The sequence below is a fragment of the Micromonospora sp. WMMD967 genome, assembly GCF_029626165.1.
GTDB lineage: Bacteria > Actinomycetota > Actinomycetes > Mycobacteriales > Micromonosporaceae > Micromonospora > Micromonospora taraxaci.
In genome coordinates this window covers 3,900,372-4,015,714 of the sequence record NZ_JARUBK010000001.1, presented here as the reverse complement: position 1 = coordinate 4,015,714, position 115,343 = coordinate 3,900,372, and the positions used below count along the sequence as shown (strand labels likewise).

Genomic DNA, 115,343 nt, shown 5'->3' with positions numbered 1-115,343 from the left:
GGTGACACGCTGGGGCTGAGCCACTCCCCCGCCGCCGTGCCGCGCGAGGACGCTGTCGCCGCGCCGGCACGGACGCCCGCCCCGGTCCCGCCGTTGGCGTCCCTCGTCGTGCCCGACGAGCCACGCGTCCGGAAGGCCGCCGCCGCCGTCGCCGACGCGGTGGTCTTCCGCGGCCTGCCCCGGCCGGCGCTCGTCCCGGGCGCGTCGAACCCGGCCAGGTCCGCGCCGGGCACCGGCACGGCGCGTAGCGCGGCCCCGGACCTGTCGGCGGTGACCACGCTGCGGGCCGGCGTGCAGGCCACCCTCGGTGGTACGCCTGAGTCGTACCGGCTCGACGTGCGCGGCGCCGAGCTGACCGTCCAGGGCAGCGACGTTGCGGGCGTGGCGGCCGGGATGTACCGGCTGGCCGACCGGATCCGCTCCGGCACCGAGGCGCTCCCCGCGGCGGACGCGGGCCGGGTGGTCGTCCCCCGGCTCGGCCTGCGGCTGACCGACGCGGGGTCGGTGGGACGCGAGCCCGACCCGGCCGTCTTCGCCGCCGGCGACGACTACGGCCTGAACACCGACGTGGTCGGGTCGGCGGTGCTGCCCGACGCGCCGTGGGTCGACGCCGGCGCGGTGGCCCGCATCGACGCCCAGTTCCGGCAGTTCGTCGACCACTCGGTGGCGCAGGGATTCAACGGAATCGTCGTGCCCGGCTTCCTGGAGTACGTCACGTTCGCGAAGGTCGGCGACGGGCGCGCGGTCTACCCGCCCGGAGACCCGCACGTCGACCGCGCACGGGCCATGGTCGCGGCGTTCGGCCCCGTCTTCCGGTACGCCGAGGACATGGGCGTGCGGGTCTTCCTGCTGACCGACATGCTCGCGGTATCGCCCCCGCTGGAGGCATACCTGACGCGGACCGTCGGCGGCCTCGACACCGCCGACCCTCGGCTGTGGGCGGTCTACCAGGCCGGTCTGGCCGAGCTGTTCGAGAGCATGCCGTTCGTCGACGGCCTCATGGTCCGCGTCGGCGAGGGCGGCGAGGTGTACGCCGGAAGCGGCTGGGACTACTCGTCACGGCTCGCGGTCACCACCGAAGCGTCAGTGCGCGCGATGCTGCGGGCGCTGCTGGACACCGCGGGCCCCGCCGGAAAGGAGATCATCTTCCGGACCTGGACGGTGGGCGTCGGCGCCGTCGGGGACCTGCACACCAACCCGGAGTCGTACGCGCAGGTCCTCGGCGGGTTCGACGACCCGCACCTGATCGTGTCCACCAAGTACACCCTTGGCGACTTCTACAGCCACCTACCGCTCAACAACACACTGCTGGGCGGCGGACACCGCCGCATCGTGGAGTTCCAGGCCCGGCGCGAGTTCGAGGCGTTCGGCTCGCTGCCCAACGACCTCGGTCCGCTGCACCGCCAGGCGCTGCTTACGTTCCTCGCCGCCAACCCGAACGTCGAGGGTGTCTGGAACTGGACCCAGGACGGCGGGCCGCTGCGCGCCGGGCCCATGTCGCTGTACCTGCGCGCCGGGTTCTGGCAGCTCTACGACCTCAACACGTACGCCGTCGGCCGGCTGGCCTGGGACCCGCACGCCGACCCGGCGCAGATCACGGCGGACTGGGCGTACCGCACGTTCTCCGGCGACCCCGCCACCGTCGCCGCGATCGGGCAGGCCATGGCGCTGTCCCGGCAGGCGGTCACCAAAGGCCTCTACATCGGTCCGTACGCCGACCGGTCGGTGCGGGCGCTCGGGCTGGAACCGCCGCCCATGATGTGGATCTTCGAATGGGACATCCTGACCGGCGACTCCGCGGCGTTGGACAGCATCTACGCGGTGACCGGCGGCCGCGTCGACGAGGCGATCGAGGAGGGCAGGCAGGCCGTCGCGCTGGCCCGGCGCATGCGCGACCTGGTCGCCGCGACCGATGCGGCGACCTGGCGGGACGCCGAGCTGCGCGGGCGCTTCACCGCGACCCTCGACTACCAGGTCGACCTGTTCGAGACGCTGAGCGCGTACCGGACCATGGTGCTGCGGCACGCGCAGTGGCTGGACACGGGCGCACCGGCCGCCCGTGACGACTGGCGGCGGGCCTCGGCGGCATACCACGACGCGCGCGACGCGCACCGGCAGCGCTACGGCGCCGACCTGGACCTGCCCGCGTACAACTTCACCGCCGCCGACCTCGGGGCGCAGCGCGCGGACCGGGACCCGGCGATGGCCTGGGCGGCCCGGGCGATGCTCGGGTCGATCCTGCTCGTGGTGCTGCTCGGCCTGTACCGGCGCGGGTTCGGCGCGGCCGCCGCGCGCGGGTTGCTGCTCGGCGCGCTCCGGCCGTGGCGGGTCGCCGCGCTGCCGACGCCCACGACGCGCGCGGACCGGGTGCTGGTGTGGCTGGTTCCGGCCGTGGTGCTGGTGGCGAGTCGGCTCGTATCGACCTGGTTCGCCGCGCCGGCGCACCTGCTGGTCACCCTCGGTGGGTGGGCGCTGTTCGCCCTCGTCGTACGCCTCGTCGTCGGCCGGCGGGATCCGTTCCACCTGTGGGCAGTGGTCGGCGGCGTCGCGCTGCTGCGCAGCGTACTGCTGCTGGCGGCGCTCGCCGGGCGCGGACCGGGCGGGTACTGGTTCGCCTTCTGGACCGCGCCGGGTCTGCGCGCGGCGTACGTCACCGTCGCGTTCGCGGCGTTCGGCTGGCTGTTCGTGGCCGTCGCCGTGGTCCTGCGGGACCGGTACGGCCTACGCCGCCGAAGCGCCGTCGGGCTGACCCTCACCGCCGCGGGTGTGCCCCTCGGCGTGCTGTCCGCAGTGGTCTGGGTGGTGGGCCTGGAACGCGCGCTGACGGTGTGGAACGACCAGCTCGCGCTGCTGCCCTGGGGTCTGTCCCGCATTCTCGGCATCACCGTCCACCTCGGCGTCCCCGTTCAACTCCCGGCATACACCGCCGCCGGTGGAGTCGCCCTGGCCGCCGCCGGCCTGCTCCTGTCACTGGGCCGGCGGCGGCAGTCGACCTGACCGCCCTACCCCGAGGCCGTCGCTCCGGTCACCGGGCTCTGCAGCAGGTCGATGGTGGCAGCGGCCTGACCGGCGATGGCGCGGAGCAGGCGGGCAGCAGGCGAGACGCCGTGGACGAGGCTCACGGACTGGCCCGCGTACAGGGCCATGGCGGCCAGGTCACCGGTCATCCCGGGCAGCGGCATCAGGTCCTCGTAGCGAGAATGCTCCTGGCCGGACGCGTCAGCGGCGACGACCTCACCCTCGCCGGGCCGCAGTGGGGCGGGCGGCGAGCCGGCCGCCTGCCAACGCCGCACTGTCGTGTTGCGCAGTGCGCGATGCGGGGCGTTCGGCCATCCGCCGTCGAAGCAGAGGGTGTGCACGGTGTCCGCTCCGGTGGCCGCGACCAGGTGCTGCCGGTACACCTCATGGGTGGCTGCTTCGTCGGCGGCGAGGAAGCGGGTGCCCAGCATGGCGGCCTGGGCGCCCAGCGCGAGGGCGGCAGCGACACCACGCCCGTCCGCGATTCCTCCCGCAGCCACCACCGGTACCGGCCCGACCGCGTCGACGACGGCCGGCACCAGGGACATGGTGGTCGTGCCGCCACGGACGTGACCGCCTGCCTCCCACCCTTGAGCCACCACGACGTCCACGCCGACCGTGACGGCGTGCACGGCCTCGGCGAGGTCACCGATGGTGTGCAGGTGCAGCGCGCCGGCCTGCTGGATCCGGCCGTGCACCGGCGACGGGTCGCCCCAGAAGGTGGAGATGATCGGCAGTCTCTCCTCCAGGCACACGGTGAGCAGGTCGTCCACCGGGAAGTCGAGAACCAGGTTCGCGCCGAACCGTCGGGTGGTGAGCTCCCGGGTACGTCGGATGGACTGCCGTGCCTGATCGGGGCTCTGCCACGTCAACGCCAGCATGCCGAGACCGCCGGCCTCCGACACCGCCGCCACCAGTTCGGGTACGGCGGCGGAACCCACTGGGGCCTGAATGATGGGCAGGTCGATGCCCAACCGGTCACACAGCGCGGTGCGTAATCGCCTCACGAAGCCACCCCGATCGCTTCGGAAATCGAATCATCCCACCGGACGGTACGGTATCGGAAATCGAAGCATCAAGAGGGGCGGCACAGGCGATGACGGCACCCAGGCCGGGCCAGCCGGTACGCGGATCGAGTACCGGACGACCCCTCATGGCCGCCCTCGACCTGTTCGGGCGTCGCTGGAACCTGCGCATCGTCTGGGAGCTGCACCATGGGCCGGTCGGCTTCCGCGCGCTACAGCAGCGCTGTGACAACATGTCATCCAGCGTCCTACGGCAGCGGCTGACCGAACTGGTCGACGCCCACCTCGTCGCCCAGCAGCCGGACACGGCGTACGCGCTCACCGACCTCGGCCGCGGCGCCTACCAGGCTCTGCGCCCGCTCGTCCGCTGGTCCGACACCTGGGCCTCAGTCCTGAGCGCGGACGACAGGGCCTGAATCGCGGCACACCGTCCCTGGCGCTTCCCGAACGGAGTCGCTACCGTGCTTCTGAATCCGAAGCAATCGGAGGGTGGTCATGGCTCGCATCCGAGCGCCCGGCGCTTTCGGCCCACCAGTGGCGGTGGTGAACGCCTGCACCCGCCAGGGACGAGGCGGCAGCCCCACCACTGTCGTGATCGACGATGCCGCGCTCACCGACGACGAACGGCACGCGATCGCCGGGGCGGCCGGCACCTCCCACACCGCGTTCGTCGACACCAGCACAGCGGCCGTTCCCACGGTGCGGTTCTTCACCGGCACCGGGGAACTCACCACCTGCGGGCATGGGACCATCGCGGCGCAGGCCGTCCTGCTGCAGCGCAGCGGCGCCACCGAGCACCTCGGCCACCAGCGCAGCGGCGGCCGTACCTTCGCCACAACCGCCATTCGACGGCACGACGGCATCGAGGTCTGGTTCGACCAGGGCGTCATCGCCCTACCGGACAGCGGCCACCCGACCGGCGGTGGCATCATCGCCGCCCTCGGTCTGGAACGAACGGACCTCGCCGCCGACGTACGGGTCGCCTCACCCGGCACGCCACGGCTCCTCGTCCCCGTACGGGATCGCCGGACGCTGCTGTCCATACAGCCCGACCACGATCGGCTGGCAGCCGAGTGTCGGCGACTCGCTTACCTCGGCTGCTTCGTCTACGCGCTGTCGCCGCCCACGAGAACGGGCATCGCCCGGATGTTCGCCCCGGCGATCGGCGTCGACGAGGACATCGCCAACGCCAACAGTGTCGGCTGCCTCGCCGCACACCTGCTCGACACCACCGGCAACGGCGAAATCGACATCCACCAGGGCGACGGGCTCCAGAGCCCATCATCGGTGTACGCCAGCGCGACGAACGCCGCAGACGGCATCGTCGCCAGAATCGGCGGAGTGGTCGGTCTCAGCGCACCGCATGGTCCTTAGCAGCACGGCGTTCGCGGCGGCTCGGCCGGGCGGATGGTGGCGTTGTAGGAGTTCTTCGCGGCGACCACGGCGACCTGGACGTGCTCGGCGTCGACGCCGCATCGTCGATCTCCGGTGATTCGTGGCCCGGGCTGGAAGGACCAACCGCGGAGCCGCGGACCGCTGCATCGGCTATACAGTTCTGCCGTGTCTGTAGGTGTACCGAAACGCGGCGCGGTGGTGCGCGGAGTCATCTCAGAGATCCATAATTTCGGCGTCTTCGTACGCCTCGAAGGGGAGTCGGCCACTTCGCGCGGCACGGGGTTCATTCGAATCCCGGAGCTGACCTGGGATTACTTCTCGCATCCCGAAGATGTGGTGCACGCGGGCGAGCAGATCTGCGCCGAGGTGCTCGACTGCGATGAGACTCGTGGACAGGTGCAGCTGTCGTTGAAGGCGTTGCAGGAGGATCCGCTGGTCCAGTTCGCGGACCGGGTTGGTGAGGTTCTGTCCGGGCCGATCGTCAAAGTGGTGCCGATCGGTGCTTTTGTCCGCGTCGTGCCGGGCATCGCTGGTCTGCTTCACGAGTCGGTTCTGACCCGGGCGCCCGCAATCGGAGAGATCGTCACCGTCACTGTCGTCGAGGTGGACCGGCCGGGGCGCCGAGTGCGGCTGGAGCCCGCGTTGACGCGTTGATCGGTGACGCACATGCGCGACCCGACACCGTCGACATCAGCGCCCTCCACTGTCGACGAGAAGTCCCAGGTCCCAGCCGCTGGCCTGGCACGCCCGCTTGTGCGCCCTTGTCCCCGGTACGGTGTGCCGGTGGAAACCTTGGCCCAGATACGTTCCGGAGCCACGATCGAGCGGTTGCTCTGCCACCCAAGGCTGCCGTTGATTGCCGGTTGGGATGCCGAACGGCCGACGATCCGGATCTGGGAGTTCGCGGCCGGGCAGCTGCGTGAGATTGGCGGTGTGGGTGCCGATTCGGCCGGCTACAACGCCGACGGCGATGACCGGTTCCAACGGACACCCTCCGCCGCCTGGCATCCGAGTGAGCCGCAGTTGGTGGTAGCGGACGGCAACGTCACCACCCACTGGACCCCTTCGGGTATCACCGCGATCGGTGGGCTGCCACCGGCCGAGTACCCACGGGACGTGGCGTTCAGTCCGGACGGTCAAAGGCTCTGGTTGTCACCAAGCGGCGGAGAGAACGGCTGGGAGTCGTCCATCACGCTCGACCTCATCTCCGGCGCGACCGCCACCGGCCCACAGTGGGACACCGGAGTCGCGGTGTATCCGGGCGGCGGCCTCGTGGCCACCCTGCAGAGCGACCAAGCTGCCACACTGGTGCTGTTCTCCCGGGACACCGAGCCGGTGTTGCGGCCGATGCGGCGGGCGTTGATCCTCGACTGCGACGGTTACGAGACACCTGTCTTCAGCCCGGACGGGCGGCACTTCGCGGTACGGGGCAACGCGTACGACAACTCGCTGGAGGTGTTCGAGTTCCCCTCGCTGCGCCGCGTCCTCGTCCTGACCCTCGGAGACCCCAGCCCGGGGTACCCGTACCCGCAGGAGTGGCTGGACAGCATGAACGCCTGGTCGCGCCACAACGTCGCGTTCGGGCCATCTCCGGGTGCTCTCTGCTTCGGTACGCCGAAAGGCGTCGTCATCGAGGTCGAGATCGACGGGGAACAGGTGACCGAGCACGAGGTGCTGGCAGGATCTGGGGTGACCGCTCTGACGGCCAGCGCCACCGGCGAACTGGTCGTCGCCGGCCACGACGGCACGCTACTGGTGCTGTCGGGGGGACGGGCCGCCCCGGCTCAGGCATCGACGGCCGCGGTAACCGAGTTCCTTGCCGGCACATCCGAGGCTCCGACCACCAACATGGACCACCTTGATCTCACCGACGGCAACCAGACCTGGCAGCCCGGCGAACTGGATACAGTCACCGACACGTCGGACAGCGACCCGTCGTGGCTGAAGATCCAGGCCGCCATGAACAGGCTCGCCTGACCCCGATCGCACAGTTGCAGCCTGGGGAGCCAGGCCCGTGGCTGCACGGCAGGGGATTCGGGACCGGCACGAGGGCCATAAGATTCACTTCTATGGTTCGCACCACGCCTCCGCGTCCCATGGACATCACCGCGCTCTTCCCCGAACTGCGGGAACATTCCCGTACGGCTACCCGCCTGCATCCCCGCCGCGGCGCTCCAACCGTCGCGGACAGCTCGGTCGGCGGGCCGCTGCTGTGGCCGGCCGACGAGGTGTGGCCGGTCTGCGACGACGCCGGGGCGCACGAGCCGTACAACCTGACCACCCCGGCGGCCCTGCGCCGCAGACGGCAGATCCTCGCGAGCGCGGAAACCCGGGGGCGGTTGCCGGGCGGGGACTTCTTGACAGCGGAAGAGCGGGGCGAACTCGACGCGGCCGACGCTCTGGACCTGGACGACCTGATCGAGGATCCGATCCCGTTGGTCCCGGTCGCCCAGCTGTACCGACGAGACATCCCGGACTACGCCGGCCCGGACGGCAGCGATGTGCTTCAGGTGCTGTGGTGCCCGGTGGACCATTCGGACCGGCACTACAGCCCTCGCGTCTTCCTCCACTGGCGCGACAGTTCCGCCGTGGGTCCACTGCTCGAAGCGGCCCCCGAGCCACCGGTGATCAGCGACATGTACCTGCCGGTTCCGTGCGTGGTGCACCCCGAGCAGGTCCGCGAGTACCAGTACGCCGACCTGCTCCCCGACGACCTGTGCGAGCGAATCGACGCCTGGGATGACGACGAGGACGAGAGCCGTCCCCACTATCAGAGCGACCTGTCGCTGGCACCGGGATGGAAGGTCGGCGGATACGCGAACTGGTCACTCACTGACCCGTATCCGATGGACTGTGCGGTCTGCGGCACCACGATGACCTTGATTTTCACGGCGGGCTCAAGCGACTGGAACGGCATGAACTGCAGCTGGCGCCCTTCCGAGGAGGATCCGGCCGCGTCGCCGGACACCGCCGATGTGCAGATCGGGCGCGGCTACTCCCTGTACACCTTCCAGTGCCCCGAATCATTCGAGCATCCCCCGGCCACCGCCATGCAGTGACGCGGCTCGGAAGCAGCCGCCACCGCGATCGGGGCTAGATGGGCTCTCCGGCCACGCCGCTGAATCCGACGAGGCCGTTGTCCTTGGCCAGGGACAGAATCTCTGGCAGATAGTCGAGTTGGCGGACAGACAGCGTCAGAAGCACGTACTTCAGTGCGTCGTCCGGACTGTCCTCCAGGTCGAACGTCGAGGGCTCCAGTACGTCCTCGATGTCGACCCAGCGAGCAAGCAGCCCGTCCCGGAACCGTTTCACACCCGGGTCTGGCGCCAGGTCGCTGGTGTCACCCTCAGCGAGCCGGTCGAAGATGTCGGCAGGATCACCCGTGCCGCGCTTCCAGAAACCAAAGTCGCTACTCACAGCGGCATCCTAGGAGTGGTTGTCGTGTCTGCCCAGGCGAGCACGGCGGCAGACGCGGACAGCCGCCGTAGGTCGACCGGCTCCAGATCACCGCCGGCAGGTCCGGCACGCCCGCCTAAGGCCTGTTTCATAAGGGCGGTCGAGCCGAGGCGGAGTCCGGGCGGCGATCCGGCAAGGCGCGGTTTCGTCCGGATACCGGTGTTGTATCCGGACGAAACCGCAACGCCGCCGGGCGTCGTCCGGGCCCGCCGCAGGCCGGCCAGTCCTTATGAAACAGGCCTTAGCGCTCCTGTCCCGGTACGGTGGGCCGGTGGAACCCTTGTGGCGACGCCGTGCTCCAGGGCCCACGATGGAGTGGTTGCTCTGCCACCCCAGGCTGCCGATGATCGCCGGCTGGGACACCGGACGCCCAGCGCCGCCGATGCCGACCGGCCATGCGACGCTCAAGCTCCGCGACCAACGGGCCACGCCCCGTGACCCCCCGCCATAGCCGCTCAATTCCTGGCATGACAGCACGGCACCCTCAACTCCAGACCCCTTGTGCCCGGAGGAACGACGACCATGGACAACGCATCTCAGCTCATCCAGGAGCGCAGTGCCCCGCCAGCCACGCTGGTGATCTTCGGTGCCTCCGGTGATCTGACCCGGCGCAAGCTGCTGCCCGCAGTCGAGAGCCTGGCGCGACACGAACGGCTCCCGGACCAGTTCGCGCTGGTCGGGGTCGCGCGCACGCCGATGACCAACGAGCAGTTCGCCGACAGCGCCCTCGGCGAACGCACCCTCGCCAGCAAGCGCCAACTCCAGGGCAGTGTGCGGTACGTGGCCGGCGGCTACGACGACCCGGAGACCTACAAGCGGCTCGTGGAAACCCTCGACGAGCTGGACGCACAGCGGGGGACGTCCGGCAACCGGCTGTTCTACCTGTCCACGCCGGCCGGGGCCTTCGAGCCGGTGATCAACGGACTGGCCGGTGTCGGGCTCAACCACCCCCGGGAAGGCTCCTTCTCCCGCCTGGTCATCGAGAAGCCGTACGGGCGCGACCTCGTCACGGCCCGCGAGCTCGACGGCGTCGTGCACAGCGCGTTCGACGAGAGCCAGGTCTTCCGTATCGATCACTATCTGGGCAAGGACACCGTCCAGAACGTGCTGGCGCTGCGCTTCGCGAACTCGATCTTCCAGCCCATCTGGGACCGCTCCTGGGTCGACCACGTACAGATCACCGTCGCCGAGACCCTCGGCGTCGGCAGCCGCGGCGGCTTCTACGAGGAGGCCGGCGCGATGCGGGACATCGTGCAGAACCACGTGCTCCAGGTGCTCGCGCTGGCACTGATGGAGCCACCGGCCTCCTTCGAGGCCGAGGGCCTGCGCAACGAGAAGGTGAAGCTGCTGCAGGCGATCCGGCTCCCCACCGACCGGGACATCGCCGAGGCCGCGGTCCGGGGACAGTACACCCGGGGCGGCACCCGCGAGGACCTGATGGCCGGCTACCGCGAGGAGCCCGGCGTCGATCCCCTGTCGCGGACCGAGACCTACGCGGCCATGCGGCTCAACGTGGACAACTGGCGCTGGGCCGGGGTGCCGTTCTACGTCCGCACCGGCAAGCGCCTGCCGGCCCGACTCACCGAGGTGGCACTGCAGTTCCAGCGCCCGCCGCACCTGCCGATCCCGACCGACCAGCTCACCGGCCTCGACGCCGACGCGCTGATCCTGCGGATCCAGCCGAACGAGGGCATCTCGCTGCGCTTCGGCGCCAAGGTGCCGGGCCACTCCTTCCGGGTCCGCACCGCCACGATGGAGTTCTCCTACGACCAGACGTTCGTCGAGGAGTCCCCGGAGGCGTACGAGCGTCTGCTCCTGGACGCGCTGATCGGTGACGCGTCGCTGTTCATCCGCAGCGACGAGGTGCAGCAGTGCTGGCGGATCGTCGACCCGATCATCGACAACTGGGCGAAGGACCACTCACCGATCCCCACCTACGAGGCCGCCTCCTGGGGCCCGACCGACGCCGACCGGCTCATCGGCCGCAACGGCCGCAAGTGGCGCAACTCCGCGTGACCCTGCCACACCGCGGCTGATCGCACTGCTGAGGCTTGGTTGCCAGTGGAAACGCGGTCAACCAAAGCCCGCGATCGACGGCATCGTCCCGTGACGCCGTCGCCCAGGTTGAGGTCGCCGATGGGCCGCCGGTGCGCAGTGCGCATCGGCGGCCCACCGTCTCAGCCGTTGTCGATCAGGCTGGCGATCTCGTTGTAGATCAGGTGCGCCTTCGCGCCCTGGTTCGACGGACAACCGCCGAGGTGGTGCAGGGCGATCACACGGTGGCTGGCGTTCAGCACTGGTGAACCCGAGTTGCCGCCGGAGGTGTCACAGCTGTAACTGATGTTGTAGGTGTTGTAGTTCGCGTTGCGGACGGCGCAGGTCGCGCCGTTCTGGGTGTCCTCGAAGATCGACAGCCGCTTCGCGGTGCCATCGCCGTGCCCGGGGATGTAGATCCGGGTGCCGTTGCTGGTGGCGGCAGTTGCCAGGTACAGCGTGCCGAATCCCTGGATGGCGGCGAAGTTGTTCACCGAGAACAGGGCGTAGTCCAACTGGCTGGAGCCGCCGCTGCTCACCCTGTAGAGGGTGGCACCGCTGACCTTGGTGCCGGCACCGGGATTCCCGCCGCCGCAGGTGGCGCACTGGTAGTTGAACTGCATCTCGCTGCCGCTCACGGCGGACTGCGTCTCGAAGCAGTGCTTGTTCGTCAGCATCCGGTTGGTGTTGCCGACCCGCCAGGTGGTGCACAGTCCGCCGCCGCTGATCAGCAACCGCGCCACCGCCCTGCCTCGGGCGTACTCGGTGGGGTGGCTGTTCTGGTAGCAGACCACGTCCCGGCGGGCGTCGGTGCTGCACACGGACTGGGTCGAGAAGTTGTGCGCGGCGATCTCGCTGCGGTCGTATCCGCGCCAGAACCGGTCGATGGTGGCGGCGCTGCCACGTGCGGAGCGGCTGCTGTGCAGTGTCACCACCGCGGTGTCGCCCTCCACCGACATCGCCCAGAAACCCGGCTGCCCGTCGGTGGTGTAGTCCGAACCGGTCGCCCGGTTCAGGTGGCGGTCGTACCGGTAGCTCTCCTTGCCGTCGCGGCTCGACACGGTGACGTAGTCGCCTTCGGCCAGTCGCAGCGCGCTGAAGTGAACCTTGACGTAGGTGGCGCCCGGGTGCTGGATGATCTGCGTCCCGCCGTTGGGGGCGTAGGACAGGGAGCTGTCGAGGGTACGGAGTTCACCGACCGTGGTCACCCCCTCTGCCGAGAACTGGTTCGATTCCGGTGCCCGCTGGGATTGTGGCGCGACAGGGGCGACCGGGTACGCCTCGGCGGCGGGTACCGACAGGAGGCTCAGCCCGAGTGTGCAGGCAGCGAGCGCGACTGCGCCCGTTCGGAGGCGGCGCGGGGCATGTTTCATCTGTCGCTCCCTCTCAGGAATCAGCACCGAGACGTGCCTTCGGTCTTCATACCTGAGATCACGCAAGACATGTAATCTCATCTATGTCATAGCGGTAGGTCGCGCAGCTCGCTCTGTCTACCGGACCGCGCGCAGCTCGTCGAGGACCTGTATGGCCTGGGCGCGGACCTGCGCCGGGCAGCCCCAGTAGTCGTAGATGCCACCGCGGTCGCTGTTCTGACCACAGATGACGAACACGCCGGTGCCCAGCCGGCGTTTGAACTCGGTGGCCAGCCATCCGACGAACCCGCTGTTGTCCACGTCGGGCGGGAAGTGGAACGAGAACACCGCGAAGCGCTCACCGTCGGTCGCGCCGCCCGGCGCCAGCCAGGACCACCGGTCCTCGTCGCGCACGACGGCCAGCAGGTCGGCCGTCAAGGTCGGTGGCTGACTCAGTGGCGCCTCGAAGAACGACCACTCACCATCGAACATGACCAGTTCCGCGGCCACGATGACCCGGCGAAGACGCTGCTCGGTCTCGTCATGGGACTCCTGGCTGATGCTCACCATGCGACGATCTTGCCCGATGACGCCGGCCACCGCAGTCGCCCTCGACACACCGCCCGGAGCTGGGTCGCCGCTGGTGACGACCTACGGGCTGGCTTGTCCGATCATGGCCTCGCCCCGCTCAATACCCGAGACCGGCCGGACCGGCGTGCTGCGGCACCGCCGTCCGCGCGGGCGAGCGGCGAGCCAGGAGACATCCGGCCACCGCGGCGGTGAGGCCGGCGAGCCCGGCCGCCGCGAAACCGCCTGCCGGCGCGGTGAGGTCGATCGCCACGCCGACGAGCGGGGCTCCGAGCGCGAAGCCGGCGCTCTGTGCCGACGACTGCAGACCGATGACCTCACCTCGCACAGCGGGTGGCGCCAGCCGGCTCACCGCGTCGGCCACCCTGGCAAGGGTCGGCGCGGTGAGTAGGCCGCTGCCGACAACGGCCACACACAGCCAGGGCCAGTCGTGGGCCAGCCCGGCGGGAATCGTCACGAGCCCGAGCAGGCCGAGCAGCAACCAGGTGGGCAATGGTCGGGTCAGCACGCCGTAGATCAGGCCGCCGATGACGGACGACACGCCGAACACCACGACGACGACGGCGGCCCAGGACACCTGACCTGCCTCCCGCAACGTGGCGACGATGGCGAGGTCGACGCCACTGAGCAGGGTCGTCGTCCCGAATGCCATGAGCAACGCGGCGATCATCGTGCCCCTCAGCCACTGCCTCCGTCGCGGGCGTTCCGCCGCCGCGGCGTCCGCCTCCTCCTCGGCGTGCAGGGGCGGGTTGAGCACGGCGATGCCGACACCGCCGGCGAAGATGGCGGCGCCGACCCCCCACGCCACCACCTCGGGAGACACCGTGGCCGCGCCGAGAATCACCACCGCCGGCCCCACGATGTACGACAGCTCGCCCTGCACCGATTCCAGCGCGAACGCGGCCCGGCGCTGCTCCGGCGTCGTCATCGCGGCGATCGCCTGTCTGCTCAGCGCCTGGGCCGGCACCATCAGCAGGCCCGCCACAAAGCTGGCGACCAGCAGGAGCCCGTACGACAGGACCGGCACGCTCAGCCAGAACACGGCCTGCACGGTGACGGTCACCAGCAGGACGAGGCGCAGACCCCGCGAGTCGATCATGCGACCGAGCAGCGGCCCGCCCAGCGCCACTCCGGCCGTCAGGGCCGCCGCCACACCACCCGCCGCCGCGTAGTTCAACTTCAGGCCGAGGACGACGAAGAGGGTCAGCGCCATCACATCCGCCGTTATCGCGGTGCGGGCGATCAGCGAGACGCCCAGCAGCGGCGCCATCCCTGGCACCGCGAGCACCTGCCGGTATCCGGTCACCCAGATGACGCTAATTCCGCTAGCGCCCCATAAGAAGACGCCATCTTCTTCAGGCCGGCATAATGAATGCTTATGGCAAGGGACCTGGAAACGGCCCTCCTACGGTCGTTCGTCGCCGCCGTGCGGGAGGGCAGCATCAGCCGCGCCGCGACCGCCCTCGGGCACAGCCAACCCGGTCTCAGCCAGCAGCTACGCAAGCTCGAGAGCACCGTCGGCCGTCCGCTGCTGCACCGGTCGTCGTCCGGTGTCTCGCCGACCCGGGCGGGCGAAGAACTCCTGCCGTACGCCGAACGCATCCTTTCGCTCGCCGCCCAGGCACTCGCCGAAACCGGCGGCGCGCTCACCGGCCACTGCGGCGTCGGGCTGCTCGAAGACCTCGCCGCGTCCCACCTCCCGCAGGCCCTCGCCGACCTTGCCCGCCTACATCCGGGCGCGACGCTGGAGGTGCTCAGCTGTTCCAACGCCGCCATGCGGGAGGCCTACGACGCGGGCCGCGTACAACTCGTGCTCGACGCGGTTCCGGACATTCCCGGGCCACCACGCTGGACGGTGCGCGCCCCGCTGGTCTGGGCGACCGGTCAGGGTGTGGACGTGGCCGCCGATCCACTGCCGGTGGTGCTGTTCTCCAACCCGTGCTCCTGGCGTACGTCCGTACTGGACACACTCGAACGCGCCGGCCGACGGTGGCGGGTGGCCTTCGAGAGCAACAGCCTGGTCGGGGTGCTGGCCGCGGTACGCGCCGGGCTCGGCGTCGCGGCGCTCATGCCCGCGAACCTCGAACCGGGCATGATCTGCCGCGATGCGGGTGCCCTGCCCGTCCTGCCGGATGTCGAGTTCGGTCTCGCCCGGCACCCCCGGACCGAGGGTGATCCGCTGGTCGACGCGGTGGAGACGGCGCTGCGTCGCATCGTCTGAGCACGTGGCGACAGTGCCGTCAGCGGCTGAGGGGTCGTAGGGTTCCGGTATGGCACAACGACTCGTCAGCGTGTGGCAACCGTTCTTTCTGTCCAGCGAGAGTCGCGGCGCTGCCGTCGATGCCGCGACCGAGTTGGAAGAACTCGGCTATTCACGGATCTGGTTCTCCGGCGGCTTCGGCGAGAACGTCGCCCCGCGCTTCCGGGAGATCCTGGACGGCACGACGACCATCGGGGTCGCGTCCGGCATCGTGAGCATCTGGCACTCGTCGCCCCCCGAGGTGGCGGCGTTCGTCCAGGACGCGCAGCTGGCGCATCCCGGCCGGTTCCTGCTCGGTCTCGGCGCCAGCCACGCGGTGCTGGTGGAGGGCAGCGGCACCGACTATCGCAAGCCGTACTCAAGAATGGTGACCTACCTGGACGGCCTCGACGCGGCCGGAGTTCCGCCCGAGCGACGGATCCTGGCCGCACTGGGCCCGCGGATGCTCGACCTCTCCCGCGACCGTTCCGCCGGAGCACACCCGTACTTCGTCCCGGCCGAGCACACCGTCGAGGCCCGGGCGGCAATCGGCCCCGACCGGCTGCTCGCCCCCGAGGTCGCGGTGGTCCTGGACGCCGACGCCACCACCGCGCGCGCCACCGCCCGGCAGTACACGAACCTCTACCTCGCGCTGCCGAACTACACCAACAACCTGCGGCGATTCGGCTGGACCGACGAGGACTTCGCCGGCGGCGGCAGCGACCGCCTCATCGACGCCCTGATCCCCTGGGGCACCGTCGAGAAGGTGGCTGCCGGGCTGGAGAAGCACTACCAGGCCGGCGCGGACGAGGTGGCGATCCAGGTGCTCAACGGCGGCGACGCCACGACGTTCCCCGCCGACGCGTTCCGCGCTCTCGCCGCGGCCCTGATCTGACTCCTGAACAACCCACGTCCGCCGGGTGCCTTCAGTCCTGCCAGCGGTAGAGGTCGCGCAGCAGGGAAATCTCGGCACCGTGGTGGATCAGCTCCCTGTTGACGTGCAGGACGATGCCCTCCAGGGGAAACCGCTCGGGACCATTCCTGGGCGGGTTCTCCACGTCATCGTCCGAGAGTTGGCGGACCCCCGCGTTCCATCTGCCGTACATCTCGTCGAGCTGTTTCAGCGCCTCGGCAGCGGTCCCCGCGTAGGGAAACGTCTGCGAGTCGACGTCCTGGCCGCCGAAGTGCCACCCGACCCGATAACCCAGGCAGGAGACGACGATGTGCGCGAGCCGCCAGGCAATCGTGGTCACCGGTGCCGGCACCGGAGCAGGGGACGCGACGTCCATCGTCCAGTCGCCCGAACCTACCGACATCGCTGCTGGCGACGTGCCACGTGGGCGGATGCTCCAGCAGCCGCGCACCGGCTCCCAGAAGTACTCCTCATCGGTAAGGCCCTGCAACCGCGGCCACAGATTTTTGTGCCAGTGCCGGTCCATCTGGTCCGCGAGTCGCTCGCTTCGTGTCACTGCCGCACGGTACACACAAACCAGCTCTGGCTGCCGACCCTCGTGGACGCCGTCGGCGGCAGGACAGCTCGACCGACGACAGGACGGCTCCTGATGGCCATCGGCAATAGCTGCCCGAGAGTGAATCGGCGACGAATCAGGGGCGCTTCCCGCTGAGACCAACGCCCGTACCGCTTCATTGCCAGGCCCAGCACCCTCGATGTCCTGGCCAAGCCTGTTGAACCATCACCTCCCAGGATCGGCCGAACCGGCATGCAATTCCGTTTGATGTCTTCGAGGAGTGGCAGCACCTGTTTTGTGACAGGTGGAGCCGCGGTTGACGTGGCTTCGGCCACGAGAGTGCCGGGCAACGTTCGCAACACTTCATAATGGTTGTTCGTGGCGTCGCGAACCGCCCTGGCGCCGGCAGCGGAGCGTACATGGGCACCACGGGGAACACCGAGCGCGGCGACCAGACTGACATGCGCGAGGCGGCCGAGGATGCCGGCCGCCGCCTGAGCGAGCACCTGGGCGGGGCGACCATCGAAAAAATGCGCGAGATGCCCGTCGAGTGCCTCGTGGACGCGGCGGGCGAGTTCGATGCGCACTGGGCAACCCTCCGTCGACGGTCACGTGCTCGAGCAATCGCCGGCGGAGACCTACGCGTCCGGGAAGCAACTGGACGTGCCGACCCTGGTCGGCAGCAACGCGGACGAGGCCTCGCTCGCGCTGGCCAGCCCACCGGACACTGACGTCGACGAGTACCAGGCGTCCGCACGCGAAACATACGGTGAGGAAGCGGATCCGTTCCTCGATCTGTATCCAGGGGACACCGCGGAGCAGGTTCTGGAGTCGCGCCTGCAGGCCGAGACCGACAAGATCATGCCCCGTGCCATGCGGCGCTGGGCTCAGTTGCAGACGCAGACGGGCGATTCGGACGCCTACCTCTACTTCTTCTCACACACCCCTCCCGAGAAGGGTCTTGAGGAGTACGGCGCCTACCACGGCGCCGAGGTCGCGTACGCATACGACAAGACGAAGGGCGGTGGGGGTCCCTCGTCTGGAATCGGCCCGTTCGGGTATGCGCGGCTGGCCAGCGCTTCGCTCCGAGGCCTGTCCCAGCCTGCGAGGTAGGAATGCCGGAATCATCGCCGCGCCGTGCACAGGGTGAGTGCCACCCGCCCGGTGACGTCGTTGAGTTGCGGGTGCACGGCGTGATGGGTGCTGACGCGGATGACATCCTGGATCGGCCGCATGTGCAGCGGGTCGCCGGCGACAGCAAGGGCGGCTTCTACCGGCCCCGCAGAGGCTACGGTGACTCCCGAGGCGCTTGCGGCGTGGTGTTGGAGACCTACCGGTGGAGCGATCTTCGCAGCGGGGCCGCCGCGAGGACGCTGTCGCTGGTGTTGCTGTTGCCGTTCATGGCATGCAACGTGGCGGCCTGGATGCGGCCGAGGGCGAAGGTCAGCGGCGGTGTGGTCTGGGTGGGATGCAGGCTGGTCGGCCTGAGCCTCACGGCCCTGTACGTCCTGTCCTTCGTCGGCGTGGCGTTGGACCTGCTCGCCTGCAAGTGCATGTCCCTGGGTAGTTGCCTCGGCGGCCGGACCTGGCTGTCCTGGCTCGGTGGTCAACCGGTCGGACTACGCATCGCGCTGTTGTCGCTGGTGCCCGTCGCCGCGATCTGGCTGTTGTGGCTGGTGGGCTCCCGGTGCCCTCGCTGGTATGCCAACTTCATCCCACCTACGGGTGAGCCGGCCGACACGGCTCTGGGTGCGATCGGGACACGTTACGCCGCCCCGGGAGTGGTGCGACTTCGCTCCATCCATGTGGCGACCGGTCTCGCCGTGCTCGATCTCAGCTTGATCGCGACGTTGTGGGTCGCGCGGGGACCGAGCCTCCTCGACGTTCTGCTCACCTTTGGCGCCGCGCTCACCCTTGTCGTCACTGTCGTACTGGTGTGCGTACCCTCCGTTATCGACGCCGTAGCCGGCACCCCCGTGGTCGATGTGATGGTCCATACGCTGCGGTCGACCGCCGTGGTGGTGACGATCGCCGTCATCGGGCGGGTCGCGTTCGACCGCGGCGGGTGGCCCGCCGAAAACGGACTGCCCGGCCACGAGGTCGCGGTCGTCCTGCTGTTCGGGACGCAAGGCGTCCTGCTCGTGCTGCTCGGGATCGCCGCCCTGGTGGGTCGGGACGGCAGCCTCAGGAGGCTGCGATGGTCGGGTGCGCCGCTGTTCGCGTGTCTGGCGGTGGGACTGGCGGTCAGCTTCGCCACCGAATTCAACTACCGCGTATCGGACTACCTCGACCGAGACCTGCCCACCCCCGACGTGCTGCCCACCAGCCCTGTTCTGCCGTACAAATGGACGATGTTCGGGTTTTTCGTCTCGGTCATCGGCGCAGCGGTCGCGGGTGCGGTGATGGTGCTGTTCAGCCGGAGGAACCGACGGCGGACAGCGGACGACATCGTCGCGCACGACTTTCCTGACGCAGATTCCGGGACGGCCCGACGTCGGGCACAAGTGCGCGACGCCATCGCCCGGGCGCAGTTCACGGAACGACTGTGTCCGCTCGGATTGACCTACTGCTGCCTCGTCGCGCTGAGCCTGGGTTTCACCGCTCTGGCCCTGGACGAGCTGCAGCCCAGTGTCGCCGTGGAGGGCCTGGTCAGCCTGCCGTCCGATTTCGTCAGCGCGGGCACCCAATTGGGAAGCTACCTCATGGCGTTGCTGTTTCTCGGCCTGTTCCTCGGAGGGCTTTTGGCCAACCGCACGACCACTTTTCGTCGCTATATCGGTACGCTCTGGGACCTCGGGATGTTCTGGCCGCGCGCCGCTCACCCCTTCGCCCCACCGTGTTACGCCGAGCGCGCCGTGCCCGAACTCGCGTCCCGTATCAGCATGCTGGTCCGGGAAGGAAGGTACGTGTTGATAGCGGCGCACAGCCACGGGTCGGTGCTCGCTCTGGCGAGCGTCCTGCAACTGGAGCCGTCCGAGCTCTCCAAGGTTGCCCTGCTGACGCACGGTTCACCGCTGAGACGCCTCTACAGCACGCTGTTCCCGGCGTACGTGGGCAGGGATGTGCTGAGCGAGGCCGGCCGCCGGCTGGGCTGGCGCTGGGTGAACCTGTGGCGTGACACCGATCCCATCGGCGGTTGGATCTTCACGTCCGCACCCGGGGCAGACGACGCGCTGCGGCAACGGTCCGAGGTGGACCGCCGGCTTCGGGATCCGCAGGATCTCGAAGCCCGAGGCCGCGACACGGTATGGCCCCCGATCTGCGGTCATCAGCCGTGCACGACGGACGAGCGATACGAGGCGGCGGTCTGCGAGTTGTCCGAGCGACTCCGGAGGTCTCGCCCTATCTCGACCACCGCCACGCCGTGATCTGACCCGACCCGAGCCACCGTTGTCATCGCATTTCGTCACACCCGCCCGAGAGCAACCGGACAGCGCAGAGCACCACACCGCCCCGTGGCGTCCGCACTAGGCTTCCGCCTGGTCGAACACGCGAACAACACGAGCACTGATCCTGCCGAGGGCGGCGGCATCAGCTGTGCCCAGACTCTCGAAGAGAACGTCTCGAATTTCTGCTCGTTGTGCGCGGAGCACGCGCACCAGCTCGTCCCGAACGTGATGACCCGCCGCCCCCGGAGCAGACCCTCCACCGAGCGGCACGCAGCGCATGCAGCCCATCCGGTAGTGACGCCATGTCATCACCGCACGTGACGCGGTGTCACTGGTCGCGGCCGGTTGCTGACGCACACTGGGTGGTGGCCGCTGGGAGCGCGCGTTTCACCGAGACGACGCGGAGATGGTTGCGCCCGCACAACGTGGCGACGTCCAGCGGCGCGTTGCCCAACGCGTCCTGATAACAGGTCGGCTCAGGAGGCCTGTGACACTGAGTGACGCATCAACGAGACCGCACCACCGTGGCGTGAGATCCACCCACCGACTCATGGAGGACACATGGCAGTGAGAGTGACCGACGCCCCCGAGGCCAAGCGATATGAGGCCCGCGTCGACGGAGAGTCCACAATCGCAGGCGTCGCGCAGTACATCCGTACCACCGAACTCGTCGCGTTCGTGCACACCGAGGTCTCGCCGGAGTACGAGGGCAGGGGCGTCGGGGCTGCACTGGCCCGCACCGCCCTCGACGAGGCGCGCGCCGCGCACCTGCTGGTCCTGGCCACCTGCCCATTCATTGCGGGTTGGATCGCCAGGCACCCCGAGTATCAGGACCTGGTGTACCAGGCCCACAGCAGGGTCAGTGACTGAACGCCCGAGCATGGCGACGACGGAGGCCGCGATGAGCAGCGCAACCGAAAAGAAGACGTACGAAGGCCAGAGGATCACTGTCACGTTCGAGGCGAGGAGTTGCCGGCACGCCGCCGAGTGCGTCCGCGGCTTGCCGGAGGTCTTCGCCCCGGGCCAGCGCCCGTGGATTCGGCCCGACGGCGCCGAGGCCGAGCGCCTGGCCGAAGTGGTGCGGCGCTGCCCCTCGGGGGCACTGCAGTACGAACTCGTGGACGGCGGGGCCGAGACCCGGACCGTACCCGGATCAGGCGCAACCGCGTAGGGCGGCTGGACGCCTTCGACGACGCTGTATCCACCAACGGAGCCCGGAAGTCGTCACCGCCGGTCTATCCTCATCCCGGAGTCAGGCCAGCGACGGGACGACAACCTATCCATGTCCCTGACCGACATCGAGGTGTGAGATGCGGTATCTGAATCCGGTCGCAGTGCAGCGCGTCGAGGGCCTCGCCGTCGCGACTCTCGCCGTCGTCGTGACCGTCACCGCCGGGTACCCGTGGTGGTCGCTGCTCGCCCTCTTCCTCGTCTTCGACCTGTCCATGCTCGGCTACCTGCGCGGGCCACGCCTCGGGGCCTTCTGCTACAACCTGGCGCACTCCTACACGCTGCCGGCTGTGCTGGGCGTGGTAGCCGTGGCCGCGGCAGGGTTCGGCGAACCGATCGGTTGGCTCGGCGTTCTAGCCCTTGCCTGGGGGTTCCACATCGCCGTCGATCGCGGTCTCGGCTACGGCCTCAAGACCGCCGAAGGATTCGAACACACCCACCTCGGCCTGATCGGCAAGGCCAGAAGGCCTGACCCACGGTGAGGGACTTCCAGGATCAGGAGCCGGACGGGTTCCGGGAGGGCGAATCCAGCGCCGACAGGGAACTCCGGGCCTCCTCGGCGAGGTTCCTGTTGCCCAGCCTCTCGTACTCGTTGACCGCCGCCTGGAACGCCTGCACTGCCTCGTCCCGACGGCCCTGAGCGGTAGCGACTGATCCGAGGGCCTGGTGCGCCGCTCCTACCCCGGCACCGTGTCAGATCCGCCGGAAGATCTCCAGCATCGCGCGGAAGTCCTTCTCGGCGTCACGGTGCCGCTCGTCCTGCACCGCGAGCCAGCCACGCTCGTGGAGGCAATATCCGCGGAGGAACTCGTCGTCCAGACGGTCGGCAACGCTGAAGGCCCGCCTCGTCAGGGCAGACGCCTCCGTCGGGCGGCCGGCGAACTTGTGCCCTGCGGCCAACCCCAGGAGCACGTAGCCGTGCAGAGCCGTCTCCGGCGCCGAAAGGAGCGCTGCCGCCCGTTCCAGCATGGGAATGCTGCGCTCCGGACGACGAAGGGTGTTGTAGAGGACGCCCAGGGCGGAACGAACCTCGATCTCCTCCTCGACGGCGTGCGATCGTTGGAACAGTCGTAGGGCCCGGAGCAACTGCCCCTCCGCCTCATCCGAACGGCCGTGCGCCCGCAGCGCCTCACCCAGCCGGCGCGTGGTCTGTGCCAGCTCTCCCGGATCGCCGAGTCGCTCGGCGACCGCGACGGCTTCCTGCGCTGTGGCCAGCTCACGCTCGACCTCACCCGCCAACCCGTAGGAATGCGAGACCCATCGCAATGCCCGCACCCTTCTCCGCTCATCGGCTGCCGCTCGCTCGGCCACCCGCCACAGCTGTAGCCGGTAGACGTGGTCGTCGGCTGCGGTCAGCGGCGGGTGCACCGCCTCCACCAGTGCCCACGCCTGATCGGTGAGCCCCTCCGTAACCGCCGTGCGCAGCACGGCCAGGATGTTGTCGCGTTCATGCGTGACGTCGCCGCCGGATACGGCCACGTCCCGCAGCCAATCCAGCTGCCGGACCAGACAGGCAGCACGGTCGCCGGGCGTCTCCTTCCGCTCAAGCATCTCGGCAGCGAACAACCGCAGGAGGTCGTGCAGCCGATAACTCGACGGTGTCGGCGCCTCGATCAGGAAGGCGTCCACCAACCGGTCCAGGGAATCCTGCACCACCCGCCGATCAAGTCCGCACCGACGAGCCGCCGACTCGACACCGAACAACACACCCGGATGTGCCCCGGCTCGTCGGAACACCAAGCGCTCCACGTCGCTCAACTCGTCGTACGTGGACTGGAAGGTCGACCTGATCGCCCCGCTGCCCAGCCGCAGCTCGTCGAGCCGACGACTCTCGTCCGCCAAGCGGTCGGCGAGGGCGGACGGAGTCCACCCGGGGCGGGCCCGGAGCCGGGATCCGACGATGCGCACCGCAAGCGGGAGCCCCGCGCAGAACTCGACCAGCCGCTGTGCGCCCGAGGGGTCGGCCACGACCCGGTCCGCTCCGACCGTCGCGGTCAACAGTTCCAGTGCCTGCCCGGGCGGTAGCGCGTCGAGGGTCAGAACGGCGGCTCCGGGCAGATCGGCGAGCAGCCGGCGACTCGTGACCACTGTGCGACAACCTGCGCCGGCCGGGATCAGCGGTCGCACCTGCGCCGCGTCGAAGGCGTCGTCGAGCAGGACGAGAAGCCGCCGGTCGGCGACCGCAGACCGGAAGCGTGCGGACAACTCGTCGAGCGTGCCCCGCCGTTCCTCAGCGTCGCGGCCGACCGCCCGCAGCAACCGGATCAACGCTTCCTCAGGTTGCACCGGCGTGGCGCTGGCCCCGCCCAGCGCCACGTACAACTGGCCGTCCGGGAAGTGACCACGGACCCCATGGGCGTACGACAGGGCCAGCGCCGACTTTCCTGTGCCCCCCGCCGCGCAGACGGCGACGACCTGGGCTCCCGCCCCGACCAGCTCCTCGACAGCGGCCAGCTCCGCCTCGCGGCCGACAAGTTGAGGCGCGACCGGAAGTTCACCCGGCGGAGCCGGGTCGTCCGCGGGCGGGGGAACCGGTGCCGCCGGAGGCGGGCTGGTCTGTCCCAGCCGGTGCTGCCACAGGGCGAGACCGACCCCGGTCAGGGTCAGGACGACGACCAGGGGCCAGGCCAGCCATCCGTACGCCGCGACCGGCTCGGGCAGCTCGCCGCCGGTCGCGACATTGACCACGACAGCCAGCACAACTGAGAGCAGACTCGATACCGTCACCAGCAGCAGAGCAACAGGCCGGCGAGGATCGCCGTCTCCGTCCCCGGTGCCACGACGAGGGCCACCACGCCGTCTGATCCCACTCAACCGACAGCCACCCGCGCCGCGTCGAGGAATGCCAGGCGGTTCGCTTCGAGATGGTCCCGGACGCTCTGCCCGTCCGGCAGCCCTTCCCAGACGACGAGGTTGAGATCGAGGAAGTAGGCCCGCGCCGCCTCATGCACCGCGAGCGGGAACGTCAACCTGATCAGCCGCTCCGCAACCCAGACCCGGTTCATCACGGCCTGCGTCGTCACGAGCCACTCGTCGCCGACCGACCAGCTCGTCGGACGGCTGAAGGCGCACCGCTCCGCCTCAGCCGTCACCTCGACGAACCTCTCGAGCTGGGCGAGCCGTTCCGCGCGACGGCTCTCCGCCAGAGCAAGGCCCCGCCGCCGTTCCTCGGCCCGCTCCGCCGAGCGCTGGGTCTGACGCTGCACCCCGAAGGACAGGACACCGCCGAGGGCCACACCACCCAGCGAGACCATCGACACCCAGATATCGCTCGGCATGCAGTCATGATGCCAGCCACGCTGCACGCGGAAGTGCCCTCTCGAAGGGCACAGCCGAGGTGAGGGACCCGCGTCAGCACAGTCACCGACGTCGCCGCCGACAACCCCAGGACGGGATCTTCACCGCCCGACGCGGCACCCGGCTGTCACCCACAACGTCCGCCGTCGGTGACGTGAAGCTCGCGCCCCTCGATTGTCTGGTTGATGCCCGGCCCAGCTCGCCGATGTTAGCGTCGCCAGCGTGACTGAGCAGATCACCGCCAGGCAGTTCCACGATGCCGACGGTGTCGAGGACTGGCGGTCCCTCTACCACCTGGTCTCGGCCCATTTCCGGACCGGTTCGCTGGCCGAAGGCGTCGCGCTCGTCAACGAGATCGGTCAGCTCGCCGGCGAAAGCGAACAGCGGTACCTCAGCATCGACCTGCGCCACACCGGCGTCACAGTGTCCCTGTCTCGGCGCGACATCGAACTGGCCCGGCAGATCTCGGCCGCCGCCAGGGCACTGAACATTCCCGCCGACCCGACCGCCGTGCAGCTCATCAACGTCACCCTCGACGTCCTCGTCACCGCGAAGGTGCTGCCATTCTGGCGGGCGCTGCTCGGTTACCGCGAGATCGGCGACACCTACCTGGGCGACCCGGCACGTCGCGGACCAGGCTTCGGGTTGCAGAAGATGGAAGCGGCGCGTTCACAACGCAACCGCATGCACCTCGACATCGCCGTCCCGCACGATCAAGCCGAGGCCCGCATCGCCGCCGCCTTGGCCGCGGGCGGCCGCCTCGTCTCCGAGGCGCACGCGCCGATGTGGTGGGTTCTGGCTGATGCCGAGGGCAACGAGGCGTGCGTCGCAACCTGGGTCGGCCGCGAATAGCGTTGCCCGCGGTTGGAGCGGTCCTCTGCGTAGGGCCGGGATTCGGGGCGTACTCCTGATGTTTTGCGCACCGTGTCAGCGTCTTCGTCATCCTGGCCGTCGTCCTCCCAGCCACAGGCGAACCAGATCTGAAAGTGACCTCGCCCCTCGAGCGTCGGATGCCGGCAGCACGGACACGCGTACGTTCCGCTACCCGCTTCAGCCACCACAGAACGCAGGTTCAACGCCTCGACGTACTGCTCAAACCATCTGTCACGGCTCACGAGCGCGTCTGCGGACGGTCCTTCCTGCTCACCGGAACGCTCGTCCAACCCTGTACCTCTCGTTGTCGATGCACTTCAACTCTCAGGTTCAGCGCAAGAGGGCTCTACCTCAGGGAGATGGTGCCGCCGCTGGTGTTGCCGTGGCGAGTGAGCACGGAGCGTTCTTCCTGCGGCGGCCAACAGTGCCGCTGTAGCGGTATCAACCGTTATATGGGGCACGTCCCCGGCACGGAAACATTGAACCCAAAGTAGGGCGTCAAGGCTACGAGCTACGAGCTATGAGGACACCAGAGCAGTGAGATCGCCGCGAGTGGTCACTCGCCTCCGCACCCGCCGCTCCCGTCGGCACTGTCACCGTCACTCCTGTGACCGTGGCCGGCAACCCACCATCCGTCGGCGTATGGACTGACCCCCGGCCCCTCCAAGCGCTTGACCCGCGCTCGGCGCACCGCCACTATTCCGAGCACGGTAGCGACCAGAGCGGCCAGCACGAACATGACCTCGAACATCTGGTCACGGTACGGCGACCAATCGGGCACTGCAATCGACAACGATGGGCCTGATGCCTTCGGTGTGCAGGAACCACCAGTCGGCTACGAGCTGCGCCAGCAGCAGAGCTGAGCAAAGCTGTCCGAAGCGTCCACCGATTGTCCACGAACGTCCGGCCTTACCCGCGCCTGTCGTCACCCATCCCGAGTGTCAGACGTTGAAGCGGAACGTAGAGCCGCTGTCCGCCACCGGCGTGGACGGCCGCCGGTACCGCCTCTCATTCAGGTCTGACGCTCGGTCCACGCCGACGGACCGGGCGCGGCCCGCTCTACTTGAAGTCAAACGTGTAACTCCAGGCGAGGGCTTGCACAGCCTCTTCCCCGATCTCGGGGTGCGTCTCACGGAATTCGGCGGCGGCCTGCTCTCCCATCGCTTTCAGGTCAAGGGCAGCCCGACTTGCTTCGGACGAATAGAACTCGTCCTCCAGCCGGCGGACTTCTGAGAGGACGCCGACGGCGAGCTCAGGTCCGAACTCGGCTACGAGCGACACCTCATCGCGGTCGGGCCACGGCGTTCGTCCCCATCCAGTCCAGACGACGATGGCGCGGGTCATGATCTCGCTATCCATAGCTACCGCCTCCAGGGGCGCTCAAAGTGCCGGTTCGCGAATTGATCGCAGTGTGTTGCCGCGAAGTCCCATCGCTGGCATCCGCTGTGCTGACTTAGGGCCTGGCTGGCAACCCGGAGCGGCACAGTTCAAGAGCGTCTCGAGCACCGCGCAGGGCTGCGATCACGTTGGGCGAGGGACGCACGAGCACTTCAGGAAAGTCGATACCGGGCGATCCGTCGGTAATCGGGTAGGCCAGTTGCTCACGCCCGAGCCGGAACTGAGCGTCGATGCCGGTGCGGTTGCCGCGCGGGTCCTGGCGATGCCAGTCGCCCGCGAGGTATACGGCAACGAGGCCGTGCAGGAAGGGCTCTCCCCCGTCGGTCAGCTGTTGGTAGCACAACCCTGCCGGGACGCCGGCGGCCCGGGCCACGGCCACCAACAGGTGCGACTTGGCATAGCAGAGGCCGACGCCAGCGCTGAGCACCTCGCTTGCGGTGACCGTGATCCGCGGATCCTGGGCGTCCACGGAGTGCCGGATCCGGTCACGAACCCAGACGAAGGCGGCCCGCATGAAGTCGACGTCGTCCGGATGCGCCGCGCGTAGGTCACCGGCTAATGCCCGCACTGCCGGATGGTCGACCTCGACGATCATGTCACCGCCCAGATACTTCATCGGGTCGCCCGTGACCAGCCGCATAGCTGTCCCTCTCCCCGCCGCTTGTCCAGCGCTACCAACTGTTACGACGTCCGGATGAAGCGAGTGCCAGTCCTGTCGACCTGGCCTGGCTTGGTCAGGTCCAGGCCTGGTCGAGGGCCAGTGCGAGCCTCCTGGTCCACTGCTCGGCGTTGCCCGTGATTTCGGGGTACTCGTCGGTGAAGTTGGACCAGTCGACCTCCCAGGACAGCACGGTCTCGGCGCCGAAGGTATCGGCTTCAGCGCCGAGTTCCGGGCGCATGAGCTCGCGTACGAGAGATTGGTCGACAGTGGTGTGTTCGGCAAGCAGGACAGCGTCGTAGAGGTCCTTGCCTTGCGGGTACGAGTCGGTGGCGAGCCACAGCAGCTTCCACGCCAGGGCCAGCGAGGCAGGCGCGGCCAGTACCGGCGTGTCGACGTCAGGCAGGATCAGCGTCTCTGGTGGGAGGGGAAGTTCTTCGCCAAAGACGATGTCGATCTGTACGTGGCCTTCCGGTGCCTCCGGGGTGTTGAACGGGACGAGCAGGCGGCGTCCGTCCGCCCGTTCGTAGGTCCAGATGGCGGACTCGGCGATCCGGTCTGGTCGTACGCCGGCGCCCGTTGTGGTTCGGATCGCGGTCTTGATGTCATCGAGCAGCGTGCGGGCGTCAGTGCTGTCGCTGGTGATGGTGTGTGGGGTGACGACGAAGTCGAGGTCGCCCGGCTCGCGGGCGGCGTCGCCGACCCAGGCCGCCATGGTGACGCTGCCACGCAGAACCAGATGCTGACCCGAGGGAGTTGCGGCGATGGCAGCCAAGACATGCTGCATGGCGGCGCGTCGGGCTTCGGTCCACAGCTGGCCGGTGGCCGCCACAAGGAAGTCGGGCTCACCGGCACGGTAGGCATTCGCGTACTGCTTGAGGGCCGGGTCGAACGCCGCCCGCTGGCGCACGGCCGAGCCGGCGGGCAGTGGCTGGTAGGTCGGCGGGTAGTCCAGCGAGCCGGCCGGCGCGGACCGCATCCTGTTCTCGTGCTCCAGCATCCTGTTTTCGTGCTCCAGCATCCAACTGCTGCCCGGATCGGGCGAGTCCAGCCAGCCCTCGTCGTAAGGGAGGTGGCTGTCGAAGACGACGTACTCCTGCTCGACCGTCGTGGGCTCGTGGCCCGCGACCCGGAGGGTCTCGACAAGCTCATCCAACCGCTGCCTGGCCGTGACGAGCCCAACACCGTGACAGCGCTGGTTGACGAACCGCTCCTGCGCACCGTCGGCAAACTGCCGACGGGCGTTGCGGGACAGTCGCGCGCCGTGCGGCGCGACCAGATCGGTCAGAGCCATCAGATCCGCCACCGCCGCACTCGGTAGCAGCAGTTTGACGTGATGTTCGAAGTACCGGCCACCCGGCTCAGCCGCCGCCTGCTCATCCGATTGCGGTACGCCGGCACACCATGGCGCTGCCTCGATCTTCGAACGGCACGGGTGTATGCCCGCCTCACGCAGCTCGTGTTGCCAACGCTCCACCGCGCCCTGCTGCTCGATCAACGTGCCTCGCCCGTTCAGGCTGAGCATCGGTTGCGAGGCATACACGCCACGGTCGAGCATGATATGGACGAACTTCACATCGCGCTCGGCGGCGAACGCCCGCAGCTTCTCGGCCTGGGAAGCGTAAGCCGTAATGTGGATCTCGAAGTCCCCCGACACCTCAAGCATCGGCGGAGTTTATGGCACGGCCCTCAGACCGGAGAACCCGATTACCCGATGCGGCAGGGCAGAGCCTTACCGGAGCGTGTTAGGGCGTCACTCCCGCCCAGGTCCAGTGCCCGGCCACGGCGATGAGTGGATGTTTGCTCGGCGAGGGCCTGGATACTTGTCGCGCATGTTCGACGGTTTCGAGGACGAACGGATCGATGTCGGGGAGGTGGAACTCCGGGTCCGGTACGCGGGGCGCGGACCTGCGGTCCTCCTCATTCACGGACATCCGCGTACGGGGTCGACGTGGCATCGAGTCGCGCCGCAGCTGGTTGATCTCGGGTTCACCGTCGTCTGTCCCGACATGCGAGGCTACGGGCGATCCGGCAAGGCGAAGATCCTCGCTGATCACTCCCAGCAGTCCAAGCGGGTGGTCGCCGCGGACATGGTCCAGCTGATGGGCGGACTGGGCCATCTGACGTTCGCGACGGTCGGTCACGACCGTGGGTCGTACGTGGCGTTACGCCTGGCGCTGGACCATCCCGATGCGGTCAGCCAACTGGTGGTCATCGACGGTGTGCCCATCAGTGAGGCTCTGGCCCGGTGCGACGCGAAGTTCGCCCACGACTGGTACCACTGGTTCTTCTTTGCCCAGCCCGACAAGCCGGAGCGCGCCATCGCCGCCGACCCGGATGCCTGGTACGCCAGTAAGGCCCGGCCCGACAGCATGGGAGCCGCCAACTACCAGGAGTTCCGGCAGGCCATCCACGATGCGGCCACCGTGCGGGCCATGCTGGAGGACTACCGGGCCGGCCTCGGCGTCGACCGAGCACACGAGGAAGCCGACCGGCGTGACGGCCGCGTCGTCCGCTGCCCAACTCTCGTGCTCTGGTCGACCCGCGATGACATCGAAGACCTGTACGGCGACCCGTTGGCCGTCTGGCGCCCGTGGGCTGCCGATCTCCGCGGCCACTCGATCGAGTCCGGCCACCACGTCGCCGAGGAGAACCCCGACGACCTGACCGCAGCGCTGCACGATTTTCTGTCCTGAGCCTCGCGCCAAGGTCAGCGGCCCGGACCAGTGCGCAAGTCGTCCTTCGGGGAGATCGTGGGCGCATCCAACACTCCTAGCAGCCGTTGACAAAGGAAGTGCACCTGTCGTCCGCTGAATGCCACAGCGCCGGCCCGCCGGTGCCTGGAGGATCCGGGAGACCCCAGGATGAACAGCCAGAAAGCGCGGCAAGTTCGCCTCGCGACGGTGGTAGTGATGGGCGTTCTGCTGCTCAGCGGATGCGCGAGGCAGGGACACCCGCAGGCAGCAGACCCCAAGCCGCCGATCACCGGCACCACGGAGGCCACGGTACCGCTGGCGCCGGAGATGCTGATCGGATCCTGGACGCTCGCTGACGTCGCCGACCCCGGTGCGGGCACGATCCTGCGCCTGGCGGACAGTGAGCTGCACGTGATCGGCAGCCACTGCGGCACCCTGGGCGGGTCCTGGTTGGCCAATGACGAAGGCGTCTTCCTCGCCGACGTCTGGTCGGCTTCCGCTGTCGCCGTCGAACGCACTCCTGGCTGCGAGAAGGCCAGTCAAGAGACGCCCGGGTGGCTGCGGAGCGTGACCGCCTACCAGTTCGACGCGGCGGGGTCGCCCGTCCTCCTGGACAGACGAGGGCAAACTGTCGCCCGGCTGATCCCTGGAGCTACACCGACTCCCGAACCCGACACAGCCGACTCCGTGCTGAAGCCACCGGTGGTCACCGACGAGGCGCGACGGGCCCTGGCGCCAGCCGTCGCGCTACCGGCGACGCTCGTTCCCGCCGACCAGCGCCAGCCAACAGGCCGTTGGGCGCCCACGCGCGGACACAAGGCGGCCTACGTGGAGTTCACGGCCGACGGGGAGTGGCACGGATCCGACGGCTGCAACGACCAGAGCGGCCGGTGGATCACCGCCGCCGGCGGCACCCTGCTCGCCACCTCACGAGCAGCCACATTGGCGTTCTGCACCGACAGCGTGCCGATCGAACAGTGGGTCACGACGGCCAGACGAGCCGGTCTCGACGGCAAGGTGCTCGTGCTTCTCGACGCCCACGGCGACGAGACAGGCCGGCTGCAGCCCAAGAACTAGACGCACCAGTCACGCACGGTCTGAAACCGGAGCCATTCACGCCGGAGACGAGGCCCGACGCCCGCACGCCGCAGCCGACTGCAGTAGCCGATGTTCGCCGTCAGCTACCGCTGCGGACGTGACTGCGAAGGCCGGATCGGATACGGGGAGCTGTTCGCCGGCCTGTACCTCGGCGCCTGGCCGAGTCAGACCCCGGCGGGAGGAACCCGCCAACATCAACTCCTATCTAGCCGGTGCCGGAGGTCCCCGCGCATCGGGCGATCTGCACGGAGGTCCGCGCCGAGGAGCCGTACGCCGCGCCGCGGTAGTACATGCAGGCGCTGTTCGTCACCACATACGAATCGAATCCCTACGCTCGACGCCGACCTGACCACGATCGTCGGCGCACTGACCCCCGGCGTGATGCTCAACGGCTTCCTGCACGTCCGGACGCCGGTAGTGCCCCGGGCGCGTGAGTCGCGCTCAGGGGCCCTGACGGTTCCCGATGCTGAACGGATCGATCCCGGGGAACGGTGGCGCGTCGCCGCCGCTGCGTACGTAGCTGTAGATCGCCAGCACCGAGGCGAGCTGGGCGAGCGCGAAGGTCGCCTGCGCGGTGGCATTGCCCATCCGGTACCCGATCAGCAGCATCCGCACCGGCCAGAATGCGCCCGTGCCGAGCTGCCGCACCGTTCTGAGATCCATCGACATCGAGGTCAGCGACAGCACCGCGAACGTCAGCGCGGACCGCAGCAGGATCAATCGGTCCACCGGCTCGCCGATCAGCGCGTTGAGCGCGGCGTCGGCGCCGAACGCCAGGACCGACACAGCGGTCAGGGCCAGCGACTTGGTCGGACCTCGGCGGCCGGGCAGGCGCCGCCACAGGACGCCGAGGACGAAGCCGCCCACGGTCCAGTTCAGCACCCCCAGGACCACACCGCCCAGCAGCCCGGTGACCAGCATCATCTGATCGGCCGGGCGCAGCCAGGACGACGTTGTCCAGTCCGCCCACAGCAGCCAAGCGGTGGCGGGGAGCCCGATCAGCGTTGCGGCCACCGCGCCGGCCACGCCGTTGCGAAACGCCGACCGGTACGGGCCGACCGCGAACAGCGCGTCCAGGGGTGTCACCCCGGCCGGGAGGGCCACGGCGGGTGCGTCCGGTGCTGGCTCCGGCTCGGCGACCGGGGTGGGCCGGCTTAACCAGTGCAGCCGGCCGATCAGTGGGACTGTTCGCCGGCCGCCGTCGCCGGGAGTCGCCTCGCCCTCGGCACTCACGGCGCGTTCCCGGGCAGCGTCGCGGCTCTCCACCGTCCGCCAGCGGTCCGCTCCGGCGACGAGCACCGCATGCGGGACGTCCGCCAGTGCCCGCCACAGCGGATCGTTGAGCCGGCCGACCGGCCCGGTGAGCACGAACAGGCCGGCCAGGCCCACGGTGAGACCGAACGGGAACCACCAGCCCGCCCAGGCGTCCCCGAGCGGAAGGCAGACAAGCCCGTAGCCGAGGCAGACCACGGCCCGGACGCCCGGGGGCAGGATGAGGTCGTCATCGGTGAGCAGGTCGCGCAGCAGTGGTACCAGCAGCACCGCCGCCAGGAAGTATGCGAAGCCGTAATTCCAATTCACCAGGTCGTTCGCGTACGTCGCCAGGTCGTTGCCGAAGACCGACATCCGGGAGTCGATCGGGAACTGCACCCACCGGAGCCGTTTCCAGTCGGCTCCGGAGTCGAGGTAGCGCTGCAGCAGGACGGCGACGGTGACCGGCACGGCCAGCAGCAGCGACCAGCGGCCGGAACGGGACCGCAGGAAGGCCCGGGTCGTGAGCCGCTGCGGGAAGCGGCCCCGCAGCGCAGCCTGGACCGCGTATCCGAACCCCAGGCATGCCAGCAGGGTTAGCGCCGCTGCGCCGGCCAGCCGGAGGTCCCACTGGGCCGGCTCGTCGCGCACCACCAGCGGCGCGATGCCGGACACCGCCAGCAGCACGGCAGTGACGAAGCCGACCAGCAGTCTGGGCAGCCACAGCAGCAACGCCGCGACGATCAGGGTCACACTCCACAGTGCCGTGGTGAGGTAGTGGAACCAGTGCCAGGGGATGGTGCCAGGGCCGTCTCCGATCCAGTCGTCGCCGACGTATCCGGCCACCGTGAGCACCGGGACCGCCAGGATCAGGCGGGCCACCCGACGGGCCGGCCGGGTCAGCCCTGGCCGGCGGACCCGCCGCAGCGCCACGATCAACAAGATCAGCAGGGCCGCGTCGAACACCCAGAACGACACGTCCGATGCCCATCGCCAGCCGTCGTGCTGGGACAGGTGGGTACTCAGAATCCGGGCGTCCGGCTGGACGAAGACACCGGGCACCTCGGCGTCCCACGCGGGTCTCTCCCAGGTGGCGCCGCGCGAGTCGGCCACCGTCGGCGGCCAGGGGAACACGCCGGTCGCCCACGAGTCCGGCAGCTCGACGCTGACCTGCGTGAAGGTGACCTTCTCCAAGACCGGTGACCGGAGTAGCTCGACCCGCCAGGGTGTCGACGAGGTGGTGATCGACCAGGACCCGACCCGTACAGGGTTCCGCTCGTCGAAGTGCACGTCGCCGTAGACGACGTCGGTGAAGGACACGAACCCGCCGGCGATCGAGACCGCAGGGGTCCGGTCCCGACTTTCGGACCACGAAATGTCGGCCGGTTCGTAGGACAGCAGGCATCGCATCGCCAGCCGGCGGATCTCCGAGTCCGGGCTGGCGCTCAGGCCGATGCTGAGCGGCCAGTCCTGCGGGACCCGCACCGTCGTGGTGCTCGTGGCCTTGGGCAGGTTGAGATCGCGGGCTTCGATGCGCAGGTGGGTGGAGACCGTAGTAGTGCCGGTGAGCCCGGCCGGCTCACACCGATCGGCGGGATCGGCCGACGCGGATGTGGTGGGCCACATCCCTGCCAGCAGGCCGGCAGTGAGAAAGCCCACGAATCCGACAAGGTGACGTCCCGGCCTGTCCATCGAGCAGATGCTATCTAATCGGCCGGCCACGCCCGGCACTCCGGGCGGCCTCCTCGCGCGTGACCCGTCCCCGCGCGGCCGCGCTCGCCGTACTCCCTGACCCAACCGCACGTCGACACCGACACGGTGGGCCGACATGGTGCGGGCCGTTGTGGGCCACCCAGCCTGGCCGAGTCTCGCCGCAGAACAACAGGCGACCAGCCGGATCGCGGATCTGCGGTCCCCCGACGGCCCGGAGACTTCGCGCCAAGCCGCAGCGTCGCGGTGCGGCGCGGCCATCCGGACGACGACGCGCAAGTCTTGTCGGATCGTCCTGGGCGCGGAGCCGGTCGCAATGGCACGCCAGACGCGCTCCGATCCGCGCATGAACACCACCGAGTACGACGGCGGGCCTTCCCATCCTCCATTCCAGATCGCGTACCTGGCCTACCTGTTCGTGTACCTGGCTTACCTGGGTTGGTCACTGACGCAGGTAGTGGTCCTGGCGAACCGTTACGCCGCCATCGCCCATCGGCCGCTGTTGCGCTTCGGTCTCCGAATGACCACGGTCGGCTCGCTGTGGGGGCTCGCGTACGTGGCCGCCAAACTCGTGGCCATTGCCTTGGCGAACAGGTCCGCAGATTGGGCCCTGATTACGGACGCGGTGGTGGTACTGGCGTTCAGCACGTCGATCCTGCTGGTGCTGATCGGTTCCACAGTTCCCTCCTGGGGTCCTCGCGTCGGCCTGGACCGGCTGTGGGCAGGGGCCGCAGCCGTCCGTGACTACTACCGGCTGTACCCGTTATGGGCACGGATCCATGCCGTACTCCCTGAAATCGCGCTGCTTCCGCCCCCGTCAGGCGTCCGCGGCGCTCTTTCGATCGCCAGGGACGCATCCCTGCGACGGGTCAGGATCACCGTGGAGATCCTCGACGGCTACGCCACCCTGCGGCCCTGGATGTCGGCATCGGTCGCCGCCCACGCGCACGATGCCGCCCAGAAAGCTGGCCTCTTCAGTGACCAGCAGACGGCCATGGTCGAAGCCGTCGTCATCGGTGCGGCACTGGCGTCCCGGCTCGATGGCGCGCCCCCGGCGGGTGAGGCCGGCGAAGCAATCGCCCTACCGCTGGGGCCGTCCCGAGATTCGGCCGCTGGCGACCTCGACGCCGCCGACCAGGTCACGTGGCTCGCCCAGGTAGCCCGCGCGATGGAATCCCCGATGGCCGCAGAGATCATCACGCGCGCCACATCCGAAGCGCCGTCTCTTGATACGCAGTCGTCCGAGAGATAGAACTCCATAGTGCCCGCACTCGTTGACCTGCCTGCCAACAGCACCTCCCGAGTGGCACGGGTCGTCACCGAAGCATGTGCACCGGCCGTCTTCGCAGCCCTGATGCCACTGATCATCGCCCTGCACAGCACCGCTCCCGCCGTGATGACCGGCCTCGGCTGGGCACTGCTCGCCATCCTGTTCTGCTCCGTCGTCCCGTACGCCGTCATCTGGGTCGGAGTACGACGGGGACGGCTGACCGACCACCACATCGGCGTACGCGAGCAGCGCCGTATGCCCCTTGTCTACGGACTGCTGTCCGTCCTCGTCGGTCTCGCCGTGCTCGTACTCGCCGGTGCGCCTCGGCCGCTCGTCGCCATGGTCGTGGTGATGTTCGCAGTGCTGCTCATCGTCACCGCGATCAACCAGGCATGGAAGCTCAGTGCACACGCCGCGGTCGCCAGCGGCTCGGTGTGCGTACTGATCATCGTCTTCGGGCCGGCGCTGATCCCATCGCTGGCGATCGTCGCCCTGGTGGGCTGGTCCCGCGTGCGGCTGGGTGATCACACGATTGGGCAGGTTGTCGCAGGCGCTCTGGCCGGTGTCCTCATCGCTGTGCCGACGTTCATCCTTCTCACGTGAACCGAGGTGGCTTCCAGCGGATCGTCGGCAGGTGGCGCCCGGCCACGCTCGGGGCCGTAGGGCAACCATCGGGTGGATCGCCGCTACCGCGCTGGTGCGGGCCGTTCCGGTGACGCTGGTCGGGGCTGGCACCGTTCCCGGTGCGCCCCGTGAGCGTGCGCTAGGGGCGCGGGGTGCCCGATCGGCGGTCCATTGGGCTCGACTCCCGGTTGGCGGCGCGACCGGCCCGCGAAACGGGCCGCCGTCACAGCTCGACAGCGCACCAACGACGGACGTGGCCGGTTGAGGTCAGGTCAGGCCGCATCCCGAGTCGCAGTACGGGCAGTGCGCGCGTTTGGCGTTCGAAACAATCCCGGCATCGCACGTCGCACAGTGACCGTGTTCCCACAAGCCCTGGTCGATTCCGAGGCCACCGTTGTAGTAGTCGCGGTCGGGCCAGGCGACCAGCTCCACCTCAAGACCTGGCTCGTCCTCGTAGTCGGTCGCTTCAGCCAGGACCAACTCCGTTCGGATGCCGTAGTTGTCCTCGGTGTAGTGCGGCAGAACGCGACGCAAGACATCAACGAGCTCGTAGACCGGCAACGCCACGAGCTGCTCGGCAAGGCGGTCACGCTCTTCATCCGTGGTCACGGAACGGACCATACGCGCGGTTGAGCGCCGATCCGCCAGGGCTGAGTGCACGCTCGCTGTATTCGGCGAGCACGTCGGCGATCATCTCGTCGGCGGTGACCTTTCAGCTGGCGCATCACCGCGACGTTCCCGCTGATCTGTTCGCGGGGTTGTTGAGCGACGTTGATCTGCGCCAGGACGATCTGTTGCGCCTGGTGCGGTGCGGCCAGCAGGTGCACATGGGCCCCGGTCGGCCCACTGCCGCGCGGTGTCTTGCCGTCGACCGCGATCACTCCCCTGCCGACCCCGGTCAGAACCGTCCGTCTGAGCAGGTTGCACCGAGACGATCCCACGCCGCGTCCGGCAGGTCAGCGGCCCGTTCGACGATCTCCACGACGCGGCTCGATCCCGAGACCACCGCGCGATCGCGATCAGTCCCGGGCAGCGGACGTCTCCGGCCGCCGACGTCCCGTGGGTCCGGATCCCGGGCGACCTGCAGCAACCCTGGCGTGTCCTGTTTCGACAGTGGCGAGATGCGCCGCTGCACCGATCGCGACTCCTGCGTGACAAGACGCCTTTTGACAAAGAGAGTGATTCCCGGGCACCCGAACGGCATTGATGATGTTCTTGACTCCATGCGCCGCCCTGCTCATGATTTACTGCGGCGATTCAACAGTGGGGGTCAATGTCATGACGCAGGTAGAACCACCGGCAGGAGGCCCCCCATCAGCCGTCACTCTCAGCGAGCCTGGAGAAAGTGGCCGACTCGCGCGTGTCAGGTCAGGCACGAGGGATTGGCTGACACGGGGGGGCCATCGGCGGGAACTGAGCATCGCGAGCCTCGGTTCAGTGCTCCTCGCTGTCGCGATGACCTGGCTTATTCCGCCGTACGCGGTTCGCGTGAGGACTCGCGGCGCCACGAGTGCGCCGATCGCCGACCCGGCCCACACCATCGTCGGTGACGCGGGTGACCCGACGGCCCAGGCATGGCTGGTGGGATGGAATGGCCACGCTCTCACCCACGGCTTGCGTGGCCTGTGGGACACCAACGCGTTCTATCCCGACAAGTACGGCCTGGCCCTGAACGACAGCCTGCTCGGCTATGCCCCGGCAGGGCTGATAGGCGAGGGTGTAGTCGGCGCCGTGCTGCGCTACAACATCCTGTTCGTGCTGGCTTTCGCACTCGCCTTCCTCGGCGGCTACGCGCTCCTGCGCCAACTGGGTGCCAATCAGGTCGCCGCCGCGGTAGCCGGGGCCGCCCTTGCCTACGCGCCCTGGCGCTACGGCCACGCCGGACATTTGAATATTCTCTCCACCGGTGGCATCACTCTGGCGTTGGCGATGCTGGCGCGCGGCCACGGACTCTCGCTCACCCGCGGCTATCTTGCCGAACGAGTCCGGCCGGGATGGGCGTTCGCTGGCTGGCTCGTCGCGGCCTGGCAGGTCAGCCTGGGCTTCGGTGTAGGGCTGGGATTCGTGTACGTCCTCGCCGCCCTCTGCCTGATCACACTGGCAGCCTGGCTGATCCACCGCCCACGCCTTGCCCCCCGGCTGATCGTCAGTGACCTGATCGGCGGGCTGGTCTTCACCGGGGTGACCGGATACTTCGCGTACGCGTACCAACACGTCCGCGAGCTCAACCCGACTGTCACCAGGGACTGGGACTACGTCGCGTTCTTCTCCCCGACACTGCGCGGGCTTCTCGTGGCGCCGCAGTCCTCCCTGCCCTGGGGCACCCTGCACAACGAGGCCCGCATCGCTCTTGGTGGCGCAGCGACCGAGAAAGTGCTGCTGTGCGGGTACGCACTGTATCTACTGGCCTTCGCCGGCCTCTTCCTGTCCCGCTGGTCACCGACGCAACGGCTCCTGCTGCTGCTGGGGACGGTCGTCGGAGTGCTTTTCGCGCTGGGTACGAACGGGCCGATCTACCGCATGCTCTATCTGTACGTGCCCGGGTTCGATGGATCCCGTACACCAGGCCGGTTGATCTTGTGGCCCACAATTTGCCTGGCCATCCTCGCGGCCGGCCTGGTCACCCACCTGGCCGACCTGGCTCGCAGAGGTGCCAAGCCGAAATGGTCGGTGGGAGAGGCACGGCTACTGACCGTTCCGTTGCTGGTCCTCGTGCTAGCTGAGGGCCTGCCCAACCTGGACCACCCCCAAGCCCCAGCCAAGCCGGCCGCGATGACGCTAGCCTCCGCGCACGCCCCGATCATGGTGTTGCCGTCCAACGACGGCATCGACCTGCACGTCCTCCTGTGGTCGACCGACGGTTTTCCCGCCATGGTCAACGGTGCGGCCAGCTACACCACACCCAACCGTCAGGCGATCCGCGACGTCATGACGACCTTCCCCAGCCAGCCGGCCCTGGATCGGTTGCACCAGCTCGGCATCCGCAGCGTCGTCCTGCTGCGCAACCGGGTCCAAGGCACCCCATACGAACCACTGCTGAACGTCACCGACGTACCCGGCATCACCCGCCACGAGGTCGAGGGAGACGTGGTCTACACCATCGACACCAACACCAAGTGATGGTGGGCATGTCCTCGGGATACGAGGACCGTTCTGCCGGAACACGGTGATCCGTGAGATCGTCTCCTTGCTGACCGAAGCGCCGTAGATCTCGGCGAAAGTGAGCGGGGGCGACGAGGACGTCACCGGGGACGGCGCGGTCTTCACGACCGTCTTGGTCGACTGGGTCAACAGCCCATCCGGGCCCGTGAGTGACAGACCCTGCTCCTTCGCGCCCGCACCAGATCGGCGGCGGTTTTTGCCGCCGCCGGCAGGTCAGGCCGGAAACACCGTTGGAATCACAGACCCCGGCCCCCTGTCGAGGTGTTGTTCGTGCGGTCAGGGTCCGAGGCAAGTGCCCTGAGGTAGCGGGCCGGCGGCGTGTACCTGGTCCGGATCCTTGTGGAGGCGTTGGTAGCCGTAGACGCAGACCTGTCCGACGAGGACGCCGAAGGCGACGGTGTCGGCAACGGCGGGATCGTCGGGCCGGGCCAACCGGACCTGGGAGTGATTTTCGCTGACCGTCGCCAACAGCGACCTGACATGTTCCGGTGTCGCCGGTTGCTCGGCCCAGGCCATGACGGCATCGCAGGGTTCGTGTTCGACGTTGCAGCGCCTGAGGACGTTACCGGAGAGAGCGAGCGCGACGGACTGTCTGGCGGTCTCGGCGGCCCGGGCCTGAGCGGGGTCCAACGGCGCGCGTCGGGCGAGGTCGGCGAGGAAGCGATCACAGTAGTCGGCGTCGGCGTCGCTGTTCCTGACGCAGGCGACACCGGATCGCGACGAACCGGGTGCGCCCTGGCCGGCGGATGTGCCGGTGGAGGCCGGCCCGCAGCCGCTGAGCGCGACGGTCACGATGGCCGCCCAGGAGGCGAGCCGCCGGCGGCGAGTCGGGTGGGGCGTGTTCGGTGGTTTCATGATCGGACGCTGGGCCAGTGCGGCCAGGACTGCCGGAGCTGCGGCGGCGTGTCGGCCGTGCGCGGCCATACCCGTAGCCGGTACACGTCGGCGGCGTCGTCGCCGGCCTCGGGGAAACGGGCGGACACCCGCAGCCGGCACGGGCCGGCCTTGGTGAGGCGGACGGTGCCGTCTTCTATCTCGCCGGTCGTGAGGAAGAGTTCCAGCTTGCCACTCGGCACGCCTATGTCGATGTCGACTTCGTGATCCCAGTCGTCTCGGTCATCCGGCGGCTCGCCGGCCCATTCCTCGACGGTGAACGGTGTGCCGCTGCTGTCCGCGCGGGGAGTCACGATGTTCACGATGCCGGCGGCGGCGCCCACGAAGAACCCGGATTCGACTGCGTCGTCCCACGAGTCGTCGAGGCCTGCCAGGTCGCCGCCTTCCGCGTCGCTGACCAGCACCTGGCCGTATTGCACCCAGACCGACGCGCGATGGACCGCGAGTGGCACTGCCATGCCGGTCAATGTACCTCCGAAGCGGGGTGCGGCGTGGGCAGCCGCCGCACCCCCGTGATCATTTTTGGATGGTCACCCGGCCCGAGATTGTGGTCTTCGGTGCGGCCGCGTCGACGTCGTAGTCGGCGCCTCGGCTGGTGTCGAATGTGGTGGCGTCGGTGGGATAGCTGTTCGGCCCGCCCTCCCAGACGACCATGCGGAATTGGTCCGGTCCTGGTCGGCAGCCAGAAGCCCCGCCGTTGTCGCATCCGTCATAGCCGTAGAGGACGAAGCCGTAGCCGGCCTGGCCGTCGACCGCACCCCGGCCCTTCGCCGCCATCTTCCCGTCCGGCGTGACCACCAGCCAGTCCACACCGTCACCTCCGGAGGTGTCGAATCGAAAGCCGGTCCCGGTGAGCCAGGTCCGGGCGTCACCGACGGGCACCGTGTCGTTCGGCGCGTAGTACCTGGCGGCGAGATGGAACCAGGCTTCCCCGGAGGCACCGGGTGTCGTCGTCAACGACCCGGCCGGAGCGGCCACGGAACCGTCGGCGTTGACGAACCCCGCCTGCGGGTCATAGACGATGATCATGACAGTTGCGGAGTCGGACGCGCCGTCGTCGTCGGTAACGGTCACGCCGATGGTGAACATGCCGGCTCGGGTGAAGGTGTGCGATCGGTTGCAGTTGTCGGCCGCCCCGAACGAGTCGCTGCGGGAATCGTCCCAGTTGATGACGCAAGTATGGGTGTCGTTCGCCCCCGAGTCGGTGAAGGTAGCGGCCAGGTCGACCGGGGTGTTCACCCTGAACAGCTGCCACGGCCTCGGCCCGCTGAGTTGCAGCACCGGTGGGGCGTTGCCCACCGTGACCAGGGCGGTGTCGCTGCGGGCGGCGTCGATTCCGTCGTCGGAGGTGAGGGTGGCCTCGAACACCCCGTCGTCCTGGCAGGTGATGTACGTGTCGGGTGCCTCGGCATCCTGGAAGGTGCAGGTCGCGCCGGCGTCGGTGCCGGACACCGGCCGCACGCTCCAGCGCACCGAGCCCTCCTCGGCCGCGTCGGCGGCACCGGCCAGGCGGATCAACGAGCCTTCCGTGCCGGATACGTCCGGGCCGGCGTCGACGACATTGTCGTTGCCCGGGTCGTACACCGGGGTGTCCGTGATGTTGACGTAGAAGGCGTCGCGGTCGTACTGCAGGATGCGGTCGCTGCTGAAGTATTCACCCAGACGACGACCCGCACGGCGGTTCTGCGAGAGGTTCACCGCCTTCACCGAGAAGTCCCAGGTCGTGCTCGCGGCGCCTTCGCTCGTGCTGGCGAACGGGTACTCGTCGCAGTCCTGATAGCTGGTGTCCGGCGGTGTGGGCAGGCCGAGCCCGATGTAGTTGTCGCGCTCCGTTCCATTCCCGTAGCACGCGGCGTTCTTGTGGACGCCGTTCTCCTTGTACTGCGGATCCGTGTTGGGGATACGGTGCAGCGGCGGATCGTTGCGGCTGCCCGTGAACTTGCCCGGGATCCTCTTGTCACGCGGGGGACTGACGAGCGGGTACGTCGCGTTGGGGTTGTCCTGAGCTTCGCGGATGTGCACTGCCACCTCGGCGACTCCGTCAGTGGGTTTCGGACCCTTGTCCTGGGTGGAGTACTCCAGGTGCGGAATGACGTCGTTGAAGATGCACGCCTCGGGTTGCTTCGGCCTCTTGAAGTACGCCGCCGAGTCGCACCGCATCGATCGTGACGCGGTGTGGCCTGGCACGATCGTCTTGTACTCGTCCTCCGCTCCGCCCTTGAACGTGATCTGCCACTCGTGCAGCCATTTGAAGTCGACGTCGCTCTCGGACTCCGTAGGCTTGGTAGAGGTAATGTCCCAGGAGACCCAGTCGGGACCGTCGTCCCAGTCGCTGAACGTCTTGGACACCGCATAGCCGCCGAGAACGCAGCGGGTGTCGTCCAACACGTTGTTGATGCACCGCACGTCCATGACGAGGTGCTGCTTGGGGGCCTTGGTGATGTTGTCGATCGGACCCCAGTCGTAGTCGGCCGAGTCCTCGATCGTCTTGAGGAACACTCGAATGCTGCGACTCTGCTTACTCCCGTACGCCATGACCAGGAATTTGATTGTGCTGGTCCCGACCTCCTCGACCGGGTTGCCCTTGTTGTCGACCTCCCAGTAGGTGACACTCGTGTCGCTCTTCAGGCAATACAGGAACCGGTTGTGGACTCGACCGTAGTCCGATTCGGCACCGGTGGCGTTCAAACACTCGCTCTGATCCCCTTCGAGGGGACTCGTCGGCAGGTCGATGCCGGGTGCGGCGGCCGTCGTCGCACCGGGTTGGCGGTCCAGGGTGGACGACTCGATGAAGCTCCGTTGGTTCTCGGCAATCGCCCGCGTCTTGGCACGGTCGCCCAACTGCTTCTGGGTGAACGGCATTCCGCTCGGTTGCTTTCGCGGCGGCACGGATCCGCCGTCGGCAGCCGCGCCAGCCGTCGCGTCGACGACGCCGGAGTCCCCGTCGATCATGGCGCTGTTCTTGTGCCCGTTCTTCCGTACAAACGTCGGTGCGGAAGGTTCCGCGGTGGTCGGTGACGGGACGGGCTCGGCGAACGCCTGACCTGGCACCGGCAGGCCGAACGCCACTCCGGCCGCTGTCATCACAGCGATCCGGCGTACGAAGACGCTGCGGCGGCTTCTGGACATTTGCCTGAGGTTGTCTCTCGGTGACGCGAAGAATCGCGGCATACCACTCTCCCTGCAACATCGTGCCGGTGGACATGTGGCAGCGGTGTGTGCTGAGGTGCCTCGCTCGCGCGTCCGCGAGACCTGGCCGAGGGGGATGAGGGCGAAGGCGACACCGTCGCTGTCACATCAACGGCGTGCATCCTTTTCGGACGCCGATATGCGGCGACTACGGCATGCCCGCGCCTCGCTTCTCCCTTCCGTGCAGCAACCACTGCGAGCGAGACCGAAAGGGGCATACCGTTCTTCGGATCCGTACGTGCAGCGACGGCAGTCAGCCGTCGAAGCCCCCGTCGTACGCTGCTCGAGACGCTATCGAAGGCCGTCTTTCTCTTCAATGGATTATCGGGATTGCGACCCGACGGCGGTGTCGACGCAGGGGCCCCGTTCGCTACGGCGCCATCCCCAGCAACTCTGCCTGTCGGGACGGCCGGATTCGAACCACGACCCCTTGACCTTCCAGGGAACCATCACGGCTCGCTGGCCTGCACCGGCAGGTACCGGCAGGATGGGTCCACGGGAGTCCGTGAGCGTCCAGCCCCGCCCCTTGCCCCGTCGTCAGCGAGTCAGTCACCCACGCCGACTTGGGTCTCAGGTGTAAACGCCGCGTCCGTACTCCTCGGGCTGTCAGTTGGGAATCCGGTTGAGTCGCCGACCCCCGGCCTGCCCACAGGTCACGGCGGCCGTCCCTCGACGTCGCTGGATCTCCACCAGGCCAGGGCGCTTCTCATCGCTGCCGAGAGCAGCTCGTTGCACGCCTACATCGTCGTCTCACTGCTGACCGGCGCTCGCACCGAGGAACTGCGAGCCCTCACCTGGTCACACGTCGACCTCACCGGCAAGCCGAACAACGATCCCCCGGTGCCGCCGACCATTCAGCTCTGACGCTCCGTCCGCGCCGAGGGAGACACCAAGACCAAAAAGTCGCGTCGCACCCTGGCTCTGCCGGCCCGGTGCGTCACCGCGCTCACCACCCACCACGAGCGCCAGGGCCAGTCTGCCGCTGACCGCCTCGTCTTCACCTCTACCGCCGGCACGGCCCTCGATCGGCACAACGTGCTTCGGGCCTTCCGCCCCGTCGTCGCAAAAGGGGGCGTCGACCCGCGCGACTGGACTCCCCGCGAACTGCGGCACAGCTTCGTGTCTCTACTCTCGGACAGCGGCCTGACCCTTTGAACAGATCGAGGACTTCTGCGGCCACTCCGGCACGACGGTCACCCGATCCATGCCCGGACATCGACCCGGTGCCGTCGGTGAGCGTCAGGCCCGGACCGACGGCCGTCTGCTCGACGTGGCTCGTCGGCGGAATGACCAGGAGGAAGCCTCCGCTGAACGCTCCGCACAACACACCGGTGACTCGTCAGGGCAGGGCCGCGTGTAACAGGAGGTCCTCTGCCGCAGGTCGGCTGGTGTCGGCGTACGCCCGGGGGAAGTGGCAGGCTGCTGCGGTGTCTGCAGAGCCGCGCGGCGACTACTCCTGGCTGTTCGACCTGGTGGCGACCGATCCGGTCATCCGCCACCTTGCGCTTGCCCGCCACCAGGCGTTGCTCGCCGCGGCGAACGGTGCGCTGCACCGCTCGAATGCTCTGTGGGCAGCTCATTACCGGTCGAGATCCAGCCAGACCCGCCTGGGCGCGGCATTGGATCAGGCGAACGCCGATTTCCGGTGGCACCAGGAACAGACAATCTACGGGCCCCTCCACGCCTTCCGGGACGCCGCGGACGGTGACGATGCCACCCGCGCGCTGTGGGCACCGATCGCCGCCCTGTCGTTGCGGTGGGAGGCGGAATATCCCGACGAGTGGGGAGCGCCGGAGTCGTGGATGTGGTCCCGCTGGGGAACCAAGGAAGCCGTTCTTCGCCGTTTCGATCGCGCCGGTTGCCCGGAGGACATCCAGCCGGAAATCGCTGAGTTGGTCCTTGCCGCGTTGCGGCGACCGTATCGGTGCAAGGACTGGATGTACGCCTGCCTGGTCCGCCACCTCGACGACCCGTTGTTCTTCCACGAGGTGGAGATGCTGGCTTCGGCCGATGACCCCTCGGTCCGGCTCCGAGCGCAGTTCGTTCTGCAGGTGGCCACACACCGCGAGCAACGGACCACCCGCACGAGCTGGCGACGTTGGCTCAAGGCAGCCGGCTGACCGCCTGGCTGTTGACACGGACACATCGAGGGTACGGGCGTCCGCGCCCTCCAGCCTGCGCCGCACCGCCAGCCATCCTGATTGCCCGACGCCGAATTGTTCAGGTAAGCAACACGGTGCCGTCTTCGGGGCGCACCATGGTGCGCGAAGATTGGTGCTGGTTGGTGGCTGCGGGAGGCTGGTTATGGAAGTCGTTCACTCCCGGTCGGCCGCCGGGTTCGTGACGGGGCTGGTCACGGCGGTGGGGTGGGGGCAGGGATCGACGTAGGGCGAGGCTCCCGGTAAGGCAGCAGTCGACCAAGATCCGAGCCCCAACCGGAAGCCTCGCTGTTGTCCTACCCCGCCGCGATTCCCCTGTCCGACCGCACCCTCATGTGCCTCGCTGATCCGATCCGCAACCACCGAAAGCAGGTGGAGAATCGCGCAGCGCTCGGCTGGCGGTTCAACAGGTTTGACCCGAGTACCAGGCGTTGGATACGGCGTTGGCGCCGCCGATGTCCCACGTTCCCGGGCCGATGCACCAGGTCCAGTCGTTGCGGGGCCACGTCGCGTCGACGTAGATGATCACATGGGTGTTCCCGCAGTGGTTGTACCAGGCCGTCACCGCGTCTTCGTAGTAGCCGCAAACCTGCGGGGCGAAGCCGCTGCCGGGCTTGGCCTGCTCCGAAACCGCTGCGGTTTCGGGTTGGGACGGGCGGGAGCCGGCACCCGGACTTGCCTGTGCCACGGTCCCGGACAGGGTGAGTGCGCCGAGGATCGCGGTCACTGCCGAGATCCGAAACGCCGTTCTGTACCAGATTTTCACAATGGCCTCCTGTCAGCCGCCGCTGCGGCCTAGATGATGCTGACTGGCTGCATGAAGCGATCGATGTACTTCCTCGCACTCCTTCCATCGCGAAAACACGGACCGATGGAACACGCCCAAGTGAACCTTCTTCCGTAAGCCGGAATCAGATTCAACAGTGACTGAGCGGACGTCCTCAGATAAGAGTGCAGGCCACAGCCGGGTCTGTCGTTACTGGTAAGCGCACAAGTCTTTAGTCTGCGCGTACTCTCGCGCACTGCTCGCGGAACTGGCGCGGCGAAAGGCCGTAGGCGCTGCGGAACGCCTGGCTGAAGTGCGCCGGGCTGGTGAACCCCCACTGGGCGGCGATCGTGTGGATCGGGCGCGCGCCCAGGTGGGGGTTGGCGAGGTCGCGTCGGCACTGCTCCAGGCGACGCTCGCGGACCCAGCCGGCGACCGTGTGCCCTTCCTCGTGGAACAGCTTGTGCAGGTATCGCAACGAGATGTGATGCGCTGCGGCGATCGCGTCCGGTGTCAGGCGCGGATCGCCCAGGTTCTCTCGGATGAAGGCGTGGATCTGAGCCATCAACGCTCGCCGTTGGGTGTGGGAGGGCACCGCGCTCTGGGCGTCCAGCGCGTTGGCCAGTGCCGCTGTCAACACGTCAATGGTGAGGGTGGACAGCCGGGCGGCGTCCAACGGACTGAGTTCGTCCATGTGCCGGGCAAGGCGCAGCAGGAATTGTGAAGATAACGCGCCGATGCCTTGGGTGCCAGGGATGCGAACTGCGCTCAGGCGCCGCAACTCCCGAGGGGGCAGCGGCAGTAGCGAGCGTGGGAAGCGTAGGAGCAGCAGCTGACTAACTGGCGCATCGGGGGTGAATTCGGCCACGTAGGGCCGGGAGGTGTCATACAGTATCAGGTCCCCCACGCCGAAATCTGTGCGCTGGCCGTCTTGCGTGATCATGCCGCCACCGCGCACAAGGCAACCCAGCTTGAACACCTCGGGATCGGCCTGCCGAATGAGCTTGGGAGTACGGTGGACCGAGTGCGGCATCGTGGTCATTAATGTCGCCTGCACGGGACCGAACTCGCTGATTCCCACCTGAGCCCGAAATCCGGGCTCCCACTGCGATTCACGGCGTAAATCGTAGGGCACCCAGAGCTTCGAGTTTACCTCGCGCCAGAAGGCGAACCCGTCTTCAACCGGGACCTCGGTGGTGCTGACTACGTCCATGACTCACCTTCGCGCTGTCGCTGCAGGGGTCAGACCACGATAGCTTGGCGTCAATATTGCAGCGTTGCGATGTTGTGGTGCGGGTCAGGCATTGAGGACTCTTCATCGTGATGGGCCTGGTCGCGAGATTCCACGTCCTTGGCCCCACCATCGCGGGCGAGCTGGGACAACATCCGTAGAACCTGGCGAAGCAGCAGGTACATCAGCGATGCGCTCACGGCCTTCATCGTGCCGGCCAGGTCGATGTCGAGCGACCTGCAACTCAGCCGGCGTAACCCAATTCTCGAGCCCCACAGGCCCGTCCGACATGATCAGCTCGCTACAGGTTTCGACGCGCTTCGGTAACAAGCTGAGCCACGTCAGTATGAAGAACATGGAGCTCACCCGGCTGCTGATCTAGCCGGCGAGGATCCGGGCGACGGCGGTGCTCAGCACGCGTACGCCGCGGGTCGAGCCCGCCTCCAGCCCGGTCAGGTCGCGCACCCGGGTCAGCCGGTAGTCGAGCGTGCGCGGGTGGATGCACAGCGCGGCCGCGGTGTCGAGCCGGTTCATGTCGTGCTGGTAGTAGGCGTCCAGCGTGGCGACCAGGTCGGGGCCGGCGTCGAGTTGTGCCGCCACCACCTGGAGCCACTGCCCGACCTCCGCCAGCCGGGCGGCGCCCAGCTCGGCGAAGACGTCGGTGACCGTGTACGCGTGGCGCGGCACGGCCCGCACCGGTGCGACCTCGCTGACCTGCCGGGCCAGCGCCACGGCGTCGCCGAACGCGCGCACCCGCCCAGGCGCGGTGCCGGCCGCGCACGGCCGACCGGTCATCGAGGCCACGTCGCGGGCCAGCGCGAGCCCGCGCTCGACCGCAAGCTGCCGGCCGCCCGGCGAGCTGGGGATCAGCGCGACCACCTCGTGCGGCTCCGACCAGCTCAGCGGCATCCAGTGCGTCTTCAGCAGCGCGCCGGCGAACTCGTCCCGCGCCGCCTGGTCCGGCCCGGGCGAACCGCCGGCCACCCGGACCACCGTCGCGACGACGTGGTCGGGGACCGGCATGTGCAGGCCGCGCGCCAGCTCGGTCGCGCTGTCGTCGCCGGCCAGCAGCATCACCGTCAGCAGCCGCACCTGGGCGACGGTCGCCAGCGCGCGCCGCTGCCCCTCGATCCAGCCCCGGGTGTACGCGCCCTGCGCGGCCAGGCCCGCGGGAGCCAGCCAGGCGAGCGTGTGCATCGTCGCGGCGATGTCGTTCGGGCCGGCGGCCTCGTACACCTCGCGCAGCGTCAGCCGGGTGTGCACGAGCAGCACCCGCCGCTGCGCGGTCAGGGTGAGTCCCTTCTCGCCGCGCTGGCGGCCCATCGCGGCCATCAGGTCCAGATCCTGCACGTGGAACGGCGCGCTGTCCGCCGCGAGGTCGACCGTGCGCTGGCGGAGGAAGACCGCGAAATCGAGCATCTCCGACCGCACCCGCGGCGTGGCCGCGAGGTTGCGGTATTCCAGCAGCTCCTCCTGGTAGGCGTCCACCGCCCGGCGGGCGTTGTCGGCCACTCGCTGCCGCCACAGGCTGAACAGACCGCCCATGCCGATCAACGATAATCGATGCGTTCCGGCCACGCCGCCCGGTTGACGCGGACCGGACAGCCTTGCGGACATTCGCAAGAACCGGGGTACGCCGGCGACCCGGTTCTCGCAATGTCACGAAGACCCGGCCACCGGCACCCTGGAACGCTTCGCCATGGACGTCAGACGACGGCCCGGCCGGGTCGGGCGGGACGAGGTACGCGCCCCGGCATCCGCAGATCGCACAGCAATCGAGAGGTGGTTCTGGTTATGACATGGCGTAGTCGACCCTCCGCCGGAGCACCATCCGGCATTCTCCGCGCATCCAGTCTGCTGTTGGCCGCGACGGCGATGCTCGCCGCGTTCATGGCCGCACCGTCCGCGGCGGTCGCGGCACCCGCGCCGAGCGGCGATGCGGCTGTCGCCGCCACCGGAGCCGAACGGGCATCGGCGAGCTCCGCCGGCACGTTGAGCGTCACGACGTCGACGGCGGCCGCCGCCTCACCGGCGAAGGGCGGCGGTTTCTCGGTGATGTCGGGCTCCTGCCCGTACGCCGGGCAGTACATCGACCCGTGGCTGATCGTGTTCCAGGGCTGCACCCTCACCGGCCAGCCGACGACCGCGGTCAGCGCCCGGTGCTCCAACGGGGCCACCCTGGGCCCCGTGCACGTACCGCCCGGCGTCTACGACATCTATGTCGACTGCTACCCCGCGTTCTTCAGCTCGCTCGCGTTCATCTGATCGGCTCACCCGGCACGGATCCCGTTGCGGGATCCGTGCCGGCGGTGCCGGTCTCAGGGCAGCGCGTCCAGGTGCGGGCCGACCGTGTTGGCGGAGCGGTTGCCGTTCCTCACGTCCCAGTTGACCGACCAGGTCATCGCGCCGCAGGACCGACAACGGTCGGCCGCGTCTGTCGACCGCGAGGTGGATCTTCGTGCTCGGCCCGCCCGCGGGATCGACCGATGCCCTAAAGGACCGGGTGGACACGGCCTGCGTGTTGAGGCTCAGCACATCGTCCAGTCCTCGACAGCCAGGACCAGTTCTCCAGCCCGGGCAACCGAGATGCTGTGCTGTTCAGCGATATCCGCCAGCACTGCCTCCTCGCTGACGTCGACGTCGTCCTCGGTTGCATGGTTGAACTCGGCGTTGAGCACGTAGGCCTGCTCCGACGGAACCTCCTGCTCGGCAAACTCCGCGCCGCCGGGCAGTTGGACATGTCCCGGGCGGTGATCGATAGCTCGAAGTATTTGGGGCTACCACGCCCAGCCTGGCCTGCTCACCTCGTTGGCCACTGATGGCATTGGATCGGATAACCGCGCTGGACGCCGACTACCGCCGGCCGCCTTCCGCTTCCGCAGAGGCGACGTCCAAATGAACCTGTTCGCGCGAACGAATTTCTGCCGGCTGGTCTTGTTGGCCCGGCAAGTGCGGCCGACCGGAATCCTCAGACCCGGATTGCCGGGCGGGAACGTCCGCTTCTTCGAGCCCTGTCGAAGCTCGCGATACCGCCATGGGTGGTGCCGCGAGCACGAGAGCCACCAGCAGCGCCGAGGCTGCGACAAGCTCGATACCGATGGTCGGCACTATCGTCCACGGACCCGGACGTTCCCACCAGCCATCCGAAGCGCTCGCAAAGAGCCCAGCTACAACGGGTGTGACAACCGCGTAAAGAAGCATTCCGTACACCGCAAAACGCAGAGAACGCCGCCAGAAGACCTCACCTGTGCCCTCTTGCCAGTCGGCTGGTTGTCCCCGCTGGCGTCGAACGAGCCCAAGGACAATCATGGACAACAGGACCAGAGCCGGCACGGACCAGATCGCCAACAGCCATGCGCTGTCGTCGTCACGCGTGACGACGCGCAGGTAGCGGTCGGCGGTCATCGCCAAGAGAAGGACGATGGCAACCGTGACGCCATACATGATGATGGCCGCGAGCCACGGCAAACTGATGCTGCCAGTTCCTGCTGCCAAGAATCCACGGCCCGCGCTTTCGCTCGATGCCGGCGCAGGATTGTCCAAATGTGCAGCGAGCAGCCAGCAGGCACCCGTAACCACACCTGCGGCACCGACGCCGAGCATTCCGCTGGCGAACATCCCGTCTGTCCACACCCGCGCGCACACGTCGTCACCAGCACTGCCCGTCACGTGGCTGAAGATGTAGCTATCGAAGCCCAACATGACGAACGTCGGGGCGAGCACCGCCAGTGTGTGGGTGGCGCGAGCCCCACGCATGGCGAAGAGCACGACGATCCCGGTGAAGACGAACCCGGCAAGAGCTCCGGCAAATTGGGAGTTGGTAGAGGCCGACGCGACGATGCTCCATCCATGACTCGCGCATCCGGTTGCGGGCTCCATGCGGCCAGCATCGGAAACGGCGCGATGTTGGACCAGCGATCTGACACCTACCGGACAGCGAGCCGGCAGCCTACTTGCCTTGGCATCCTTTGTGCGGGGACAGGCAGGGCCGACGCCTAGCCAGATGTACGCCCCGGCACGGGGGATCAGCTGAAGCCGTGGGAGAACCAGTCACCGGGTGCGCGACCGACTACCCGCCAGGCTCTGCGGAGGCTCGGCGAAAGCCTTGATCACTGAGCCGTTGCTGTACTTCGCTGCTGCACAAGATCAGAAATGGCCACCCGGAAGAATCCGAATGGCCTCTGACCTGCGTCGGGACGGCCGGATTCGAACCGACGACCCCTTGTTACCAACAGTAACCAAATCGAGTTTGCCATTGATTGTCAGAAATAGCAGCTGAGCTGCACAGAAACGATCAGACACTGGCCGCTCCTTGTCACTGATTGTCAACGGCAGACGGGGGTTTTCGGGGGGTAAACGGGGGGCCGGCCGACATGACAGCGCAGCGTCCCACCGCGCCCCGCTCCACCACCATCGGGGACGTGGGATACGCCTTATCGGTGCCATCCCGCCCAGCTGAAGATCAGCCCACCCTGACGGGTCCCAGGGCAAAGCGTTCGGGACCCGTGTTGACGCACGAGCCCTCTCAGCCGGACACGCCTCCACGACCCGACGTGGTGCGCGCTCATGCCGAAGAGCGGATGGGGCAAGTTCAGTTCCCGCCTCCGAGGTAAACCTGTTCGGGCGGCCAGGAGCCTGCGACGCATCTGGGTGTTCGGGAAGCCGTCACGGCGCGAACGGGTCCCAGTGGGTGGCATAGCGGAGCAGGGACAGCGCCAGGTCGGGGTGCGCGGCGGCCCATTGCGTGTCGAAGAGGAACAGTTGCTCGTGGCCGAAGAAGTCGTCGATGTAGCGGGCGGCCTGGGCGAGGTGCTCATCCACCGCGACGCGGGCCTGCGGTGGTGGCTCCGGCAGCTTCCATTGCAGGATCTGCTCGTGGCTGGGTGCGGTCCACTTTCCGAACGTCGACAAGTCGTATGGTTCGAGGCAGACGTAACGGTCCAAGGCGGGGCCGATGCCTTCGTCGCCGGGTCCGACGAGGGAGCGCAGCAGGTCGGCGTCGAAGCGTTCCCGGGACACGGGTTCGGCGATGCCGCGTAGGTGGTCGGCAAGTCCGGGCAGGTTGACGCCGGGGAAGACGGTCGCTTCCCGCTGGTCCAGGTTCGTGCCGTTGTGGTTGGTGTGCTGCCAGGTGATGCGGACCGCATAGACCGAATCCGGACCGGGCCCAGGTGGGCCGACGGCGCGGAGCGCCACGTCAGGGGTAAAGGTCGCGCCGCGCGCCGCGGCGCCGGAGGGCAACGGCCACGTGTCGTTTACGAGGTACGCGAGCCGGTCGGGGTGGGCGACGATCGCCTCGTCCTCGAAGAAGAAGTAGGCCAGGTCCACCTCGTCGTCGTTGGTACGCACTCGCAGCCCTCGCTCGTCGAGGCGTATCGGGTCGTCAGATTCGACCCAGAGGTGCTCGTTCAGGAGCTCGCGCAGCTCGACGAGGGTCTGTGGACATGGCAGGTGGTGCTCCTCGATCGCCTCGAAGATCGAGTCGAAGCCGTAGGCGCCGCCGCCGATCTCGGCGTCGAGAAGCGCTTGCGGGTCGTCGTGATGCCAGGCGCGCTGGAACCAGCCGAGTACCGTCATCTCGGGCACGTGGAAGATCAACTTGCTGAACGGGGAATCCACGCGCGACCGCTCCACGAAATACACGCGAGGAGCTTAGGTGTGCGAGTGGAGATCGCATACGCCCTGATGTCTAGCCCATTGGCGGAAACGACGCTGCCAGGCCCATCCAGGGGTCCTGCAGCTTTCGGCCTGAAGCTTCGACAGGCGGTTGATCTGTGCGCGAGCTGCGGGGCATCGGGAGAGACCACCGGACGGGTTGGCTGCTAGCGTTCGCCGCCATGTGGAGCGAGGAGATCGTGGCCGGGCGACCGGCATGGCGGCACATCCCGTCGGGGGTCGTGTTCCGGGAGGTCCCCGGCGGCGCGTTCCGGATGGGGCTGTCCGAAGCAGAGCTCGACGCGGTACGCGCGATCGAGCGCAGCGGCGATGTCGAAGACACCATCGACCCGTTCCTTGCCAGCGCCAAGGACGCACAACCGGTCCGCGAGGTGCACGTCGAATCGTTCCTGCTCGCCCGGCACCCGCTGACCGTGGCGCAGGTCCGGTCCTGGCTGCCCGAGTACGACGACGACTACGCCGAGGCGGACACCGGCACGGCTCGGCTCGAAGGCGACCTGGACGACCTGCTCGAGTTGTTGCCGTTCCAGCTGCCCACCGAGGCGCAGTGGGAATACGCAGCCCGGGCCGGCACCACCACGCTGACCTTTCACGGTGACGGAAAACCCGACGAGGACCAGCTTCTCGACGACTTCGGCGACGAGACACGGACGGCCGCCGGCGAGAACGCGTTCGGGCTGGCGGCAATGGGCTCGGCGAACGAACTCTGCGCCGACGTGTGGATCCCCGGCTTCGACGGCGCACCGTCAGACGCGCGACCGCGGACCGGAGACGGGCCCCGGACCGTACGCGGCGGAGCCGCCGATCTATACCCATGGCAAGGCTGCGACGAGTGGCTGCTACTACTCTCCGCCACCCGATACGAACACGCCGACTTCACAGCCATACGCCCGGCCGCACCACTGCCACCCCACTAACAACTCCTAGCTCTTTGAGCTGTGAGGTCGGCGCCAGCAGGTGGTGGCGCAGGCGAGGGTGAGGAACGCTTCGTGGATGTCGTCGCGGATCTCCCAGCGGATCCGCAGGCGGCGGAACCAGTGCAGCAGAGCAATGGTCTGCTGCACGACCCAGCGTCGGGTGCCGAGCCCAGATCCGTGACCGACTCCGCGTCGGGCGATGACGGGTGTGATGCCGCGCGTGTGTTGCTTTCGGCGGTACTTGTCGAAGTCGTAGCCGCGATCTGCGTAGATCCGGTCGGGCCGTTGCCGGGGCTGGCCGCGGCTGCCCTTCATCCGGGGGGCCTTGTCGACCAGGGGCAACAGTTGTGTGGCGTCGTGACGGTTGCCGCCCGTCAGACTCGGGGCAAGGGGGTACCGCTCGCGTCGGTGATGACGTGGTGTTTCGAGCCTGGCTTGCGGCGGTCGACCGGGCTCGGACCGGTTTTGGGCCAACTTTGAGCGCCCGAACATCAGCGCCGTCGATCACCGCCCGAGCCATGTCCAACTGCCCGGCGGCCCGCAGTCTGCCGAGCAACACCTCGTGCAGCTGCTGCCACACACCGGCGTCGTTCCGGTCCCACAACCTGCGCCAACGAGACGATCCGCGGCGGCTGCTCACCCTCCTCACGTTCAGACGGAACGACCCTCACGTCCCGAGGACACCCCAACATCATCTAGTTAAGAGTTCTTCCCCAGCAGGGACTTACCGGTGCGCAGGTAGAAAAGACTGGACACTTGCTTCTGTCACAGGTCGTCAGCGGCCGGCCAGGGTTGGGGGTGGTCGGGCCCACCGGCCGGCCCTGTCCACGCGTCGCCGGGATATCCATGGTTTCCAGGACCCGTGGCGATTCGCTAATCTCGATGATCTCGGCACGCTGCGAGGTTGGTAGCCCGGAGGGCCCTGGCGGAAGGCAATGATGGCCGGCTTGTTCGACGGCTTCGAAGGCTATCGGGTAGTGACCACTGCGGAGAAGCGCCAAGCGCTCACCGCAGCGCTGGTTGCAGTCGACGCTAACGTGCTTCTCAACCTGTACCGCTACAACCCGCGGACGACGAACGATCTAGTGGCGGTTCTCGACAAGCTCGGCGATCGACTCGTCGTACCCCATCAGGCAATTCTGGAGTTTCACCGCAACCGTCTCAAAGCGATCGGCAACCCGGAACAAGCAAACAACGATGCCCGTACCGCGCTCGACAAGAGTCAGCAGGCAGCCCTGCGCGCCCTCGACAGTTGGTCCAAACAGGTCGCGCTGGATGAATCCCAGCTGCAGCACCTGCACGCCGACGTGGGGCAGATTTTCGACAAGCTGCGGGCCGCCGTCGACGGCGCCGCGCCAGATCGCGTTCACCCATCCACACCAACCGACGAGGACCCTGTCCTGCACAGGCTAACAGACCTTCTCGACGGCAAGGTGCTCTCGCGCCCCGACGACGCCCGTTGGTCGGCCCTCATCGACGAGGGGAAGCAGCGGGTAGCCGACCTGGTGCCGCCCGGTTACCTGGATGCGGAGAAAGGCGATCAGAATCCGGAGGGTGCCGCAGGCGACTTCCTCGTATACACCCAGGCGTGCGAAGAGGCAAAGACCCGCCAGCTAGACCTGGTTATCGTCACCAACGACGAGAAGGAAGACTGGTGGTGGCGACGGGGCGGAGACTTGATCGGACCGCGCCAGGAGATGACGAGAGAGTTCTTTGACCTCACAGGACACAGGCTGTTCTTGATGCGTCCCAGTGATCTACTCGACCACTCGGACGCCCTCAACGTGCAGGTGAACCCGAACTCCGCGAAGGACGCCGGCACCAGCCGCTCTGACATCGATGATGTCATAGATGCGGGTGTGGACGACGTGGGCGTCGGAGAGTGGACCGCCGAGACCGTGGACGACCTGCTGGATCGGCTTCGCGTGGAGAGCCGACGAGATCTGGCCGAGGTTATCCTTGAGGCCGCCCGCCAGGGTGGCACCATCAGCCGCGATGCCGTCTACGCGATATGCGGCTACAGCAATGACCGACTGTTGGTTGGCTTCACCCGCCCGACCGCCCGCATCACCGCCAGCTTGCAAGCCGAACAGCGTCTGCCTGAGGCGGTAACTCCCATGCTGACGGCGCTGTATCGCGGTCCCGGACGGCTTTACGCGGTACGGATCCCCCCAGAGGTCACGGAGATTCTTGGCCCGAGATCGCCACGGTCGGACACGGAATCGGAGTTCGAGCCAGCCGGCAAGTACAGGCCGCTCGCCGACTACCTCAGCGCGGTCAGGGCCGACTCGACCTCGATGACCTTCGCTGAAATTGAAGACATCCTCGGAGACGCCTTGGCACCCTCCGCCAGAAAGCACCTCCCCTACTGGTACTCATCGCAGAATTCTCTCGGCAAGGCGATCGCTGCGGCCGGCTTCAGGCCGCGCGGTGTACGCATCGAAGCTGAGACGGTGGATTTTCACCGACGGGGCTGAGACCTGCGGGAGTCTGTCTGTAACACTCCCCTGGCCCCCTTCACATCCAGGCCTGACCTTGGTCCCGATCGAGGTGCCCCCGCGCCCACGATCGCGCGCCTTGTCAGCGGCAGAAGGTTGCAGTTGATTGTGGATGTTCGGTAGGTGGCGTGCTCCGCTGGGAGATCCCACCCAGCCCGAGGGCGAAGCCGACACTGGTCGCGCCGTGTTCTGGTCTGATCTCGCACCGCTCGTTCGCAGCTGTAGGCTGCGCGAGGGAGTCAGTTAGAAGTCACGCCACTCGTCGAGCCACTGGTTGGCCAGCTGCGGTGGGACGTCAGCTCGGGTAGCGAGTTCCATAAACACGTCGCAGGCTTCCTCTCGGCGCAGCGTGTCGATGATCTCGTACTTCTGCTCGATGCCGTTGAGCGCCTCGACCAGGGTGCGCATTACCGCTTTAACTTCATCCGGGCGCCGATCACGGTCCTGCGGAACCTTGTCGATGGCGCGGACCGTGCTGGCGTATGCCTTGCAGGCGGCGGCTCCGCCTCGGGCGTCGTCGTCGACCCAGTCGCGGAACGGGTTGTTCAGGTTGGCGGCCAGCCACGTGTCGTGCTTCGCGCCTTCGATGACCAGGCCCACTCCGGCGCCGCGATAGCGGGCTTTCAAAGCCGGCACGATTGATCGGCGTAGACCGCTGATGCTCAGCTTCGTCAGCGAGGTCAGGTCCGGCAATGTTCCCGTGTCCAAACCGTAGCCATCGACAAGTTCGAGAACAGCCAGACAAGGCAGACCGGCCAGCGCTGCGGCGTCGACCAGCCGGCCCGGGGGCTTGCGCCAGAGGATCCGTAAGCTCTCCAGCTCCTTTAATTCCCGAACGGCGCCTGCGGACATGGTGCCAGGGCCATCCAGGGAGACCTCTCGAACACCGTGCAGACCAGCAGGAACCGTTGTTTCCGCGTCGGCGTCGGCCAGGGTGAGATGAAGCCAACGGCCGTCGTCCGCCGCGTACACGGCCAGACTCGGGTCCACTGCCGCCAGCTCAAGGTTGTGCAGGCCACGGGGCAGCCGAACCTTTCGAACGTCCGCACCGCGCAGCGACAGGCGCTGCAGACCGCTGTCGGCCAGATCAACGACCGGCGGAGCGTCCCACCACGTCAGCGACGAGACGACAGGACGCTCTGCCAACGCTCGTGCCAGACCTCGGTCCGGGCCGACCCACGACAACGCTGTACAGCGGGGCAACTGATCGAGAGCGGACCACCGCACCGGCCCGAACGTGGGCACCCGCACCGACCCCTCACCGTTCAAGTCCAGCCGGGACGTGGCCGCGCCGAGCGTTGCCGCCCCGGCACCGAAGTCGACGTCAACCTGACCGCGGGTGCCCGCCGCGCGGTAGGCGGACTTCACCTTCCCCGGCAGCTCCCGGTCCCAGCGGCGCTGACGGACCACATCGTCGGCAAGTGCCTGCCAGTCCGAGTATGTGTTCGACAACGCCGGAACATCGTCAGGAACGGGCAGGCTCCCGATCCACGCGAACCGCGGCGGCACCGCATACCAGTTGCCGATCGACAAGTGAGCCAGGCGCCCGTCATAGGCATGATGGTCAAGCCTTAGCGGCTCAACGCCGTGCAGCTCGTCCAGGCTCGGCCGGTCCACCGAATGCCAACGCAGCGCATACGCCGACGTCACATCACCATCGGCACCCGTGACCTGACACGCCCCGAATCCACCGTCCGACAACCTCATCACGGCGACATCGCCGGAACGCACTACTCGGTCAGCCACCCGGCGAAGCTAGCCGACCGGGGCGACAACTTGCTCGCCCGAACCGTGCCACAGGCTCGACCGGATGTCGGGCCAGCGGACCATGCAGGAGTCGGTAGTCTGGCCGCGACGGTCAGCGCCATCAGCTCCAGACGCGATAGACGCCGGGCGTCGCCGCACGGCAGCTGGGACGCAGGGATTCCTCGATCGCTTCGAAGGGTCTGTCAAACGAACGGTGTAACCCGGCTTTGAGGGCTACTTTCGGCCTGCGGACCGGCGTCCTTCGATGGCCATCTCGAAGGCGTTCAGGGTGGGTTTCCAGCGCATGGTCCACCGCCGGCGGCCCTGCCCTGCCCGGTCGGTTCGGGTCGGGTTGGGTCGGGTCGGGTCGGGTCGGGTCGGGTCGGGTCGAGGCTCATCGCGGCGGGGTAGACGCACCACGGCGCCCTCGTTGGGGAAGTGCCCGCGGGCCCGCACGGCTCGGCGGATCCGAGCGTGGACGGACGCGACCGTGTTGGTCGAGCAAATGACGGTGCGGATCTCGGCGTCGAATGCCAGGATCGGCACGTACTCCGCCCAGGCCTGCTCCTACAACCGGATGCTCGCCGGATACTGCGTGCCCCACGCCTGCGCGAACGCGGTGAAGCGTTCCCTGGCTGCAGCCTCGGTCGCCGCCCTCTAGACGGGCTTGAGGGGCTTGGCGATGGCGTCCCAGTGCTGCCGGCCGGCATAGCGGAACGACGCCCGCAGCACGGATCTGAGAGCGCGCCTGGTCAGGGCAGGCGCGACGTAGACGGCCACGCCCCTCCAGGGGTGGCGCTTCACCCCGAACCTATCTGCTGAGCGGCGTACCGAATCCCGCACCGGTAGACAGGAAGTGCGTAACCATCCGGCGCGCCGCCAACGATGGTCCAGCGCTCTATTGCCTCCGCGCACCGCTGCATCGCGGCGGTTAGGCCGCCTGAGACTGCCCACGGGGGTCGGCGCGGGGTTGCCACGGAGTGCGGTTCGACTCGCCAAGAGCGAGCAGCACCTAGTGACCAAGTCGGATCGGCGTTACCAAAACGTTACATCATACTCTCTGTATAGATCACCAGCGCAGGACGCAAGGTCACCGCCTCGTCTTAGCTGATGTGGATCACTCAGAGTCGCCGATCTGCAGACCCAAAAGTCACGCCCGGCATCGACGGGGCCCGTGGTGATCAAACCACTGCTAACGTCTTTTACATACCAGCGGGGGCATCAACATTCATGATTGGTCATGGATCGTACGACCCTGCACTATTCGTTTGGAGTGTCCATGATGAATCAACCCAAGAAGGCTGCAGAAGCTTTCGCAATCGGAGCTATCGCGGCCGGCGTTATCGCATTCGGATTCGGAGCTCCTGCAAATGCCGCCGGCAAGACTCTCGAGGCGGAAGGCTGCTATACGCAGTTCTGGAACACCGCCTGGGGGCAGGGTTGCTCGTCGGCCACGAAGAACGCCGTCTACGACTCGGAGGTGAATTGCACCGGGGCTGACGGCAATCGTTGGCTCACCGTGGGCCGCGCAAAGGGAAGCACGAGCTTCCACTCCGGCACAGACTGCTTCTGGGGCATCAGCGACGCCTGGATCCGCGTCTAGTCAATTCGTTCGCGAACAGGCAGCATGCGGGGGTGCGGCGGTCCGTCGCACCCCCGCGTTTCACGTCTAGTAGGGTTGGCTCATGGAGATCGTTCTTGATGCGTTGGCACAGGGGTACCGCGGAAAGCAAGTATTTGAGGGACTTAATTTAACACTGCGCCCCGGTGTTACGGCGCTGCTGGGGCCGAATGGCGCCGGCAAGACGACCTTAATCCGCACACTAGCTACCGTTCTGCCCCCACGCTCTGGAAGGCTCAGTTTCGGCGATTTACACATCGTCGATGAGCGGAGCGCTCGAGTAGCTCGCAATGAAATCGGATACCTGCCGCAGGACTTCGGCTACGACCCACAAATGACCGTCGAAGACTTCGTGACTTATGCGGCCTGGCTACGAGGCGTCGGGCGACGAAGTCGGCAGGAAGCAGTCATTGATGCACTTGAGCTGGTCGACCTCAGCGACATGCGGCGCACGAAGATGCGCAAGCTTTCTGGTGGTATGCGCCGTCGTGCAGGAATTGCTTGGGCAACGGTAGGAAGACCACGTCTTGCCTTGCTAGACGAGCCGACCGTCGGATTGGACCCGCGACAGCGCTTGCAGTTTCGGAAGGTTATCTCAAATCTTGCCGGCACGGTCGTCGTGCTCAGTACCCATCTGATCCACGACGTCCAGGCCATATGTGACCGTGTGATCGTACTCCACAATGGCGCAAGTCAGTTCGATGGCACGGTTAGTGATCTTGAAGCCCTCGGTTCGGCCGACTTCCCCGGTCATTCCGCCCTGGAGAAGGCCTACATGAGCCTGCTTCCTGAAGAGGAGCGGCAACTGTGACAACTCTTTGGCTGCACGTCCGCAATTCGCCAGTTCGATGGGCAATCATCCCGTTGATTGCGATAGATCTTGCCGTACTTCTGCTACGCGGCCGATCCTGGATTGGCGTATGGCCAGAAACTGGCGCAGCAGCTCAGGTGCCGACGTATGTTGTCGGCGCCGTAACCGCAGGCTGCGCAGCATGGGCTGCGGCGGCTCCCGCACGAAACCGGATGACCGAGCAACTCAAAGCGACATCGATCCGTACGATTATAGGCGAAGGCCAACGACTTATTTCAGTGGTCATCGTCCTGACGGTACCCTACCTACTAGGACAGATCGTCGGCTTCGCTCTCACCGCGCGAACCTTCCCTCCTGGCCTATCTCTTTGGTTTATGTATGCCACTTTCGGCTTGTTCACGACGATGCTCTCTATTACTTTAGGCTGGACCCTCGGCAGGATCTTCGGATCGATCTTTGCCGCACTGGTGGCGGCTCTAAGCTGGCTACTCCTCGTCGGACTCCTGTCCAACTGGGGCGACTTCGTCGTCATAAGTGGCCGACCAGAGGTAATCCTCGACTCGAAGGCGCTGATTCTGCGACTAGCACTAGTCGTGGCACTTCTAGTTGCGTTAGCAACAATTCCCTCAACCGTCGAGCCCTCCATGCGGACGCTTCTCGTACCTGGATCTGTAGCCCTCGTACTTGCCGCCACGATGTTCGGAACGAGCGTCGTTACACAACGGACGGTGCCAGAAAAAGTCTCATGCACCTCAGGGCAAATGGCCTTGTGCATCTGGCCTGAGCACGAGAAGTACCTGTCGCAACTTGCGGAGGTACAACGGAGGGCCGAGGTTCTCCCAGCAGCCTTTTCCCCGCCAACTCGTGTAAACGAATATGGCTTAGATCCGATACAGATCTATCGTAGCGGAGGACGTACCCGAATCTTCGAGGACCCGGAAGCCCCGCCTTCGTTCAGTGTGATTGAAGGAAGCCGCTGGTCCTATTCAGGAGGAATCGCGAGGGCAATCCTAACCAATAGCTACGCTCGTTACGGAATCTGCGATTGGGCAGCGATGCCTGAAGCGGACAAGGCGCGCAGCGCCGCAGTAGATGCGTGGCTAGAGACCTATCTCGCTGGTGGAGGAACACCCGACTACCGAACAAATGCGCCGCCGGAACTTCACAATTCGTGGAATCTGGGCCGCCAGGTGGCCAACGACAATCCCCTTTCCGAGCAGTTTCGTTGGGCCGAGAAAGAAGTAGTCTACCTCAGTAGGCTGTACTGCAAGGCGGACAGCTAGGATGCCGGTCGACAAGGTCGTCTACTCCTTCTTGTACGTTCGGCGCTCGCTTCACATCATCGCAGCGGTAGCCGCTGGGGGTCTTGTCACAGCCCTTATCGGCCTTCATGGCATTTCGATGCCTACCGCTAGTCAGGGCGGGCAAGGGGACGTGCCTATCTGGAGGATGTTGACGCTTTTACCGGGAGTGCTTCCGGTCTTTCTTTTAGATAGCCGCCTAGCCGACCTCGAACAACCTCAGACTGCGCGCCTCCGCCGTCAACAATGCTTTTGGCTGAGCGCACTTTCCCTGCTGTGTGCGGCCATTTTCCTAGGCCTCTGCAGCCTTGCGCTCGACCTATCAACTCTCCTGATAATTGCGCGTGCCTGGCTGGCATGGTTTGGCCTAGCGTTACTCGCAGGGGCTGCCCTTGGCTGGAAGTTGTCTTGGACGCTGCCAGTTGGAGCGGCAGCAACTCTTTGGTACTGGGGATATCGTGGACATGGGCTCTACGAGTGGTGGGAGTTTAGCGCTCGCCCCTATCAGGATCCAGCAAGCCTCGGGCTTTGCATGGTGCTAATCACGGGGGGGATCGTCGCCTATCGCGCCACTGCTTGGCGACTGCGGCGGTTGCGAGAGTGGCCTCTTCCCTTATTCGGTAAGGCGCATCGGATAGGGCCGCACCTTTAGCACTCGATGTCGGCCACAGTCATTCGATAGCCAGCCGCCCGAACGCTACGGATCCTCGCAGGGCAGAAGCGGCTGTGCTCCCCCGGCAGGGGGGTACAGCCGCTTCTGCCGTATGACAGTTACTTAAAGATGGCGATTATGGTTTCAACGAGGAAGGGCCATCATCTGCTGGCGCTGACTGCAGCGCTCAAAGAGTTAGGAGTTCTTAGCCAGCAAGGGCGAAAACCCACGGGCCGCCCTCACTACCGCCGGGCCGGCACGGCCCGCTCTACCTGACGTCCAACGTGTAACTCCAGGCGAGGGCTTGCACAGCCTCTTCCTTAATCTCGGGGTGCGTCCCACGGAACTCGGCGGCAGCCTGCTGTCCCATCGCTTTCAGGTCAAGGGCGACACTGCTGGCGTCGGACGGGTAGAACTTGTCCTCCAGCTTCGTGATCTGCGCCTTGGTGACGCACATCTGGACTCACTCCTATGTTGATCTTCGTTGATCGCATGCCCACGTAGCGTAGTCACGAGCGCCGGCAACTTCCGCTCCCTTTCGGGCTCAACGCCTCTCGAACCCCCAGTCGGGCTTGGCCAAATCGAGAGTGGACCTCAACACGCACGGGAGTCGGACCGGTGACCTACCTGGCCGGGAACGCCTGATCGCTTCCGCTGGTCCTGTTACCGTGTCGCCCCGCCTCACGGCATGGGTGCTGACCGAATCTGTGGCAGCCCTTCCGCAGTCAGCGCGACCGTCACCGGAACCTCACGTGGCAGCGCCTTCTCGATGCTGTCCCGCAACGACCGGTGCACAGGGCATTCGCACGACGACTGCAGCGGATCCGCACACCGGGCAAGAGCAGCCGTCAACCGTTGAACCCCGTCGGCGACCGGCCACGACCAGTCCATGTCCCACGGCTCCTCCCAGGGCTGGTGGAAACAATCATGGTCGAAGTACACGAGAAGGCCAGCCCCACACTGCGGGCAGGCGAACAGGCTCCTCCAGCGGTAGTTGACCTGGTGCCCCTGAGCACCGTGCGGCACGCCCCAACTCCCGATACGTACAACGGTGTGCTGGTCCACTCGACAGGCGGCGCAGATGCGCATGGCTAGCCCTCCTCCACCTCCTGGCGACATCCACCACAGAGATCGACGCAATCACGAACGCCGTCTACCCAGCAGCGCACACCGTGTCAAGGGACGCATGACATCGACGCAACCATCCACCGATATGGGTACCAGTAGCGGGCGGTCGTCACGATGCCGAGCCCGGCCGCCATGACGTGAACCCGGTGCAAATTCGTCCGAGTCTCGGACCCGAATCCACGAGCGCCGTTCGGGGGTGGGGATGGCTCACGCTGACGCATCTCCAACAGGTGTTGCTGGCCCGCCTTCTACAACGTGGTCCCGGACCTTTAGCTTGGGCCCGCAGCACAGTGGTGACGGTCTTCAGCCCTCGAATCCGTCATGTGGCGGCACAGCAGCAGGTTCACCGGCCGGACGAGGCCAGTCGCACGATTGACCGTGTGCGCCGCTGCGGCGATGGACAAGCCATCTGGCCAGGCTGGTCCGATGGGGAGGGTGATGTTCCGTCCGCTCGACAGCCTCGATCGACGTTGGCATAGATCAGTCGGCGACGTAGAGTGTTGCGAAGGTTTCGTTGTGTTAGCTAATCGCTGGTGTCGACACCGCAGCCGGGTCGATCGGATGAGCGAGGCGGCCGCAACATGGACACCGGCAGGCACAATCCTGGTTGCGAGACAGCTTGGGGACATCGTTGCCTCTGCACACAATGCGGCGGCTCCCAGCATGGCGTGCAGGGCTGGCTCGACCGAGCCGGCCATGACCGCCTGATCCGTCACGGAAGACGGGGGCGCTTCGAGGGCAACTTGGTCTGGGCGGGTCACCGTCCGCGGCGTCTGGAGCAGAGCCGCCGCAATCAGGAGATCACCGCCGATCTTGCTCGCCTGGACATCGCGGATTGGCTTGCCGAGCCGCCACTGCATGAGAGGACCGGAGACGGTGAGCCGTACCCGTCGCCGGTCGAGCAGGTGACAGCGCTTGCCGAAGAGATGACGCGCGGAGCCTGGCGGGAGATCACTACCGAACTCGACCGCGCCACCCCGGACGCCACCAGCGTGAAGCGCGACCTCACTCACCACGGATGGTGCGATCTCTTTGTCGGGCTGGTCCAAGCGGTCGAGATGACTCGACGAGGTTTCGACAGCATCCCCAACAAGGTCAAAGCCCTGATCCTGGGCTCGGCACTACAAGGCGACCGACCGCACGTCACCGAAGCCGTTGTCAGTCTGATCGTTGACAAAGCATGGCACGGATTTCAGGCAGCAGCGTTTGCGGGCGCGCCGCTGCTCGATCTCATCTCACATGACGAAGCCTTGCGCGCACTACGGATACTCGCCGTGTTCATCTGCCCCGCACCAGCACAACACCCCGCAGTACGGCAACACGCCCTGAAACCACTCGGAGATGACGCCACCGAGGTCCTCACCGACCAGACCAAGACCAGACTCGCCGAGCTGTTCACCGACTGGCGATCCGACGGCGATGCCTCGCCAACCGGGTAGCTGCGCAAGGCCATGCTCCCCGCGACCCGACTGGGCCCTCATGAAAGCAACGCGCCACTCCCCTTCGAACAATCGGCAGACACCCGGGGGCAGCATCAGGATTACCTGCCCGATCGGAATATCAGATATCGCCCGAGGTCGTCCCTCCGGCACGATGCCCCGATGATGCTGCTGGTCCCTTCGGACCCCCTACGGCCACGCCGGCCCGACGACCACTTCGCGCCCGAAGCCGACGCCGCCTGCGCCGCCGGCGTCAACGTCGCCGTGGTCGACCACGACGCACTGACCCGCGACGACCCGCAGCGCGCGATCACGGCCGTGCCCGCCGGCGGCGTCGCGGTCTACCGCGGGTGGATGCTCCGCAGCAATCAGTACGCGGCCTTCGCCGACGCCCTCGCCGCTCGTGGCGTAAACCTGCTCACCGGCGGCGATGATTACCGTCGCGCCCACGAACTTCCCGGCTGGTACCACCAGCTCGCCCCGGTTACCCCGACCTCTACCTGGACCACCAGCGCGGAGCGGACCGCATTCGACGAGGCACGCATCCGGCTCGGTACCGGCGCCGCGGTGCTGCGTGACTACACGAAGTCGATGAAACACCACTGGCACGGCGCCACGTACATCCCCGATCTCACCGACCCGACCACCGCCTGGCAAATCGCCGCCCGCTTCCTGGAACTCCGCGCCGACGACTTCACCGGCGGCTTCGTCCTACGCGCCTTCGAACACTTCACCACCGCCGAGGCACGCACCTGGTGGATCGGAGGCACCTGCGCACTCGTCGGCGCGCACCCCGACACCCCCAACGAACTTCCACCCACGAACCTCGACCTCAGCACGCTCACACCGCTGGTCGGCGCCCTCGACCTGCCCTTCGTCACCATCGACCTCGCCCAACGCGACGACGACACCTGGCGCGTCATCGAACTCGGCGACGCCCAGGTCAGCGACCGCCCCACCACCATCAGCCCTCACGACTTTGTCGCTGCACTACGTACGGGCGTCCAATGAACACGACGGCCCTCCAGCACAGCCCGGAATCCTTCGACGACCCGGCCCGACCCACCCGGTGACTGCAGCCTCTTGGCACTAGTTGTCAGCGTCGGGCCGGTGTGACCAGGGGGAGAACGGGAGACCTCAACGTGCCCGGTGCCGCCAGCTCGCCACGCGGGGCGCTAGCTGTGACGCGTAGCCCGCCTCGCCCTGTAGGTTGGTTGACCGTGCCTTAGCCAATCTCCGTCGCTAGAAGGGGAGGGCAGTGTCGTCTCTTCCAGGCGGAGCAGCCTCCAAGCTTGGTGATCGCTACGAAGGCTGGTGGACCCTGGTCCGGTTAGCCGACATCCTGAAGGGCCAGGCTACGAAGCTGCGGCTGGAACCTCCCGTAGCGGGGGGTACCGGCATCGAATTCTGGATCGACGAGCCTGGCGTGCGCTGGTGTGAGCAGGTTAAGGATGCACAGCACACCTGGACTCTGCATCGCCTGATCACGGAGGGTGTCCTGCCCTCTGCCATCGGCCACCTTGCAGACGGGCACAGTCTTCGATTTGTGACTTCGAGTTACGCGTCCGACCTCGCGGCGCTGTCGTCTCGTGCACGTGACGCAGAAGGCCTTGCTGAATACCGTGAGATCCTTACCAGCACGCAGTTGCCAGGCTTCGAGCGGCTGACCAGGACGTGGAACGTCACCGAGACCGAGGCGTGGGACTACCTACGGCGGGTGTGGGTCGAGCATCACCCCGTCGAGCACCTTCGCCGCCTCGTCCACCTAACCTACGAATCACTCCTGCAGGGTGACGCGGAAACCACGGTCAACGAGTTACGGAGTTGGCTGGACGACCTGCTGCACCAGACGGTGACCGCGCCCTTGCTGTGGGACCGCTTGAAACAGAAAGGGTACTCTCGGCGTCTACTCGCGGGTGACCCTGCCGCGGTTGATGCCCTGGTGGCCACCGTCGAGCGGCACCGTCGGCGCGTTGAGGCAACACGCCCCACACATGGCCTTGTCGCTCAGCCGTATGTTGCGCAGCTGGTGGAACAACTGCGCAAAGTGGACGGCGGGCGGGTGCTGCTGGTGGACGGACGGGCCGGTACGGGTAAGTCCACGGTCGCTGCGGAGGCGCTGCGGGTGCTCAGCTCGCAGGGCTGGCATGCCGTCACGATCCGGATGGACGCAGTCGGCACTGAGGTGCATACTGCGGCCAGCGTGGGGCGCGCATTCGATCTGACGGGATCGCCCGCAGTCCTCCTGGGCGGGGTGGCTGATGGCTCTCCAGCCGTGCTGCTCGTCGACCAACTGGACGCGGTCAGTACCTACAGCGGGCGGATTTCGGACTCCTACGAAGCGGTCGCCGAGCTGCTTGACCAGGCCGCACCCCTGCCCAACGTCAAGGTCGTGCTCGTGGTGCGGACCGCCGACCTGACAGCCGACCCACGGATGCGATCGCTGGTCGACGACCCGCGTGTGGATCGCCTGACAGTCGGTGAGCTGGACCTCGACAACGTCCGCGCGGCGCTAGAGGCGAACGAATCCGACCCGACCATCCTCTCGGACAACACGCTGCAGCTGCTGTGCACACCGTTGCATTTCGCGGTGTTCAGCCGGCTATCACCTGGAAGCCGAACGTCCCCGTACCGGACCCTCTCCGATCTGTATGAGGAGCTCACATCGCAAACCCGCCGTGACATCGAGCGTCACGTCGGCGGACTCGATTGGAGCGGGATCATGGGGGCACTGGTCGGGTACATGAGCGCCAACGAGCGGCTGGACGCCCCTGCTGCGGTGCTTGGGTTGGCCTCACCTAGGGAGGTCGGCGCCCTTCGCTCATACGGGATCTTGGCGTCGGAGAGCGGCCGTTTCGCGTTCTTTCACGAAACCTACTTCGACTTCCTGTTCGCAACGGCGTTCATCGCCGAGAATCGGGACCTGCACGACTACCTGGCCGACTCCGGTCAACACCTGTTCCGGCGCGCACCGACCCGCCAGGTACTCGAGTACTTGGCCGCGAACGATCGCGAGGCGTTCCGGGCAACGGTGGTACGGCTATTGACCAGCGACAGCGTCCGTCGACACCTTAAGGACGTCGTCGTCGCGGTGCAGCAGCAGTTGGACGCTGACGCCGACGACTGGCGGACGATCGAGCCACTCGCCTTCGGCGACAACACACATGGCCCGCGCCTGGCCGCACTGTTGTCCATGCCCCGCTGGTTCGACGCCGCGGATACGGCAGGCAGGTGGGAGGCATTGCTGGCCGACCCTGCCACTGTAGAGGTCGCCGCACATCAGCTGATCTTTGCCGCCCGGGAACGTCCGGACCGAGCCGCCACTCTCGTCCGTCCGTACATCGGAGACTCCGAGCCATGGCGGATGCGATTGCGTGCCCTCATCGAGTGGTCGTTAAGACCTCGCTTGGTCGATCTCGCGGTAGAACTGGTCGAACGCGGAGACCTCGACGATGCCCGAGGGCCGATAGCGGTCAACAGCGACTTCTGGTCAATCCTTTACGGCTTGAAGACCGACGCCCCGGCAGGGGCGGCGCGCCTGATTGGCGCGTACCTACGTCGCGCATGCGTCCGTGCCCGAGCGGACGGCAGCAGCGACCCATTCGCCTCTGGACACCTCAATGACTACTCGTCCGGCGGCGGCGCGTCGACCATCACAGAAGTCGCGGCAGCCGCACCAGCAGAGTTCGTCGACGAAGTCCTACCCTTCATCTGCAGCATCGTGGGGGCAGCCGGTGAGGCGGTCAGGACGGGCGGGCGTCGCGCTCGCAGCCGGTGGTCGTACCGGCATGTCGGCCGTCATGGGATTGACGACGCGCTGTACGGCGGTGTTGAGGACGCGCTGCGCGGGCTCGCTACCCACCGACCACACGAAACGCTTGCCTTGATTCGGCTGCTCGCCGACAACGACGCCAACGAATTACGGTTCCTGGCATGCCGCACGTTCGCGGCAGCGGAATCGAGCAATGACGCTGTCGACTGGTTGCTCTCCGATGAGCGTAATCTCCGGCTCGGTTGGGCCGACAGCCCTCGGTGGGCTTCTCGAGAACTCATCGCAGCCGCCACCCTGCGCTGCGATGACGAGCACCTGCAGGCGCTTGCCCAACGACTCCTCGATTACTACCCGGACTGGGAGAAAAGCGGTGAGCGCCGCCAATCGTACGGTCGCGCCCAATACGAACTACTGGGCGCGATTGAGCCGACACGGTGCAGCGCCCAGGTCACTCGAAGGCTCGGTGAGCTGGAGAGGAAGTTCAGCAACTGGCCGGTAACCGGGCCCCGAGCCTTAGTAGCCCGCTTTGTCGGTTCCCCAGTCCCCGGCACAGCCGCTGGCTTTCTCACCGACCAGGACTGGATCCGCGCGATCCGGAAACACCGGAGCGACCACACGGACTGGTCAGGTGATCACCCGGTAGGCGGAGCGAACGAACTGGCGAACGTACTCGGCACGCGAGCGAAGGCAGAGCCGGAGCGGTTCGCTCGGTTAGCGCTGACCTTCGACACCGACACACCAGCGGTCTACTTCGCCCGAGTGATCGACGCGGTAGCCGGCAGCGTGCCGACCCTACTCCTCACGGAGCTTTGCGTCCGCGCCCGCGACACCGCGAAACAGGACGTCGGGCGCCCGATCTGCGACGCCATCGAAACCGTAGGTGTTGACGCCACCGACACGATGCTTCAGCTCTTAGAGGATTGCGCGGAAGACGGCGACCCGGACCGCGAGTGGGCCCGAACACCCGCCAGCTCAGGCAGCTACTACTACGGCGGCGACCTGCTCATGGCGGGCCTGAATTCTACGCGAGGCACCGCGGCGCGGACGATAGCCCGCCTGCTGTTCGCCATCCCGGAACACGCCGATCGGTTCACCCCGATCATCGCCCAGCTCGCGACCGACCCGGTCCTCGCGGTACGCACCCAGGCTGCCGAGGCAGTGGGCGCATTAATGAACTGCCGACGCGAGACAGCCCTGAAGATCGCATGCGACCTGTTCGACGCATCCCCGCTCGACCTGTTCGACTCGGTGACCGTCAGCCGCCTGCTGACCTACGCCCTACTACGCGACCCTGCCACGTTCACACCGCACCTGCTCCGCGCGCTCACTGGGCAAGACTCAGTCGCCGAACGTGCGGGCTTCACATGGGCGGTCGCGCTCGTGCACGATCTGCTCGTCGACCCGGCGCCCCGTGACATCACCGCACTAAGTGCACCAGCCCGTCGTGGAGCCGCCGAGGCCTTCGCCTCCGACCCCTCGATCGCACTCCAGCAGTTGATCCAACTGTTCGACGACGAAGACCCAACCGTGCGCGAGGCCTCCGCACAAGCGCTCCGCTTAGTTGACGACCTTCCGCCTCGGACCGCGGACACACTCATCGACGCCTTTGTGACAAGCACTGCCTACGAGGCCCACTTCGAGGAGCTGTTCATGGCCCTCGACGACAGCACGCGGCTGTTGCCCGCGGCAGCTCTGCCGGCCTGCGAGAAGGCAGTCAAGACCGCTGGCCGCGAACTCGGCGACTTCCGCACCGCCCGCGCCGCGATGAGCAACCACATCATCAATGTCGTGCTACGCCTATACCGACAGGGCGACAAACGGACCAGGGAACGCTGCCTCGACGTGATCGACGGCCTCTCCGCCGCTGGCGCCTACGGCCTCGATCAGGCGCTCGCCGGCGAGCGTTAGCCTTGGATGGGAGCCCACTTGCCCAGCTGCACCGCATTCGGCGGAATGGACCCCCTCGCGCTGAGCATGCGAGACTCCGGCGGCGCCAAGTGAACTCTCCTGCGTGAATTCTCTCAGCTTGGCGGCGACGTCCGTTAACTTGCAGTCCGGTGCGGCCAAACTCGTCGCCTGCCGCTTTCTGCAGCACGAGACTGCGACGCCAGACTCGGGCCCATGCGCTCAGAGGAACGAGTGACTTGAACCCGGGAGAACCTCATGTCGAGCCTCGTTCAGGGCTTGTCATTGCTTGTCAAAACCCCTTGTTACCAACAGTAATCGAACCAAGTTTGTCACTGCTTGCCGAAAGTGGCCGTTGAGCTGCAGAGACACCGCCAGGCACTCATCGCCGCTTGTCACCCTTCGTCAAGGATTGGGTGGGATTTTCGGGGGGTAACTGGGGTGCCACACAGAACCCCGTCAGGTCTCATCGTCCCGAGAACTGAGGCGACCGGTATCCGGCGGTGATCCGATTGTGGGACAACGCGTTGGCCGAGTTCATCCCGTTCCTCGACTATGACCTGGAAATCCGCAAGGTCATCTGCTCGACGAACGCGATCGAGTGGATGAACGCCCAATACCGGAGGGCGATCAAGGCCCGCAGCCACTTCATGAGTGAGCTGGCCGCGTTGAAGTCTCTATATATGGTGACTCGGTCCCTGGACCCGCTGAAGCAGGCCGAGCCCGATGGACGATGCGCTGGAAGCCCGCCCTGAACGCCTTTGTCATCACCTCAGCGGCCGCTGAACCTAATAACCAAGATCGCCGGAAGGACCCTTAGCGAGACAGCCCTTGGCCAGCGTGCGCCCGTTCGGGCTGTACGTCACCAGCGGCGATCCCAGATTTCCGGGTCAGCCGCCAGCGCGACAACATCGAAGGCCATGTGGGCGGACGGAGCGTGGCTCACAGCTTCGCTTTACCCGAGCGTGGCCTCGTTCTTCACACACGGTCATACTACGCTCGGCGCATGCACTTCGCACCGACTGTAGGACCCGAACATCCGAAGTGGTTAGTTAAGGTCCTGCCCGGCCCCGTTGGCGGCGGCGTGCTGGTCGACGCCTCGCACGTCCTCACGTGTGCACATGTGGTGTTGGCTGCGGTAGGGAGTTCCGACACCGACAGGCCCGTCGGGCCGCTCCACGTCCGGTTTCCCGCCTTCCCGGACCACGATCCCGTCCCTGCCGTCGTCGCTGACGAAGGCTGGTGGCCACCGGACGACGATCATCGTGGTGACATCGCCGTCCTCCGATTGGTTGGCGCGCTGCCCGCCGCGGCGGTTCCCGCGCCGGTTCGTCGACCGCGGCGACCGTTCGACCACCGGCTCAGTGTGTATGGTTTTCCAAAGGCCTATCCCAATGGAGTCTGGGCGACCGGGGTGCTGCGGGGCCATGCCGGGCCAGGCCTGGAATGGCTACAGATCGACGACGCTAGATCGACCGGCATGACCGTCGACCGGGGCTTTAGCGGCTGCCCGGTTTGGGATCATGATGTGGGGGCGGTCGTCGGGATCGTCGTCGGCCGAGACCGCCAACCCGGCACCAAGACGGCTTGGCTGATTCCCGCCGCACAGTTGGCGACCGCTTGGCCGGCGCTGGATCCGTTACTGCGGGCGGGCCTGAACCGATCGTCTTTCCTGCCGCATTGGGATCCACAGGCCCGGGGGGTTGAACGAGCGAGCCAGGGTGGCTCGTATTTCACAGGTCGGGCCGAAGCATTACGAGCGGTCGTCGCACGGCTACGCGATGGCACCGGACGGGGAGCCATTACGGTGGTCACCGGCGGCCCGGGCTCCGGCAAGTCTGCCATTCTGGCCCGGCTGGTGACGCTGTCGGATCCGCTTTACCGGGAGCTCATCGCGGAGCCCCTTCTTCCGCCGGACCTCGACCCCGGTCGGGACGGCATCGATCTGGCGATCCATGTCCAGGCGCGGACGATGAACGAGATCGTCCAGATCATTGCCGAGGGTTTCCAGATCGATGCCGATGACCACGTTGCGCTGGTCGCGCAGCTGATCGAACGTGGTCGCCCATTCTCGCTACTGGTTGACGCCCTCGACGAGGCTTCCGGCCCGGAGGAATCGATCCGTATCGCCACGCAGCTCCTGCGACCACTGTGGAGGGACGGCTTGGGTATCGGCGTCCGGATTGTTGTTGGGACCCGGGCTCGCCAACGGAAGTTGGGTCCCTCCCTGCTCGACGCACTTGGCGTCGGTCCTGACTCGATCGTCGACCTGGATGAAGCGCCCTGGCTTGATTTTTCAGCGCTTGTTGGCTACGTGGACAAACTCCTGCAGGCCGAGGGAGTTCAACACAACTGGAATGCCGACGAAGTCAAAGCAGTCGCTCTCGCGGTCAGCCGCCGAGCTACTCCGAGTTTCCTCATTGCGCAATTGACGGCGCGATCCCTCGCCCGAGCCGGGCGGATCGTCGACACCAGCCGTGCGGACTGGCAAGACCAGCTGCCGGCTGATGTCGGCGAGGCCATGGACGCCTACCTGGGCCGGCTTGACAACAATGAGGTGCGTGCCCGGGAGCTGCTCACGCCTCTCGCCTACGCGGAAGGCGACGGCCTGCCCGGCGAGCGACTGTGGCTCGACTGCGCCAACGCGATAAGCGGCGGCACCTACACTCGCCAGGACATCCGCTGGTTGACGGAGAGCGCCGCCTCGGACCTGGTGCGCTGGACCGAGTTCGGCGACACAGTTGTCTACAGCCTCTATCATGGCGCTCTGGCCCGGCACCTGCGTCGCGAGCCAGTACGGGACCAGCGCGCCATTGCCGACGTCCTCACGGGCGCAATACCGCGAACTCCACGGGGAACACTCGACTGGCGTTCAGCGCAGCCGTATCTCACCAGATATCTTCCGGTCCATGCCGCCGCGGCAGGGGTACTCGGCCCGATGTTGGATGACCCAGGCTTCCTGCTTTCGGCCGATGCCGACCAGCTCCTGCCTCGGGTGGCCGCATTACGGGAATCCACGCCATCCGGAGCTGTCTATTTGCTGGCCTGCCACGAGCTGAGATACCGCGACTGGACCGAGGGTACCGCCATCCTGGCCATGCTGGCACGGCATCATGGGGCCGACGCGCTGCTGAGCAACCTGGTCGAATCCGAGACCATGCCATGGCGGGTGATTTGGGCTGCCTGGCGCCCACCGAGCCCTCACCACCTTCTCAAGGATCCCTTGACCGACGAGCCAGGCTGGTCCAGTGCGGCGACAGTTACCCGCGCCGGTGACCGCACCGTCGTCGTCACGGCGAGCGGTCAGCGGGAAGGTGCGAACGACGCGAAGCGCAGTGGCTACATCAGGATTTGGGACCTAGAAACAGGGCGCCCGCTGACTGAACCGATCAGGGCTCCCGTCGATGCCATTCGGGTGGTCGCCGCGGCGGTGGAGGGGTCGAGAACGGTAGCGATAACGGGCAGTGGTGCATGGCGGGGTCCCGATGATTCGGAAAACGGCGATGTGGCGTTCTGGGATATCGGAACCGCTACCAAGCTAGCTCAGGGGGGGACGCACCACGACTGGGTCAACGGTGTCGCGACCGGATACATCGGCGTCTCATCACGACCGGTGGCCGTCACCGGTAGCCAGGACACGACGCTAATTAGATGGGATCTAACCAACCAAGGGCAGATGGGTGAACCCCTGACTGGGCATACCGGCCCTGTCGATGGGGTGGCCATCGTTACCATCTCGGATAGGGCCACGATCCTGAGCGTCGCTCGCGACGGCACTCTACGAGCCTGGGACTTCGACAGCGGAGCACCGCTTCAGGACCCGATCGTCCTGCATGGGACGAAGGTAGCCGATCGGACCGTGGCCGACAGCGCCTCCTGCGTGGCGGGGTTCGAACGCGATGGCCGGACGATCGCGATCACCGGCGGAGCCTCGGTGCAGCTGTGGGATTTGGCCACAGGTACAACGGTGGGCGTGATAGGGGTGGCGGCGACCAGACTGGCCGTAGGCCGACTCGACGATCGTGACATCCTAGTGACATCAAGTGGCGCCCTTCAGGCGTGGGACCTTGACACGCTACAACCGATCGGCCCACCGCTCGTTGGGCACACATCGTTCGTGCACACCGTGGAGGTAGCCCAGTCGCATGACACCACGTACCTGGTCAGCGCCGGAAACGATGCCGCCCGGGTATGGAACCTCAGCCGCATGTCCCGATCGGTCGAGGCGCATAACACCGAGAACTCTCAGGCCATATCTATCGCCAGCCTCGCCGTCGCGCAGACCAAGCACCATGAGGTGATCGTTGCCGTCAATTCTGCGACAAAGGGTGTCTCCGTCTGGGACCTACGCACCGGCGCCCTGACCGCGAGCCTGGCCACCGATGATGGGACCAGGCAACTCAACACCGCGACTTCAGACGGACACCGACATTTCCGGCGTAATCGCCTCGTCTCGGCCACCGCCGCAGGATTTAGCGTCGCCGCCGTGGTCACCACCGATGGCGATCTTCACGTGTGGGACCTGACGTCTCAGACCCGGATACCTGGTCCGTTCACAGCCGTTCCGGTGGCTAGCGCAGACATCGCCGAGATCGATGGCAGGGCCGCGGTAGTAGCCAACCTCGCGGCCGGCGGCGTGATTGGCTGGGACCTTCGCTCAGGAGACGTGCTGTTCGAGGACACAAGGAGCCTGCACATCAAGGCCGGACAGATGCGGGGGTCCTCAGTTGTGTTGTCGCTTAACCGCACCGGGGTGCTTGTGTGGGATCCAACCAACGGCTCCGCCATCATGACCTTGGAATTCGGCGACACCATGTTCAACGACTCCCAATGGGAAACCGCGACGATCGGTGAGGTAGGCAACAGCGTCCTGCTGGCCGTCATCGACTGGTGGTCGGGGCAACGGGTCCGGATGTTCGACCTGACAGAAGGCACACGAACCGGGCAGATCTATGACGAGAACTCCGTCGCGGCGACTGCGATCGGCAAGCTCGGCGGACGAGCCGTGTTGTGCACCGCTGGCTCGGAACGGGTCAAGGTATGGGACTTCGCCGACTCGACCCACCTGGCAACAATCCCTGTATTCGGCGAGATCGGCAGCATGGTCATGCTGCGCGAGCGGTTGCTGGTGGCGGGCAGCAAGGGCATGATGTTGCTCGACCTGTCCACCCTTATCCAGTCGTGAATCGACAGATGGCGGCTACCCCAAAACGATGATCCAGACCGGTTGGGCGCGTTAGCAATCCTGCCTCCTGGCAACAAGGTCAGGGGCAGCCAACCCCAGACTCGCCTGTCTGAGGACATCTCGTCGCCCAGGTCCAGACGGTAGGCACGAATACCAACGAGGGATGACCACCATGCGGCTAAGTCGTATACTTTAATAGCTACTGCCTCCCTCTCCTCGCTCCGGAAGGCGCGCTGAACGATGAGTGAATTGATGCAATTCCAGACGAGTACCGGATCTGTCGTGGTCGAAATTGCTGACAATGAGCCAGGGTTCGAGGCTGTCAGCCGAAACGGCATGGTCGCGGACACGAGACTCAAGCTGAAAGAGGCGATGCACGACGTACGCGAGGCCGCACAAGAGGCGCTGTGCGCGTTCCGTGAAGGCGCGACCTCGCCAGACAGCATCGAGGTCGAATTTGGCGTGAAACTCAACGCCGAGGCCGGCGCGATCATCGCCAAAACTTCCACCGAAGGACACTTCACCGTACGGTTGAGCTGGGAGCGTCCAACCAAGGCGTAGACAGCCGATTATTTCACCATCTGAATCTGAATGACCATCCGCAATCAACGCGCGCGGCGGAGGGATCTACTCATCTCGAGTCGTCGACCGCGGCGGCGGCCGAAGGCGCCTGCCGTTTCTGCGCGTCGGAAGATCTAGTGCGATGGCGTTGGCGCATGAGCAGAACTGAGCGCTACATGGGCAACGGCCGACGCTAAGCCCTTGTGGCACTCGCCGTTTTGTCAATCGACGGCTGGCACAGCGGGAACCGGCACCGCTGCAGTAAGAAGACACCCGGACGAGCCGGTCAGCCACTAGGGGACGGCTCGTAACTGAGTGAAGGCGTCGCTCGCGGCTGGGCCGGTGGTCAGCCGGCGAGGACGATGTTGTGGAGGTTGGCGATGCCGGAAGCGGCCGGCCGTGCCGTGCCGTGCTGCGACAGCGGGTGCGGCTGTCACGACGAACCCGGCTGATCCGGTGTTCCCACGGGGTGGGGCTCGACTTGGCCGTGGCTGCGGTACTGCTGGTCGGCCTGATCCTCACCAGCCTGTTCGGTCCGTCCTGGGCCGACCCCGTCGCGGCGCTCGTCATCACGGCCTGCACGGCCGAGGAGGGCCGCGAGGTGCGGCGCGGCCACCACTGCCTTGCCGTTGACCACGCTGACCGCCGCGGCCGCGCGCAGGTTCGCCCAACACATCCGACTACACGCCGAGGAGTTGCGTCCCCGCTTGGTGAGTCACGCTGGCCGCAAGCGGCTCATCGTGACCGTCGATGTGCAGACGCCGCAGGACGCGGCTCCCTGGCAGGACCTGACCCTCATCTCAAACACGCACTTAGGGATCCGGTGCCGCAAAAGTCGGTTCCACGTTTGGTTAGTCAGCAGCCGAGGCGGTTCGATAAGACGCTTGGCAGCTGGTCGACGGTGACGAAGTCGTGAACGCGGTCGTCGACGTAAGCCGCTGGGGCCGGCTCGCGGGTCACGAACAGACCACGGACGATGAATGTATGAACTTCCTCAGTCATAGAGAGCCGGGCTGCGACCACTGTGGGATTCGTAGCCACGTCCTCAACCTTGGCCCGCAGCTTGTCCACGTGCCCACCGGGACGCCGGTACTTGTCGAGCTCGCTACGGATTCGACGGGCCGAGAACGGGACCGCCAGATCCTTGGCCTCAAGCACCCAAACGGTCCGGACGTGTGGCGCGACAACGACAGCGTCGATCTCGGCGCGTACAGGCACCCCAAGCACCTCGGAGGGGTGACCCGGCCGACTTGGATTGACCCCCGCCACGTAGGGCAACCCCGTCGTCGCGAGGACACTTTTCAGCTCGGCCTCGAACCCCGCAACCGGGCGCACCTGGTCCCGACGCCGCGTTAGTGCTCTCCGAAGCGTCGGGTCCTGTGACGACAACTGCTCAGGCCAGGTTCCCTCCAAGACTCGTTGCAGCAACACGACGCGTGCCAGTCCAGGCGCGTTCCGAGGCACGAAGAGGGACCGGTCGGCGAGTTCGAGTATCGGGCGGCTGTATAGGCGAGCGGTCGACTCCCGATACTCGAACATCTGAAGCGGCGAATCCTGGAGCAGTTCTTGCGTCCAAATCATGTGCCGGCACGCTTCGACCACCCCGTCAGGGCTAGCGTGAGGCAAGAGCTGCTCGGCGTTGACCCGGACGGCCCTATCCAGGCCCTCACGGCTGGCGAACCTGTGTCCAGTTACGCTGTCGTCGTCGGCACCGCTGGCCTCGATGAGGAACTCCTGGGCGGCAAAGAGATCAATGAGCCCGTAGCCACGGTCCGCCTTCAACGCGCTGTCAATGTCAGCCAGATCGTCAGGGAGTTCCCCACCCTTCTTCAGCGACTCGGCCAAGGCCTGGAGGACTGCACGGTCGGTGGCCCCTCGGATCGGATCTCGATCGGCCATTCGTCTGACGTAGGCGTCGTCGAATCGGGAAGCCCGAAAGGGAGGTCGGTCGCGGACCTCGACGCCGAAGGTGCCTTGCTTGGTCAGTCGGGCGCTGGCCACGGTAACCAGTCGGACCGCGACACGGTCCGCCACAGTCCGCCACCGCCATAGTTCGTGGGCCAAGACAGCAAGGGCTTCGCAGTCCCGCCGAGTCGGAACCCGCCGACGGCCCCCGACCGACTGCCGTGCAACGAGTTCGCAGACGAGATGGCCGACCGCTGCGTTCTCAGCGTGCAATTGCGCTTCCCGGGCCGCTGCGAGCGAGGCCCCGGGGGCGGTTCGAGCCTTGTACTGCAGATCGATAGAGCGCGCCATTTCCCCTGCGGACCAGCGGAGAACTTCGCGGACGTCCAGTTCCTCTAGGCGGCGCCGGATGTCTAGTTCTACAGCGTCTGCGATCCCGCAGATGGCGTCGTCGGCGGCAGCACCATCCCAGGGACCATGACCAACACCGACGTCACGTAGCGACACTCTGAGGGACTCGTAGACCTGATCCCGCGACGTCGGCACACGCGTCTGCCTTGGCATGGCCCAATGTTGCTTGATACACCTGCCGGTAGGAAGCGCCGAGCGGTTGAAAGGCCGGTGACGCCACCCCGGACCGGCTGCAACGGCTGCTCAACAGGCCGGCGTGGGATCCGGAGGCGTCCGTGATGACTTGTTCGCCTACGCGTCCGAGCATCTCGGTCATGACAACGGGGTGCTGATTGTCGATGAGACCGGCTTCCTGAAGAAGGGGATCAAGTCGGCGGGGGTGCAGCGTCAGTACTCCGGCACAGCGGGGCGGACGGAGAACTGCCAGCTCGGGGTGTTCCTGGCCTATGCCAGTACGGCCGGGCGCACGCTGGTCGACCGTGAGTTGTATCTACCCCGTGGCTGGTGCGATGACCCCGCCCGCCGTGAGGAAGCCGGCATCGCAGCCAGCGTCGGGCTCCCCACGCAACCGGCGCTGGGGCTGCGGATGCCTCGAACGCGCCATCACCGCCGGACTGCCGGCACGGTGGGTCACCGCCGACGAGGCATACTGGCAGGACTCCAAGTTCCAGACCTGGCTGCAGCAGCACAGGATGGGCTACGTGCTCGCCGTGCCCCGCAACCAGCGGGTCCCGACCACAGCGGGCAACTCCTGCCCGGACGTCCTCGCCGCGAACGCGCCGACCCTGGCATGGAAGCGGCGCAGCTGCGGCGCCGGCGCCAAAGGGCCACGACTCTACGACCGGGCCGTGGCCTCCCTACCCGGCACGGTCGACTGATACGGCCACTGGCTGCTGATTCGCCGCAGCATCACCAACCCCACGGCCCTGGCTACTACCTGTGCTTCGGCCCTGCCGACACCAGCGACGAGACCCTCATCCGGACCGCCGGGACTCGGTGGGCGATCGAGGGGTGCTTCCAGACCGCGAAGACCGAGGTCGGCCTGGATCATTATCAGGTGCGTCGCTACGACGCCTGGTACCGCCACATAACTCTCGTTCTGTGCGCCCACACCTACCTCGCCGTCACCACGGCCCACGCCAAAAAGGGGGGCACCAAATTCGACCAGGGCGGTCTCATTTCTCTCACCCTCGGCGAGGTCCGACGTCTACTGGCACACCTGATCACCACGATCCGACCATTCGATCACATCCATCGATGGCCACGATGGCGACGCCGACACGAATACCGCACCAAAACAGCCACTACCAGCGAAGACTCCAACTCCACCAGGTGCGGCTGGAGCACTAAGCCATCGACGTCCATCAGTGGCGTTGCCGTGGGGGCCTACTACACCTGGGGGCCTACTACAGACCGGCCCTCGACTATAACCATCGGCGCGCCTCAGTCAGGAAGCGGTGATCCACTCCCAACGAGGAAATCCGCCATCTCTCGGAAGTATGACGAACACGGCGTACTGGTAGTAGAACGGGCTCGCCATGAACGCACGCAGCTTTTCCCGGTCGTCTTCGTGTCCGCCGTTCTCCTCCTTCTTGACCTCGACGACGAGCAAGTCGTCGGCGGCGGACAATCCAGAACGGCGGTGGACGATGATGTCTGGGTAGACGTCGTGTTCTTCCTCGTTGCTATCGAGGGCGTCAGCGGCCTCCGTGTCCCGCTTGCCAGCGGTAGCCGGTTGCTGCTCGGCAACTTGAGCGGCGGGCGCGACCCGCCGTCGGCGCAGCCGCTTCTTGACACCGTCGATGTGCTGCGGATGCCACCGGTCGTAATCGACGTCGACAGACCACTCTGGCAGCACGGCCTCGATGGTTCCAGCCAGGTGCCGTGCGATGTGAAAGACGATCGATCGCTCGTGCGCCCGCTCCACAAAGAGTTCGCGTTCACGCGTATGTGCCGCCTGGACAGCATCGTGCAGCATCTTTTCGATCCGGCCCCTACCCGTGCCCAAGCTGACAACTCCTCACTTCAAGTAGTCGGATTGCGCCGTCACACCCCCGTCGAGCAGGTCGTCGACGCTGTGCGGTGCAGACGACAAGCTGGTCATGCGCGTCTAGGCCTTGGACTCGATCCTATGCACGGGGTACGACTCCGGCCGACTCCACCGGTGACCGGTGGTTCGTCTACCAGAGCTGCATCAAGATCAATGGTTACGACGCTACGTGTACCGGGCCGTCGACCCGTACGGGCAGGTAACCGACGTATTGGTCTCGGCGCGGCGCGATGCTGGCGCATTCCGGCGGCGCTTCCGACGGGCGCGCTCTCGACGCTAAAGGTGCCTCCAGCGAGGCCGTCACCGACGTCGCGCCGGTCCACCCCGGAGTGCTGGATGAGTTAATCCCGTAGGAATGGCGCAACATCGAACAACATGCGCGCGCTTCCCCGGGGCACCTCTGCAGCGACGATGTCCTCCCAGTAGCGAGACGTCCAGCCCAGCGCCGGGTCCCCGGATCGTGGTCATTCACGTACCGTGGTCCTACCTCGCCGTGGCGGGCGAATCACGGAAAGCGTTGACTGAGCAGGAGGCCGGGGGCGGATGCAGCACGGCAGCAGGCGTGAACGCCTCAAACTGGCGAGTCTGGACTTCCTGGGCGACGATTCCGTCCTGCGCGAGCAGGCCGATCGTGCGCTGCGCGAGACGGGACGTGAGCTGCGAGCCGCGGACTGCTCCGGAGCGGACCACTCCGGCTCCGTCCACGTGGTGGTCGACATTCAACGAGAGGTCTCGGCCGTCACGATCGCTCGCGACTGGCGCAGCCGCCTCGGCCCCAACGGGTTCACCGATGCGCTCTTCGAGGCGTACGCCGCCGCCGTGCAGGCTGCCCTCGAAGCGGCGGCGCTCCTTCATCTGCAGACGCAGGAGAGAGATCCTGCAGCGTCGGATCAGGAGCCGCTCGACAGGAGCCCCGATCGGGACGTCGACGAGTACACGTGGCTGCGCGACACCTGGCGAACACTGTCCGACCTCGACGCGGATTTGGACGCTGCGGCGCGGCGGACCACACGGACGGACGAGTCGAGCATGTCGAGCCCAAACAGCTGCCTGACATTGCGCATCCGCGGAGGCGGCATCATCGGCATCACCGGCGACGTCCGGCGGATCGCACGGGCAGACGCGGGTCAGTTGCAGTTCGAGGCCCGTTCCCTCTTCCGCGCGTTCGAGCTGGCCCGCGCCGGACGGACTGGACCCGTGAGGTAGTGAGATGGCTGACCTGAACGTCATCACCGATTCGCTACGCGATGAGGGAGGTAAATGGCTGACGCTGTCCGACCGCGTCGCCGCCATCAAGGTCGCTGCGGAGCAGCTCCACCTCGACCCGTCGGCCTTTTTCATCGGTGACGCGAACGTCCTCATCCACTCGCTGGCCTACAACGACTTCCACAACTTCATGGTCACCATCTTGAGTGGAGCGGTGACCGAATTCGAACAGGTCGGCGAGGCCCTGCGTCACATCGCCGACGAGTACGACCGGGCCGACGAGGTCATCTCACTGGACCTCAACGAAATCTTCAGGGCCTAGCGACCCACCGCGCGACGTTCGGAGAGGGCACGGAGCACCCCATGCAGCCAGGGATCACTGATCTTGAGTACGGGGAACCGTTCAACAAGGCGTTCGACCACATCCGCTCCGGCGTCGACACCGCGATCGCCAAGTTCAATGAGATCGTCGAGCAGGTCCAGCAGTGGAAGTGGCTCCTCGGACCGGCAGCACTCTTGTGGATCAAGCACAGCCTGGACAGCACCAAGACGGCACTGAACGTCGTCCTCGACCGCGTCGAGCAGGCCCTGGAGCACCAACTGCCGGTGCTCTCGCTGATCCACGTCAGCTTCCGCTGGGTCAACGACGTGAAGACCCCGGTCTCCGAGCTCTCCTCCGCCACCACCGACCCGGCGAACGAGAACCTGCCCAAGTGGACCGGCGACGCCGCGAGTGCCTACAACGCCAAGGCGCTCAAGCAGAAAGCGGCAGTCGACGAGTCCGTCGTCAAGTCGGAGTTCATCAGCCAGTGGCTGTTCACGATCGCCAAGGCGAACGTCGACTACGCCGTCGAACTCGCGAAGATCGTCACGGGCCTGGTCGGCAAGCTGGCGCAGGCGGCATCCGAAGGGGTGACCGTCATCGACCTACCGTGGGCCATCTCCACCCTCGCCGAGTCGGTCGGGGACCTGGTCACCGCCGGCCTGGACGTTCTGCTCACCATCGGCCAGCGCTTCGTCGACGCACTGGGCAACATCCGGGACATCGCCGCGCAGGTCGGCGACCACTCGAAACTACCCGGTGGGCGGTGGCCCGAGGCCGTGCGAGGTTGACCGACGGGCGCATCACACAGTGGGTACGGCCGCCTGGGTCGCCTTGAGCAACGTCAGCGCCTTCGACGCGAGTGTTTCGGTGGCGGCGTACGAGGTTCCGCCGACAGCCAGCCAGACCTTCACCACAAGGTTGCCCGTGCGCGCCCGGACCATGTACTCGGAATACTTGAAGCCGGGCTCGGAGCGCCTGGTGAAGGCCTCGGCCTCGTCGCCCACACCGGTGATGACGCCGGCGGGAGTCATCACCGTCACCTGCGCCGTGGCCCGGTAGAGCAGCCGAGCCTCCTGCTCGCTGACTGGCGTGGCCGCCTCCACCCGCAGATTCGCCTGGTGCCCGTCCTCCGTTCGCATCTCGAACAGACACGACGCACCCGGCTGCCCCAGCGGCGGCTTGGGATCAGTGCGGGTCACCGTCAGGGACAGCTCCGCCAACGGCCGAACATCAGTACGCTTGCACAGCTCCAGATCCTGAGCGCGATAGACGGGGCCAGCCGAGGCGGTAGGCGCGGTGGAGGCAGCGCTGCTCATGGCCGGCCCGGCCGTCGGCGCACTCACCGGAGCCGAGCCACCGTCACAGGCGGCGGCGAGCACCGCAACGAGCGCCACGACAAGACGAGAAACACCGGCCAGCGCAGACACGTCCCGAACATACCGGTTGTGGAGCTGGCCGACTGCCCGGACGACGAGCCACTATGGTGCCGGGTATGCCCGCCGCAGAGACCCCCGAGCACATCGCCCGGACCCGCATGGTCACCGCCCGAGCGGTCCTACAGGGCCAAGCTGATCTTCGGACGTACCCCTATCGCCTCTTGGCCGTGGTCTCCCACCACGGCGTCAGCGGCGACAAGGTCAGCGAGGCGGTTGCTGCCGCCGAGGTCCTCGGCCAGTTCGGCTGGGACCTCGTCAACATCTCAGAGTTCGCCTCCAACAAGATCGTCTACGCCTTCCTGCGGCGACGGTGACGATGAGGCGGACGCTTACCCCTGCGGACGGGCGTTGATCTGCTCGACGGGCGGGAGCCGCCGAACGGGTTCGTCACCGATGGAGTAGACCTCCAGGCAGCACAGATAGCCTTCACCATCGACGAGTAGGACGATGCCGGCGTAGAACTCATCGTCGCTGATGTCAGCCGAGACTGGTGCACCGGACAACACCGGAGCTGGCGCTGCGGCGCGATCCACAGCAAGGTTGACGGTCACGCAGCCGCACCCGCACCGACCCTCGACTGTGGCGAACGGCAACTGCGCACGCAACTCGTCGCGCCCAGGGAACGGCACGGACAACAGCCGCGCGATGACGTCCCGCTCGATGTCGCTGAGCGGGCGAGGTATGTCATCACCGGTCATAGCGCCGCCTGATGGGGCAGGCCGGCGTGGAACCGCAGCAGCCGGACCGTGTCCTCACCCAGGAGGGGGCGAGCATGCTCGATCAGCCTTTCTAGTTCGCCGGCACGATCGCGGGATGCACGTGGTAGGCCGTGGCCGCCTGCCGATTGAGCCATGAGCTGATGTCCGCCCGCGCACTGGCGCGCACCGGTAGGCCGCCGCGTCTGCCGCGTGTCAGTCGTAGCGGTTGAGCACGCTCAAGCGCAAGTTGACGCCGGTGCCGCTGACTTCCGCCACTTGATAGTGTCCTCACCCGCGGCTGACGGTTTGATGGGAGTGCCGGATGGAGTTCAGTCTCATCCCCGACCAGGCGATCGGCGAAGCCGATGCCCGCAGCGACGACGGTCTCGGCTTCGACACCTACTCCCGGATCCTCGCTAGCGCCGCGACCAACACGCGTGGCCCGTTCACGATTGGCGTCTTCGGTGAGTGGGGCACCGGCAAGACGAGTCTCATGCGCCTGATCGAGCGACGCCTCGCCGACGACCCGAACGTGGTGACCGTGTGGTTCAACGCCTGGCGCTACGAGCAAGAAGAGCACCCGATCATCCCGCTTGTCGGCACGATTGTGCAGGCGCTGGAAAAGCACAAAGGATTTGCCGCCACCTTCGGGGCGGGCGGCAAGCGCCTCGTCCGGTCATTGAGGGCGATCGCGTACGGATTTTCGGCCAAGTCGAAGGTGAAGGTGCCGGGCTTCGCCGAGGTGGAGGCATCGTTCGTCGCAAAGGACATGATCGAGCGTGACGAGCGGCTCACACCCGACCCGCTACTGGACCGCAGCCTTTACTTCGGAGCCTTTAACAGCCTCGATAAGACGAAGCTCAGAGACACTCTGCGGGTCGTGGTACTCATCGATGACCTCGATCGCTGCTTTCCAGACCAGGCGATCCGGCTGCTTGAGAGCATCAAGCTGGTTCTTGCCCAGCCCGGTTTCATCTTCGTCATCGGCGTTGCCCGTAAGGTGGTCGAGGGCTATCTACAGCACCGTTATACCGAGGAGTACGGCATCGCGGACTTCAAGGGTGAGCTCTACCTTGACAAGATCGTCCAGCTGCCGTTTCACATTCCGCCGTCCACGGGTCGGATGGGTGCCTTCTGCAAACTGCTGCTGGTCGACCAACCGGCGACGGTCGCCGCGGAGCTTGACCCGGTGCTGCCGGTGGTGGCGCAAGCGCTGGGCGGAAACCCACGTGCGCTGATCCGGTTCGTCAACAACATCCTGATCGACTACGCGATCAGCCAGGACCTCGAAGGCTTCGTCGAACGAGGCGGCATTCCGATCCGATTCTTCGCCGTCACGCGCTGTCTGGAGCACCGCTGGCCAGAGGTCTTCGACGCACTGACCACATCGGACGACGTCGCCGAAGCGGTGGATGCTTGGGCGTCCGACACTTACGCGACACACGCGGAAGGCACCGGCCCGGCCGCGACGGTGGCGACCCAGCTGCTGTCCGACCCTGAGCTGCGGCTGTTGCTGAAGGGCGCGCACGGCCACGAGTGGCTGACTGATCCGGTTCTAAGGGGGGCAAGCGTGAGCTTCCTCTTCACCCAGCAGCGCCTCTCTCAGCTGGACACCTCCGAGGTCAGCGTCAAGTACGACGCCTTCGTGTCCTACCAGGCAGACAATCGCCGCGAGGCAATCCAGATCGTCGATGGGCTTTCTCGAGCAGGTCTGCGAATCTTTTTCGACCAGCACATCAGTCCCGGCACGGACTGGCAAGAGACGCTGAACAGCGCCCTGAGTTCGTCAAGTGTCCTGCTCTTCTGCGTCGGTCCGGGCACCGGCGAGTCGCAATGGCAGACGCGGGAGTTGGACCTCGTACTCGATCGCGCAGAAGGGTTAATCATCCCCGTCCTGCTGGCAGGGGCAGATCTCTCCACTGCTCCCGGCTTCGTTCGGCGCAGGCAGGGGGTAGACATGCGCGACGGCATCTCCGAGGAGGGCATAGCCCAGCTAACTCGGGCTATTGAGTCTCGGCGCCGACGCCCCTCGTCCTAGGTGGCAGACAAAGCACGGGGGCGGGAGTCCCCCAGTTTTCGATTTGGTGTCCGCCTCCACGTAAAGATCATCGCTACGCGGTTGCAGCGTCCCTACGACGGCCGACGACCTGCCGCAGGATCGGGTGTAGCGTGGCGGCGTGGCACTACTTGCCCAGGCAACCCTCGTCGGGAACGAGGAGACTTGAACCCAGAAGAACCTCATGTCGAGCCTCGTTCGGGACTTGTCATTGCTTGTCAAAACCCCTTGTTACCAACAGTAACCGGATCAAGCTTGTCATTGTTTGCCGAAGATGGTCGTTGAGCTGCGAAGACACAGCAAGGCGCCCATCGTCTCTTGTCACTCTTCGTCAACGATTTGGCGGGGTTTTCGGGGGGTAAACGAGGGTGGGTTGTTGGTTCGATGTTGTGTGCGTCCGTCAGCCAGTTGGTCGCCGGGCGACGCTGCCAGGCCCACTCAGCGGCGCTGGCAGCTTTCGGCCTGAAGCTTTGACAGCCAGTTGATCTGTGCGCAAGCTGCGGGGCATCGGGAGAGACCACCGGGCGGGTTGGCTGCTAGCGTTCGCCGCCGTGTGGATCGAGGAGATCGTGGCCGGGCGACCGGCGTGGCGGCACGTCCCGTCGGGAGTCGTGTTCCGGGAGGTTCCGGGCGGCGTGTTCCGGATGGGGCTGTCCGATGCGGAGCTCGATGCGGTACGCGCGATCGAGCGCAGCGGCGGTGTCGAGGACACCATCGACCCGTTCCTTGCCAGCGCTAAGGACGCACAACCGGTCCGCGAGGTGCACGTCGAGTCGTTCCTGCTCGCCCGGCACCCGCTGACCGTGGCGCAGGTCCGGTCCTGGCTGCCCGAGTACGACGACGACTACGCCGAGGCGGACACCGGCACGGCTCGGCTCGAAGGCGACCTGGACGACCTGCTCGAGTTGTTGCCGTTCGACCTGCCCAGCGAGGCGCAGTGGGAATACGCGGCCCGGGCCGGCACCACCACTCTGACCTTTCACGGTGACGGGAAGCCCGACGAGGACCACCTTCTCGACGACTTCGGCGACGAGACGCGCACGGCAGCCAGCGAGAACGCGTTCGGGCTGGCGGCGATGGGCTCGGCGAACGAACTCTGCGCCGACGTGTGGATCCCCGGCTTCGACGGCGCAGCGTCAGACGCGCGACCGCGGACCGGAGACGGGCCCCGGACCGTACGCGGCGGAGCCGCCGACCTATACCCATGGCAAGGCTGCGACGAGTGGCTGCTACTACTCTCCGCCACCCGGTACGAACACGCCGACTTCACAGCCATACGCCCAGCCGCACCACTGCCACCCCGCTAATACTGCAATGGCAGTAGGCGAATCGAGTTCGGCTAACCTCCACGATCGACACAGCTTCTGCTCGAGGAAGACGAGTGGAGAATCGGTCCTTGTCGACGCCGTCCTGATCTAGGCGTCGTCAATTTCAGCGTGGCGCGGGCCAGGGTTGTCGGCTGTGGGGATCTGGTCACCTGGCGGGTTCCCCTGGACGGGGCCGACGCGTTGGCGGGCGGATTCGATCGTCGACTGGGGTTGACTCCGGTCGGGCGTGCGGTCGGTGCGGGTCCGACTCCCCGCTCAGGGGTGGACGCGTTGGCCGGGGTCGTGTCGCTGCTCGGGATGGGCGCCGACGCGGGCGTACACGACCTGGACGCGCTGGCCCGCGCCCACGTCGCGCGGCACGTCGATGTGTTGGTGGGTAGGGACGGAGGGATACGTCCGGAGACGGTGCTACGCCCCGACGGCGCACCGGTCAGCACGGCGGACCTCTCGGATGGTTGGGCGCGGAGGCAGGCGTGGGGTGTGCTGAGGTTGGCGGTGGCCGGGCAGCGGTGGGGCGGCGGCTTCACCGATGCCGGTTGCCCGGCCGCTCGCTGGTGGCTGGCGCGGTTCGGGCAGGAGGTGCCTGTTGCGGTGCTCGGTCGACCTGGATCACCGGTCGAGACCTCGGCTGCGGTGATCACGGCGGCGGGTCTGCTCACCTGTCCGAGGTGAGCGGCGACGAAGCCTGGAGCGCGGCGGCCCGTTCGATCGTGAGCGACGTGGTGGGTCGTCACCTCGACGGCGACGGAGTGCTACGCAACGGCTGCTACGACTTCGCCGCTGGCGTCGCCGTCCGGCACGAGCTGGTCTGGGGCAGCTACTTCCTCACTACCGTTCTCGCCGTGCTGACCGGACGGGTGCGGGAACATCCGTGGTGACGTTCAGCGCGCAACGGTGAGCAGGCGGCGGGCCACCGTGGTGATGTGCAGCTCGTCGGGGCCGTCGAGGATCCGGGCCGCGCGAGCGGTGCGCTCCATCATCGGTAGCGGGGTTTGGTCCCCGGCATCGGCCGGCTGGTGACCGGCAGCGATGATCATGAACCTGAACCGGGCAAATTCGCCGCCGAGGCCCCTCAACAGGTTCCGGACCTGCCGAGTGACCAAGATCAATTCAGCTGGCCGAGCCCGGTTCATGACCCACCCCCCGCGTCCCGTAGGATGTCACTCGCGTAGTTCATCGTCCGATTACTCGGTGTACCGACCTCGGTGATCCGCAGGGACCCCTCTCTCTGCGAGCCCGTGGAGAGGTACCCGAGCGAGAGGTATGCGATGAACGAACCACGCGGGGAACAAGATCCTCCTGAGGAGGGGGACCGGCTCGCCGAGTTCCTTCTTCTCTGTGAGGCGGCGTCTGCTCTGCAGTCGCTTGCCAGCAGTGAGGAGCCCGATTTGGCGATCGGACTCCCCCTCCTGCTGATCTTGTTGCTTGTAGCGAGCTGGACCTCGCGCAAGCGGTAACTTCCCCACCCGGGGGCGTCGCTTCGGCGACGCCCCCTCCTTAGTTTTGGAAGTTGTAGACAAGTCTACAGCATGCCATTGCGCCGCCTCACCTAGGCAGGCAAACAGGAGTCGCAAACGTAGCTCACCCCCAGCTGCCAGACCACCCCTGACCTGCATGTATGCAAGACCATCGATGGCACTGGCGGGTTATCGACTGCAGCTGCAATAAGCACAGCAGGGCCGCAACGATCCAATGCGCAGCCCACAATCACCGACACCCAGCCGCAATGACAGCCCCCTTCACAAGCGCCACCCAACAGCTGCCAGACCACCCCTGACCTGCATGTATGCAAGACCATCGATGGCACTGGCGGGTTATCGACTGCAGCTGCAATAAGCACAGCAGGGCCGCAACGATCCAATGCGCAGCCCACAATCACCGACACCCAGCCGCAATGACAGCCCCCGTCACAGGCGCCACCCAACAGCTGCCAGACCACCCCTGACCTGCGCTCATCGAAAAATAGCCAATGTGTTGGCACGCTGTCGTTTTCAAGACATCTCAGGGTCGACGCGTAGTCAAGCTGTCATGCCACCCACGAGGGCTTGATCGAAGCCGCGCGGGTTCTACCGACCACTCTGGACGTTGGTGTGGTTGCCAATGCAGGCCTGGCAGTCACCCGATCCATGCCCGGACATCGACCCGGTGCCGTCGGTGAGCGTCAGGCCCGGACCGACGGCCGTCTGCTCGACGTGGCTCGTCGGCGGAATGACCAGGAGGAAGCCTCCGCTGAACGCTCCGCACAACACACCGGTGACTCGTCAGGGCAGGGCCGCGTGTAACAGGAGGTCCTCTGCCGCAGGTCGGCTGGTGTCGGCGTACGCCCGGGCGAAGTGGCAGGCTGCTGCGGTGTCTGCAGAGCCGCGCGGCGACTACTCCTGGCTGTTCGACCTGGTGGCGACCGATCCGGTCATCCGCCACCTTGCGCTTGCCCGCCACCAGGCGTTGCTCGCCGCGGCGAACGGTGCGCTGCACCGCTCGAATGCTCTGTGGGCAGCTCATTACCGGTCGAGATCCAGCCAGACCCGCCCGGGCGCGGCATTGGATCAGGCGAACGCCGATTTCCGGTGGCACCAGGAACAGACAATCTACGGGCCCCTCCACGCCTTCCGGGACGCCGCGGACGGTGACGATGCCACCCGCGCGCTGTGGGCACCGATCGCCGCCCTGTCCTTGCGGTGGGAGGCGGAATATCCCGACGAGTGGGGAGCGCCGGAGTCGTGGATGTGGTCCCGCTGGGGAACCAAGGAAGCCGTTCTTCGCCGTTTCGATCGCGCCGGTTGCCCGGAGGACATCCAGCCGGAAATCGCTGAGTTGGTCCTTGCCGCGTTGCGGCGACCGTATCGGTGCAAGGACTGGATGTACGCCTGCCTGGTCCGCCACCTCGACGACCGTTGCTCTTCCACGAGGTGGAGATGCTGGCTTCGGCCGATGACCCCTCGGTCCGGCTCCGAGCGCAGTTCGTTCTGCAGGTGGCCACACACCGCGAGCAACGGACCACCCGCACGAGCTGGCGACGTTGGCTCAAGGCAGCCGGCTGACCGCCTGGCTGTTGACACGGACACATCGAGGGTACGGGCGTCCGCGCCCTCCAGCCTGCGCCGCACCGCCAGCCATCCTGATTGCCCGACGCCGAATTGTTCAGGTAAGCAACACGGCGCCGTCTTCGAGGCGCACCATCGTGCGCGAAGATTGGTGCTGGTTGGTGGCTGCCGTCCGCCGGTGTTCAGGTGGATCGTGATGGGGTTCGTCGTGGCCAACCCCGAATCCTCTGTGGTGCTGACGAACCTGTAGGTCAGCATGGTGGTGGAAGGCACCAATCCACGGGAACCGTGGATTGGTGCCCTTGAGCCCGAGCGTCAGACTTCGAATCTCCCTGCCCTCCCCACAACGGAGGCCGTGGTCCGCATATGAGGGAGGCTGGTCATGGAAGTCGTTCACTCCCGGGCGGCCACCGGGTTCGTCACCGGCCTCCTGGGCTGTACGCCTGTCGGCGCAGCACCGCCCCCTGATGCCGGAGCACCAGGATTTCCACGTCCTTGGCCCCACCATCGCGGGCGAGCTGGGACAACATCTGTAGAACCTGGCGAAGCAGCAGGTACATCAGCGATGTGCTCATGGCCTTCATCGTGTCGGCCAGGTCGATGTCGAGCGAACTGCAGCTCAGCCGGCGTAACCCAATTCTCGAGCCCCACAGGCCCACCCTGGAACGCTTCGCCATGGACGTCGGACGACGGCCCGGCCGGGTCGGGCGCGACCAGGTACGCGCCCCGGCATCCGCAGATCGCACCGCAATCGAGAGGTGGTTCTGGTTATGACATGGCGTAGTCGACCCTCCGCCGGAGCACGATCCAGCATTCTCCGCGCATCCAGTCTGCTGTTGGCCGCGACGGCGATGCTCGCCGCGTTCATGGCCGCACCGTCCCCAGCGGTCGCGGCACCCGCGCCGAGCGGCGACGCGGCTGTCGCCGCCATCGGAGCCGAGCGGGCATCGGCGAGCTCCGCCGGCACGTTGAGCGTCACGACGTCGACGGCGGCCGCCGCCTCACCGGCGAAGGGCGGCGGTTTCTCGGTGATGTCGGGCTCCTGCCCGTACGCCGGGCAGTACATCGACCCGTGGCTGATCGTGTTCCAGGGCTGCACCCTCACCGGCCAGCCGACGACCGCGGTCAGCGCCCGCTGCTCCAACGGGGCCACCCTTGGCCCCGTGCACGTACCGCCCGGCCTCTACGACATCTATGTCGACTGCTACCCCGCGTTCTTCAGCTCGCTCACGTTCATCTGATCGGCCCACCCGGCACGGATCCCGTTGCGGGATCCGTGCCGGCGGTGCCGGTCTCAAGGCAGCGCGCCCAAGTGCGGGCCGACCGTGTTGGCGAAGCGGTTGCCGTTCGTCACGTCCCAGTCGACCGACCAGGTCATCGCGCCGCGGATGCCCGGGTAGGTGCACGGCGGCTTGAACGAGCCGCACTTGGTGCCGCGCGGGCCAGGCAGTCCAGCGCCGCGTTGACCACGTCGACGACACCACGCCGCCGCCCGCGGCCCCGGCCCCGGCACCGGCCGGCAGACCGAGCGCGGCCCGGCCCGAGGACTCCGACCGCGTGCTGGGAGGTTGAAGGTTCCACGCCAGACCGCCCGATAGGAGCGTTCTTCGTCGCCGCAGTGCTTCGCCTTTCGGTGGACAGCGACTCCTCGCGGAATTGCGGCGGCCAGCCGCTGTCGTCGTGGATCTCGACCGATGTCGCGGTCGGGAGGTGGATCAGCCGGTAGCCGCAAGTGGTGCCGGCTTCGGCCGCACGTGGACGGACCTCGGGTTCGCGTGCATCGCGTTCTCGCAGGTCAGGTCCGCGTTCGGATTCGCCGGACCAAATCGTCCTATCGGTGGGCATCGCAATGTCGCACCCCTGCCCTACAGTGCGTCAAGTAGTCGCTACAGCTGTCGATGGCCGTCGTCTCCTGTTCGCGGCGCGTGTTCGAGGGGGTGGAAGCACTGGCGAGCCGGAGCGCGGAGCAGCTGCTTCACGAGTTCCGCAGCAATGCGAGCGCCGACGTGACCATGTCTTTGCTGCGATCATCGGACGCCCTGCTCAATCTCTCACTGATGGCTGCGCATCTCGGTGAGGGCCAGATCGTTGACGGGCAGTCGCTCGCGGCGGACATGAATGCGGATCTTCCGGCGCTGCTGCGCGGCCTTACACCCTCCCGAGAGCCGGACGACGCCGAGGCACCGACGCTGGACGCGGAACACCTGCTGACGAAGTGGACCAAGCGGGGCTGGGTGCATCGCAGCGTCGACCCGGCCACTCGCATCGAGCGGTATCAGCTGACGTCGGGCGCCAGCCAGGCAGTGCGGCAGATGCGGGCCCTTCACCGGCACAGCTCCGTGGCCACGGAGTCCGCGCTGGCCATGGTCATGGGTGACATACGCCAGATCGCGACCGAGGCCAACCCAGATCCTGTGGTTCGCCGGCGTGCGCTGAGCGAGCAGATTGCGGCGCTGCGGGAGCAGCTCGACGCGCTGGACCGCGGCGAGATCCTGACGGTCAATCATCGCGAGCTGGTGGACAAGGTCGCCGCGGTCGCGCAGTTGATCGACCGTATCCCGGTGGACATCGGCCGGTACGGCGAGCGCATGCACGCCAACACCGCGACGCTGCTTAGGCAGAGTCTCACCGACGATCCCGCCGAGTTCGCCGAGACGTTGCAGCAGATGTTCGACGGCCATGATGTGATCGCCGAGTCGCCGGACGGTCTGGCGTTTCGGGCCTTCGCCACCGTGATCGCCACACCGTCGCAACGTTCGCAACTTGAGTCAGACATCGCCGAGATCACCGAACGGGTCACGGGCCTGCCCGCTCATCTGCGCGACGCGCTCACCGGATTCATCGAGGCGATGTGGCGGCGAGTGCAGGAGGTCGAAGGCGTCAGGGCGGTGGCGTTTCGCCGGATCAGCAACTTCGTCCGCGGCGGAGACGCCGCCCATTACCGCAGCATGCGCACCAAGGTCAGCGAAGCCCAGGCCGCCGCGGCCGAGGCGTTTCAGCGGACCCATGGCGGCCGTGATATCGGGTTCGTCGTCCCGATGAGTGGCGTCAACGCCAGGTCGGTGGGCCGGCTACGGCTTCACCCCGGTACACCGCTGCTGGCTGACCCGGTCGTCGACTCCGGTGACGAGTTCGACATCGACCCCTCGGCGCTTGCCGGCCGCGAGGCAATCGACTGGGCGGCGCTACGCGCGGCGGCGCACGCGGCGATGGACGCGCACAGCGGCGTCGCCACCCTGCATGAGGTTTTGCACTTCCTACCCCGGCCGCGGGCCGGCGACATCATCGGCCTGTGGTCGCTGGCGACGCGGTTCGGCGACGTGGACCCTGACGCCCGCGAGCTGGTGATGGCGCACACAGGCCGCGGTCTGCGCGAGATCAATGTCCCGTACCTGGTGTTCGGAGAGCCGATTCCCGATCCGTCGCCGCACTTGCCTCGCCGGCGTCTGTTGTCTGCCCAGCCAGCCCTGATGGAAGGGATCGGCCATGCCTGACCGTTCACAGCCCCGTTTCGACGAGGTGTTCGGCGCCGGGCTGTTCCCCAAGCCGGAACCGGCCAGTTCGCCGCTGCTGGACGCCGTGGCGGTGTTCGATGACGCGCCTGGCGAGGCTGTGGGCGTGCACGTGGACAGCGGTGAACGGCCGGCCCGATTCGATGGCGACACCAGCGAACTGCCTGCCGAGGCGTGCTGGGCGCTGCAGGAACTGGTCGCCGCGCCGCATCTGAGCGACCGCAATAAGCACCACTGGCCCGTGGTGCTGCAGTACGAGGGTCTTCTGCGCAGCCGGTTGTCCGAGCTGGGACTGACTTTGGAAGTCAACCGGGAGTATCGATACGCCTTCACCCGGCAGGCGGAGGATCCAAGCCCAAGAAGCCGGACGATTTTGCGGTCCCGCACGCTGAGTCTCGCGGCGAGCGCGCTGGCCCTCTATCTCTATCAGCAGTATGTGCTCGCACCGGACGAGCCCGTCGTCGAGACCGCAGACATGATCGATCACATGCTGGCCTACAAACGCACCGACGACACTGACGAGGCCGGCTTCGTCAAGAAGGTCCGCGCCGCGATCAACGCTCTCGACGAGGCGGCCATCATCAAACCGATCAAGGGAACCAGCCGCTACCTCATCTACGGCGTAATCACCTCCATCCTCAACGCCCAGCAGGTACAAGCCCTGCAGGAGCGCTACACCGCGATCGCCCGCGGGGAGGCGCCGTCCAGCCCGGAGGACAGCGAGGCTGTCAATGCATAACATCCCGAGTGCCCGGACGGTGTTCCTTGGACAGTTCCGGTTGGTCCGGCTACAAGTCGTCAACTGGGGCACGTTCTGCGGCTACAAGGACCTGCCAATCGACGAGCGCGGTGTGCTGCTGACCGGCCCGTCGGGCTCAGGCAAGTCGTCAATGATGGACGCCCACTCGATTGCTCTGCTGCCGACCCACGATCAGCGGTTCAACGCCTCAGCCGACCTGACCGCCCGCGGAGCCAAGCAGAGCACCCGCAGCGTGGCCGACTACGTGCGCGGCGCGTGGTCGCAGACCAGCGACGAGAACGACATGTCGCAGGTGCAATACCTGCGCGGAGGAAAACCGACCTGGTCGGCGGTCGCCGCCACCTACGACAACGGGCTCGGCGCGGTGACGACCGCGGTGGTCGTGCGCTGGTTCTCCGGGGTAGAAAACGACGGCTCCGCACTCAAGCCGATGTATCAACTGCACGACGGGCACTTCGACATCAGTCTGCTACGCGAGTGGGCGGACCGGGAGTTCGACACGAAGTGGCTCAAGACCGCCTACCCGGCGCACTACCCTCCCAGCCAGGCTTCGTACATGAACGCGCTGACGCAACGCGTCGGCCTCGGCGGGTCGCAGACCGGCCTGGCCCTGCTCGGCAAGGCCAAGGCGATGAAGAACGTGGGCGACCTGAACCTGTTCATCCGCGAGAACATGCTGGATGAGCCGGACACATTCGCCGCCGCCCAACGGGTGGTGGAAGCCTTCACCCCGTTAAACGAGGCATACGAGACCGCGAGCAGGGCCCACGCGCAGGCGCAGATCCTACGCGACGTTCCGGCGAACTGGACGCTGTTCCACGAGTCCGGGACCATCAGCGAACGCGCCGCCCACCTGCTCGGGACCCCCGTCGATCACTACCTGCGAGGCGTGCACCTGCAGCTGCTCGACGCAGAACTCAAGCGTCTCGACCAGGTCATCGCCGCCCTCGACCAGCAACTCTCGGAGCAAGAAGACGAACAAGGGCGCAAGTACGAGGCGTTCCGCTCCCTCGATGATCAATACCGGCAAAGCAGCACCGCCTTGCAAAACCTGCAATCGCAACTGCAGCTGGCCGGCGCCGAGGCGGCACACCGGCGCGACGCGTACCGCATCTACAGCGGATACGTGACCCGTCTGCAACGCCCCTGCCCCCACGACGACGACTCATTCACCACCCTCCGCGGCCAGCTCGATGACATCAAGAAAACCGCCGCCGACGAGCTGCAACGCGACGAGCCTATCCGGGCGCGTGCCCTCGGCGTCGCAGTGAAGACCACGGAAGCGCTCGAGGCGAAACAGAAAGAACTGCTCGCCCTGCAATCGGCCCGCACACTCATTCCACCGAACCCCATTCGCGTCCGGGAGGAAATCGCCGCCGGCACTGGCGTACCGGTCGCGGACCTAGCCTACGCAGCCGAGCTGATCGACATCGCCGACGGCCAGGAACGATGGCGGCCCGCCGCTGAAAAGGTGCTGCGCAACTTCGGGCTGCGGATACTGGTACCGGAAGCCCACAAGGACGTCGTCGGACGGTTCATTGACGAGCACAACATGCGCGCCATCGTGGAACACAGCACCGTGACCGCCGTGTCGTCGCACCAACCGCCACCAGGACCGCAAACCCTTGCTGGCAAGCTCACCGTCGACCATAAACACCCCAGCGGCGAATGGCTGTCCGCGCAGCTCGTGCGGCAGTTCGATCACGTGTGCGTCGAGACGGCGAGCGATCTGGAACCGCACCGGCGTGCCGTGACGGTCCGCGGAACGGTCAAGCTGCCCGGCAACCACTACCGCAAGGACGATCGTCCCGAGGTCACCAGCCCGTCGGCGTACATCCTCGGGGCGAACACCGCCGCCAAACGCGCCGCACTTGAGGCGGAGGTCGACCAGCTCCAACGGGACACCAAGGAGGCCAACAGCCACGCGCGAAAGCTTGAGCGGCAGTACCGGCAACTCGACGCGATGATCGAGGCGGCGACCCAGCTCGCCGCATACACGATGTGGAGCCAGGTAGACCACGCCTCAGCGGTGCGGACAGTCCGCGAGCTGGAGGACCGCATTGAAGCGCTGAAAGCCGACAACGTCGACCTGCAACGACTCGAACGCCAGCGCGACGACGCGGAACGCGAATACAGGGCCGCCACCGACACCTGCTCGCGGACCCGGACCTCCATCGAAGATCACGGCAGGAATCAGACCCGGCTGGTCGACATCTACGAGGCCGAGGACCGTAAGCCCCGCATCATCGACAATGCCCACGATCATGCCTACCTCGACGAGGTAAGAGCGAGCCTGGATGTCACGGCGACCGTGGACGCGATCAACAACCTTCGCAGCGCTCTACGGTCGGAACTGAGCCACCGCAAAGACACCGCATTGCAAGACCGCAAGCTCGCGCTGTCCAAGGTCAGGAACGCGATCGAGCGGTTCCTCGAACGGTGGTCGGACAGCGCGCCGGATACCAGCGGTGACGCCGAACAATCCGGCGGATCATTCGCTGCCCTCTACGAGGAGATCGCCGAACGCCGCCTCCCGGACGCGATGACCAAGTTTCAGCAGATGATCAGCGAGGACATGGTGCCCTCCATCGGTCTGCTGCAACGCGCCATCGAGAAAGCCACCGAGGAAATCCGGCGCCGCATCGACGTGGTCAACGCCGGGCTGCGCCGCGCCGAGTTCAACCCCGGCACCAACCTGCAGATCGCCTATAAAGCCAACCCGCCGGCCGAGGTCAAGGACTTCCGCAAAGCCGTCGACGACCTGCTCCGTCACGCCCCAGCCGCTCGCCGCGACCCCGCTGCCTCGATCGCGCAATTTCGGCGCGTTCGCGAGCTTATGACCCGGTTCACCGCCTCCAGCAGCGAAGCACGTCGCTGGCGCACCAACGTCTTGGACGTGCGCATCAGCTACACCTTCTACGGACGCGAGGAGAACACCGACGGCATCACCATCTTCACCTACCACAACACCGCCTCCAACTCCGGCGGGGAACAGGAGAAACTGGTCGCGTTCTGCCTGGCCGCCGCGCTGAGCTACAACCTCGCCGATGACAACTCCGACGGCCGACCCCGGTTCGCACCGCTCATGCTGGACGAGGCGTTCAGCAAATCCGACGAAACCTACGCCGCGCAGGCCCTCGCCGTGTTCGAGGAGTTCGGCTTCCAAATGATCATCGCGGCGCCGATCCGCATGTCCGGCATCGTCGAACCGTTCATCGGTCAAGCCGTCCTGGTTGAGAAACGCATCATGCCCGACGGTGCCCACTCCAACGCCGCATACGCCACCTTCGGTGACCTCGCCGCCCGCCGCGACACCGAACTCGAAGGGGCGGTCCGTGCGGCAGCCTGACGAGATCACCGCAATGCTGCGGCGCCGGTTCGACCAGGACTACCCCCGTTGGGCCCGCGGCGACGGCACCTGGCCAATGCGCGTGTCCCTGCAGCCGCCCACGACCGCGGAACGATCCGCCGACCCGGTCGCCTGCCACGAATGGGCCAGTTTGTGGCAGGAATACCGCGGGCCTGGCACCGTCTACCATCAAAACGTAAGGTTTCCTACCGGCCTGCATTCCATGCCGCATGCCCTAATCCTCGACGGTCCGGCCGACGCTGCGGCGGCCTGCACCGAGACAGCCGAGACGTGGCGCCGCTGCGGGCACCGGTTGATCAACTTGCAGAGCCGGTTTCCCCTCGCGCGGTTCGACGGGCTGATCCGGCGCATCACCGACCTCGACCCACCGGACTTCGACCGCTTGGCCCATACCGTCGAGTGGCTCAACGCGAACCCGACCTCCGGCCTGCTGCTGCGCCAACTACCGATCAAGGGCATTAACACCAAGTGGCTCATGCGTCATGCCCACCTCGTCCTGGCCATGCTCGGCGACGACGACACCGAGCCGGCGCAGGACGACGGCGACGGTCAACGCAGACTGCGTCTGCACCGCCGGCTCGGCTTACGCATCCCGCCCGACCTCGTCCAGGTGGCCGTACTCGACCCTGATCTGCGCGCCCAAGTCGCCGGCATGCGGCACTTCGCCGCCGGCATCGACGACCTCAACACCTGGCCGCACCTGCCGCGCATCGTTGTCATCCTCGAGAACAAGGAGACCGGCTACGCACTGACCGACGACCTGCCCGACACCGTAGTACTGCACGGCGAGGGCTTCAGCGTCCTGCACTACGCCCGCGTCGACTGGGTACGAGCAGCCACCCAAGTGCTCTATTGGGGTGATATCGATGCGGCCGGCTTGCAGTTTGTCAACGACCTCCGCGGCTACGGCATCGCCGTGACGACGGTCATGATGAACCGCGAAACCCTCGAGTTGTTCGCCGACCTCAGCGTCAACGGCGCCAGCCCGCAACGTCGAACCCTGCCGAACCTCGACGAAGATGAGCAGAACCTGTACACGCACTTGGTCGAGCATGCGGACGCCAATTCGTCCGGAATACTCCTCGAGCAGGAGCGCATCCCGTGGACTCACGCGTACCCACTCCTGCTGGGTGAGATTCGTCGGCTTGTCTGCTGACCACCGTCGTAGCTGACGCGATCAGCGGGCATGAGGAGGATGTCCAGGGCTACATCGATCGTCACGCCGATCCGCCCCTACAGCCGAAGGCCCCGCCCGGGTACGAACTGCGGCAGTGGTCCACCGACGGACAGGCGCTCCTGCTCGGGCAAACCAGCGGCACCAGCGAGACGTACACGAAGTTCACCCTGACCAGCGGAGAGCTACGCCCACTGGCGTTACCCGCGATGCCGGCCCGTCGAATGCTGGCATTCCTCGACGGGCGTGAACTCCCCACCGCGGAGTTCAACCTCGGCGCGAACCTCCGGCCGCGCCGGCAGTTCACCACCGCCATCCAGACGTCGACGGCCGCAACGCCCGCTCGATGTCGATCCCCACCACCAGCAGGTAGGCCCCGGCGACATCCCCGACGCGCTCGTCCCGGTCATTCGCGGCGGAGGCAATCCGCCGAGGGTGTGGGCGCTGGTCACCCGGCAAAAGCCGGCCCTGGCCGGTCGGCCGGAACAGGCGCAGGAAGCCCCCTGGACATTGGTCGGGGTAGACCTGCGGTCCGGCCAACCAGCCGGCCGGATCGATCTCGTGATGCCGAAAAATGACCAAGGGAGGAATTCCTCGGTCTCGCCGGAACCGAGATCCTCCTGTACCGCTGGACCGCCCACGGCGCCGAACTGGTCGCCGCCAACCCCGCCAACGGCCAGCGCTGAGTACTCACCTGACTACCCGACTACGCGCGGCTGGCCGTCGCTGGCAACTAAAGTGTCCAAGCCAGCAGCAGCAGGACCCAGCGCTCGAGAACAACGAGGGATTCAAACCCACGACAGCCTCATGTCGAGCCTCGTTCGGGACTTGTCATTGCTTGTCAAAACCCCTTGTTACCAACAGTAACCGGATCAAGCTTGTCATTGTTTGCCGAAGATGGTCGTTGAGCTGCGAAGACACAGCAAGGCGCCCATCGTCTCTTGTCACTCTTCGTCAACGATTTGGCGGGGTTTTCGGGGGGTAAACGAGGGTGGGTTGTTGGTTCGATGTTGTGTGCGTCCGTCAGCCAGTTGGTCGCCGGGCGACGCTGCCAGGCCCACTCAGCGGCGCTGGCAGCTTTCGGCCTGAAGCTTTGACAGCCAGTTGATCTGTGCGCAAGCTGCGGGGCATCGGGAGAGACCACCGGGCGGGTTGGCTGCTAGCGTTCGCCGCCGTGTGGATCGAGGAGATCGTGGCCGGGCGACCGGCGTGGCGGCACGTCCCGTCGGGAGTCGTGTTCCGGGAGGTTCCGGGCGGCGTGTTCCGGATGGGGCTGTCCGATGCGGAGCTCGATGCGGTACGCGCCATCGAGCGCAGCGGCGATGTCGAAGACACCATCGACCCGTTCCTTGCCAGCGCCAAGGACGCACAACCGGTCCGCGAGGTGCACGTCGAATCGTTCCTGCTCGCCCGGCACCCGCTGACCGTGGCGCAGGTCCGGTCCTGGCTGCCCGAGTACGACGACGACTACGCCGAGGCGGACACCGGCACGGCTCGGCTCGAAGGCGACCTGGACGACCTGCTCGAGTTGTTGCCGTTCGACCTGCCCAGCGAGGCGCAGTGGGAATACGCAGCCCGGGCCGGCACCACCACTCTGACCTTTCACGGTGACGGAAAACCCGACGAGGACCACCTTCTCGACGACTTCGGCGACGAGACGCGCACGGCAGCCAGCGAGAACGCGTTCGGGCTGGCGGCAATGGGCTCGGCGAACGAACTCTGCGCCGACGTGTGGATCCCCGGCTTCGACGGCGCACCGTCAGACGCGCGACCGCGGACCGGAGACGGGCCCCGGACCGTACGCGGCGGAGCCGCCGACCTATACCCATGGCAAGGCTGCGACGAGTGGCTGCTACTACTCTCCGCCACCCGATACGAACACGCCGACTTCACAGCCATACGCCCGGCCGCACCACTGCCACCCCACTGAGGCTGGTGGAAGAGGACCTATCGCGAGCAGCAAGCAGGCTCGATGGTCGCCGAGTAGGGATGCGGCGCCGCCCTTTGGCCTCACCGCTCGCACAGCCCGCTTGTCGCCGCCGGGGGTTTAGTAAGACGTATCCGGCTCACACAGCTTCACGAGAGGGTCGTGCCGCTCGGGTGCCCCCTGCACGGCGCAGCAAGACGTGTCGCAGATCAGTGCGCTGACGGCCGATGGCTGCTTGCCGGCGAGGCGCGCTCCACTTGAAGTCAAACGTGTAACTCCAGGCGAGGGCTTGCACAGCCTCTTCCCCAATCTCGGGGTGCGTCTCACGGAATTCGGCGGCAGCCTGCTCTCCCATCGCTGTCAGGTCAGGGGCGACTTTGCTTGCTTCGGACGAGTAGAACTCGTCCTCAAGTCGGCGGACTTCTGCGAGGACGCCGAGGGCGAGCACAGGTCCGAACTCGGCCACGAGCGACGCCTCATTGCGGTCGGGCCACGGCGTTCGTCCCCAACCGGTCCAGATGACGATGGCACGGGTAATGATCTCGCTATCCATGGCTATCGCCTCCAGAGGACGCTCGAAGGCCGGTATGTGGATCGATCGAAGTGATGGACGCAACATCTTTTATTTGCCTTCAGCGCAGGGAACTCGACGCTTGGCTGAACGCGCTAGTCAAACCAGTCGGCTCAGCGAGATCGGCGGTCAACCGAGCACCGGCGTGACTGACCACGCCCGCCGCCAGCGATGCTATTTGCCCTCGATCGGGACGGCAACCATCCTCACCGTGTGAACGCCCGCCGAACCGTCGTCTTGGTAGATGACCTACCCTTCGTTTGTGAATGGCCGTATCGTCGAGGTGGCCCGCGCCAGCGACGCCGGAGTTGAGCTCATCGCCCCAGCACCTTGATTGGCGCCACCGCTGGCTGCCACCGCATCGGTCGGTCGGAGAGCGCCCACGATCGACGGCGTTTGGTTGGAGGAATGACAACCACAGGAGGCACCTAGGACTTCTTAAGAAAGCCGCTCCATCAATTGGTGCGGCTTACAGTCCGCGACTACAAATATCGACGCCCACTTCGCCATGTCGGAATACCTCTGTCATTCAACTCGCCGAGCAACCAGATAGCGCCGTTTAGACGCTTCAACTCGAGCTCGGAATCCGATATGGGAATAACCTGACAGAAGTGCACGTGCGTCGAATCTGGAAGGACGAGCGGAGTCAGGAGATCTTCTATCTGAGGGACTACCATGAATGTGGAAACTGTCGCACCGGGCCACAGGGGTTCGCCCAAGGTCACCGTTTGCCCTGGCCAGACGTCGCCCCCGAACTGCGGATAGCTACCAAGAAGCGACATGGACGGAGCGATATCGTCGAACTCCGGACTGAAGCCGACGAAAAACTCCACCCGGCGCCCGCCAGACGAGGCAGACCGCGTAACACTAGCCCCGTTCGTCGCGTAGACGGTCGCGCCCTCGCCGGTCGCCTCCTCTGGCCACTTGTAAACCTCCATGGAGTTACCAAGGACGTTGAAACGCGCTTCACGGCCGGGCAAGCCCCACTTAGATTCATAATAGTTCCGAACCAAATCACTAACCTGCATTGTAAGGCCCCCCCTCCTAATGGCCACCAGGATCCCTGCGGCCACTGACATCAGCAGTGACAGCAACCGGCACGAACACCAGCGTCCGCCGACGCATCTAGGTGAGCTGTGCGAGACAACCGCCGAGTCGCAGGGCACCCTCCTTCCTGAATTTACTTGGACAAAGAAGTCCACACATTAGGACCAACCGCCAGCTCTTCGACATGGCAAAAAACGCCGTTCATCTGTACCTTCGCCGGACTATCTAGCTGGCCCCCGTTAGACCCCAACAGGCACTTGCATCGCAGCGGCCCGCAAACCGGAAACTATAGAGAGATCGGCCACCGGATCTTGCAAGGCATCCAAGGCATCCGCCTGCCGTCGCAGTTCGGCTTGGATCGACGAAGCCTGCAACAGCGCCTCACCATCATCCCTTCCAAGAACCTCTAGATCCTGTTCTCGTGCTTCGAACTCGTCTGCGGCCGAATACGCTCGCTCTGCTGCGTAGACAGCGAGGTCAACATTATCGTCACGCAAAATTTCCAAGAGGTAGACGAGCGAGGCAATGGCATCTTCCGCCTGCGGCGCCCCCTCATTCCAGTCTTCTTCAGCCGGCAACAGTTCCTTCATCGAGTCCGGCGTAGGAAGCTCCGATGCGACGCCGCTCACGTCGCCCCCCTGTAACCCCGACCAGACTGCGTCAACTGAGGTCCGGACCAGGACAGGATCGCCGACCTCCTCCAACTCACTGAATTTCAAGTATGCAGGTATCAGCACCTCAACGCAGCCAGCTGCAAAGGCGACACGTTGCCACGGGGCAAGGCTGACAAGGTTTCCGCGTAGCCGCTGAGAATCGAAGCGCACCGGGACCACCATCAGTTCTCCTTTCCCAAGGTACGCATAACAGCGCTCATCCCATCGGACGGGATCCTACAACCTTCTTCTTCTAGGTACTGACGACAGGCTGGGCAGGTTGCATGCGGATAACTGGATAGCGCCCGCGGACTCAGCCCAAGGTTTTTCGCCCGCTCGTTTGCGGTTACCTCAGCATGACGTCCAGGAAGCCGCGCTTCCAGTTCGGAACCACCCATCGCAGCTCGCTGACGTGGGTCAATGTCACGGACGCCGGATGCCACTAGGTCTGGCCCATTATTGGTACTCATCACAACCGTGTCTCGCTGCGTTCTAGCGATGGGATCGAGCGATCCATTGATCCGCTCAGCACTACGTTCCAGGCGAGGAACATCGCAAGCCCTCCCTGCGAATGCGGGATCGTTGTTGTGGACGAGGACGGGGATTGTGCCAGCCAGCACATAGTACGTGTGGGTGTTGTCGACGGTGAGGTCGCGCATGGTCTTGCTGCCGTCGACGTTGGTGACCCGGACGACGGTGACGGTGCGTCCGGGTCCGCCGCCGCCCATACCGGCGCCGGTGCTGTCGCCCTCGAGCCGCTTGTCGTCGTGGACGAGCAGTCGATGTCCCGACGTCAACTGCGCGGCGTCTACCCATCGCCCGTCGGTGGCGTCCCAGAATGGGTGATGCTCGGTCGTCTTCAGCACTGACGTCGTGCCGGTCTCACCGTCGCGGACGGTGACATCGGTCAGGTCGTCATCGACGTTGACGTGCAGGTAGGTGACCTTCTGGGGCGTGCCTTCGCTTGCAGCACGGTTCTGAACGTCATCAAGAGATTGCTCTGGGCTCCGGCTGGCACCGGGGCCACCGAGGCGTGCTGCGGTCAGCTGCGATGTAGTCGTCGAGTCGGCTCGTTCGTAAAAACCTCCACAAACGACGTAGCGTCTACTTTAGGAGCCAGGTGCTCGTGGAGAACGAGGGAATTGAACCCACAACAACCTCATGTCGAGCCTCGTTCAAGGCTTGTCATTGCTTGTCAAAACCCCTTGTTACCATCCGTAACGAAATCGACCTTGTCGTTGATTGTCGAGAACTAGCGTTGAGCTGCACAGATACGATCAAGCACTGGTCGTTTGTTGTCACTGATTGTCAACGGTAGACGGGGGTTTTCGGGGGGTAAACGGGGGGCGGCGACGTGGCAGCGCTGGGTCCTACGGCGCCGTGCTCCCCCACCATTGGGGACGTGCCGTCACCAGGAAACAGCGCGCGCCCACCCGTCGCGACTCGCCTACCGCAGGCAAGGGGTTCGTGTCGGTGGGCCGACACGAACCGTCGCCCCACCGCCTTTGACACTCAGCGCAACGCTTGAGTTCGCGCAAATCTAGGTGCGGCGTTGACCTCTTCGGGATTGCCGACCCGGTCCGTGTGCTGGGGACGGCCGTGCGACCGTTTCCCCGCAGACATGGACCCGCTCAGGCGGGGACGACCATCGGCGTGCCGGCGATCGGGTCGGGTACGACGAGGCAGCTGAGACCGAAGACCTGCTCGACGAGGTCGCCGGTGACGACGTCGACGGGCGCACCCTCGGCGACGATCGCGCCGCCGGACATCGCGATGAGGTGGTCGCAGTATCGGCAGGCGAGGTTGAGGTCGTGCATGACGATGACGATGGTCTTGCCGGACTCTGCGTTCAGTTTTCGCAGCAGCCGTAGCAGCTCGACCTGGTGGTTGATGTCCAGGTAGGTGGTGGGTTCGTCGAGCAGCAGCAGGTCGGTGTCCTGGGCCAGGGCCATGGCGACCCAGACCCGCTGGCGTTGGCCACCGGACAACTCCCGGATCGGGCGGTCGATGAGGTCCGCGGTGCCGGTGGCGTCGAGGGCCCGGGCGACGGCGTCGTGGTCGTCGCCGCTGAACCGTCGGAACCATCCCTGGTGGGGGTAGCGACCACGGGCCACGAGGTCGGCGACGGTGATGCCGTCGGGCGCGACGGGAGTCTGCGGGAGCAGTCCGAGCACCTTGGCCACGTCGACGTTGCGCAGGTCGGCGAGGGGTTTGTCGTCGAGCAGGACGGTGCCGTCGCGCGGTGTCAACAGTCGGGCCAGGCCGCGCAGGAGAGTGGACTTGCCGCAGGCGTTGGCGCCGACGATCGCGGTGACCTTGCCGTCGAGCACGGCGACGTCGAGGTTGTCGACGATGGTCCGGTCGTCGTAGCCGAGGGTGAGGCCCTCGGCGCGTAGTCGGGTCATCCACCCGCTCCTTGTCGGTTGGTGGTGGCGAGCAGCCACAGCAGGTAGGGGGCACCGACCGCGCCGGTCACCACGCCGGTGGGCAACGGTGTGGGCAGCAGGTGTACGGCGACGAGGTCGGCGGTGAGCAGCAGCACGGCGCCGACCAGGGCGGCGGGCAGGACGCTCCGGGCTGCGGGGCCGAGGAGCCGGTTGGCGATCGGTCCGGCCACTAGGGCGACGAAGGCGATCGGGCCCGCCACGGCCACCGCCAGGGCTACCAGCACGACGGCGGTGCCGAGCAGGCCGGCTCGGCTGAGCTCGGCCCGGACGCCCAGCATTCGGGCGGCGTCGTCACCGAGTGCGAGGGCGCTCAGTGGCCGTTGCAGCAGCGTGGCGGCCGGCAGCAGGACGATCAGGGCGCCGGTGAGCGCCCACAGCTCCGTGGTGCTGGCCTGGCCGACCGAGCCGACCAGCCAGTGCATGGCCTGGCGGGCCTCGAAGAGCTGTGCCCGGCTGAGCACGTATCCGACCAGACCCTCGAAGAAGACGGCCACCCCGATGCCGATGAGGATGAACCGGTAGCCGCTGACGCCGTCGCGCCAGGCCAGCAGGTACATCGTCACTGCGGCGGCGACAGCGCCACCGAGGGCGAGCCCGCTGACGACGAGCCCACCGGCCTGCAGGAGCACGATCCCGGTGACGGCTGCCAGCCCAGCCCCCGAGGTGATCCCCACGAAGTCCGGCGACGCGAGGGGGTTGCGCAGCAACTGTTGGAAGATCGTCCCGGACGCGCCGAGGGCGAGTCCGACGGTCAGGGCGGCGGCGGCGGTCGGCAGTCGCAGGCCACGCACGACGAAGTCGACGCTGGGGTTGTCGGACAGGTGCAGGACCGAGGCGATGACCTCAGCGGCGCCGATGCGGAAGCTGCCCACCGTCATGGTGAGCACGAACAGGGCGGCGGCCAGCCCGGTTAGGGCGCAGGTCACCGCGACGGACCGGCCGGTTCGACGCCTCCGGTCGGCGCGCAACGCCGCCGCCGTGCCGGACGGAGCGGAGCGGAGGTCGCTCGTTGTCGTCGTCATCGTGCTCACACCTCCGACAGCCGGCCGTAGCGCACGATGGCGATGAACGCAGGCGCACCGATAAGCCCGAGGACCACGCCGACCTGAACCTCGTCGGGGGCGGCGGCCAGCCGGCCGAGCACGTCGGCGAGGAGCAGGACGATGGGTGCCAGGAGCATCGAGTACGGCAGGATCCAGCGGTAGTCGGGGCCGCAGATGAACCGCGCCAGGTGCGGCACGACGAGCCCGACGAAGACGATCGGTCCGCAGGCCGCGGTGGCGGCGCCGGCGAGAATCGCGACAACGGCGAAGGCGGCCGCGCGGGTACGGGTCACGTTCTGGCCGAGGCCCCGCGCGACGTCCTCGCCGAGCGCGAGGCCGTTGATGGCCCGTCCGAAGCCCAGTGCTGCGGCAAGGCCGATCAGCAGGAACGGGGCGACCCCGGTGAGGATCGGGGTGTACCGGCCGGCGAGTGACCCCACCTGCCAGAACCGCAGCTCGTTGAGGGCGTTGACGTTCGTCATCACGATGCCGCTGGTCACCGAGGTCAGACCGGCGGTGACCGCAGCGCCCGCGAGGGCGAGTTTCACCGGGGTGGCGCCCTCGCGGCCGAGCGAGGCGATCGCGTACACCAGGGCGAGCGCCGCGATCGCGCCGGCGAAGGCGAACCAGACGTAGACGCCGACGCCGCGTACCCCGAGCACCGTGATGGCGAAGACCACGAACGCGGCGGCGCCGGAGTTGATGCCCAGGATTCCGGCGTCCGCCAGGGGGTTGCGGGTGACTCCCTGCAGGATCGCCCCGGCCACCCCGAGCGCGGCGCCGACCAGGATGCCGAGCAGAGTGCGGGGTACGCGCATCTCCAGCGTGACGGTGCTGCTGATCGGTCCGTCGCTGTCGAAGCTCACCAGTGCGTGCAGCACCTCGGCGAGCCCGATCGACCGCGATCCCATGGTCACGCTCAGGAAGCCGACGAGGGCGAGGACCGCACAGAGGACGGCGAGCCCCGGCCCGAGAGCAGAGGCCCGCCGCGCGCCTCCCGTCGAGGTGCGCGTCCCGACCTGGTCAGTTGCCGACATTCGGATCAGCGGCCTTGACCGCCTGGGTCAGCTTGTCCAGCTCGGTGGCGAAGTCCCCGTACGTGTGCAGCCAGAACGCCGGCCAGGAGACGACGGCGCCGGCCTTGGCCGCCTTGATCTTGGACCAGGTGGGCTGCTTCGCGCTCCACTCGGCGTTGGCGGTGGGCGTGAAGGATCGGCCGTCCCACAGGATCAGGTCCGGCTGGTACTTGTCGGCGTTCTCCCAGCTGAGGTTCTCCCAGTACGGGAAGGCCGGGTCCGGGCTGGCCGGGTTGATCACCTTAAGCCCCCAGGTCTGCAGGTCCAGCAGCTCGGGCGCGTACTCGGGGTTCGCGACGTAGACTTTGTCGGTCGCTGGTGACATCGCCGCGACGGTCAGGTCCGGCTTGCCTGCCGTGGCCGCCTTGAATGAGGCCACGGCCTCCTCGAAGCGCTTCTTGTTCGCCGCGATTTGCGGGCTACTCACCTCGGCCCCGAGGCTTTCGGCGAGATCCTCGTACCCCTCGGCCAGCGCGACGATCGACTTGCCCTGCGCGACACCGACGAAGGGGGCCAGCTCGGCGAGCTTCTTGCTCTTCTCGTCGACGCCCTCCTCCATCCCGCTGTGCGCCTTCTCGGCCGGCCACCAGTCGCCGACGATCAGGTCCGGACGCAGGGCGGCGGCCTTCTCCACGTCGATCTTTCCCCACTCCTCGCCGAGGATCTGGATCCCGGTGAGGTCGAGGTTGCGCAGGTTGGGATCGGTCTTGACCGACTCGTCGGCGTAGACGCCGACCGGCTTGATGCCGAAGGACATGAGCGCCGCCGCCTCGCCGGCGTGCGCGATGATCCGGCTCGGCTTCTTGTCCGCCTTGACGACCTGACCCGAGCCGTCGGTGAACGACCAGGGGCCCGACGCGGTGGCAGCGGCGGCGGAGTCACCGGCGCCCGTGTCGCTGCCACAACCGGAAAGCCCACCGAGCACGGCGCTCAGCGCCACCACGGCCAGGACCGGACGCCATGAGTTCATGGTGAAGTTCCCGATCTTTCGAAGAGACGAGCCATCCGGCCCGAAGGTTAGGTTAGGCTAACCAACCTTCGAATCAAGGCCAAGGCCGGGGTGCCCCCCACCTCCAGCTCAAGCCAGGTCAGGGGCCGCCTTCTCCCGCTTGTCGTCGCAATGTCGTCAATCGAGTCGAAGGTCCATGACCAGCGGAGGTTGGTTGAGAGAGGTTCGGGGTTGACACGGTGGCGGCGGCGAACTTCGGGGCCGCTTGGAAGTGCGCCCGGCGGGCCGCGCGCCGGAACGCACCCAGCACCGCTGGCCCGGCGAGGGTGACGAGGACAGCAGTGGTGACCGCTCGTCCGGTGTCCCAGCCCAGTGAGGTGACGGTGAAGAAGGTCAGGTATCGGTGGAGTTGGTCCAGCATCGGCAGGCCCGGTTGGTAGGCGATCGAGCTGGTTGGATCGAGGGAGAACGGCCAGAACGACAGGTTCAGCATGAAGCCGAAGAAGTACCCGCTGACGGCGGCGTAGGCGGCGAGCAGGGCGATCTCTGCCCGTCCCCGGAGCCTGGGCAGCAGGCCGGCGAACATGCCGACCCAGGCGCAGCCGAACATCTGGTAGGGCATCCAGGGTCCGACTCCGCCGGTGAGCAGGGCGGAGGCGAACAGGGAGGTGCAGCCGAGCGCGAAGCCGAAGCCGGGCCCGAAGACCCGACCGGCGAGGACGAGGATGAAGAAGACGGTCTCGATGCCCGCCGTGCCCGCGCCGAGCGGTCGCAGGGCCGCGTTGATCGCGGACAGCACGCCTAGCATGGCGAGGGCCTTCGCGTCGATCCTGCCGTCGGCCATCTCGGCGAAGATGACGGCGAGGACGAGGAGCAGCAGCACTCCGAACATCAGCGGCGGGGTCTGGGTGGAGCCGAAGGTGCCCGGTGCGACGACGAACGGCCAGAGGAACGCGACGAAGCCGAGGAACGACGCCATGGTGATCGCGAGCACGGCACGGCCGGGCACGCGGACGGCGACGGTCAGCGTGCTCACGCGCGTACCTCCGGATTGTCGAGGGCGGCGGCGACCTGCCCGACCGTCAGGTAGGGCAGCGGCGCGAGGATCTTCGCGACCTGCGGTGCGAACGTGGGTGACGCGGTGAGCACGGTCGGGACCGGGCCGTTGGCGACGACCTCACCGTCGGCCATGACCACGACCCGGTCGGCGGTGGCGGTGGCGAACTCGACGTCGTGGGTGGCCACGACGACGGCGCGGCCCTGCCCGGCGAGGTCGTCGAGGGTACGGGTCAGTGCAGCCTTGGCGTGGTAGTCCAGGCCTCGGGTGGGTTCGTCGAGGAGCAGCACGCCGGGGGTGACGGCGAGTTGGATGGCCAGGACCAAGGCGAGTTGTTGCCCGGCGGACAGGTCCCGGGGGTGGCTGTCGCCGTCGATGCCGGCGGCGATGGCGTCGAGGAGACGCCGGGCGGTGCCCGGTTCGGCGCCGTCGCGGTCGGCCTGGTCGAGTTCGGCGTCGACGGTATCCAGGTACAGCAGGTCGGTGGCGGTCTGCGGGACGAGGCCGACGAGTCGGCGGGCCTCGCTCGCGCCGACCCGCCCCGGGTCGATGTCCCGCACGGCGATGCTGCCGCCGTCCCGGCGGCCCGAGCCTTGCAGAGCCCAGAGCAGCGACGACTTGCCGGAGCCGTTGCGCCCCATCAACGCGGTGATCTCACCGCGTACCAGGCTGAGGTCGACCCCGCGAACGGCGACGACCGGTCCGTGGCGAACGACCACGCCGGTGGCCGTGAGCGCCTTGCGCGCGTCGGCGTGGGAGCGGCGGTGTGGTTGCGGCGGCGTGGTCGGCAACCGGTCGCGCAGGGTCGTCGCGTGCCGGCGGGCGTCGCGTACCGACAGTGGCAGCGGTGACCACCCGGCCAGCCGCCCGAGGTCGACCACCGGCGGCGCGACGGTGGCGTCGGCGATGAGGACGGCCGGCTCACCGTGACGGACGGTGCCGTCGCGGGCGACGTGGATGAGCCGGTCGGCGTACGGCAGGACGCGTTCGAGACGGTGCTCGGCCAGGACGACTGTGACGCCGAGGTCGTGGACCAGCCGGGTGATGGTGGCGAGGACGTCGTCGGCGCCGGTCGGGTCGAGCGCGGAGGTGGGCTCGTCGAGGACGAGCACCCGTGGGTGGGCGGTCAGCGCGGCGCCGATGGCTACCCGCTGCTGCTGACCGCCGGACAGTTGGTGCAGGCCCCGGTGGCGCAGGTCGGCGAGGCCGAGCAGGTCGAGGGTCTCCTCCACCCGGGTCCGCATGACCGCCGGATCGAGGGCGAGTTGCTCCATCCCGTACGCCAATTCCTCCTCGACGGTGTCGGTGACGAACCCGGCGACCGGGTCCTGCCCGACGACACCGACCAGGTCGGCGAACTCGCGGGGCGGGTGGTGGGCGGTGTCCCGTCCGGCGACGCGGACGCTGCCCTGCATGGTGCCGCCGGTGAAGTGCGGAACGAGGCCGTTGATCGCCCCGAGCAGTGTCGACTTTCCCGCCCCGGTGTGTCCGACGACCAGGCACAACTCTCCCTCGTCGACGCTGAGGTCGACGTCGCGCAGGGTCGGACGGCGCGCGTCGTCGTAGGTGACGCTGACGCGCTCGAAGCGGATCACGACGGTGCTCCTGCGGTGTCGGTGGCGCGGCGTCGTACGGTGGCGGGCTCGGGTCGCAGCTGGCGCGGCGGTGTGGGCGCGGCGACCGCCGCGAGAGCGGCGACGAGGATCGCCGCGGCCGGTAGTGCGGGCAGGCTGGGCCAGTGCAACGGATAGAGGCTCGGGTTGAGCGCGGCGGGGTCGTAGCCGGTGCCGACACCGAGCACGACAGCGGTGACGACACCGCAGCCAGCGACCGTCCACTCGGGCCACTGCCACGGGTCGGGCCGGTAGCGGCTGCGCGACACCCGACGACCACCGAGCGCGATCCCGGCGACGCAGAGCAGCACACCACCGCCGAGGCCCCCGAGCCCTACCGGACGGGGCACACCCGGGTCGAGCAGGCCGTACGCGCCGACGCACAGACCGGCCATGCCGGTCAGCATGAGAACGCCGGTGAGCCGCCGTGAGCCCGGTGTGGCGGTGCCGACCCGGCCGTAGCCCCGCGAGTCCATGGCGGCGGCCAACCGCAGCGAACGGTCCAACGCGTCGTGCAGGACCGGCATCACGATGGCACGCACGGCCCCGAACCCCTTGGCCCGTCCGGCGCGTAGCCGACGAGCGCGGGCGACCCGCTGGACGCTCTCCACCAGTTGCGGGGCGACGCTCAGCGAGACGGTGACGGCGACACCCAGCTCGTACAACGCCCCGGGGAGGACCCGCAGCGCGCGTTTGGGGTTGGCGAGGCTGTTGGCGGCGCCGATGCAGCACAGCAGGCAGGCCAGCCGGAGCCCGTCGACGGCGGCGGACAGGGTCGCCTCCAGCGACACCGGGCCGCCGATCTGGATGCCCGCGTACCAGTCGGGTGTGGGCAGGTGCGGCAGTCGGAAGAGGATGTGGTCGTCGGGGGTGATGCCGGAGGCGAAGACCGTCCGGAACACCACCCGGATCGCGATGATGATCAGCGCGAGGTAGAGGTAGTAGCGGAACGCCCGCGCCCAGGGGGCGTCGGTGCGGCGGACGGTGACGACGAACCCGAGCACCGCGAAGATGAGCGCCAGCAGCAACGGGTTACTGGTGCGACTGGCGGCGGTGGCCAGCGCGAGCGCCCACAGCCACCAGGCCATCGGGTGCAGGGGGCGAGGCAGCCGGGCCACCGCGAGGCGGTGGACGAGGCCGGTACTGATCGTGGGCATCGGATCAGGCGCGGCGACGCCGCCAGCCGACGACAGCGCCGACAAGGGCGAGCAGGCCCAGCAGACCGACTGTGATCAACGCCGGCAGGGCCGAGCCGGTGTCCTGGCGGGCAGCCGTCGCGGTGGGTACCGCGTCGAGGACGAGTGGTCCGGTGGAGGTGGGGCTGGACGACCCGGAGGGCAACCCGACTCCCTCGGCTACGGGGGACGTCGACCCGACGGCCGGACTCGACGCGGCACCCACCGGGGGCGACGCGCCCACCGGCGGCAGGCCGGGTGGCGGGTTACCAACTCCGGGAGCACCCGCCGCCGGTGGGTTCCCCACGCCCGGCGGGTTTCCGGCGACCGGTGGATTCGCGTCAACGGGCGGGGGCGCGGCGGGAGCCGGAGCGGTGGTGGCAGCACCCACCGGTTGGCTGTTGCGGGCTCGGACGCTGTCCGGGCTGAGGGTGGGTCGCCCCTGGGTGCCTCCGATGTCGGTCGCCCCGAAGATCCACAGGTCGACGCTGCCGGGCTTAGGCTTGTAGCTCATCGCGCCGAGCTGGCTGTAGACCCAGCTGTTCTGCCCAGGGTCGGCGTGCCAGTACGACCAGTACGCGCTGGCCGGTGGGGTGAGCGCGCACTTCTCGTCGGCCGGGGTGGGGTACTGCGTTCCGCCCTGGTGACCCGCGTAGCCGATGCGGCAGATGAACGCCGGGCCGTCGTGCTGGGTTCCGGTGGTCCGCCAGCCACCCTGGTTGAGTAGCTGGTAACCGGTGGTCGGGGTGGTGCCGCAGGACCGCAGCAGCGGCCCGCCCCACTTGCTGAAGTCGACGGCGAGGATCACCCCGGACGACGTGGTGCACTGCCCGATCGGCAGGGGCGCGGCCAGCGCCGGCGTGGGTGCCACCACCGGCGCGGCGATGATCGTCAGGGCCGCGATCGAACGGAGCCACCGGCGGGCGGTCACGATCCACCGTCGGCGTCGGACACCGCGCGGCGACGGGCGGCGACCAGCAGCAGGACGCCGCCGACGACGAGCACCAGCGCCAGCAGGGCGATGGTCACGATGGACACACCGGTGCGGGGCAGATTGCCCCACGAGTGCCCGCCGGGGCCCGTCGCCGACGGGGTCGCACCGGGTGTCGCCGGCGGCGAGGCCGACTGGCTGCCGCTCGGCGTGGGCGTGGGCGTGGGCGAGCCGGACGGGTCCGGACCCGGCAGTTCGTGTACGTCTCGGGTCAGGGCGGCGAACGAGATGCCGGTGGCACCACCGACGACCTGGGTGGAGGCGCGGACGTCCGATCCCGCCTGACCACCGGCCGCGACGGTGAACCCGCCGTCGTCGTTCTGCTGGGCCGCCAGGAACGCCAGCGCCTTGTCGACCTGAGCGGCGTAGCTGCTGCCACGCAGGGTGAGGCCCTGGATGGCGAGGGCGGTGGAGTTGGTGGAGTCGCCGGCCGCGCCGGGGAACCCGCCGTGCTCCTTCTGCGTCGAGGCGATCCAGGCCAGCGCCTTGTCGACGGCGGTGACCGCCGCCGGGTTGTCAGTTAGCGCGGCCAGGGCCATCGCGGCCATCGCGGTGCTGTCGACGTCCCGGTCGATGTCCGCCGCCGGGATGAGGCTGGGGAACGACCCGTCGGCGCGTTGCAGTCCCCTGAGGAACTCGACCGGCTTGGCGGCGGCCTCGCCCTGTCCCGCGCGGAGCTGCGCGATGATGCCCAGCGACTGGCCGAAGACCGAGGTGGCGTACCGATAGTTGCCGGCCCCGGCACAGCCGGTCGATGCGTCAACCTTGGTGCAGGTCACGTCACCCAGCGCGGCGATCAGGTCGTGTCCACCGAACGACCGTGGGTCGTAGCCGGT

The 115,343-nt window shown here is 67.0% G+C and carries 95 protein-coding genes and 6 pseudogenes (2 of these 101 cut by a window edge); 54 read left to right on the top strand and 47 right to left on the bottom strand.

Features of this window, described 5'->3' with window-relative positions:
• A protein-coding gene (locus O7631_RS18515; RefSeq protein ID WP_278145346.1) for a hypothetical protein crosses the window boundary here: on the top strand, nucleotides 1-2,997 show its 3' portion. The gene continues 93 nt to the left of window position 1, outside the view; the window shows 2,997 of its 3,090 coding nt (coding positions 94-3,090); the start codon falls outside the window, past its left edge; its stop codon occupies nucleotides 2,995-2,997.
• A 5-nt stretch (nucleotides 2,998-3,002) separates the two neighbouring features.
• Here the strand turns inward: O7631_RS18515 and O7631_RS18510 are convergent, their stop codons facing one another.
• Entirely contained in the window at nucleotides 3,003-4,025 is a 1,023-nt protein-coding gene (locus O7631_RS18510; RefSeq protein ID WP_278145345.1) for a nitronate monooxygenase, read from the bottom strand.
• A gap of 146 nt (nucleotides 4,026-4,171) precedes the next feature.
• Here O7631_RS18510 and O7631_RS18505 point away from each other — a divergent pair, with 146 nt between their 5' ends.
• From O7631_RS18505 to O7631_RS18485, 5 genes are all read left to right on the top strand, one after another.
• Entirely contained in the window at nucleotides 4,172-4,459 is a 288-nt protein-coding gene (locus tag O7631_RS18505; RefSeq protein WP_278145344.1) for a helix-turn-helix domain-containing protein, read from the top strand.
• A gap of 79 nt (nucleotides 4,460-4,538) precedes the next feature.
• Nucleotides 4,539-5,417, top strand: a complete 879-nt coding sequence (locus tag O7631_RS18500; protein ID WP_278145343.1) for a PhzF family phenazine biosynthesis isomerase — start codon at nucleotides 4,539-4,541, stop codon at nucleotides 5,415-5,417.
• Nucleotides 5,418-5,603: 186 nt separating this feature from the next.
• The gene (locus O7631_RS18495) at nucleotides 5,604-6,092 is read left to right on the top strand and encodes a S1 RNA-binding domain-containing protein (RefSeq protein WP_278145342.1); all 489 of its coding nucleotides are present in this window, start codon (nucleotides 5,604-5,606) and stop codon (nucleotides 6,090-6,092) included.
• 129 nt (nucleotides 6,093-6,221) lie between these two features.
• Nucleotides 6,222-7,415: a hypothetical protein gene (locus tag O7631_RS18490; protein ID WP_278145341.1), complete on the top strand. Its 1,194-nt coding sequence runs from the start codon at nucleotides 6,222-6,224 to the stop codon at nucleotides 7,413-7,415.
• Nucleotides 7,376-8,497 carry a hypothetical protein gene (locus O7631_RS18485; RefSeq protein WP_278145340.1) on the top strand — a complete coding sequence of 374 codons (1,122 nt, stop codon included), beginning with the start codon at nucleotides 7,376-7,378 and terminating at the stop codon, nucleotides 8,495-8,497. Before O7631_RS18490 ends, O7631_RS18485 begins: the two co-directional genes overlap by 40 nt.
• Before the next feature lie 34 nt (nucleotides 8,498-8,531).
• Here the strand turns inward: O7631_RS18485 and O7631_RS18480 are convergent, their stop codons facing one another.
• Nucleotides 8,532-8,855 carry a hypothetical protein gene (locus O7631_RS18480; RefSeq protein ID WP_278145339.1) on the bottom strand — a complete coding sequence of 108 codons (324 nt, stop codon included), beginning with the start codon at nucleotides 8,853-8,855 and terminating at the stop codon, nucleotides 8,532-8,534.
• Nucleotides 8,856-9,416: 561 nt separating this feature from the next.
• On the opposite strand from O7631_RS18480, the gene zwf reads away from it, so the two are divergent.
• Nucleotides 9,417-10,910 carry a glucose-6-phosphate dehydrogenase gene (gene zwf, locus O7631_RS18475; protein WP_278145338.1) on the top strand — a complete coding sequence of 498 codons (1,494 nt, stop codon included), beginning with the start codon at nucleotides 9,417-9,419 and terminating at the stop codon, nucleotides 10,908-10,910.
• 161 nt (nucleotides 10,911-11,071) lie between these two features.
• On the opposite strand, the gene O7631_RS18470 is transcribed toward zwf, so the two are convergent.
• The 3 genes from O7631_RS18470 to O7631_RS18460 form a co-directional block, all read right to left on the bottom strand.
• Nucleotides 11,072-12,301: a serine protease gene (locus tag O7631_RS18470; RefSeq protein WP_278145337.1), complete on the bottom strand. Its 1,230-nt coding sequence runs from the start codon at nucleotides 12,299-12,301 to the stop codon at nucleotides 11,072-11,074.
• Nucleotides 12,302-12,418: 117 nt separating this feature from the next.
• Nucleotides 12,419-12,850: a DUF6196 family protein gene (locus O7631_RS18465; RefSeq protein ID WP_278145336.1), complete on the bottom strand. Its 432-nt coding sequence runs from the start codon at nucleotides 12,848-12,850 to the stop codon at nucleotides 12,419-12,421.
• 118 nt (nucleotides 12,851-12,968) lie between these two features.
• Nucleotides 12,969-14,174, bottom strand: a complete 1,206-nt coding sequence (locus O7631_RS18460; protein ID WP_278145335.1) for an MFS transporter — start codon at nucleotides 14,172-14,174, stop codon at nucleotides 12,969-12,971.
• Nucleotides 14,175-14,246: 72 nt separating this feature from the next.
• On the opposite strand from O7631_RS18460, the gene O7631_RS18455 reads away from it, so the two are divergent.
• Both O7631_RS18455 and O7631_RS18450 read left to right on the top strand, forming a co-directional pair.
• Entirely contained in the window at nucleotides 14,247-15,089 is an 843-nt protein-coding gene (locus O7631_RS18455) for a LysR family transcriptional regulator (protein WP_278145334.1), read from the top strand.
• Nucleotides 15,090-15,138: 49 nt separating this feature from the next.
• Nucleotides 15,139-16,002 (top strand): TIGR03620 family F420-dependent LLM class oxidoreductase, encoded by an 864-nt coding sequence (locus tag O7631_RS18450; protein WP_278145333.1) that lies wholly within the window; start codon nucleotides 15,139-15,141, stop codon nucleotides 16,000-16,002.
• 31 nt (nucleotides 16,003-16,033) lie between these two features.
• On the opposite strand, the gene O7631_RS18445 is transcribed toward O7631_RS18450, so the two are convergent.
• Nucleotides 16,034-16,576, bottom strand: a complete 543-nt coding sequence (locus tag O7631_RS18445; RefSeq protein ID WP_278145332.1) for a DinB family protein — start codon at nucleotides 16,574-16,576, stop codon at nucleotides 16,034-16,036.
• Nucleotides 16,573-17,163: a hypothetical protein gene (locus O7631_RS18440; RefSeq protein ID WP_278145331.1), complete on the bottom strand. Its 591-nt coding sequence runs from the start codon at nucleotides 17,161-17,163 to the stop codon at nucleotides 16,573-16,575. Before O7631_RS18440 ends, O7631_RS18445 begins: the two co-directional genes overlap by 4 nt.
• 25 nt (nucleotides 17,164-17,188) lie before the next feature.
• Here O7631_RS18440 and O7631_RS18435 point away from each other — a divergent pair, with 25 nt between their 5' ends.
• The 6 genes from O7631_RS18435 (at nucleotide 17,189) to O7631_RS18410 (ending at nucleotide 21,835) form a co-directional block, all read left to right on the top strand.
• Nucleotides 17,189-17,689 carry a carboxylesterase family protein gene (locus O7631_RS18435; RefSeq protein WP_278145330.1) on the top strand — a complete coding sequence of 167 codons (501 nt, stop codon included), beginning with the start codon at nucleotides 17,189-17,191 and terminating at the stop codon, nucleotides 17,687-17,689.
• Nucleotides 17,690-17,760: 71 nt separating this feature from the next.
• Nucleotides 17,761-19,944, top strand: a complete 2,184-nt coding sequence (locus O7631_RS18430) for a hypothetical protein (protein WP_278145329.1) — start codon at nucleotides 17,761-17,763, stop codon at nucleotides 19,942-19,944.
• A gap of 582 nt (nucleotides 19,945-20,526) precedes the next feature.
• Nucleotides 20,527-20,835, top strand: coding sequence for a GNAT family N-acetyltransferase (locus O7631_RS18425; protein ID WP_278145328.1), 309 nt, complete (start codon nucleotides 20,527-20,529; stop codon nucleotides 20,833-20,835).
• A gap of 31 nt (nucleotides 20,836-20,866) precedes the next feature.
• Nucleotides 20,867-21,136 carry a (4Fe-4S)-binding protein gene (locus O7631_RS18420; RefSeq protein ID WP_278145327.1) on the top strand — a complete coding sequence of 90 codons (270 nt, stop codon included), beginning with the start codon at nucleotides 20,867-20,869 and terminating at the stop codon, nucleotides 21,134-21,136.
• Nucleotides 21,137-21,275: 139 nt separating this feature from the next.
• Nucleotides 21,276-21,677 carry a DUF4260 domain-containing protein gene (locus O7631_RS18415; RefSeq protein WP_278145326.1) on the top strand — a complete coding sequence of 134 codons (402 nt, stop codon included), beginning with the start codon at nucleotides 21,276-21,278 and terminating at the stop codon, nucleotides 21,675-21,677.
• Nucleotides 21,674-21,835 (top strand): hypothetical protein, encoded by a 162-nt coding sequence (locus O7631_RS18410; protein ID WP_278145325.1) that lies wholly within the window; start codon nucleotides 21,674-21,676, stop codon nucleotides 21,833-21,835. Before O7631_RS18415 ends, O7631_RS18410 begins: the two co-directional genes overlap by 4 nt.
• Nucleotides 21,836-21,888: 53 nt before the next feature.
• On the opposite strand, the gene O7631_RS18405 is transcribed toward O7631_RS18410, so the two are convergent.
• Together O7631_RS18405 and O7631_RS18400 are read right to left on the bottom strand one after the other, a co-directional pair.
• Complete coding sequence (locus tag O7631_RS18405; RefSeq protein WP_278145324.1) at nucleotides 21,889-23,922, bottom strand: tetratricopeptide repeat protein; 2,034 nt, start codon at nucleotides 23,920-23,922, stop codon at nucleotides 21,889-21,891.
• 83 nt (nucleotides 23,923-24,005) lie between these two features.
• Nucleotides 24,006-24,473 (bottom strand): hypothetical protein, encoded by a 468-nt coding sequence (locus O7631_RS18400; RefSeq protein ID WP_278145323.1) that lies wholly within the window; start codon nucleotides 24,471-24,473, stop codon nucleotides 24,006-24,008.
• A gap of 241 nt (nucleotides 24,474-24,714) precedes the next feature.
• On the opposite strand from O7631_RS18400, the gene O7631_RS18395 reads away from it, so the two are divergent.
• The gene (locus O7631_RS18395; protein WP_278145322.1) at nucleotides 24,715-25,344 is read left to right on the top strand and encodes a VOC family protein; all 630 of its coding nucleotides are present in this window, start codon (nucleotides 24,715-24,717) and stop codon (nucleotides 25,342-25,344) included.
• Nucleotides 25,345-26,424: 1,080 nt separating this feature from the next.
• Here O7631_RS18395 and O7631_RS18390 read toward each other — a convergent pair.
• The 3 genes from O7631_RS18390 to O7631_RS18380 form a co-directional block, all read right to left on the bottom strand.
• Complete coding sequence (locus O7631_RS18390) at nucleotides 26,425-26,724, bottom strand: hypothetical protein (RefSeq protein WP_278145321.1); 300 nt, start codon at nucleotides 26,722-26,724, stop codon at nucleotides 26,425-26,427.
• Nucleotides 26,725-26,818: 94 nt separating this feature from the next.
• Nucleotides 26,819-27,403, bottom strand: coding sequence for a transglutaminase family protein (locus tag O7631_RS18385; protein WP_278145320.1), 585 nt, complete (start codon nucleotides 27,401-27,403; stop codon nucleotides 26,819-26,821).
• A gap of 94 nt (nucleotides 27,404-27,497) precedes the next feature.
• On the bottom strand, nucleotides 27,498-29,087 hold the full coding sequence (locus O7631_RS18380; RefSeq protein WP_278145319.1) for a nucleotidyl transferase AbiEii/AbiGii toxin family protein: 1,590 nt from the start codon (nucleotides 29,085-29,087) through the stop codon (nucleotides 27,498-27,500).
• Between O7631_RS18380 and O7631_RS18375 the strand changes: the two genes are divergently transcribed.
• Both O7631_RS18375 and O7631_RS18370 read left to right on the top strand, forming a co-directional pair.
• The gene (locus tag O7631_RS18375; RefSeq protein ID WP_347403512.1) at nucleotides 29,053-30,117 is read left to right on the top strand and encodes an alpha/beta hydrolase; all 1,065 of its coding nucleotides are present in this window, start codon (nucleotides 29,053-29,055) and stop codon (nucleotides 30,115-30,117) included. The two genes, O7631_RS18380 and O7631_RS18375, sit on opposite strands and share 35 nt — an antisense overlap.
• Before the next feature lie 216 nt (nucleotides 30,118-30,333).
• Complete coding sequence (locus O7631_RS18370) at nucleotides 30,334-31,194, top strand: META domain-containing protein (RefSeq protein ID WP_278145317.1); 861 nt, start codon at nucleotides 30,334-30,336, stop codon at nucleotides 31,192-31,194.
• Nucleotides 31,195-31,656: 462 nt separating this feature from the next.
• Here the strand turns inward: O7631_RS18370 and O7631_RS18365 are convergent, their stop codons facing one another.
• Nucleotides 31,657-34,158 carry a DUF6185 family protein gene (locus O7631_RS18365; RefSeq protein ID WP_278145316.1) on the bottom strand — a complete coding sequence of 834 codons (2,502 nt, stop codon included), beginning with the start codon at nucleotides 34,156-34,158 and terminating at the stop codon, nucleotides 31,657-31,659.
• Nucleotides 34,159-34,522: 364 nt separating this feature from the next.
• On the opposite strand from O7631_RS18365, the gene O7631_RS18360 reads away from it, so the two are divergent.
• Nucleotides 34,523-35,428, top strand: a complete 906-nt coding sequence (locus O7631_RS18360) for an MAB_1171c family putative transporter (RefSeq protein WP_278145315.1) — start codon at nucleotides 34,523-34,525, stop codon at nucleotides 35,426-35,428.
• 102 nt (nucleotides 35,429-35,530) lie between these two features.
• Nucleotides 35,531-36,049: a hypothetical protein gene (locus O7631_RS18355; protein ID WP_278147967.1), complete on the top strand. Its 519-nt coding sequence runs from the start codon at nucleotides 35,531-35,533 to the stop codon at nucleotides 36,047-36,049.
• Between the two features lie 288 nt (nucleotides 36,050-36,337).
• Here the strand turns inward: O7631_RS18355 and O7631_RS18350 are convergent, their stop codons facing one another.
• Nucleotides 36,338-36,679, bottom strand: a complete 342-nt coding sequence (locus O7631_RS18350; protein ID WP_278145314.1) for a hypothetical protein — start codon at nucleotides 36,677-36,679, stop codon at nucleotides 36,338-36,340.
• A gap of 879 nt (nucleotides 36,680-37,558) precedes the next feature.
• Between O7631_RS18350 and O7631_RS18345 the strand changes: the two genes are divergently transcribed.
• Nucleotides 37,559-39,190, top strand: a complete 1,632-nt coding sequence (locus O7631_RS18345) for a hypothetical protein (protein ID WP_278145313.1) — start codon at nucleotides 37,559-37,561, stop codon at nucleotides 39,188-39,190.
• Nucleotides 39,191-39,508: 318 nt separating this feature from the next.
• Here O7631_RS18345 and O7631_RS18340 read toward each other — a convergent pair whose 3' ends face one another.
• Genes O7631_RS18340 through O7631_RS18330 form a run of 3 tightly spaced genes read right to left on the bottom strand, consistent with a single transcriptional unit; the run spans nucleotide 39,509 to nucleotide 43,255 of the window.
• Nucleotides 39,509-40,087, bottom strand: coding sequence for a hypothetical protein (locus tag O7631_RS18340; protein WP_278145312.1), 579 nt, complete (start codon nucleotides 40,085-40,087; stop codon nucleotides 39,509-39,511).
• The gene (locus tag O7631_RS18335; protein WP_278145311.1) at nucleotides 40,084-40,584 is read right to left on the bottom strand and encodes a hypothetical protein; all 501 of its coding nucleotides are present in this window, start codon (nucleotides 40,582-40,584) and stop codon (nucleotides 40,084-40,086) included. The genes O7631_RS18340 and O7631_RS18335 overlap by 4 nt, the downstream gene beginning before the upstream one ends.
• Nucleotides 40,585-40,642: 58 nt before the next feature.
• Nucleotides 40,643-43,255 carry a PKD domain-containing protein gene (locus tag O7631_RS18330; RefSeq protein ID WP_278145310.1) on the bottom strand — a complete coding sequence of 871 codons (2,613 nt, stop codon included), beginning with the start codon at nucleotides 43,253-43,255 and terminating at the stop codon, nucleotides 40,643-40,645.
• A gap of 702 nt (nucleotides 43,256-43,957) precedes the next feature.
• Between O7631_RS18330 and O7631_RS18325 the strand changes: the two are divergent.
• The 3 genes and pseudogenes from O7631_RS18325 to O7631_RS18315 form a co-directional block, all read left to right on the top strand.
• Nucleotides 43,958-44,513, top strand: a pseudogene (locus O7631_RS18325) (tyrosine-type recombinase/integrase); the annotation flags it as partial.
• Nucleotides 44,514-44,742: 229 nt separating this feature from the next.
• Nucleotides 44,743-45,435 (top strand): hypothetical protein, encoded by a 693-nt coding sequence (locus tag O7631_RS18320; RefSeq protein WP_278145309.1) that lies wholly within the window; start codon nucleotides 44,743-44,745, stop codon nucleotides 45,433-45,435.
• A 327-nt stretch (nucleotides 45,436-45,762) separates the two neighbouring features.
• Nucleotides 45,763-45,846 (top strand): annotated as a pseudogene (locus tag O7631_RS18315) (IS5/IS1182 family transposase); the annotation flags it as partial.
• A 31-nt stretch (nucleotides 45,847-45,877) separates the two neighbouring features.
• Here the strand turns inward: O7631_RS18315 and O7631_RS18310 are convergent.
• The 4 genes from O7631_RS18310 to O7631_RS18295 all read right to left on the bottom strand — a co-directional run bounded on the left by O7631_RS18310 (nucleotide 45,878) and on the right by O7631_RS18295 (nucleotide 49,016).
• A complete protein-coding gene (locus O7631_RS18310; protein ID WP_278145308.1) occupies nucleotides 45,878-46,201 on the bottom strand; it encodes a DUF6355 family natural product biosynthesis protein in 324 nt (107 codons plus the stop codon).
• A gap of 271 nt (nucleotides 46,202-46,472) precedes the next feature.
• Nucleotides 46,473-47,453 (bottom strand): helix-turn-helix domain-containing protein, encoded by a 981-nt coding sequence (locus tag O7631_RS18305; RefSeq protein ID WP_278145307.1) that lies wholly within the window; start codon nucleotides 47,451-47,453, stop codon nucleotides 46,473-46,475.
• A 50-nt stretch (nucleotides 47,454-47,503) separates the two neighbouring features.
• On the bottom strand, nucleotides 47,504-47,671 hold the full coding sequence (locus O7631_RS18300; protein WP_278145306.1) for a hypothetical protein: 168 nt from the start codon (nucleotides 47,669-47,671) through the stop codon (nucleotides 47,504-47,506).
• Between the two features lie 178 nt (nucleotides 47,672-47,849).
• Nucleotides 47,850-49,016, bottom strand: coding sequence for a PucR family transcriptional regulator (locus O7631_RS18295; protein ID WP_278145305.1), 1,167 nt, complete (start codon nucleotides 49,014-49,016; stop codon nucleotides 47,850-47,852).
• Nucleotides 49,017-49,331: 315 nt separating this feature from the next.
• Here O7631_RS18295 and O7631_RS18290 point away from each other — a divergent pair, with 315 nt between their 5' ends.
• Entirely contained in the window at nucleotides 49,332-49,736 is a 405-nt protein-coding gene (locus tag O7631_RS18290) for a hypothetical protein (RefSeq protein WP_278145304.1), read from the top strand.
• A gap of 263 nt (nucleotides 49,737-49,999) precedes the next feature.
• Here O7631_RS18290 and O7631_RS18285 read toward each other — a convergent pair whose 3' ends face one another.
• The 3 genes from O7631_RS18285 to O7631_RS18275 form a co-directional block, all read right to left on the bottom strand.
• Nucleotides 50,000-50,149, bottom strand: a complete 150-nt coding sequence (locus tag O7631_RS18285) for a hypothetical protein (RefSeq protein WP_278145303.1) — start codon at nucleotides 50,147-50,149, stop codon at nucleotides 50,000-50,002.
• 175 nt (nucleotides 50,150-50,324) lie between these two features.
• Nucleotides 50,325-51,350: a hypothetical protein gene (locus O7631_RS18280; protein WP_278145302.1), complete on the bottom strand. Its 1,026-nt coding sequence runs from the start codon at nucleotides 51,348-51,350 to the stop codon at nucleotides 50,325-50,327.
• Between the two features lie 786 nt (nucleotides 51,351-52,136).
• Nucleotides 52,137-53,090 carry a hypothetical protein gene (locus tag O7631_RS18275; protein ID WP_278145301.1) on the bottom strand — a complete coding sequence of 318 codons (954 nt, stop codon included), beginning with the start codon at nucleotides 53,088-53,090 and terminating at the stop codon, nucleotides 52,137-52,139.
• A gap of 218 nt (nucleotides 53,091-53,308) precedes the next feature.
• On the opposite strand from O7631_RS18275, the gene O7631_RS18270 reads away from it, so the two are divergent.
• Nucleotides 53,309-54,064: an SUMF1/EgtB/PvdO family nonheme iron enzyme gene (locus O7631_RS18270; RefSeq protein ID WP_278145300.1), complete on the top strand. Its 756-nt coding sequence runs from the start codon at nucleotides 53,309-53,311 to the stop codon at nucleotides 54,062-54,064.
• Nucleotides 54,065-54,070: 6 nt separating this feature from the next.
• On the opposite strand, the pseudogene O7631_RS18265 reads toward O7631_RS18270, so the two are convergent.
• Nucleotides 54,071-54,689, bottom strand: a pseudogene (locus O7631_RS18265) (IS5 family transposase); the annotation flags it as partial.
• Nucleotides 54,690-55,002: 313 nt separating this feature from the next.
• On the opposite strand from O7631_RS18265, the gene O7631_RS18260 reads away from it, so the two are divergent.
• The gene (locus tag O7631_RS18260; protein WP_278145299.1) at nucleotides 55,003-56,541 is read left to right on the top strand and encodes a PIN-like domain-containing protein; all 1,539 of its coding nucleotides are present in this window, start codon (nucleotides 55,003-55,005) and stop codon (nucleotides 56,539-56,541) included.
• Between the two features lie 264 nt (nucleotides 56,542-56,805).
• Here the strand turns inward: O7631_RS18260 and O7631_RS18255 are convergent, their stop codons facing one another.
• Entirely contained in the window at nucleotides 56,806-58,308 is a 1,503-nt protein-coding gene (locus tag O7631_RS18255) for a hypothetical protein (protein ID WP_278145298.1), read from the bottom strand.
• A 234-nt stretch (nucleotides 58,309-58,542) separates the two neighbouring features.
• Nucleotides 58,543-58,854, bottom strand: coding sequence for a transposase (locus O7631_RS18250; RefSeq protein ID WP_278145297.1), 312 nt, complete (start codon nucleotides 58,852-58,854; stop codon nucleotides 58,543-58,545).
• On the opposite strand from O7631_RS18250, the gene O7631_RS18245 reads away from it, so the two are divergent.
• The 4 genes from O7631_RS18245 (at nucleotide 58,799) to O7631_RS18230 (ending at nucleotide 62,023) form a co-directional block, all read left to right on the top strand.
• A complete protein-coding gene (locus tag O7631_RS18245) occupies nucleotides 58,799-58,969 on the top strand; it encodes a hypothetical protein (protein WP_278148103.1) in 171 nt (56 codons plus the stop codon). The genes O7631_RS18250 and O7631_RS18245 overlap by 56 nt on opposite strands.
• A 579-nt stretch (nucleotides 58,970-59,548) precedes the next feature.
• Nucleotides 59,549-59,911: a hypothetical protein gene (locus O7631_RS18240; RefSeq protein WP_278145296.1), complete on the top strand. Its 363-nt coding sequence runs from the start codon at nucleotides 59,549-59,551 to the stop codon at nucleotides 59,909-59,911.
• Between the two features lie 82 nt (nucleotides 59,912-59,993).
• Nucleotides 59,994-60,740, top strand: a complete 747-nt coding sequence (locus tag O7631_RS18235; protein WP_278145295.1) for an ATP-binding cassette domain-containing protein — start codon at nucleotides 59,994-59,996, stop codon at nucleotides 60,738-60,740.
• Nucleotides 60,741-60,952: 212 nt separating this feature from the next.
• On the top strand, nucleotides 60,953-62,023 hold the full coding sequence (locus O7631_RS18230; protein ID WP_278145294.1) for a hypothetical protein: 1,071 nt from the start codon (nucleotides 60,953-60,955) through the stop codon (nucleotides 62,021-62,023).
• Nucleotides 62,024-62,961: 938 nt separating this feature from the next.
• On the opposite strand, the gene O7631_RS18225 is transcribed toward O7631_RS18230, so the two are convergent.
• Complete coding sequence (locus O7631_RS18225; RefSeq protein WP_278145293.1) at nucleotides 62,962-63,150, bottom strand: hypothetical protein; 189 nt, start codon at nucleotides 63,148-63,150, stop codon at nucleotides 62,962-62,964.
• A gap of 1,339 nt (nucleotides 63,151-64,489) precedes the next feature.
• On the opposite strand from O7631_RS18225, the gene O7631_RS18220 reads away from it, so the two are divergent.
• The 7 genes and pseudogenes from O7631_RS18220 to O7631_RS18190 form a co-directional block, all read left to right on the top strand.
• A complete protein-coding gene (locus O7631_RS18220; protein ID WP_278145292.1) occupies nucleotides 64,490-65,260 on the top strand; it encodes a hypothetical protein in 771 nt (256 codons plus the stop codon).
• A 162-nt stretch (nucleotides 65,261-65,422) separates the two neighbouring features.
• Nucleotides 65,423-66,271 carry an ATP-grasp domain-containing protein gene (locus O7631_RS18215; protein WP_278145291.1) on the top strand — a complete coding sequence of 283 codons (849 nt, stop codon included), beginning with the start codon at nucleotides 65,423-65,425 and terminating at the stop codon, nucleotides 66,269-66,271.
• A gap of 247 nt (nucleotides 66,272-66,518) precedes the next feature.
• Complete coding sequence (locus tag O7631_RS18210; protein WP_278145290.1) at nucleotides 66,519-70,940, top strand: hypothetical protein; 4,422 nt, start codon at nucleotides 66,519-66,521, stop codon at nucleotides 70,938-70,940.
• 488 nt (nucleotides 70,941-71,428) lie between these two features.
• Nucleotides 71,429-71,757 (top strand): annotated as a pseudogene (locus tag O7631_RS18205) (transposase); the annotation flags it as partial.
• A 186-nt stretch (nucleotides 71,758-71,943) separates the two neighbouring features.
• Complete coding sequence (locus O7631_RS18200; RefSeq protein WP_278145289.1) at nucleotides 71,944-76,122, top strand: trypsin-like peptidase domain-containing protein; 4,179 nt, start codon at nucleotides 71,944-71,946, stop codon at nucleotides 76,120-76,122.
• 240 nt (nucleotides 76,123-76,362) lie between these two features.
• Entirely contained in the window at nucleotides 76,363-76,683 is a 321-nt protein-coding gene (locus O7631_RS18195; RefSeq protein ID WP_278145288.1) for a CU044_2847 family protein, read from the top strand.
• 487 nt (nucleotides 76,684-77,170) lie between these two features.
• A pseudogene (locus tag O7631_RS18190) lies at nucleotides 77,171-77,296 on the top strand (cation transporter); the annotation flags it as partial.
• Between the two features lie 242 nt (nucleotides 77,297-77,538).
• On the opposite strand, the gene O7631_RS18185 reads toward O7631_RS18190, so the two are convergent.
• Nucleotides 77,539-79,152 (bottom strand): hypothetical protein, encoded by a 1,614-nt coding sequence (locus tag O7631_RS18185; RefSeq protein ID WP_278145287.1) that lies wholly within the window; start codon nucleotides 79,150-79,152, stop codon nucleotides 77,539-77,541.
• Nucleotides 79,153-79,445: 293 nt separating this feature from the next.
• On the opposite strand from O7631_RS18185, the gene O7631_RS18180 reads away from it, so the two are divergent.
• Nucleotides 79,446-79,877: a transposase gene (locus O7631_RS18180; protein WP_278145286.1), complete on the top strand. Its 432-nt coding sequence runs from the start codon at nucleotides 79,446-79,448 to the stop codon at nucleotides 79,875-79,877.
• Between the two features lie 569 nt (nucleotides 79,878-80,446).
• Here the strand turns inward: O7631_RS18180 and O7631_RS18175 are convergent.
• The gene (locus tag O7631_RS18175) at nucleotides 80,447-80,977 is read right to left on the bottom strand and encodes a hypothetical protein (protein ID WP_278145285.1); all 531 of its coding nucleotides are present in this window, start codon (nucleotides 80,975-80,977) and stop codon (nucleotides 80,447-80,449) included.
• A gap of 615 nt (nucleotides 80,978-81,592) precedes the next feature.
• Between O7631_RS18175 and O7631_RS18170 the strand changes: the two genes are divergently transcribed.
• Genes O7631_RS18170 through O7631_RS18160 form a run of 3 tightly spaced genes read left to right on the top strand, consistent with a single transcriptional unit; the run spans nucleotide 81,593 to nucleotide 83,368 of the window.
• Nucleotides 81,593-82,255: a hypothetical protein gene (locus O7631_RS18170; protein ID WP_278145284.1), complete on the top strand. Its 663-nt coding sequence runs from the start codon at nucleotides 81,593-81,595 to the stop codon at nucleotides 82,253-82,255.
• Between the two features lie 4 nt (nucleotides 82,256-82,259).
• Nucleotides 82,260-82,577 (top strand): hypothetical protein, encoded by a 318-nt coding sequence (locus O7631_RS18165; protein ID WP_278145283.1) that lies wholly within the window; start codon nucleotides 82,260-82,262, stop codon nucleotides 82,575-82,577.
• A 41-nt stretch (nucleotides 82,578-82,618) separates the two neighbouring features.
• The gene (locus tag O7631_RS18160) at nucleotides 82,619-83,368 is read left to right on the top strand and encodes a hypothetical protein (protein WP_278145282.1); all 750 of its coding nucleotides are present in this window, start codon (nucleotides 82,619-82,621) and stop codon (nucleotides 83,366-83,368) included.
• Between the two features lie 12 nt (nucleotides 83,369-83,380).
• Here the strand turns inward: O7631_RS18160 and O7631_RS18155 are convergent, their stop codons facing one another.
• A complete protein-coding gene (locus O7631_RS18155; protein ID WP_278145281.1) occupies nucleotides 83,381-83,974 on the bottom strand; it encodes a hypothetical protein in 594 nt (197 codons plus the stop codon).
• 98 nt (nucleotides 83,975-84,072) lie between these two features.
• Here O7631_RS18155 and O7631_RS18150 point away from each other — a divergent pair, with 98 nt between their 5' ends.
• The gene (locus O7631_RS18150; protein WP_088990226.1) at nucleotides 84,073-84,330 is read left to right on the top strand and encodes a transcriptional regulator; all 258 of its coding nucleotides are present in this window, start codon (nucleotides 84,073-84,075) and stop codon (nucleotides 84,328-84,330) included.
• A 15-nt stretch (nucleotides 84,331-84,345) separates the two neighbouring features.
• On the opposite strand, the gene O7631_RS18145 is transcribed toward O7631_RS18150, so the two are convergent.
• A complete protein-coding gene (locus O7631_RS18145) occupies nucleotides 84,346-84,567 on the bottom strand; it encodes a hypothetical protein (RefSeq protein WP_278145280.1) in 222 nt (73 codons plus the stop codon).
• Nucleotides 84,568-85,036: 469 nt separating this feature from the next.
• Between O7631_RS18145 and O7631_RS18140 the strand changes: the two genes are divergently transcribed.
• The 4 genes from O7631_RS18140 to O7631_RS18125 all read left to right on the top strand — a co-directional run bounded on the left by O7631_RS18140 (nucleotide 85,037) and on the right by O7631_RS18125 (nucleotide 88,976).
• Nucleotides 85,037-86,752, top strand: a complete 1,716-nt coding sequence (locus tag O7631_RS18140; RefSeq protein WP_278145279.1) for a P-loop NTPase fold protein — start codon at nucleotides 85,037-85,039, stop codon at nucleotides 86,750-86,752.
• A 569-nt stretch (nucleotides 86,753-87,321) separates the two neighbouring features.
• Complete coding sequence (locus O7631_RS18135) at nucleotides 87,322-88,077, top strand: SUMF1/EgtB/PvdO family nonheme iron enzyme (RefSeq protein ID WP_278145278.1); 756 nt, start codon at nucleotides 87,322-87,324, stop codon at nucleotides 88,075-88,077.
• Nucleotides 88,078-88,206: 129 nt separating this feature from the next.
• Nucleotides 88,207-88,770, top strand: a complete 564-nt coding sequence (locus O7631_RS18130; protein WP_278145277.1) for a hypothetical protein — start codon at nucleotides 88,207-88,209, stop codon at nucleotides 88,768-88,770.
• Entirely contained in the window at nucleotides 88,767-88,976 is a 210-nt protein-coding gene (locus tag O7631_RS18125) for a hypothetical protein (protein WP_278145276.1), read from the top strand. The genes O7631_RS18130 and O7631_RS18125 overlap by 4 nt, the downstream gene beginning before the upstream one ends.
• A gap of 3 nt (nucleotides 88,977-88,979) precedes the next feature.
• Here O7631_RS18125 and O7631_RS18120 read toward each other — a convergent pair whose 3' ends face one another.
• Entirely contained in the window at nucleotides 88,980-89,135 is a 156-nt protein-coding gene (locus tag O7631_RS18120) for a hypothetical protein (RefSeq protein WP_278145275.1), read from the bottom strand.
• Nucleotides 89,136-90,408: 1,273 nt separating this feature from the next.
• On the opposite strand from O7631_RS18120, the gene O7631_RS18115 reads away from it, so the two are divergent.
• Nucleotides 90,409-91,392, top strand: a complete 984-nt coding sequence (locus tag O7631_RS18115; RefSeq protein ID WP_278145274.1) for a hypothetical protein — start codon at nucleotides 90,409-90,411, stop codon at nucleotides 91,390-91,392.
• Nucleotides 91,393-91,561: 169 nt separating this feature from the next.
• Here the strand turns inward: O7631_RS18115 and O7631_RS18110 are convergent, their stop codons facing one another.
• On the bottom strand, nucleotides 91,562-91,717 hold the full coding sequence (locus O7631_RS18110) for a hypothetical protein (RefSeq protein WP_278145273.1): 156 nt from the start codon (nucleotides 91,715-91,717) through the stop codon (nucleotides 91,562-91,564).
• Between the two features lie 261 nt (nucleotides 91,718-91,978).
• Between O7631_RS18110 and O7631_RS18105 the strand changes: the two genes are divergently transcribed.
• Nucleotides 91,979-92,383, top strand: coding sequence for a hypothetical protein (locus tag O7631_RS18105; RefSeq protein WP_278145272.1), 405 nt, complete (start codon nucleotides 91,979-91,981; stop codon nucleotides 92,381-92,383).
• Between the two features lie 53 nt (nucleotides 92,384-92,436).
• Here the strand turns inward: O7631_RS18105 and O7631_RS18100 are convergent.
• Nucleotides 92,437-92,671, bottom strand: a pseudogene (locus O7631_RS18100) (cellulose-binding protein); the annotation flags it as partial.
• 369 nt (nucleotides 92,672-93,040) lie between these two features.
• Between O7631_RS18100 and O7631_RS18095 the strand changes: the two are divergent.
• The 5 genes from O7631_RS18095 to O7631_RS18075 all read left to right on the top strand — a co-directional run bounded on the left by O7631_RS18095 (nucleotide 93,041) and on the right by O7631_RS18075 (nucleotide 101,888).
• Nucleotides 93,041-94,636, top strand: a complete 1,596-nt coding sequence (locus O7631_RS18095) for a DUF3375 family protein (protein ID WP_278145271.1) — start codon at nucleotides 93,041-93,043, stop codon at nucleotides 94,634-94,636.
• Nucleotides 94,629-95,393 (top strand): DUF4194 domain-containing protein, encoded by a 765-nt coding sequence (locus tag O7631_RS18090; RefSeq protein ID WP_278145270.1) that lies wholly within the window; start codon nucleotides 94,629-94,631, stop codon nucleotides 95,391-95,393. Before O7631_RS18095 ends, O7631_RS18090 begins: the two co-directional genes overlap by 8 nt.
• Entirely contained in the window at nucleotides 95,386-98,763 is a 3,378-nt protein-coding gene (locus O7631_RS18085) for an SbcC/MukB-like Walker B domain-containing protein (RefSeq protein ID WP_278145269.1), read from the top strand. Before O7631_RS18090 ends, O7631_RS18085 begins: the two co-directional genes overlap by 8 nt.
• Nucleotides 98,750-99,940 (top strand): Wadjet anti-phage system protein JetD domain-containing protein, encoded by a 1,191-nt coding sequence (locus O7631_RS18080; protein WP_278145268.1) that lies wholly within the window; start codon nucleotides 98,750-98,752, stop codon nucleotides 99,938-99,940. Before O7631_RS18085 ends, O7631_RS18080 begins: the two co-directional genes overlap by 14 nt.
• A gap of 1,192 nt (nucleotides 99,941-101,132) precedes the next feature.
• Nucleotides 101,133-101,888, top strand: coding sequence for an SUMF1/EgtB/PvdO family nonheme iron enzyme (locus O7631_RS18075; RefSeq protein WP_278145267.1), 756 nt, complete (start codon nucleotides 101,133-101,135; stop codon nucleotides 101,886-101,888).
• A 136-nt stretch (nucleotides 101,889-102,024) separates the two neighbouring features.
• On the opposite strand, the gene O7631_RS18070 is transcribed toward O7631_RS18075, so the two are convergent.
• The 12 genes from O7631_RS18070 to O7631_RS18015 form a co-directional block, all read right to left on the bottom strand.
• Nucleotides 102,025-102,438, bottom strand: a complete 414-nt coding sequence (locus O7631_RS18070; RefSeq protein ID WP_278145266.1) for a hypothetical protein — start codon at nucleotides 102,436-102,438, stop codon at nucleotides 102,025-102,027.
• Between the two features lie 1,304 nt (nucleotides 102,439-103,742).
• A complete protein-coding gene (locus tag O7631_RS18065; protein ID WP_278145265.1) occupies nucleotides 103,743-104,339 on the bottom strand; it encodes a DUF416 family protein in 597 nt (198 codons plus the stop codon).
• Complete coding sequence (locus tag O7631_RS18060; protein WP_278145264.1) at nucleotides 104,339-105,022, bottom strand: hypothetical protein; 684 nt, start codon at nucleotides 105,020-105,022, stop codon at nucleotides 104,339-104,341. The genes O7631_RS18065 and O7631_RS18060 overlap by 1 nt, the downstream gene beginning before the upstream one ends.
• Before the next feature lie 765 nt (nucleotides 105,023-105,787).
• On the bottom strand, nucleotides 105,788-106,561 hold the full coding sequence (locus O7631_RS18055) for an ABC transporter ATP-binding protein (RefSeq protein WP_278145263.1): 774 nt from the start codon (nucleotides 106,559-106,561) through the stop codon (nucleotides 105,788-105,790).
• Nucleotides 106,558-107,625 carry an iron chelate uptake ABC transporter family permease subunit gene (locus O7631_RS18050; protein ID WP_278145262.1) on the bottom strand — a complete coding sequence of 356 codons (1,068 nt, stop codon included), beginning with the start codon at nucleotides 107,623-107,625 and terminating at the stop codon, nucleotides 106,558-106,560. The genes O7631_RS18055 and O7631_RS18050 overlap by 4 nt, the downstream gene beginning before the upstream one ends.
• A gap of 5 nt (nucleotides 107,626-107,630) precedes the next feature.
• A complete protein-coding gene (locus O7631_RS18045) occupies nucleotides 107,631-108,683 on the bottom strand; it encodes an iron ABC transporter permease (RefSeq protein ID WP_278145261.1) in 1,053 nt (350 codons plus the stop codon).
• Nucleotides 108,670-109,692 carry an ABC transporter substrate-binding protein gene (locus O7631_RS18040; RefSeq protein WP_278145260.1) on the bottom strand — a complete coding sequence of 341 codons (1,023 nt, stop codon included), beginning with the start codon at nucleotides 109,690-109,692 and terminating at the stop codon, nucleotides 108,670-108,672. The genes O7631_RS18045 and O7631_RS18040 overlap by 14 nt, the downstream gene beginning before the upstream one ends.
• Nucleotides 109,693-109,810: 118 nt before the next feature.
• A complete protein-coding gene (locus tag O7631_RS18035; RefSeq protein WP_278145259.1) occupies nucleotides 109,811-110,707 on the bottom strand; it encodes an ECF transporter S component in 897 nt (298 codons plus the stop codon).
• The gene (locus O7631_RS18030; protein ID WP_278145258.1) at nucleotides 110,704-112,323 is read right to left on the bottom strand and encodes an ABC transporter ATP-binding protein; all 1,620 of its coding nucleotides are present in this window, start codon (nucleotides 112,321-112,323) and stop codon (nucleotides 110,704-110,706) included. The genes O7631_RS18035 and O7631_RS18030 overlap by 4 nt, the downstream gene beginning before the upstream one ends.
• The gene (locus O7631_RS18025; RefSeq protein ID WP_278145257.1) at nucleotides 112,320-113,498 is read right to left on the bottom strand and encodes a CbiQ family ECF transporter T component; all 1,179 of its coding nucleotides are present in this window, start codon (nucleotides 113,496-113,498) and stop codon (nucleotides 112,320-112,322) included. The genes O7631_RS18030 and O7631_RS18025 overlap by 4 nt, the downstream gene beginning before the upstream one ends.
• 4 nt (nucleotides 113,499-113,502) lie before the next feature.
• Complete coding sequence (locus O7631_RS18020; protein WP_278145256.1) at nucleotides 113,503-114,447, bottom strand: hypothetical protein; 945 nt, start codon at nucleotides 114,445-114,447, stop codon at nucleotides 113,503-113,505.
• Nucleotides 114,444-115,343, bottom strand: partial view of a prenyltransferase/squalene oxidase repeat-containing protein gene (locus O7631_RS18015; protein ID WP_278145255.1) — the 3' portion only. The gene runs 1,818 nt beyond the window's last position; the window shows 900 of its 2,718 coding nt (coding positions 1,819-2,718); the start codon falls outside the window, past its right edge — the gene reads right to left on this strand; the stop codon is at nucleotides 114,444-114,446. The genes O7631_RS18020 and O7631_RS18015 overlap by 4 nt, the downstream gene beginning before the upstream one ends.

Bases quoted from the DNA above. Each gene is read 5' to 3' on its own strand.
- O7631_RS18505 (WP_278145344.1), top strand. From the start codon at position 4,172: ATGGCCGCCCTCGACCTGTTCGGGCGTCGCTGGAACCTGCGCATCGTC.
- O7631_RS18500 (WP_278145343.1), top strand. From the start codon at position 4,539: ATGGCTCGCATCCGAGCGCCCGGCGCTTTCGGCCCACCAGTGGCGGTG.
- zwf (WP_278145338.1), top strand. From the start codon at position 9,417: ATGGACAACGCATCTCAGCTCATCCAGGAGCGCAGTGCCCCGCCAGCC.
- O7631_RS18470 (WP_278145337.1), bottom strand. From the start codon at position 12,301: ATGAAACATGCCCCGCGCCGCCTCCGAACGGGCGCAGTCGCGCTCGCT.
- O7631_RS18465 (WP_278145336.1), bottom strand. From the start codon at position 12,850: ATGGTGAGCATCAGCCAGGAGTCCCATGACGAGACCGAGCAGCGTCTT.
- O7631_RS18455 (WP_278145334.1), top strand. From the start codon at position 14,247: ATGGCAAGGGACCTGGAAACGGCCCTCCTACGGTCGTTCGTCGCCGCC.
- O7631_RS18450 (WP_278145333.1), top strand. From the start codon at position 15,139: ATGGCACAACGACTCGTCAGCGTGTGGCAACCGTTCTTTCTGTCCAGC.
- O7631_RS18425 (WP_278145328.1), top strand. From the start codon at position 20,527: ATGGCAGTGAGAGTGACCGACGCCCCCGAGGCCAAGCGATATGAGGCC.
- O7631_RS18420 (WP_278145327.1), top strand. From the start codon at position 20,867: ATGAGCAGCGCAACCGAAAAGAAGACGTACGAAGGCCAGAGGATCACT.
- O7631_RS18415 (WP_278145326.1), top strand. From the start codon at position 21,276: ATGCGGTATCTGAATCCGGTCGCAGTGCAGCGCGTCGAGGGCCTCGCC.
- O7631_RS18400 (WP_278145323.1), bottom strand. From the start codon at position 24,473: ATGCCGAGCGATATCTGGGTGTCGATGGTCTCGCTGGGTGGTGTGGCC.
- O7631_RS18390 (WP_278145321.1), bottom strand. From the start codon at position 26,724: ATGGATAGCGAGATCATGACCCGCGCCATCGTCGTCTGGACTGGATGG.
- O7631_RS18385 (WP_278145320.1), bottom strand. From the start codon at position 27,403: ATGCGGCTGGTCACGGGCGACCCGATGAAGTATCTGGGCGGTGACATG.
- O7631_RS18375 (WP_347403512.1), top strand. From the start codon at position 29,053: ATGTGGATCTCGAAGTCCCCCGACACCTCAAGCATCGGCGGAGTTTAT.
- O7631_RS18380 (WP_278145319.1), bottom strand. From the start codon at position 29,087: ATGCTTGAGGTGTCGGGGGACTTCGAGATCCACATTACGGCTTACGCT.
- O7631_RS18370 (WP_278145317.1), top strand. From the start codon at position 30,334: ATGGGCGTTCTGCTGCTCAGCGGATGCGCGAGGCAGGGACACCCGCAG.
- O7631_RS18365 (WP_278145316.1), bottom strand. From the start codon at position 34,158: ATGGACAGGCCGGGACGTCACCTTGTCGGATTCGTGGGCTTTCTCACT.
- O7631_RS18360 (WP_278145315.1), top strand. From the start codon at position 34,523: ATGAACACCACCGAGTACGACGGCGGGCCTTCCCATCCTCCATTCCAG.
- O7631_RS18355 (WP_278147967.1), top strand. From the start codon at position 35,531: ATGCCACTGATCATCGCCCTGCACAGCACCGCTCCCGCCGTGATGACC.
- O7631_RS18340 (WP_278145312.1), bottom strand. From the start codon at position 40,087: ATGAAACCACCGAACACGCCCCACCCGACTCGCCGCCGGCGGCTCGCC.
- O7631_RS18335 (WP_278145311.1), bottom strand. From the start codon at position 40,584: ATGGCAGTGCCACTCGCGGTCCATCGCGCGTCGGTCTGGGTGCAATAC.
- O7631_RS18330 (WP_278145310.1), bottom strand. From the start codon at position 43,255: ATGTCCAGAAGCCGCCGCAGCGTCTTCGTACGCCGGATCGCTGTGATG.
- O7631_RS18305 (WP_278145307.1), bottom strand. From the start codon at position 47,453: ATGGACGTAGTCAGCACCACCGAGGTCCCGGTTGAAGACGGGTTCGCC.
- O7631_RS18295 (WP_278145305.1), bottom strand. From the start codon at position 49,016: ATGGGCGGTCTGTTCAGCCTGTGGCGGCAGCGAGTGGCCGACAACGCC.
- O7631_RS18280 (WP_278145302.1), bottom strand. From the start codon at position 51,350: ATGGAGCCCGCAACCGGATGCGCGAGTCATGGATGGAGCATCGTCGCG.
- O7631_RS18270 (WP_278145300.1), top strand. From the start codon at position 53,309: ATGTGGAGCGAGGAGATCGTGGCCGGGCGACCGGCATGGCGGCACATC.
- O7631_RS18260 (WP_278145299.1), top strand. From the start codon at position 55,003: ATGGCCGGCTTGTTCGACGGCTTCGAAGGCTATCGGGTAGTGACCACT.
- O7631_RS18240 (WP_278145296.1), top strand. From the start codon at position 59,549: ATGGATCGTACGACCCTGCACTATTCGTTTGGAGTGTCCATGATGAAT.
- O7631_RS18235 (WP_278145295.1), top strand. From the start codon at position 59,994: ATGGAGATCGTTCTTGATGCGTTGGCACAGGGGTACCGCGGAAAGCAA.
- O7631_RS18230 (WP_278145294.1), top strand. From the start codon at position 60,953: ATGACCGAGCAACTCAAAGCGACATCGATCCGTACGATTATAGGCGAA.
- O7631_RS18225 (WP_278145293.1), bottom strand. From the start codon at position 63,150: ATGTGCGTCACCAAGGCGCAGATCACGAAGCTGGAGGACAAGTTCTAC.
- O7631_RS18215 (WP_278145291.1), top strand. From the start codon at position 65,423: ATGATGCTGCTGGTCCCTTCGGACCCCCTACGGCCACGCCGGCCCGAC.
- O7631_RS18200 (WP_278145289.1), top strand. From the start codon at position 71,944: ATGCACTTCGCACCGACTGTAGGACCCGAACATCCGAAGTGGTTAGTT.
- O7631_RS18195 (WP_278145288.1), top strand. From the start codon at position 76,363: ATGAGTGAATTGATGCAATTCCAGACGAGTACCGGATCTGTCGTGGTC.
- O7631_RS18185 (WP_278145287.1), bottom strand. From the start codon at position 79,152: ATGCCAAGGCAGACGCGTGTGCCGACGTCGCGGGATCAGGTCTACGAG.
- O7631_RS18180 (WP_278145286.1), top strand. From the start codon at position 79,446: ATGCCAGTACGGCCGGGCGCACGCTGGTCGACCGTGAGTTGTATCTAC.
- O7631_RS18175 (WP_278145285.1), bottom strand. From the start codon at position 80,977: ATGCTGCACGATGCTGTCCAGGCGGCACATACGCGTGAACGCGAACTC.
- O7631_RS18170 (WP_278145284.1), top strand. From the start codon at position 81,593: ATGCAGCACGGCAGCAGGCGTGAACGCCTCAAACTGGCGAGTCTGGAC.
- O7631_RS18165 (WP_278145283.1), top strand. From the start codon at position 82,260: ATGGCTGACCTGAACGTCATCACCGATTCGCTACGCGATGAGGGAGGT.
- O7631_RS18160 (WP_278145282.1), top strand. From the start codon at position 82,619: ATGCAGCCAGGGATCACTGATCTTGAGTACGGGGAACCGTTCAACAAG.
- O7631_RS18150 (WP_088990226.1), top strand. From the start codon at position 84,073: ATGCCCGCCGCAGAGACCCCCGAGCACATCGCCCGGACCCGCATGGTC.
- O7631_RS18140 (WP_278145279.1), top strand. From the start codon at position 85,037: ATGGAGTTCAGTCTCATCCCCGACCAGGCGATCGGCGAAGCCGATGCC.
- O7631_RS18120 (WP_278145275.1), bottom strand. From the start codon at position 89,135: ATGATCATCGCTGCCGGTCACCAGCCGGCCGATGCCGGGGACCAAACC.
- O7631_RS18110 (WP_278145273.1), bottom strand. From the start codon at position 91,717: ATGAGCACATCGCTGATGTACCTGCTGCTTCGCCAGGTTCTACAGATG.
- O7631_RS18095 (WP_278145271.1), top strand. From the start codon at position 93,041: ATGGCCGTCGTCTCCTGTTCGCGGCGCGTGTTCGAGGGGGTGGAAGCA.
- O7631_RS18090 (WP_278145270.1), top strand. From the start codon at position 94,629: ATGCCTGACCGTTCACAGCCCCGTTTCGACGAGGTGTTCGGCGCCGGG.
- O7631_RS18085 (WP_278145269.1), top strand. From the start codon at position 95,386: ATGCATAACATCCCGAGTGCCCGGACGGTGTTCCTTGGACAGTTCCGG.
- O7631_RS18070 (WP_278145266.1), bottom strand. From the start codon at position 102,438: ATGGATAGCGAGATCATTACCCGTGCCATCGTCATCTGGACCGGTTGG.
- O7631_RS18065 (WP_278145265.1), bottom strand. From the start codon at position 104,339: ATGGTGGTCCCGGTGCGCTTCGATTCTCAGCGGCTACGCGGAAACCTT.
- O7631_RS18055 (WP_278145263.1), bottom strand. From the start codon at position 106,561: ATGACCCGACTACGCGCCGAGGGCCTCACCCTCGGCTACGACGACCGG.
- O7631_RS18050 (WP_278145262.1), bottom strand. From the start codon at position 107,625: ATGACGACGACAACGAGCGACCTCCGCTCCGCTCCGTCCGGCACGGCG.
- O7631_RS18045 (WP_278145261.1), bottom strand. From the start codon at position 108,683: ATGTCGGCAACTGACCAGGTCGGGACGCGCACCTCGACGGGAGGCGCG.
- O7631_RS18040 (WP_278145260.1), bottom strand. From the start codon at position 109,692: ATGAACTCATGGCGTCCGGTCCTGGCCGTGGTGGCGCTGAGCGCCGTG.
- O7631_RS18025 (WP_278145257.1), bottom strand. From the start codon at position 113,498: ATGCCCACGATCAGTACCGGCCTCGTCCACCGCCTCGCGGTGGCCCGG.